This is a genomic window from Inquilinus sp. 2KB_23 (assembly GCF_052115705.1).
GTDB classification, from domain to species: domain Bacteria; phylum Pseudomonadota; class Alphaproteobacteria; order DSM-16000; family Inquilinaceae; genus Inquilinus; species Inquilinus ginsengisoli_A.
Map to the genome: position 1 here is coordinate 55129 of NZ_JBFRHF010000003.1, position 112270 is coordinate 167398.

The window sequence follows — 112270 nt, forward strand, 5'->3', positions numbered from 1 at the left end:
CGACCGCTGCAGCTGATTCCGGTGCTGTTCGGCATCAGCATCATCACCTTCGTCCTCGTCCGCTCGATTCCCGGCGACCCGGCGCGGGTGCTGCTCGGCTTCAAGGCCACGCCCGACGCCATTGCCCGGATCCGCGCCCAGTTCGCGCTCGATGAACCGCTGTGGACGCAATACGTCTACTTCCTGCAGAACCTGGCCCATGGCGAGATGGGCCGGTCGATCCTGTACAAGATCCCGGTGCTGGGGCTGATCGTCGAACGGATCGAACCGACTTTCTTCCTGGTGTTCGGCAGCGTGCTGCTGTCGCTGCTGATCGCGGTGCCCTTCGCCGCGATCGCCGCCCGGCGCCGCGGCCGCCTGGCCGACCATATCATCCGCGTGGTCTCCACCACCGGCCTCGGGCTGCCGCCGTTCTGGCTCGGGATCATGCTGATCATCGTGTTCAGCCTGACCCTCGGGCTGTTCCCGGTGGCGGGCTATGGCGAGGACTGGGCCGACCGGCTGCACCACCTGGTGCTGCCCTGCCTGACCATCGCCCTGGCGCTGTCGGCGGTGCTGACCCGGACGCTGCGGGCCGGGATGATCGCCGAGCTGCGCTCGGACCAGGCCACCGCCGCCCGGGCGCGCGGCCTGCCCGAGGGCATGGTGTTCTGGCGCCATGTCGTGCCCAACGCCATCGTGCCGACCATCAACCTGCTGGCGGTCAACATCGGCTGGCTGATCGGCGGCACCGTGATCATCGAGAACGTGTTCTCGATCCCCGGCATGGGCCAGCTGCTGGTGCGCGGCATCTTCACCCGCGACTACATGGTGGTGCAGGGCGTGGCGATGGCCTTCGCCGTGTCCAGCGTCGCGGTCAACTTCCTGGCCGACATCCTGACCGTCGCCATCGACCCGCGGGTGAAGCTGTGAGCGCCGTTGCCGGTACTTCACCGGCTCGGTTGCGCTTGCGTCTGCCGCGGCTGCCCGGGGCGCTGTGGTGGGGCGCCGCCGTGGTCGCCGGCTTCGTCCTGGTGGCGCTGCTGGCGCCGTGGATCGCGCCCTACGACCCGATCGCGCAGGACACGGCGAACGCGCTGCTGCCGCCCGGGCTGGACCATCCGCTCGGCACCGACAATTTCGGCCGCGACGTGCTGTCCCGCCTGATCTGGGGCACCCGGATCGACCTGATGATGGGGGTGATCGGCGTCTTCTTCCCCTTCGTCTTCGGCACCGCGATCGGCTGCGTCTCCGGCTATTTCGGCGGCTGGGTCGACATGGTGGTGATGCGCATCGTCGACATCGTCCTGGCCTTCCCGTTCCTGGTGCTGATGCTGGCGATCATCGCCATCCTCGGCCCCGGGCTGGTCAGCTTCTACATCGCCCTGGCCCTGGTCGGCTGGGTGTCCTACGCCCGGCTGGTGCGGGCCCAGGTGCTGGTGCTGAAGGCCAGCGACTTCGTCACCGCCGCGCGCAGCCTGGGCTACGGCCACATCCGGATCATGACCCGGCACATCCTGCCGAACGCCGTGGTCAGTTCGATCGTGTTCTCGATGTCCGACGTGGTGCTGACCATGCTGCTTGGCGCGTCGATCAGCTATCTCGGCCTCGGGGTCCAGCCGCCGACGGCGGAATGGGGGCTGATGGTGTCGGAAAGCCAGAACTTCATCATCCGGGCCTGGTGGATCGCGGCCTTCCCCGGCGTGGCGCTGGCGGTGATCGCGCTCGGCTTCAGCCTGCTGGCCGACGGGCTGGGCGAATGGCTCGGGGTGCGGGAATGACCGCGCCGCTGCTCGATGTCCGCAACCTCTCGGTGGCCGTGGCCCAGGCCGGGCGGGAGGTCACCCTGGTCGACCGCGTCTCCTTCGCGCTCGAGGCGGGCGAGGTGCTGGGGCTGGTCGGCGAGAGCGGGTCGGGCAAGAGCGTCACCTGCCGGGCCCTGATCGGGCTGCTGCCGGGATCCCTGCGCATCGCCGGCGGGTCGGTGCTGCTGAAGGGGCGCGACCTGGTGCGGCTGGACGAGGCGGCGCTGCGCGGCGTGCGCGGCGGCGAGATCGGCATGATCTTCCAGAACCCGTCCAGCCATCTCGACCCGGTGATGCGGATCGGCGACCAGATCGCCGAAAGCATCCGCTTCCACCGCGATGCGTCGCGGCGCGAGGCGCGGGCGGCGGCGGTGGACCTGCTGCGCCAGGTCGGCATCCCGGACCCCGAGCGGCGGGCCGGCAACTACCCGCATGAATTCTCCGGCGGCATGCGCCAGCGGGCGATGATCGCGACCGCCCTGGCCTGCGACCCGGAGATCCTGATCGCGGACGAGCCGACCACCGCGCTCGACGTCACCGTGCAGGCACAGATCCTGCGGCTGCTGCTCGACCTGCGCGACCGGCGCGGCCTCGCCATCATCCTGATCACCCATGATCTCGGCGTGGTGGCCCAGGCCTGCGACCGCATCGCGGTGATGTATGGCGGCACGCTGTGCGAGACCGGGACCAAGCGGGCGGTGTTGTCTGCGCCGCGCCACCCCTACACCGCGCGGCTGATCGCCTGCCAGCCTGCGTCCGCCGGAGCCGGCCGCCTGATGCCGTTCATTCCCGGCCAGCCGCCGTCCCTGGCCGACCTGCCGTCGGGCTGCCGCTTCCATCCGCGCTGCGACCGGGCCTTCGCCCGCTGTTCGGCGGAACGGCCGGAGCCGTCCTGGCCGGCGCCGGGCCACATGGCCGCCTGCCATCGGATCATCGAGGACGCGGCATGACGCTGCTCGACGTCCAGGACCTTGAGGTCCATTTCCGCGCCGGGGGCCTGCCGCTGCCGGGCCGGCCGACGCGGCTGGTGCGGGCGGTCAACGGCGTCTCCTTCACCCTGGCGCCGGGCGAGGCGCTGGGCCTGGTCGGCGAATCCGGCTGCGGCAAGTCCACGCTCGGCCGCGCCATCCTGCACCTCGGCGACCTCACCGGCGGCGCCATCCGCTTCGGCGGCGCCGATGTGGCGACCGGCGGCCGCGAGGGGCTGGCCCGGCTGCGCCGCGAGACCGCGATGATCTTCCAGGACCCCTATGGCGCGCTGAACCCGCGCATGACCGTGGGCGAGGCCGTCGCCGAGGTGCTGCGCGTCCACCGCAAGGTGCCGCGCGACCGGATCCCGGCGCGGGTGGCCGAGCTGCTGACCCTGGTCGGGCTGCGGCCGGAACACGCGTCACGCCGCCCGGCCGCGCTGTCCGGCGGCCAGTGCCAGCGCGTCGGCATCGCCCGGGCGCTGGCGGTCGAGCCGAAGCTGATCATCGCCGATGAATGCGTCGCCGCCCTCGACGTCTCGATCCAGGCCCAGATCATCAACCTGCTGATCGAGCTTAAGGCCCGGATGAACCTGGCGCTGATCTTCATCGCCCATGACCTCGCCGTGGTGCGGCGGCTGTGCGACCGGGTGGCGGTGATGTATCTCGGCCGGATCGTGGAGGAGGGGGCGGCGGAGACGGTGTTCGCCGCGCCGAAGCACCCCTACACCCAGGCCCTGGTCCGCGCGATCCCGGAGATTGATCCCGACCGGCGGCTGCCGGCGGAGCTGCTGGGCGGCGAACCGCCCAGCCCGCTGGACCTGCCGCCGGGATGCGCCTTCCATCCGCGCTGCAGCTTCGCCATGCCGGAATGCCGGGCCGGGCTGCCACCGGCGCTACGCCCGGCCGAGGGCCGCTTCACGGCCTGCCATCTCTATCCCGCAATCCCCGCCCGATCCTGAGGCGGGGAGCAAATCACAGGAGGCTTTTCGATGACACGAAGCAGCAGGAGACATCTCGGCGCCTTCTCGGCCGCCTTCCTGGCGGCGCTGGTCGCCGGCGGCGCCATGGCCGAGGCGGCGGGCGTGCTGACCATCGCCCGGCGCGAGGACGGCACCACCTTCGACCCGATCAAGACCTCGCAGAATGTCGACTACTGGGTGTTCTCGAACGTCTATGACGTGCTGGTCCGGGTCAGCAAGGACGGCACCAAGCTGGTCCCCGGCCTGGCCGAAAGCTGGACCATCTCCGACGACGGCACCGTCTACACGCTGAAGCTGCGCGACACCAAGTTCTCCGACGGCTCGCCGCTCACCGCTGATGACGCCGCCTTCTCGCTGCTGCGGGCGCGCGACAATCCGGGGTCGCTGATCGCCGACAACTACAAGGTGATCAAGACCGCCGAGGCCAAGGACGACCACACGCTGGTGATCACCCTGACCCAGCCGGCGACGCCGTTCCTGGCCAGCCTGGCGCTGCCGGGCACCGCGGTGCTGCCGCGGAAGGTGGTGACCGCGATGGGCGAGGACGCCTTCGCCGAGAAGCCGATCGGCTCCGGCGCCTTCACCATGGAGGAGTGGCGCCGCGGCGAGAAGGTGGTGCTGAAGAAGAACCCGAATTTCTGGCAGGCGGACCAGGTCAGCCTCGACGGCGTCGAATGGCTGTCGATTCCGGACGACAACACCCGGATGCTGAAGGTCCAGGCCGGCGAGATCGACAGCGCCATCTTCGTGCCCTTCGCCAAGGTGGCGGAGCTGGAGAAGGACCCGAACCTGACGATGCACCAGGATCCCTCGACCCGCGAGGACCACCTGCTGATCAACCATTCGCATGCGCCGCTCGACAAGCTCGAGGTGCGCGAGGCGATCGACTACGCCATCGACAAGAAGTCGATCGTCGACACCGTGACCTTCGGCATCGGCAGCGTCGCCAACTCCTACATCCCCAAGGGCGCGCTGTACCACACCGACGACAACGGGGCGCGGCCCTACGACCCGGAGAAGGCCAAGGCCCTGCTGAAGCAGGCCGGGGTCGGCAACGTCACCCTGACCTACCTGGTCCAGACCGGCGACACGGTGGACGAGCAGGTCTCGGTGCTGGTGCAGCAGCAGCTGGCCAAGGTCGGCATCACCGTCAACCTGCAGAAGGTCGACCCGAGCCAGAGCTGGGACATGGAGGTCGCCGGCGACTACGACCTGGCGATGAACTACTGGACCAACGACATCATCGACCCCGACCAGAAGACCACCTTCGTGCTCGGCTACGACGCCAACCTGAACTACTACACCCGCTACAAGAACGACGCGGTGGTGGCGCTGGTGGCCAAGGCCCGGGTCGAGACCGACCCGGCCAAGCGCGAGGCGATGTATGTCGATCTGCAGAAGATGGCCAAGGCCGACGTCAACTGGATCGACCTGTATTACAGCCCGTACCTCACGGTCTCGCGCAAGAACATCGAAGGCTTCGGCCAGACCCCGCTGGGGCGGTTCTACCTGGAGGATGTGAAGAAGAATTGAGCTTCTTGGGTTGGGTTCGCATCCGCGAACCCAACCCACGTCTGCTCATCCGGCGGCGCCGCGGCCGCCGCCCGGATTCCCGCCGATAGCGGGTTCTGAACAGGGAGGATCGGATGGCGAAGGCGAAGAAGAAGCCCGGCAAGGCAGCCGCCAAGGCCCTGTCCTGGCTGAAGCTCGGCGTGCTGCGGGCCGACGCCGCGGCCAAGGCGGTGTTCGCGCAGACCGAGGCGCGCATCGGCTATGTCAGGACCACCCAGCGGCTGCTGGCGCACAAGCCGGCGCTGCTCGTGGCGCAGGAGGGCCTGAGCCGCGCCGTGATGCGCGACCCCGACGGGACCTTGAGCGACCGCGAGCGTGAGCTGATCGCGCTGGTGGTCAGCAGCGAGAACCGATGCCAGCCCTGCGTCTTCGGCCATGCCGCGGAGCTGCGCCGGATCACCGGCGATGCGCTGTGGGTCGGCAAGGTCGAGGTCAACCACCGCCACGCCGAGCTGGGCAAACGTGAGCGGGCGATCGCCGACTATGTGCTGAAGATCACCCGGGCGCCGGGCGAGATCGAGGAGGCGGACCTCGCGCCGCTGCGCGCCGCCGGCCTGGCCGACACGGAAATCCTGGAGGCGGCCGCGGTCGCCGCCTATTTCAACTTCAGCAACCGCATCAACAACGCGCTCGGCATCGCGCCGAACCCGGAAGCCTATGCGGCGCATCGCTGAGGCGGGGACGGAAGGACGACCATGGCAGCGGTGATCGTGATCGGCGCCGGCATCATCGGCGCCTCGGTGGCCTTCCGGCTGGCCCAGGCGGGCGCGTCGGTGACGGTGCTGGAGGCGACGCGGATCGGCGCCGGCACCTCCGGCACCAGCTTCTGCTGGACCAACGCGCACGACAAGGCGCCGCGGCCCTACCACGACCTCAACGTCGCCGGCATGAAGGCGCATCGGGCGCTGCGCGACGAGTTCGCGGCCACGCCCTGGCTGCATGAGAATGGCTGCCTGGAATGGGCGGACGAGGCCGGCCGGGAGAAGCAGCGCCAGCGGGTCGAGCGGCTGCAGGGCTGGGGCTATGCCGCCGAATGGATCGGGGCCGCGCAGCTGCGCGAGCTGGCGCCCGACATCGACCCCGCCGCGGTCGGCGACGCGCCGGTGGCGTGGTTCCCGCAAGAGGGCTGGGTCGACCCGGTGGTCTACGCCCATTCCATGCTGGCCGCGGCCGGACGACTCGGCGCCCGGGTGGTGATCGGCGCCCGGGTGGCGCGGGTGGATGTGCGGGCCGGCAAGGCAACCGGCGTGACCACGGCCGACGGCACCGCCCATTTCGCCGACGCCGTGGTTAACTGCACCGGGCGCTGGGCCGACGATGCCGGCTTCGAGCCGGGCCTGCGCATCCCGCTGGCGCCGACCGCCGGCCTGCTGGTGTTCACGCCGCCGGTGGCGACCGGCCTCGACCGCGTGCTGCAGGCGCCGGACTGCCACATCCGGCCGGATGGGGCGGGGCGGCTGCTGGTGTGCCGCAACGACGCCGAATTCGACCCCGCCGCGGCGCCGCGGCCCAGTGTCGACCTGCCCGAGGTGCGCGACCTGCTCCGCCGCGCCCGCGTCATCCTGCCGGCGATCGGCCCGGTGGAACCCGAGGCTGTGCGCCTGGGCATCCGCGCCATCCCGCGCGACGGCTATTCCGCCGTCGGGCCGCTGCCGCAGGTGCAGGGCTACTACGCCGCCGTGACCCACAGCGGCGTGACCCTTGCGGCCTTCCTCGGGATGGCGGTGGCCGACGAGGTCGCGCGCGGCATCACGCGGCCCGAGCTGGCGACCTTCCGCCCGGCCCGCTTCTTCGGCTGAGGCGGCCTCAAGACTCCAGCACGCGCTTCAGCGTCGCCAGGTCGCGCGCCACCCAATCGGCATCGGCGGCGAATCTGGCGTCGTCCATCTCCGGCTGGCGGAACAGGTGCAGCGTCACCTCGCTGCCGCCGTCATTGGCCAGCACCCGCATCGGGATGGCGATCTCGGCGCCCGCGGGCGGGATCACCCAATGGTCGGCGATGCGGAACGGGTTGGGCGGGGTGAAGCGCACCCGCATGGTCCCGTCCGGCGTCTCGGCGGCCCAGCCGTCGCCGTCGTGCCGCAGCGATCCGGCCAGGCCGCTGGCCCATTTCATGAAGTTTTCGGGGATGGCCAGGAAACCGTAGACGGCGTCGGGGTCGCGATCGATCCAGACGCTGAGGGTGCGGGAGGGCAGGGACATGGCGGGCCTCACTGTGATGTCGCCGGATTCTGCCCGATCCGCCGTCGCCCGGCTTGAACGAAACGGACGGTTCCTGAATTGTTCTTTTTTCTGGACTCCGACGCGTGTTCGCATTATGTTCCAATCTTGTCGGATCGGCGAGGGAGTCGCCGTCCGGTCACAGGAGATCGGGAATGGCGGTCACACGCGAAGTCCGGGAACGGGATGGTCTGAAGCTCTACCGCAACACCCTGTCGCGGCGCCTGCTGGCGGCGGAGGGTACGGCGCGGATGCTGCAGGCAGCGCTGCGGGAGTTTCCCGACCTGCTCGGTTTCGACCAGTGGGCGCACCCCTCCGGCGCGCTGATGCTGTGCCGCACCGACAACCGCCCGACGGTGCTGGCCAAGGACAAGGCCTGGACGCCGGCGCGCGGTGACCTGGTCTTCGCCGCGGCGCGGACGGACAGCGAGATCCCGACGATGGCGCTGCCGCACGGGCAGCTCGGCGAGGGCGCCCAGCCGGTGTTCCTCTGAGAACGGTCAGCCCAGGATGGCGTGCCGGCGCTCCAGGCTCGGCTGCGGCCACAGCGTCTCGATGTCGTAGAAGATCTCGAAGGCGGGGGCGCCCTCGGGCAGCACGACCCAGGGCAGCTTCGACCGGGTGAAGATGTGGGCGTCCGGCGCCAGCGCCGTGGGATCGTCGAGCGTGCCGACGCGGACGAAGCGCAGCGCGGGGCGGCCGCCATAGTCGCTCCACAGCGCCGTGCGGCAGGCAGGGCAGCGGTGGATGTCGTGCGGCCGGCCGCTATCGGTGGGCATGGCGACCGGCTCCGGCCGGCCCGACAGCAGGGCGATCCGGTCGGTCTCGATCAGGGCGTTGACCACGAAGGCGCTGCCGGTCTGGCGCTGGCAGTCGCGGCAATGGCAGCAATTCACGAACATCGGCGCCGACAGCAGCCGGTACCGCACTGCCCCGCAGAAGCAGCCGCCCTCCATGGGGCTGGTCATCAGCCTTCTCCGACCACCCGGGGTCTCCGGTCACGATTTTACTCTCGGCGGGTGGGAATCGGCAATCGCTGGGCTCTCACGGAGGGGAAGGATCGGGCAGGTCGCCTTGCAAGTGACCCGCCCGAACCCCCGGACGGACCCGCTGCGGTTTGCCCGGAAGGGGGATCCAGAACACGCCGCAACGGACCCTTCCGAGAATAAACCATAGGTTGTACGGTGCATGTGGCAATACACCATTTTGGGCGTGGTCTAAGCACCAATCTCGGCGGGCCGTGAACAATGGGTGTGAGGTCGGGCAAGCGCTGTTGCGGACGACGCCTGCCCGACCCCACCTGAGGGAAGCCACATGGCCAGCGTGAAGGGGGTTCTCTGGCAGGCCGCATGGAAACCCGAGGGAAAGCCTAGAGGGGTCGCCCCTCAACGGGAACCGCCACTTCCGGAGGTGGCCTGTGGTCCGCTTCAGCTTATTGGGGGATTTTTCGCGCCAAAGGTCGCCGCAAACAACGTGAAGCGGACCCTTCGAGAAAGGTATCGTCGCCCCGGCGCACCCTTGGGCCAAACCGCGGTATGTCAAGATGCGATGGCGTTCGGGCGGCCCGGAGGCCAACGAACTTAGATGCCGGGCTGCCCGCTTCCTTTGACCGCGTCAGACGCCGCCTCCTTCGCCGCACGCTCGATCGCCTGGTAATCCCTGCGCGGACCGTCAACCCACCGAAGTCTGACGAACCGGTTTCGGAACACGGTGAACCGACCGGCGTAACGTGCACATGAAACGGTGCCATTCTTGCCGTCCCACGTCACCGACCAATCAGATGGCGATAGGCCCTTTGCCACGTCACTCTCCGGGCTGGCGCGCATTTGGGAGCAATCCAAAGACCCGGTCTGCATGGGCTCCCCCGTACAGGCCGGGCCTCGGGCCGCGGGGCAGGCAGAGGACCTCCGCGGCCGGACGAACGTCACCATTGCCGGGCGAGAGCGTCTAGTCAGCCATTCGGCTCAGGAGGAAGCGTAAAAGGGCAGGGTGGGGCGTATGGGGTGGCTGGGCGAACTGCAAGGCGTTGCGCGCGAAGCGACGCGCAAGCGCAGAAGTGGCGTGCCGAACGAACGACGCGCGCTGCATCCGGTCGGGTAAGGGCGCTGCGCGCCAGGGCGAGCCCGTTCGCGACAGAAGCAGGGTCCTCGGTCTCGAACGCGGGAGGGCGGCCCCGAACGATCGAGGCGGTGCGTGGTCGGAATGCCTTGTCACGACAAAATCCTTCCCTGAAATGCCTGATCGTCACCGAAAGGCCAGGGGAGTCGAGTCGGGGTCAGCTGGGTGGGTGCGCCGATGTGTAGGCCGGTTTATCAGCCTTCAACATTTCCGGGCCAAATCAACAACTTGTTGAAATCATTGGCGGAGGGAAAGGGATTCGAACCCTTGATACGGCTCAACACCGTATACCCGCTTTCCAGGCGAGCGCCTTCAACCACTCGGCCACCCCTCCGCTGGAGGCCGGACAATACTCACGAGGCCCTGCTTCGGCAAGCGGGCAAATGCGCGATTTTTCACGCCGCTTCCGGCGTGGCGACCGGCCGGGCGGCGCGATAGAGTCGGCGCCGCCAGAAGAGCAGGGAAGCAGGGAGAGTTGGCATGGCCGAAGTGTTCCGGTTCGATCGCGCCTTGGCGCGCCGGCCCGCCGATTCCGCCGTGGACGGGCTGCGCGCCGTCGACCGCGGCGCGCCGGACATGGTGCGGTTCCGGGCCGAGCATGCCGCCTATCTCGCGGCGCTGGAGGCTGCCGGCGTGGCGGTCGAGGTGCTGCCGCCGCTCGACGGCTTCCCGGATTCGGTGTTCATGGAGGACCCGGCCCTGACCTTCCCCGAAGGCGCCATCCTGCTGCGGCCGGGCGCGCCGTCGCGGCTGGGCGAGGCCGCCGAGGTCGCCGCCGAGCTGCGCGCCCGATTCGAGCGGGTGCTGGCGATGGAGGCCGGCTTCGCCGAGGGCGGCGACGTGCTGGTGACCCCGCGCGCGGTGATGATCGGCCTGTCCGCCCGCACCGATGCCCGCGGCGCCGGCGCCCTGGCCGCGCTGCTGGCCGAGCTCGGCCGCAAGGCGGAGATCGTGACGCCGCCGCCCGGCGTGCTGCACTTCAAGACCGCCTGCTCGCTGCTCGACTCCGAGACGGTGTTGGCGACCGGGCAGTTGGCCGGCTTCTTCCCCGGGCTGCGCGTGGTCCCGGTGCCGGAGGGCGAGGAGGCGGCGGCCAACGCCCTGCGGGTGAACGACGTCGTCATGGTGGGGGCGGCCTTTCCGCGCACCGCCGAGGCGCTGGACCGGCTCGGCTACCGCGTCGTGCCGCTTGATGTGGCGGAGACCGGCAAGCTCGATGCCGGCCTGTCCTGCATGTCGCTGCGCTGGGGCTTCGCCGGCTGACGGGTCGGGCCGGGGGCTGGGCCGCCGGCCCCGATGTCGCCGCATGGCACGCATCCCGGCGCTGATGGTGGGTGCGCGCCCGGTCCGGTCCGGTTATATCGTATCCCGTGACTGTAAATCTCCTTCCCCAAGACGACGCCGCCGACCAGGGTTCCGAACCGGTCGACCTCCACGGGCGAACCATCCTGCAGGTGCTGCCGGCGCTCGGCACCGGCGGGGCCGAGCGCGGCTGCGTCGACGTCGCCGCGGCGATCGAGGTGGCGGGCGGGAAGGCCCTGGTCGCCTCGGCCGGCGGCGCCATGCTGCGCGACCTCGCCCGCACCGGGGCCGATCACATCGCCCTGCCGCTCGGCGGCAAGAACCCGCTGACGATCTGGCGCAACATCCGCCGGCTGGAAGCCGTGATCCGCGACCGCGGCGTCGACCTGGTGCATGCCCGCAGCCGGGCCCCGGCCTGGAGCGCGCAGGCCGCCTGCCGCCGGGCCGGCATCCCCTTCGTCACCACGGTGCACGCGCCCTACAACCAGCACAGCGCCGCCAAGCGGCTGTACAATTCGATCATGGTGCGCGGCGACCGGGTGATCGCCATCTCCGACTTCATCGCCCGCCACATCGTCGAGACCTATGGCGCCGACCCGGCGCGGATCCGCACCATCCCGCGCGGCGTCGACCTCCGGCAATTCGCGATCGAGGCGGTCTCGGCCCAGCGCATCATCACCCTGGCCCGGGCCTGGCGCGCGCCGGACGACCGGCCGATCGTGCTGATGCCGGGGCGGCTGAGCCGGTGGAAGGGCCAGGCGGTGGTGATCGACGCGCTGGCACGGCTGGGCCGGCGCGACCTGCACTGCCTGATCGTCGGCAGCGACCAGGGCCGCACCGGCTACCGCAAGGAACTGATCGACCGGATCGCCGCCAAGGGCCTGAACGGCGTGGTCCAGCTGGTCGACCATTGCGACGACATGCCGGCCGCCTACATGCTGTCCGACGTCGTGGTGCACGCCTCGACCGACCCCGAGGGCTTCGGCCGGGTGGTGGTGGAGGCGATGGCGCTGGGCCGCCCGGTGATCGCCACCGACATCGGGGCGCCGCCGGAGCTGGTGGTCGAGGGCGAGACCGGCTGGCTGGTGCCGCCGGCCGATCCGGACGCGCTGGCGGCGGCGATCGGCCAGGCCCTGTCGCTGACGCCCGAGGCGCGTAGCCGGATGGCGGAGCAGGCCATCGCCACGGTCGCGGGGCAGTACACCAAGGAAGCCATGACCGGAGCGACCCTGCGCGTCTACCAGGAGCTGCTGGGCGCGCCGGCCCCGTCGGGCGGCTAAGGGACGTCGCGATGCTGCCGCTGCTCGCCAAGACCTACGCCCTGGCCGGGGCCCTGGCTGCGCCCGGCCGCACCCGTCGGATCATGCGGCTGAAGAACCGCCATGCCGGCGAGCGCTGCTTCCTGCTGGGCAATGCGCCGTCGCTGGTGCAGTTCGACCTGTCGAAGCTGGCCGGCGAGCAGTTCTTCGTGGTCAAGAAGGGCTACAAGGCGCTGGAGCACGGGCTGCCGTCGCCGATCCCGTACTATGTGCTCAGCGACCTGCGCGGCTGGGACCGGATCAAGGCCGATGTCTCGACCCTGCCGGTCGGGACCTATCTGGTGCGCGACACCATCGCCGCCCAGCCGGAGTTCCAGCCGCCCGCCGACCGGGTGGTGACCTTCCCCAGCTATCGCGGCGGCCTGCGCAAGCAGGGGTTCCGGCACCAGCCCTGGCACGGCCTGGGCAATGATTCGACCGTCATCCTGTTCGCCGCCCAGATCGCGCATTACCTCGGCTTCGCCGAGGTCTACATCCTCGGCGTCGATCTCGACTACTCCCAGGCCACGACCTATTTCTACGCTGCCGGGCAGAGCGAGACGAACCAGTACGCCCGGCCCGAGGACGAGATCTACGCGCGTGAGTTCGGCACGCTGCGCCAGGCCTTCGATGCCGATGGCCGGATCCTGCGCAATGTCGGCCGCGGCGGCGCGGTGATGGGGCTGGAGCGGGCGGATTACGACGCGGTGCTGGCACAGCCGAAGCCAGGACGCTGAATGCGCGGCGTGAGAAATTGTGAGCGACGCTAAAGACAACTTAACCCATCTGTGCCATGGATCGGGTGGGGGAGCGATGCCGGCGGCGCCGGCAGGCGGGCCGGTCGAATTCTGCGACGCGGTCCCGGCTGCCGACGAATAGCCGCCTGCCGCCGGAATCGGATGAGAGAGCGTAGGACGCTCGGGTGGTCGACATGTGTGGCAGATGGATCGGTGCCGCTTGGCCTGCCGGACGGCGTGGCATGAAAGGGCGCGCCGAATGAGGAAACGCCCGTCCCGCCTGCTGCGGGCGCGCATGGCTTTGGCCGTACTGCGTGAAAATCTTCGGAAGTCCGGCAATGCCCGCCGCCTGCAGGATCATCGCCGCCGCCTACGGGGCGAACTGCCCGCGCCGGGTGGGCCGGGAGTGGTCTTTGCCGCCTGCGATGATGCCTATTACGCGCGTTTCGCGACCGACTTCTTGTTCTCAGCCGAAGACACAGGATATGCGCATCGCATCCACTTGCACCTGTATGATCCATCGGCGCGAACGTTGGCCCATATCGGCGCGCTGCGGCGGGGCTTGCGCCATACCCAACTGACTTACAGTTGGGAGGATAACCGCTATGAAAGATACGGGATCGACAACGTCATCTACTTCGCTGCCGCGCGATTCATCATGATCCATCACCTGCTGCAGGAATGCCGGTCTCCGATTCTCGGGGTCGACATCGACGGCTTCATTCACCGTCCGCTCGATGGCGCGTTCGACCTGATCGGGGAGGCCGACGTGACCTTCCATTTCCGATTCGGCGAGAGGCGGGTCTGGCGCCGGATCCTCGCCGCGGCGGTGGGCTTCAACCACACCCCGGAGGGGCTGCGGTTCTGCGAACGCGCGGCGCGGAGCATCTTGGCGAGCCTGCGTCTGCGCCCCGATTTCCACACCGACCAGACCATTCTCTACCACGCCTACCGGTTCGCCCGGCGCTGGCTGCCGGCCATCCGCTGGCAGCATCTGCCGCTCAGCCTGGTCGACTACGATTTCCAGGACGACAGCTTCATCTGGACCGCCAAGGGGCCGCGGAAGGAAGATGCGTCGTTCATGCGGGTGATCGGCGAATTGCAGAGCAAGCACGCCCCGGAATACGGCGCCTTGCCGAGGCTGGGCCCGGCGGAATCCCAGGCCGCGCCGTGAGCGGATCCTGCTGTCCGGCTGTGGTGCAGGCAAGCCGGGCTGGGCGGGTTGGCCAGCCGCAAACATGATGTGATGCCCGCCACAGTATGGTATTTCTTTTTCCGCTAGCTCTCAGGTAAGCGGCCACTCGGCGGTGGGGGGCGACAGTCCATCGTCGCTTGGTGCAAGGAACTAAGGGTCTTGGACAAGACGTCATGAGCGGCGCTTCACTTAAAAGACTATCCCGGTTGTTTTTGAGGCGGTTGTCATATTCCATTCTTTTGGAGAACCTGATCGATACCCAGTCGAAGGGCGCGGTCAAGGACTACCGTCTTAGGATTCGAGGCAACACGCCGGATATGGGCGCGCCGGGAATCGTCTTCTGCGGTTGCGACGATGGGTACTACCGGAAATTCGCCCCCAGCTTTTTGCTCTCCGCAGAGAAGCTGGGCGAGCCTCTGCATATTCATGTCCACCTGTGTGGGCCGTCCCAGGAAACTCTCGACCATATCGACCGGATGAGGCGATCGCTGGCCCATGTAAGGCTGTCGTTCACCTGGGAAGACGATTCGTACCGGAAGCTTTCTCTTCCCAGGCCGATCTATTTCTCCGCGGCGCGGTTCCTGGTCCTGCATCATCTGTTGCTGGCGTGCCGCGCGCCGATCCTGTGCGTCGATATCGACGGCATCATCCATCGCCCCCTGGGCAACGTCTTCAAGATGATCGAGCGTGCCGATGTGACGCTGCACTTCCGCCTCGGCGAGCGGCGGGTCTGGCGTCGGGTGATGGCCGGCGCGGTCGGGGTCAGCCACACCAAGGAAGCCCTCGGCTTCTGCGAGAAGCTTGCGGCCGGCATCTGGAAGGCGCTGCACATGCGCCCCACCGACCACATCGACCAGCCGGTGATCTACTACCTCTACGCCATCCGCCGGCTGCTCAAGCCGCGGATCCGGTGGCAGCACATGCCGATCGATCTCGTCGATGTCGAATTCGGCGAGGACAGCGTCATCTGGTCGGCCAAGGGCGCCCGCAAGGAGGATGCCGTGTTCGCACGCGCGGCCTCGGCACTCGAGGCGCAGTACGCGCTGGATGTCGAGCAGCCGCACGCGATCTATGCCGAGGCCCGGGGCGACGGCACCCATGGGTAGGGTCTACGTGTTCTGGGGGGTGACGATCGGGAAGCCCGGCTCCGCGCTGGCCGAAGGGGCGTCCCGTCTCGGCATCGTCCATATGAGCACCCCGGCGCGGTTCGAGCCGGACGACGTCGCCATTCTCTGGGCGCCGTTCCGCGGCACCTTCCGCAGCGACGTCTATCGCCAGATCCGGGCCGCCGGCGGCCGCGCGATCATCTGCGAGAATGGCTGGCTGTCGCCGATCCAGGGGCAGAAATACTACCAGGTCGCGCTGCATGGCTGGAACGGCACCGGCGACTTCCCGGATGGCGGGCCTGGCCGATGGGACTCCTGGGGCGTGCCCCTGAGCGACTGGCGCCAGGATGGGGAAAATATCCTGGTCGTCGAACAGCGGCCGAAGGGCATCAACCTGGATCCCCGGGCGATGCCGCCGGGCTGGGCGCAGAGCGTCGCCCCGGTCACGCGCCGTCCCGTGGTGCGCCGGACGCGCTTCACCGAGGCGCCGCTGGAGCGGCAGCTGGACGAGGCCTTCGCCACCCTGACCTGGACCAGCACGGTCGCGATCAAATCCTTGATCCGCGGCGTGCCGGCCTTCTATTGCGGCCCGCATATCAACTGCGGCGAACTGATGCGGCGCGGGCTGGATGTCGACCACCCGATCTATCCGGATCGCGAATCGGTGTTCCGCCGCTACGCCTGGATGCAATGGACCGAGGCCGAGATCCGGTCCGGGGAGCCGTTCGCCCGCCTGCTGGCGCTGCCGCATGACGGCAGGCCGGCCGTCCTCCTGGATCCCGACGCCGTCCCGTCGGCCTGGACCCTGGCCGGACGGGTGCGCGCCCTTGCCGCGCAGCACGGACGCAATCCGCTGGCGAAACTGGCGCAGCGCGTGGTGGGCTAGAGGGGTTCCGCGGATCGCGCCGGCCCGGCGGGATCGACCATCCATCCTGAGAGCCGCCGGCCCGCATGCTGTTCAACTCCTACGCCTTCATCCTGCTCTTCCTGCCGCTCACCTACGCGCTGTGGACGGTGGCGCGCCGCTTTGCCGGCGTGTCCTGGGCCATCGGCGTGCTGCTGGCCGCGTCCCTGGTGTTCTACGGCGCCTCGACCCGGTTCGAGATCCTGCTGCTGCTGGCGGCGATCGTGCTCAACCATCGTCTCGGCCTGGTGATCTACCGGCATCGCGAGACGCCGCGGGGCCGCGCCTGGATGCGGCTTGCGGTCGCCGGCAACCTGCTGTTCCTGTTCGTCTTCAAATATACCAGCTTCACCTCGCAGTTGGCGGCCGAGGCGCTGGGCTGGCCGGGGCTGGCGGTGCACATCGCGTTGCCGGTCGGTATCTCGTTCTACACCTTCCAGCAGATCGCCTATCTCGTGGATGTCGCTCGCGGGCAGGGTGAGCCCTGGCCGCTGCCGCGCTATGCCCTGTTCGTCGTGTTCTTCCCGCATCTGATCGCCGGGCCGATCGTCCATCACCGCGAGCTCATCCCCCAATTCGCCAGCGGGGCGCGGACGGCACGGATCGGCGATGTCGTGATCGGCCTGTCGATCTTCACCATCGGCCTGACGAAGAAGGTGCTGGTCGCCGACAGCTTCGCCCTGATCGCCTCGCCGGTGTTCAACGCGGTGGCGGAGGGAACCCAGCCCGGCCTGCTCGACGCCTGGGCGGCGGCGCTGGCCTATGCGCTGCAGATCTATTTTGACTTCTCGGCCTATTCCGACATGGCGATCGGCCTCGGCCGGATGTTCGGCATCCAGATGCCGATCAACTTCGCCTCGCCCTACCGCTCGGGCTCGATCGTGGAGTTCTGGCGGCGCTGGCACATCACCCTGTCGCGCTTCCTGCGCGACTACCTCTACATCCCGCTCGGCGGCAACCGCCACGGGCCGGCGCGGCGCTACCTCAACGTCTTCGTCACCATGCTGCTGGGCGGCATCTGGCACGGCGCCGGCTTCACCTTCGTGATCTGGGGGGCGATGCACGGGCTGCTGATCGTCGCCTGCCAGGCCTGGCGCAGCAGCCGGCATCACGTGCCGATGCCGGCCGCCCTCGGCTGGGTGCTGACCATGACGACGGTGGTCCTGGCCTGGGTGCCCTTCCGCGCCGCCGACTTCGCCACCGCGGGACGGATCTACGCGGCGATGTTCGGCATGACCGGCGAGTTGCATGTCGCCGCGCTCGACTACGCGCCGTCGGCGACCCTGGAGATCATCCTGACCGCGCTGCTTCCGGGCCTGGCCTGGAATGTGTGGCTGTCGCTCGGCGCCGGGCTGGCAGGCCTCCTGGCCTGCCTGTGCCTGCCCAATGTCCAGACGCTGTTCCGCCGTCATGGCGTCGGCCTGCCCACCCATGGCTATGCCGACGGCATCGAACCCCCGGCGCTGGGCCGCCTGGGGCTGGGGTGGCGACCGAGCCCTGCGACCGCCGTCCTGGCCGGGATCCTCCTGGCTGCCTGCATCCTGAAGCTGAACGATGTCTCCGAATTCATCTATTTCCGCTTCTGAGGCGCGACGCTATCTGCTGACGGCCGGGGCCGTCGCCGTGGCGATGGTCGTGGCAATCTGTATCGTCTCGCTGTGGGGCATGCGCAACGGCCTGTCGGAATGGCGGGAATCGGAGCTGCTGCGCTATCAGATCGAGAAGATCGATCGCAGCCCGCAAATCGACATCCTGCTGGTGGGCGACAGCTCGTTGGGCAACGGCATCGATGCGCGGGACTGGAGCCGGCGGCTTGGTCTTTCGGTGGTGTCGCTGCCGCTGGTCGGCACGTACGGTTTCGAAGGCACCCTGAACATGCTGCGCCGGACGTTGCGCCAGACCCGGCCGCGCGTCGTGGTGGTGATGCAGACGTTGGACATGATGCGCCGCCGGCCGTCCTGGCCGGGGGCGCTCTACACCGCCCAGACCCTGGGCGACCTGGCGGAGGTGCCGCCGGCGGTGATGCTGTCGTCGCTGGCCACCTGGGACATCACGGCCGGCATGCTGCAGGCAGCGGCCAAGGGCGAGAGCGTCGATCCCGCCATCGTCCAGCTCGACTACGTCCCCCAGGACCCGGCGCGGTTCGGCGGCCCGCTCTACCCCCGCACCTACGAGCCCGGGGCGGTGCGCAAGGACTCGGCGGCGTCGCTGCGCCGCATCGGCGATTTCTGCCGGGACCAGGGGCTGACCTGCCTCTATGCCAGCGGGCCGTATCTGAACCCGCAATGCGAGGCTTCCCGGGGCTACGCCCAGGCGATCGCCGATGCCGCACGCCAGGACGGGCTGATTCCGGTGGAGGGGACGCCGGTCTGCCTGCCGCGCGCCGATGTCGGCGATTCCGAGGACCACGTCATCCCGGCGCGCCGGCCGTACTACAGCGAGATCTATCGGGCGCTGATCCTGGCCGCGATCGAACGAACGAATGTCGGAATCCGGCGTCCCGTCGCCTCGGGCTCAGGGCTCTGACCATCGCCAGGCTTGCCGAAGGCCCGGACGGGCTGATACCGGGATCGTGGACAGGATTTCTGCCTGAACTGCGGTGACCGGCGTGCCCTCTCGCTTCTTCGTCTATCTGCCGCAAGGCGATCGCAAGCCCTGGCGCGAATGCATCGCCGCCTGCGAGCGCCTGGGGCCGACCGCGACGGAGCTGCCGGAGCGGTTCGGGCCCGACGACGTGCTGCTGACCTGGTCGCCATTCCGCCTGTCGAAGCGCTGGGCCGCCCATCGCGACGTGCGGGCGGCGGGCGGGCGGGCGATCATCCTGGAGAATGGCTGGCTCTCGCCGCCCGGCCGTCCCCGCCACTTCCAGTTCGCGCTCGACGGCTGGAACGGCACCGGCCGCTTCCCCGATGGTGGGCCTGGCCGCTGGGCTGGCTGGGGCGTGGCGCTGCAGGATTGGCGGCGCGACGGCCGGCATGTGCTGGTGCTGGGCCAGAAGGCGCAATCGATCAGCGACCCCAGGCGCATGCCGGCCGGCTGGGCCCAGAGCCTGCGCCTCGACACCGCCCGGCCGGTGCTGCGCCGGATGCCCAGCGCGGCGCGCCCGCTCGCCGAGGATCTGCGCGGCGCCCATTGCACGGTGACCTGGACCAGCACCGCCGCGATCCAGGGCCTGATCGCCGGGATCCCCGCCTTTCATTGCGGCCCGAACACGCTGGTGCCCGAGCTGTCGACGCCCGGTCTCGGCGTCGATTCCCCGACCTATCCCGACCGCCTGCCGGTGTTCGAGCGCATCGCCTGGTGCCAGTGGAGCGCGGCCGAGATCGCGACTGGCGAGCCCTTGGCGCGGCTGCTGGACATGCCGCATGACGGCGCCCCGGTGCGGCTGGAGGCGCCGCCGGCCGCTCCCTCGCGCTACACGCTGCTCGGCCGGGTGCGGGACCTGGCCCTGCGCCTGCCGGGCGACCATCCGGTCCGCCGCCGGCTGGGCATGTCATGACGGCGCGGGGGGAAAGCGCCATGCGCATCTTCATCGTGCTCGGCGATCCGCCGACGCCGGGGCAGAAGAACGTCAAGCCCTATGACGAGGTGGCGGCCGGCGCGCGCCGTCTCGGCCCGGTCACCATCGGCATGCCGGACGGCGATGCCGGACCCGACGATGTGCTGATCTGCTGGTCGCCCTTCCTGGGCACGGATCGGCTGGACGCGCTGCGCGCCATCAAGGCGGCCGGCGGCCGCGCCATCGTGATGGAGAATGGCTGGCTGTCGCCGATCGGCTCCCGCCGCTTCTTCCAGGTCGCGCTCGACGGCTGGAACGGGGAGGGGCGGTACCCGCAAGGCGGGCCGGAACGCTGGCGTGGCTGGAACGTGCCGCTGCTGGACTGGAACCGGAACGGCCGCCATGTCCTGGTCATCGGCCAGAAGCTGAAGGGCGCGGACCAGGACGCACGGCGGATGCCGGAGGGCTGGGACCACAGCCTGACGCTGCCGACCCGGCGGCCGGTGGTCCGGCGCACGCGCAAGACCACGGCGCCGCTCGACGACCAGCTGCGCGACGCCTGGTGCACCGTGACCTGGAGCAGCACCGCGGCGGTCAAGGGGCTGATCGCCGGGGTGCCGGCCTTCTATTGCGGGCCGAGCCTGATCTGCCACGAGCTGTGCCGGCGCGGCACCGATGTCGACCACCCGGCCTATCCCGACCGCGAGCCGGTGTTCGAGCGCCTTGCCTGGTGCCAATGGACGCCGGAGGAGATCGCCACGGGCGAGCCTTTCGCCCGGCTGCTCGCCTTGCCGCACGACCGGGTGCCGCAGGCGATCGCCGAACCTTTCACGCTGCCTGCGGCGGTGACGCCCCGTGGCCGGCTGCGCGAGCGCCTCGACCGGATGCGCCAGCGCTGGCGCCGTCGCCTGGGCCGCTGGACCGGCTGAGCCTCAGCGCCGCAGCCGGGCGGCGAGCCGGTCGCGGATGATGCCGGCGATGCGGCCGGCCTCGTCCAGCGGCGTGTAGGCGTAGGGCTCGATGGTTCCGGTGAAGGACTGGGTCAGTCCCAGCGTCCCCTGCATGTCGCGGTGGAAGCGGTGGAATTTCTCGAGATAGGTCCCGGGCTTCTCGTCGAGCGGGATCGAGTACACCGGCTTGCCGGTCGACGCCGCCTCGCAGGTCATGGTGATCGAATCCACCGTCACCAGCACCGCGTCGGCGATCGCCAGGTACTGGAAGTATGGGTTCTCGCTCACCCGGTCCCAGACGAAGGCCGAGGCGGGGTCCAGCCGCTGCTGCAGCTTCGGCAGGACCGAGGGGTCGGAGCGGCGCGAGGTCGTGACCAGCAGGCTCCAACCGGCCTCCTGCAGGGCCCGGAGCTGGCCGATGATGGTGTCGATGCGCGCCAGTGAAAAGGCGTAGCCGGGATTGGGGCCGCCGATGATCACCGCTGCCCGCCGCCCAGGCAGCGCGCCGAAGCGCTGCTCCGCCGCCGCGCGGTGGCTTGCCACCAGCGCCGCGTCGACCCGGTGTGGCGCCCCGACCATCGGCAGGATGTTGTCGCGGCCGTCGAATTCCGGCCGCCAGTCGTGCCGGCCGACGAAGCACAGGTCGAACCGGTCGAAGCCGGCGGTCGGGATCTGCAGATGCACCGTGAAGATGGTGCCGCCCGAGCGGCGCGACGCCGCCAGCACCGCCGGCTCGGCCTGCCGCCCGCAGGAGATCGCGAGGTCGGGCCAGGGCGGCCGGATGCGGTTGAGATGGACGTTGCGGATATGGGTCCAGCGCCGGTTCAGGCGGCGGGCCAGCCCGGTCTTCGCCGGGTCGGGACGATTGACCAGCCGGGTCTCGGCCGCGACGCCCAACTTCTCGGCCACGCCGCGGCACTGGGCGATGGTGCCAGCCTTGCTCTCGCTGACGATCCAGCAGCGGATCGCGGGGGCGCCGGCCGTTCCGGTCATCGCTGTCGGGGCATGGTCAACCCCAGTGTTCGGCGATCCAGGGGGTGGGGCGGACATGCTTCGACCAGCGCCCCGGCCAATGGCCGCTGATCGCGTATTCCGGCTTGGGGTCGCCGTGGAACACCACGATGCGGGCACCCTCCGGACAGCGCGGGGTCATGAACCAGTTGAACAGGCCCAGCGGTCCGCCGGGCATGCAGTGCTTCTTGAAGCTCTTGCACCAGTCGTCCGGCCACCAGGTCAGCTCGCCGATATGGTCCGAGACATAGGTCTGGGAGTTGTTGTAGCGGGCGAAGATCTGCCGGTGGTTGGCCAGGAGGTTGTCCAGCACGTCCTGGTGCGCGCCGATGTCGAAGCGGTAGACCGAGGTGTTGCCGACGCGGCGATGCGGATGGGTCCAGTTGTGGATCACGCAGAACCGGCCGGGATGGTCGAAGAACGGGTCCAGGCTGTCGACGATGACGATGTCGAGGTCGAGGAACAGGGTCGGGCCCTGGAGGTCGCCGAGCGGGCCGAACAGCGTGACCTTGCGCCACGGCAGGTTGCGGTGCGGCTCTGGCACCTGCAGCACCGGCATGGGCATGTGCTCGATCCCGGGCGCGAGGCCGGAGGGGTCGTCGGTGAGGCAGACGAAGCGGTGCGGCCGCGCCAGGTTCCGGCTGACCATGGCGTGCAGCCGGTTGACGTATTCCGGCCCGTACTTCGGACCCCACTTCGCGCAGATGACGTTGACCATCAGGAGCATTTTCCGTTCGCTTGCACGTCGGGTTAGCATGTTGGTCCCGGTCGGCTCAAGCGACGTGCCGCCGCGCCCGGCCGCCCAGCCTTCTCCGCATGGCTGGCGGCCCGTCTCCCGACCGGGCTATTCCATGCCTGCCGGGCCTGTCCGAGGCCGCGGCGGCTTGACAGGCCTGCCCTGCTCCTTACAGTGCCTCGCCCTCTCCAGATGCAAAACGTGGATAGACTCATGGCCGAGCCCGCCGGCATCGCCATCACACTGCCCGACGGTGCGGTTCGTCGCTTCGACCGCCCGGTCTCGGGCGCCGACATCGCCGCCGACATCTCCAAGAGCCTGGCCAAGGCCGCGCTCGCCATGACCGTCGACGGCAAGCTGTCGGACCTGGCCACCGTGCTGGACCGCGACGCCAAGGTCGGCATCGTCACCCGCAGCTCGCCCGAGGCGCTGGAGCTGATCCGCCACGACGCCGCGCATGTGATGGCCGAGGCGGTGCAGGAGCTGTATCCCGGCACCCAGGTCACCATCGGCCCGTCGATCGAGAACGGCTTCTACTACGACTTCGCCCGCGACGAGCCGTTCACGCCCGACGACCTGGTGAAGATCGAGGCCAAGATGCGCCAGATCATCGGCCGCAACGCCGCCTTCACCCGCGAGGTCTGGGACCGCACCGCGGCGATCGAGTTCTTCAAGGCCAAGGGCGAGAAGTACAAGGCCGAGATCATCGAGGACCTGCCGGAGAGCGAGCCGATCTCGGTCTACCGCCAGGGCGACTGGCTCGACCTCTGCCGCGGCCCGCACATGCCCACGACCGGTGGCGTCGGCCAGGGCTTCAAGTTGATGAAGGTGGCCGGCGCCTATTGGCGCGGCGACCACCGCAACGCCGTGCTGCAGCGGATCTACGGCACTGCCTGGCGCGACCAGAAGGAGCTCGACGCCCATCTCCACCAGCTGGAGGAGGCGGAGCGCCGCGACCACCGCAAGCTGGGCCGCGAGATGGACCTGTTCCATCTGCAGGAGGAGGCGGCCGGCAGCGTGTTCTGGCATCCGAAGGGCTGGACCCTGTACCGGACGCTGGAGAACTACATCCGGGAGAAGCTGGCCCGGGCCGACTATGTCGAGGTGAAGACGCCGCAGCTGGTCGATTCCAGCCTGTTCAAGGCGTCCGGCCATTGGGACATGTATGGCGACAACATGTTCAAGGTGGCGATCGGCCAGAAGGAAGACGGCTCTCCGGAGCGACTGGCCGGCATCAAGCCGATGAACTGCCCCTGCCATGTGCAGATCTTCAAGCAGGGCATCGTCAGCTACCGCGACCTGCCGATCCGGATGGCGGAGTTCGGCAGCTGCCACCGCAACGAGCCCTCGGGCGCGCTGCACGGGTTGATGCGGGTGCGGGCCTTCACCCAGGACGACGCCCACATCTTCTGCACCGAGGAGCAGTCGGTGTCGGAATCGGCGCGCTACATCGCCCTGCAGTACGAGGTCTATCGCGACCTCGGCTTCCCCGATGTGGCGGTGAAGCTGGCCCTGCGCCCCGATGTGCGGGCCGGGTCGGACCAGCAGTGGGACGTCGCCGAACAGGCGCTGCGCGACGCGCTGGTTTCGGCCGGGCTGGAATTCGACGAGCTGCCGGGCGAGGGCGCCTTCTACGGCCCGAAGATCGAGTTCCACCTGACCGACGCCATCGGCCGGACCTGGCAGTGTGGCACGCTGCAGTTCGATTCCGTGCTGCCGGAGCGGCTGGACGCCAACTATGTCGGCGAGGATGGGGCCAAGCACCGGCCGGTGATGCTGCACCGCGCTATCCTGGGGTCGCTGGAGCGCTTCATCGCCATCCTGATCGAGAACTACGCCGGCAAGCTGCCGCTGTGGCTGGCGCCGGTCCAGGCGGTGGTCACCACCATCACCAGCGAGGCCGATTCCTACGCCGCCGAAGTGCATGCCGCGCTGGCGGAGGCGGGGATCCGCGCGGAAATCGACCTGCGCAACGAGAAGATCAACTACAAGGTCCGCGAGCACAGCCTGAAGAAAGTGCCGCTGATGCTGGTGGTTGGCAAACGCGAGGCGGAAAACCGCAGCGTGGCGCTGCGTCGTCTGGGCGGGGACGCGCAGGAAGTCCTTGCCCTGGACGAAGCCGTTCGTAAACTTGTGGAAGAAGCGCGATCCCCGTTGACATCCGAAAGGGGGAGGGTGCAGACGAGGTCGCAGCAATTGACGGAGGCCATCCATAGCTAGACCACCACAGAATGCCCTGCCGACCCGCGACGGGCCCAGGGTGAACCGCGAGATCGATTCAGCACAAGTGCGGCTGGTCGGTGCGGAAGGCGAGATGATCGGTGTCGTGCCGCTGCGCGAAGCCCTTTGGGCTGCCGAGCAGGCAGGGCTCGATCTCGTCGAAATTTCGCCGAACGCCGAGCCGCCGGTCTGCAAGATTCTCGATTACGGCAAGTTCAAATTCGAAGCGCAGAAGAAGAAGAACGAAGCCCGGAAGCGGCAAAAGGTCATCGATGTCAAGGAGATCAAGCTCCGACCGAACATCGACGACAACGACTATGACGTGAAGATGCGCAGCGCGCGACGCTTCCTCGAGGAGGGCGACAAGGTCAAGGTGACCATGCGCTTCCGCGGGCGTGAGTTGGCGCACCAGGAGATCGGCATGAACGTGCTGGTCAAGGTGCGCGACGAGCTGCAGGAGCTTTCCAAGGTCGAGCAGATGCCGAAGATGGAAGGCCGTCAGATGATCATGGTGCTCGCGGCGAAATAGCCGCGGGCGCGCATGGTGCCAAAACGGCCCCGCAGGCGTCCCGAGAGGGAGCGGGGCCATTTTCGTGACTTGTCACGGTCGTGACGTGACGGATGGGCGGAGGCGAGGATGCGGATCGGCGTCGATCTCGGAGGCACGAAGATCGAGGCGATCGCCTTGGACGATGCCGGGGCGGAGCTGCACCGCCAGCGCATCCCGACGCCGCGCCACTATGACGGCACGGTCCAGGCGATCAAGCAGCTCGTCGAGGGGGTCGAGGTCACCGTGGGCGAGCGCGGCACGGTCGGCGTCGGCATGCCCGGCGTGATGTCGCCGCAGACCGGCCTGGTCAAGAACGCCAATTCGACCTGGCTGATCGGCAAGCCCTTCGACAAGGACCTGACCGCCGCCCTCGGCCGCGAGGTGCGCTGCGAGAACGACGCCAACTGCCTGGCCGTGTCGGAGGCGACCGACGGCGCCGCGGCGGGGCAGGGGATGGTGTTCGCCGTGATCATCGGCACTGGCACCGGCGCCGGCATCGCGGTCGGCGGGCGCGCCCATCGCGGCGGCAACGGCCTGGGCGGCGAATGGGGCCACAACCAGCTGCCCTGGGCGACGCCCGAGGAGCTGCCGGGGCCGGATTGCTACTGCGGCAAGCAAGGCTGCCTGGAAACCTGGATCTCCGGCACCGGCTTCGGCAAGGATCACATCCGCGTCACCGGCCAGGAGATCTCGACCCATGAGGTGGTGTCGCGGGCCGAGGCCGGCGACCCCGCGGCCTCGGCCACGCTGGAGCGCTACATCAGCCGGCTGACCCGCGGCCTCGCCCATGTGGTCAACCTGCTCGACCCCGACGCCATCGTGCTCGGCGGCGGCATGTCGAACGTCATGCGGCTCTATGACGAGCTGCCGAAGCGCCTGCCGCCGATCGTGTTCGGCCGCGAATGCGCCACCCCGATCCTGCGCGCCAAGCACGGCGACAGCAGCGGCGTCCGCGGCGCCGCCTGGCTGTGGCGGCCCGGCGAAGCCGGCTGACCGTTACCGGCCGCCCAGCGGCTACAGCGGCGCGAAGGCTGTGGCCTTGATCTCGACCAGCCCGCCCTCGGGGTTCAGCTCGGCGACCGCCAGCTCCACGGCGGCCGGGTAGGGCGCGGCAAAGAACTCGTCCCGCACCGCCGCGATCGCCGCCAGCTGCCCGGCCTTGTCCAGCGCCAGCCGGTCGCTGCCGAAGACATGGAGCATCTGCAGCTCGACCACATCCGCCAACGTGGCGTCACAGGCGGCCAGCAGGCGCTCGATCTGCCGGAACACCCGGCGCAGTTCCTCCTGGAACCCCGCCTTGTCCATCGGCTGCAACTGCGTGTTGCAGGCCACCACGCCCGATAGATGGACGGTGTCGCCCGCCCGGCGCGCCGGCGCGTAGTGGAACTGGTCAACATCCGCCTGCAGCTCAGCAGGGATCGCCACCATGCCGGTGCGCGTCGCGACGCTGCGGATCTCCGCCTCGATGTCCATCGTCCGTCCGTATTCTTTAATCTTCGATACAGAAATAACTGTCAGGTCTGGATCGGACCGTCAACGATTTCTGGAAAGAAGACTACAGAATGACGGAGATGGCTGCCCGGCTCACAGGCCGTGGTCGATCTTCAGCATCTCCGCGACGCGCTCGCCGATGACGACGCAGGGGGCCATGGCGTTGCCGGTGGTCACCCGCGGCAGGATCGACGCGTCGGCGATGCGCAGCCGGTCGATGCCGTAGACCCGGAGCCGGTGGTCCACCACCGACAGGGTGTCACGGCCCATCGCCGCCGTGCAGCTCTGGTGCGAGTGGCTGACCGTGGCGTTGCGCATGAATTGCTCGAGGCCGGCGCCATCGACCGGGCCCGGCAGCAGCTCGCGCTTGGCGAAGGGCCGCAGCGCCGCCGAATTGCCGATGTCCCGGCAGAACTCGACACAGGTCTTGAGCGTCCTGCGGTCGGCCGGATCGCCAAGGAAGTTCACGTCGATCTCGATCGGGTCGCGCGGATCGGCCCCGGTCAGCCGCAGCCGGCCACGGCTGGCGGGGCGCAGCACCGCCGTGGTCAGCGACCAGGCGTGCGGCGGCAGCCCGTCCGGCGCAACGTCTGGGCTGGCATAGGGTCGCTCGACCATGAAGGTCTACAGGTCCGGCGTGTGGAGGGCCGCATCGCTCTTCCAGATCGCGGTGGCCTCGCCCAGGTTGTTGCGGCCTTCGACCGGCTCCCGCGCCTCCCAGACGCAGGGCGCCATGAAATGGTCCTGCAGGTTGCGGCCGACGCCGGGCAGGTGCTGGAGGACGGGAATGCCGAACCGTGCCAGCTCCGCCTCGTCGCCGATCCCCGACTGCATCAGCAGCTTCGGGGTGTGGATCGCGCCCAGCGACAGCACGACCTCGCGCGTGGCCTCGATGCGGTGCAGCCCGTCCTCGCGCAGCACCTCCACGCCGGTCACGGCGCGGCCGGCGAAGGTCAGGCGGGTGACCAGCGCGCCGGTCAGCACCGTCAGGTTGGGGCGGTCCAGATAGGGATGGACATAGGCCCGGTAGACCGATTGGCGTCGTCCATCGCGGATGCAGACATTGCTGATGGCGGCACCGCCATCCCCTTCCATCATCACGCCGTTCAGGTCGGCGACCGTCGGCACGCCGGCCGCCGCGAAGGCCTCGAGCATGGCGCCGGCGAGCGGGTGGGGATCGGGCGCCGGCTGGACGAAGAGCGGGCCGCCGGTGCCGCGGCGGTCGGGGTCGGGCGCACCGTGCCAATCCTCGATGCGCCGGTAGATCTGGAGAGCCGACCGGTAGTTCCAGCCGTCATCGCCGGCCTCGGCGGCGAAATGGTCCCAGTCGTGCCGGTGGCCGCGCGCCCAGGTCATGACATTGATGCTGGAGCCGCCGCCCAGGACCTTGCCCATGGCCATCGGGATCGATCGCCCGTTCAGCTGCGGGTTGGGCGTGGCCCGGAACAGCCAGTTCTGCTCGCTGTGGCGCAGCAGCGGCCAGGACCGGGCGTCCATGACGCTGGGCACGTCGTCGCTGCCGCCGGCCTCCAGCAGCAGGACGCTGGCTGCGGGATTCTCGGCCAGCCGGCGCGCCACCACCGATCCGGACGAGCCTGACCCGCAGACGATGAAGTCGTAGCGGGGCTTCGGCGAGGTGGTCGGCGCCGGTCGATCGGCAGGTGCGGGGGCGGCGAGGTCGTCGAACACGGCGCTTCCTTTCGCAGGGCGATATCGGTCGCCGTGACGTCGGCACGGCATCGGCAGTCTCCCGAGCCGAGCCTACCGAAGCGTGTCCACGATTCCGAAAAGAGGTTACGGCCGTCACGCTGGCTGCGACATAGGACTGTGTTCACTGGATGTTCTGGCTGGGCTCGCGATCTCGGCGCCGGTGACGTATGATCCCGCCCTGGAATCGCTTCGAGGTCGACGATGCCCCCGCCGGAACGCCGCCTGACCGCCATTTTCTGTGCCGATGTGGTCGGCTATTCCCGACTGGTTGGGCAGGACGAAACCGGCACGCTGGCGCGGCTGGACCAGGCCCGCGCCATCCTGCAGACGGCAATCGCGGCGCAGGGCGGCCGCGTCTTCAACCTGGCGGGCGACGGCCTGCTGGCCGAATTCCCCAGCGCGCTGGGCGCGGTGCAGGCGGCGATCGCGGCGCAAGACCGCCTCGGCGTCTGGGCCGCGGACCAGCCCGAGGGCCAGCGGATGCGGCTGCGCATCGGCGTCAATCTCGGCGACGTCGTGGTCAGCGGCGCCGACCTGCTTGGCGACGGGGTCAATGTCGCGGCGCGGCTGCAGGAGGTGGCGCTGCCCGGCGGCATCTGTCTGTCCGGCGCGGTCCATGACCAGGTGCGCGGCCGGATCGAGTCCGGGTTCGCCGACCTGGGTCCCCGGCCGATGAAGAACATCGCCGAGCCGGTGCGGGTCTACGCGCTGCGGGTCGGGGCGGATGCGCACCGGGTGGAGACGGTGACGCCGCAGGTCGCGCCGGTGGTGGCGGATGACGGATCGCTGTTCGGGCATTTCCGGCGCCGGCTGATCGGCGGCGTGATGCTGCTCGCGCTGCTGCTGGTCATCAACCTGATGACGGATCCGCGTGACCTCTGGGTGCGCTGGGTGGCGCTGGGGCTGGCCATCATGCTGGTCATGCCGATGGTGCGCCGCCTGCTCTCGGGCCGGCCGCTGGGCGCCCGCAGCAAGTAGCGGCTGCTGCCGGCGCCCGAACCGAGGTCCCGGCCAGCTCAGTCGACCGAGCGGACGCGGTCGGAGTCCAGGATGCGCCGGGCGAAATCCGACATGGTCAGGCCGCCGCGGACGGCGGCATCCAGCGCCGCTTCCTTCTCGCGGATCACGACCAGTCGCTCGACCACCGCGGCCAGGCGCTCGCGCGGGATCACCACCACCCCGTCGAGATCGCCGACCAGGACGTCGCCTGACGCGACCGACACGCCGCCGACCATGATCGGCAGCCCGGCCGCGCCCGGCCCTTGCCGCGCCGGCGAATTCGGGGTGACGCCGGCCGCGAACACCGGCAACCCGACCTGGCGCAGCCCGATCTGGTCCCGCACCAGCCCGTCGGTGACCAGCGCCACGACGCCTTTGTTGCGGGCCATGCCGGCCATCAGGTCGCCGACCACCGCGGTGCCTTCATAGGCGTTGGTGGCGCAGACCAGGACGTCCCCCGGCCCGGCGATGTCGAGCGCCGCGAACAGCGCGAGATTGTCGGCGGGGCCGCAATCGCAGGTCACCGCGACCCCGACGAACCCGGCCAGGGCAGGGTCGATCGGCTTGATCCGGTGATGCAGCGCGCCGGAGCCGTCCATGCCGTCGACGACGAAGCCGGTCTGGACGCCCCGCAGGGCATCGACCAGGGTCGGGTCCGGCCGGGCGAAGCGGCGCCGGATCGTCAGCAGCGGCGGATCGTCGATCATGGTGCGCGTCCTTCTTTCGGCGGCGGCGTCATCGTCCCGGCGAAACGCTATACTGCCCGTCAAAGGCAGCGCAACAGCGAGGGGGAGGACGTCATGCGGCAGATCGGCGCCGGGGCTTTGACCGCCATCGTCGACCGGATCTTCGCGGCCGGGGGCTGCGCCGCCGACGAGGCCGGCCGCATCGCCCGCCACCTGGTCGACAGCAACCTCTGCGGCCATGATTCCCACGGCGTGGTGCGCACCCGGCGCTACATCGATTTCCTGCGCGCCGGCAAGGTCCACACCGGCCGCACCGCCGAGCTGGTGTTCGACGGGGGCAGCCTGCTGGCGATCGACGGGCAGTTCGGCTTCGGCCAGACCATCGGCGAGCAGGCGATCGATCTGCTGGCCGAGCGTGCCAAGGCGCATGGCATCGCCCTGGCCACCATCCGCCGGTCCGGCCATCTCGGCCGGCTGGGGGAGTGGGCGGAGCGGCTGGCGGGCCACGGCCTGGTCTCGCTGCATTTCCTGAACACCACCGGCCTCGGGCTGATGGTGACGCCGTTCGGCGGCACCGACCGGCGACTGTCGCCCAGCCCGATGGCGATCTGCGTGCCGGTGGAGGGCCGCGACCCGATCCTGCTCGACATCACCACCGCCATGACCGCCGAGGGCAAGCTGCTGGTGGCGAAGAACAAGGGCGAGGCGGTCGCGCCGGGCATCATCGTCGACCAGGCCGGGCAGCCGACCACCGATCCCGCCGATTTCTACGCCGGCGGCGCGATCCTGCCCTTCGGCGGTCATCGTGGCGCCGGCCTCAACATCCTGACCGACATCCTCTCCGGTGCGCTGTCGGGCGGCGGCTGCACCGCCCCCGGCGTCACGGTGCTGGAGAACACCATGACCAGCATCGCCATCGACGTGGCGCGCCTGCCCGACCGCGCGGCCTATACGGCGGAGATCCTGCGTTTCTGCGGCTGGGTGAAGGCATCGCCGCCGGCCGATCCAGCGGCGCCGGTGCTGCTGCCGGGGGAGGTCGAGGCCGCAACCCGTCGGCGCCGCCGGGCCGAGGGGATCCCGATCGACGACGCGACCTGGGGCGACATCCTCGCCGCCGCTGAAGCCGTCGGCCTGCCGGGCGCCGAAATCGAGGCCATGGTTTCGGTCTGAAGGCTAATCACACTGCATCAACTGGACGAGCGGTTCTCCGAACGGCGATTTCCATTGCTGGGCGAGATACGCGTAGCGTCCGGGCCACATATCGTTTGCGAACCCGCCGTCTTCCATCAGGCGTTGCTGGACCTCGGATTTCCAGAAGTGAAAGCACCGCCTGGGCGGGATGCGCTCGATGACCTCCTGGAAGACATTCGTGACCCAGAGATGCACGCCCTCCGGGTTGTCCCGGAGGAGCTGCTTCATCTGCTCCGAGGGCAGCATGTCACCGATCCGACCCGGTTGCGCGAGACCCAGTTCGCGGCACACCTCCTCGATCGTCTGGCGCATGGTCACCCCAGCTGTCGTCGTCCAGCTGCCGGCCGCGAACCTTGCTGAACAGCTTCAGGAGGTCGGGCACCTCCAGGCCGCGGCGCCGGTCGCCGGCAGGTAGCGCCCGGTGAACCGGCAGGCGGACGCAGCATGCCCGCCTGCCTGCCGGTCAGTCCTCAGCCGTTGAGCTTTTCACGAGCGGCCTTGGCCGGAACGAAGACGAGCTTCCGGGCCGCGGCGATCGTGATCGTCTCGCCGGTCGCCGGGTTGCGGCCTTCGCGTTCGGCGGTGTCCTTCACCTTGAACTTGCCGAAGCCGGAGACCGAAACCTCATCCCCCTTCGCCGCGGCGTCGAGGACGCCGCTGAAGACGCTCTCGACGATCCGTTTTGCCTGCACCCGCGACAGATCGTTGTCGGCCGCAATCCGGTCCACCAGGTTCGAGATGCTCATGAGATCCTCCGCCCAAATTGCCATCGGTTCGAGGCATCCTCCGTAGGGCGTCAGGCACCGCTTGGCAACCGGCCTTCGATCCGGCCGCCGCGGACACCGGGCCGGCCCAGCCCCGTGGAGGAGGGAGCCCGGCCTCCGGGGCAGGTCCGATCAGGTCCGAAGTTCGCTGAACGACGCCGATGGTCGCGACGGTATCCGGTCCGCGGCACGGATTCTCGCTGTCTCCGCCATCCGGCGCGCCTCCCGCCGCTCCTGCCGCCGCGCCTCGCGGATCTGTTCGCGCTCCAGCTCCCGCCGGGCAAGCCGCGCCGCCTTGCGCTCCTCCGGCGTCTCGGCTGTCCGCACCACGACCGAATCATGCCCGAGCCGGCCGATCCGCTCGTCGAGGCGCCGGGCGGCGCGGAACGACTCCGCCAGCTCCTCGTCGCCCAGGGCGGTCTGGCAGTAATAGCGCTCGAACACCTTCATGTTGAAGTCCAGCACATGGCTGTAGACGTGCCGCCGGTCGTCCCGCCACTGGTGGTTGAAGCAGTGCATGACGATGTCGTAGCTGGGGAAGTAGAACAGCCTGTCGTCGCCGGGCGCGTTGCGGCGGTGGAACTCGTCGACCGCCGCCCGCAGGATCGCCTTGGACACGGCGTTGGCCGAGATGCAGCTATGGGGCCGGAACGTCGCGGTCAGCGGGATCGGCGAGACCGTGAACAGCACCGCCGCGTCCGGGCGGAAGCGCCGGATCAGGTCGTAGATCGCCTGCAGATTCGCGAGGTTCTCGGCATGGGTCGAGACCCGGAACCGGTGCCGCGCCGGATCGTACTTGTCCTTCGGCACCGCGCGCCAGAACACCTCGCCGGTCGGTTCGTCGTACCACACCTCGGACAGGCCGAGGGTGATGATGAACAGCTCCGCCGCATCGAACAGCGCCTTGGTCCGCAGCCGGACCGTCTCGTCATAGCCGAATTCCGCGGCGTCGTAGCCGTGCCACAGTTCGCCCTGCGGGGTCGCGCCGAGCCAGGCCCATTCGAACTGCTGGCGGATGGCGAAGGTGTTCACCATGCCGTCGCCCATCTTCGAGACATAGGCCACGTCGTCGCGCCGGGTCAGCACGTTGAAGCCGGCCTTGTCCAGGTACTTGCTGATGTTGTCGGCGAAGCACGACCCGAACGCCACGATCCGCGTGCCCTCGGTCACGAACCGCTCCTGCGGCATCCAGCCCTTGGCCAGGTATTCGGCAATGCTGGTGTTGCGTTTCAGCGACTTGTCGCTGGGATAGAAATTCGTCGTCTCGCCGCGAAAGAAGGTTGCACTGACTTTTCGCTTAATTCCGTCTTGTTCAACCGCGATGGATGTCATTCCGACAGTCCCCTTTCCTCGCTTCCGGATCTCACCTCAAGGGCAATTACTGCGGTTTCAGGGTAGCCTGCTGCGCTGCAGCATGGCCAGACATAAAATCCCATGATCTGCCGCTCCGCTTCACTTCACTTGGTTCGTTGGGATCATCGTCCGGTCGTGCGGTCGCAGGCGGGTTGACGGTCGCCGCGATCCGGGGTCGACTTGCACATCACGGGCCGTTCTCGGGGAACGCAGATGAGCCTTCAGCATCAGGTCGCGGTGGTTACGGGAGCGGGACGGGGGATCGGGCGCGAGACGGCGCTCCACCTGGCCCGGGCCGGGGCGAAACTCGCCGTCCTCGCACGCACGGAAGCGGAGATCGAGGAGACCGCGGGGCTGATCGCGGGGGCGGGCGGCGTGGCCCGCGCCTACCCGGTCGACCTGGTCGACCTCGCCGCGGTCGAGACGGTGTTTTCGGCGATCGGGACCGACCTCGGCCCGGTCGACCTGCTGGTCAACAACCACGGCTCGTTCCGCGCCATCGGCCCGGTCTGGGAGGTGGATCCGGGCGAATGGTGGGGCGATGTCGAGACCAATCTGCGCGGCACCTTCCACACCGCCCGCGCCGTCGCGCCGGGCATGATCCGCCGCGGCCGGGGCCGGATCGTCAACCTGGTCGGCGGCGGCACCGGCGTGTCGTTCCCGAACGGCTCGGGCTACGCGTCGAGCAAGGCCGCGATCATGCGGTTCACGGAATGCCTGAACGACACGCTGAAGGCGGCCGGCCCGCTCGCCTTCGCCGTCGATCCCGGCCTCGTGCGCACTGCCATGACCGAATTCCAGCTCGAGAGTGCGAGCGGCAAGGCCCACCTGCCGAACATCGCGGAGCTCTTCGACAAGGGCATCGACATCCCGCCGACCCGTGCCGCGACGTTGATCACCGCGATCGCGGCCGGCCGCTTCGACCGGCTGGCGGGCCGGATGCTGCGCGGCGTGGAGGACCTGGACGAGCTCCAGAGGGCGATCCCCGCCATCGTCGAACACGACCTGCGCGCGCTCCGCCTGACAGGGCTCTAGGGCGTCTTCCGAGCAGGTTGGGTTCGCCGGCGGCCGAACCCGACCTACGCACCGGCAGACCGTGTCACCCCAGCAGCAGGCTGTCGTCGTCCAGCTGCCCGCCGCGGACCTTGCTGAACAGCTTCAGGAGGTCGGGCACCTCCAGGCCGCGGCGCTGGTCGCCGGCGACGTCGAACGCCACCTGGCCTTCATGCAGCATCACCGTGCGGGTGCCGTAGTCCAGCGCGTGGCGCATCGAATGCGTCACCATCAGCGCCGTCAGCTTCTGGTCCTCGACGATCTTGCGGGTCAGCTGCAGCACGAAATCCGCGGTGCGCGGGTCCAGCGCCGCGGTGTGCTCGTCCAGCAGCAGGATCTTCATGCCGGTCAGCGTCGCCATCAGCAGGCTGACCGCCTGGCGCTGGCCGCCGGACAAGAGGCCCATGGAATCGCCCAGCCGGTTCTCCAGCCCCAGGCCCAGCACCGCCAGCTTCTCGCGGAACACGCCGCGCCGGGGGGCGTCGATCGAGGGGGCGAGGCCGCGCGACCGGCCGCGGGCATAGGCCAGCGCCATGTTCTCCTCGATCGACAGCGCCTCGCAGGTGCCGGCCATCGGGTCCTGGAACACCCGGGCGACCAGGCCGGCGCGCTTCGGGCACGGCCAGCGGGTGACGTCGATGCCGTCGATCTCGACCCGGCCGCGCTCGGGGCTGGCGTCGCCGCTCAGCACGTTCAGGAGGGTCGATTTGCCGGCGCCGTTCGAGCCGATGACGGTGACGAACTCGCCGACCGGGATGGTCAGGTCGAGGCCGCGCAGGGCCCGGTTCTCCAGCGGCGTGCCCCGGCCGTAGGTGACGTGGACGTCCTGAACCGCGATCATCTCAGGCGCTCCGCCGGAACAGGGACTTCAACGGGTTGCGCATGCCGGGCAGCATCAGGGCGATGCCGACCAGCAGCGCGGTCACCAGGTTGAGGTCGGAGGATTGCAACCCGAGCCAGCTGGTGTTCAGCGCCAGGGCGATGACGATGCGGTAGATCACGGCGCCCAGCACGCAGGCGGCCAGCATCACCACGATCCGGCGGGTGCGGATCATGGTCTCACCGAGGATCACGGCGGCCAGGCCGACCACGATGGTGCCGGTGCCGACGGTGACGTCGGCGAAGCCGGCGGTCTGGGCGAACAGGGCGCCGGCCAGGGCCACCAGCGCGTTCGACAGCGCCATGCCGACATAGATGTGCAGCTTGGTCGAAATGCCCTGCGCCCGCGCCATCCGCGAATTGGCGCCGGTGGCCCGCATGGCCAGCCCGAACTCCGAGGTCAGGAAGCGGCCGAGGAGGAGGGTGACGATCAGCACGATGACGGCCAGCACCACCACCTTCAGCGACGCCCTGCCGGGCAGGCCGAGGCTTTCCAGGGTGGGCGTCAGCCAGCTGAACAGGTTGATCACCGTGTCCTGGTTGATCAGCGCAACGTTCGGCTTGCCCATGATCCGCAGGTTGATCGAGAACAGCGAGATCATCGTCAGGATGCTGGCGAGCAGGTGCAGGATGCCGAAGCGGACGTTGAGCCAGGCGGTGACCAGCCCGGCGACGGCGCCGGCGGCGACCCCGACCAGGGTGGCGAGCACCGGATCGACCCCGGCGACGATCAGGGTGGCGGAGGTGGCGGCGCCGAGCGGGAAGCTGCCGTCGACGGTCAAGTCTGGGAAGTTCAGCACCCGGAAGGACAGGAACACGCCGAGGGCGACGAGGGCATAGATCAGCCCGATCTCGATCGCGCCGAGGAAGGCGAACAGACTCATCAATACATCCTGCGGAACGGCCGGGCAGGGCCGCGGAAACGAAAGGGCCCCAATAGATATCCCTCTCCCGAAATGAGGGCTCTCCTCGTCATCCCCGCGAAAGCGGGGATCTTGTCACCGAACGATCGGCAAGAGATTCCCGCTTTCGCGGGAATGACAACCGAGGACACGGAGAGGATCGCGAGAAGACCTCGCGGCGGGAGAGGGGCTCGGGACGCTTAGTTGATCACCTTCTTGGCGCGGCTCAGCACCGCCGCCGGGACCGTGACGCCCATCGCCGCCGCCGATTTGGTGTTGACGAACAGGTCGGTGCCGGTGGCGTTCTTGACCGCGATGTCGCCCGGCTTCTCGCCCTTCAGCACCCGGACGATGACCGCGCCGGTCTGGCGGCCGATCTCGAAATAGTCGAAGCCGACCGAGGCGATGGCGCCGCGCACGACACTGTCGGTGTCGCCGGAGAACACCGGGATCTTGTTGTCGATGCCGACCTGGATCACCGCCTCGAGGGCCGAGACGATGGTGTTGTCGGTGGGCACGTAGATCACGTCGACCTTGCCGACCAGGCTCTGCGCCGCGGCCTGGACGTCGGCCGACTTCGAGGCCGGGGCCTCGACGATCTCGACCTTCCACTCCGGCGCCATTTCCTGCAGCGCCGCCAGCAGGGCCGCGCCATTGGCCTCGCCCGGATTGAAGGGCACGCCGATCTTCTTGACGGTCGGCACGATCTCCTTGATCAGGTTCAGGTGGTCGGCCAGCGGCGACAGGTCGGAGATGCCGGTGACGTTGCCGCCGGGATGCTCGAGGTTCTTGATCAGCTGGGCGCCCAGCGGGTCGGTCACGGCGGTGAACACCACCGGGATGTCCTGGGTCGCGGCGACCACGGCCTGGGCCGAGGGGGTGGCGATCGGCACGATCACGGTCGGGTTCTCACCGACGTATTTCTGGGCGATCTGGGCGGCGGTGGCCGGGTTGCCCTGGGCCGATTCGGACAGGAAGACGAGGTTGTCGCCGTCCTTGTAGCCGGCCTCCTCCAGCGCCTTCTTGATGCCGTCTCGGGCGGCATCCAGGGCCGGGTGCTCGACGATCTGGGTCACGGCCACGGTCACCTTGTCCGCAGCAAAGGTCACCGAGGACAGAAGCGTCAGCGCAGCCCCCGCTGCGAGCGCAAAACGACTGATGTGCACGATGTAACCCCCCATATTTGTAGCCCCCAGCAGGTTCCGCCGGGCGTCTGGTCCCAATTAGCGCAGGCGGCCGGAGGCCCGTCAAGGAACCCGCCGGCCGCCTGCTTTTGTCCGATCAACCGAGGTCGAACACGATGCCCTGGGCCAGCGGCAGCTCGCGGCTGTAGTTCACCGTCGCGGTCTGCCGGCGCATATAGGCCTTCCAGGCGTCCGACCCGCTTTCGCGGCCGCCGCCGGTCTCCTTCTCGCCGCCGAAGGCGCCGCCGATCTCGGCGCCCGAGGTGCCGATGTTGACATTGGCGATGCCGCAATCGCTGCCCGCGGCCGACAGGAAGGTCTCGGCCTCGCGGATGTCGGTGGTGAAGATGCAGGAGGACAGACCCTGCGGCACCTCGTTGTGCAGCATCAGCGCCTGGCCGAAATCCCGGTACTTCAGGACGTAGAGGATGGGCGCGAAGGTCTCGTGCGCGACGATCTCGCTCTGCTTCGGCATCTCGGCGATCGCCGGGCGGACGTAGAAGCCGTTGGCCGGCACACCCGCCGTGACCTGCTCGCCGCCGGTGATGGTGCCGCCCTGGTCGCGCGCCGCGGCGAGGGCCTTCTGCATGCCGTCGAACGAGGCCTGATCGATCAGCGGCCCGACCAGCGTGCCGGTCTCCAGCGGGCTGCCAATGCGAACGGCGCCGTAGGCCTGCTTCAGCGCGGGCAGCAGCTTGTCGTAGACGCTGTCATGCACGAACAGGCGGCGCAGGCTGGTGCAGCGCTGGCCGGCGGTGCCGACGGCGCCGAACAGGATGGCGCGCACCGCCATGTCGAGATCGGCCGACGGGCAGACGATCATGGCGTTGTTGCCGCCGAGTTCGAGCAGCGACCGGCCCATGCGCCTGGCCACCCGCGGACCGACCTCGCGGCCCATCCGGGTCGACCCGGTGGCCGAGACCAGCGCCACCTTCGGGCTGTCGACCAGGGCCTCGCCGACCTCGCGGCCGCCGATCAGGATCTCGGCCAGGCCGTCCGGCACGCCGCCGAAGCGCTCCGCCGCCTTGCGGAAGATCGCCATGGTGGCCAGCGCCGTCACCGGCGTCTTCTCCGACGGCTTCCAGATCACCGGGTCGCCACAGACCAGCGCCAGCGCCGCGTTCCACGACCACACCGCGACCGGGAAGTTGAAGGCCGAGATCACGCCGACCGGGCCCAGCGGATGCCAGGTCTCGGCCATGCGGTGGCCGGGGCGCTCGGACGCGATGGTCAGGCCGTACAACTGGCGGGAGAGGCCGACCGCGAAGTCGCAGATGTCGATCATCTCCTGGACCTCGCCGAGGCCCTCCTGGAGGATCTTGCCGGCCTCGATCGAGACCAGCCGGCCCAGCTCGGCCTTGTGGGTGCGCAACTCCTCGCCCAGCAGGCGGATCAGCTCGCCGCGGCGGGGCGCCGGCACGGTGCGCCAGTTGAGGAAGGCGTTGGCCGACCGCTCGATCGCGGCTGCGACATCGGCGGCGCTGTGCTCGGGCAGGCGGGCGATCTCGGTGCCGTCGACCGGCGACCGGACCAGCAGGGTGCCGCCGGTCAGGGCGTCGGGATCGAGCCCAAGCCCGCGGTACAGATCGTGCAGCTCCATGGACGTGACTCCGGAAGATAGGTAAAGCGCAGGGCGCTGATGGGCGGCATTGGTATCGTCGCGGGGGCCCGGGGGCAAGCGCAGCGGCGTCAGGGCGGCCGAGCGCGAGTTGCGGAGGACCGCATTCCGTGGTGGAGATCGGTTGCGGAGCGACGGAAGATTGCACGCCGCCCGAGCAGGCCTCGGGCCGGCGGCAACCCACGCCTGTTCGAATCGCGATTGCCTTCTCTGAAAAATAGCATGTAGGATTTTCACATATACCGTAAATGGTGGAGACGCGGATGGGCGCGGCGTTTCTCGAGACTTTGCATGTCGAGGCCATGACCCTGGTCGCCGCGGTCCGGCGGACCCGCAGCGCGTCCAGCCTGATGGACGGTTCGGCCGGGATCGCGACCTATGCGAACTATCTGCGCGAGGCCTATCACTACCTGCACGCCACCCAGTCGACCCTGGCGCTGGCGGCGGAGCGGATGCTGGAAATCGGCCGCCACCTGCCGCTCGCGCTGCTGCTGCAGGAAAAGGCGGGCGAGGTGACCGGGCTGGACTTCCTGGCGCTGGACGATCTCGAGGCGCTGGGCTTCAGCCGGGCGGATGTGATCACCTCGGTCCCGGCGCCGGCCACCCGGGCCTACATCGCCTGGATCAACTTCCTCGGCCATGGCGACCATCCGTCCGGCTATCTCGGCAACGCCTATGTGCTCGAATACCTCGCCTCGGTCTGCGCCGGCCCGGTGGCCGACGGGCTGGTCCGGTCGGCGCGGATTCCCGGCATCCGCAAGGCGGTGCGCCTGCTGCGCAACCGGGCCGACACGAAGGAAGGCTATGTCCGGACCCTGGCGAACGCCCTGCCGCCACTGGACGACCCCGAGGAGATCGACGTGATCCTGACCTCCGCCCGGGTGGCGCGGCTGCTCTATGCCGGGATCCTGACGGCGATCGACGGCATGTCGGCGATGCCCGCCCGCCGCAGCCCGGCCTGATCTCCCGGAGCCGTCCGTATCTGACGCCCGCACCATCTGGTAGAAAACGCCGCTCGAACAAGACGGCTGCGATGGGGGGATGCGATGGAAGACGGCGTGGCAATCAACCGGGCGCATTGGGACGAGCGGGTGGCCGTCCATCTCCGCTCCGCCTTCTACAATGTCGACGGCTTCCGGCGCGGCGAGACTGACCTGACCCCGATCGAGGCGGCGGAGATCGGCGACATCGCCGGCCTCCGGGTGGCCCACCTGCAGTGCCATTTCGGCATGGACACGATGTACCTGGCCCGGCGCGGCGCCCGGGTCACCGGGCTCGACTTCTCGGCCAACGCCGTCGCTGCGGCGCGAGCCCTGGCGGCCGAGACCGGCAGCAGCGCCGAGTTCGTCGAAGGCAACGTCACCGATGCGCCGCGGCTGCTGGGCGAGGGGCTGCATGACCTCGTCTTCACCAGCTGGGGCACCATCATCTGGCTGCCGGACATCGTCCGCTGGGCCGAGGTCGTGGCGGCGTTGCTGAAGCCGGGCGGCCGGCTCTACTTCCTCGACGGGCACCCGGCGGCGCGGGCGCTGGACCAGGCGGGGCCCGAGGCGCCGATCCTGCCGACCTACGCCTACTTCCGCGACACGCCGCTGGTGTTCGAAGGCCAGGGCAGCTACGCCGACCGCGGTGCCGCCTTCACCCACACCCGCACGGTCGAATGGGACCATCCGCTCGGCGCCGTCATCGGCGCGTTGCTGGCGGCCGGGATGCGGCTGACGGCCTTGCGCGAGCATGATGCCGCCGCCTGGCAGATGTGGCCTTGCCTGGTGCAGGGGGCGGACGGGATGTGGCGGATGCCGGCGGACCGGCCGAACCTGCCGCTCAGCGTCACCATCGAGGCGGTGAAGGGCTGAGGATGGTCTAGGAGCGGGGTGCCGATTGCAACGGCTGTCCCCGGACCGCCGGACCGGTTCTCACGAGGGGCTTCCGCATCGCCCCTTCTGTGTGAGACCGGCCGGGCGTTCAGCCGCGCAGTGCGACCCGGGCCGGGCCGGCCGGGGTCGGGATCTCGATGTCGACCTCGAGGGTCGAGACCGAATTGCCGCGGTCGAGCTTGACCTGCACCTTCTCGCGGTCGATCGCGATGTGCTTGGCGATCACCGCCAGGATCTCCTCCTGCAGGATCGCCACCAGGTCGGACCGGCCGCCGATCGAGGACCGCTCATGCGCCAGCAGGATCTGCAGCCGCTCGCGAGCCACCGGGGCGGAACTGCGCTTGCTGAAGAAGCTGAACAGGCTCATGCCACCCTCCGACCGAACAGCTTGGCGAAGATGCCCTTCTTGTCGCTCGGGACGGTCATCTCCAGGGTCTCGCCGCGCAGGCGCTTGGCGGCGTCGAAATAGGCCCGGGCCGGGGCGCTCATCGGGGCGTTCAGCGTGACCGGCGCGCCCATGTTCGAGGCCCGCAGCACCTCCTCGCTCTCGGGGATGATGCCGAGCAGCGGGATCGACAGGATCTCGATGACGTCGTCGACCTTCAGCATCTCGCCGCGTTCGGCCCGGACCGGGTCGTAGCGGGTCAGCAGCAGGTGCTTCTCGACGCGCTCACCCTTCTCGGCGCGCTCGGTCTTCGAATCGAGCAGGCCGATGATGCGGTCGGAGTCGCGGACCGAGGAGACCTCCGGGTTGGTCACGACCACGGCAGTGTCGGCATGGCGCATCGCCAGGACCGCGCCCTTCTCGATGCCGGCCGGGCTGTCGCAGATCACCCAGTCGAACTTTTCCTTCAGTTCGTTGATGACGCGCGACACGCCTTCCATGGTCAGCGCGTCCTTGTCGCGGGTCTGCGACGCGGCCAGCAGCGACAGGGTGTCGATCCGCTTGTCGCGGATCAGCGCCTGCGCCAGCTTCGCGTCGCCCTGCACCACGTTGATCAGGTCGAACACCACCCGGCGCTCGGAGCCCATCACCAGGTCGAGGTTGCGCAATCCCACGTCGAAATCGACCACCACCACATTCTGCCCGCTCTGCGCCAATGCGGCGCCCAGCGCGGCGGTGGAGGTCGTCTTGCCGACGCCGCCCTTGCCGGATGTCACGACCAAGACTTTGGCCATATTCGCTGCTCTCCTCTAATGCCTCAGTCCAGGGCTGCCATGATCATCACATCGCCGTCGAGCCAGGCCTGCACGGTCTTGCCGCGCAGCTTCGGCTCCATGTCGTCGGCGGTCTTGTAGAGCCCGTCGATCGCCAGCAGTTCGGCCTCGAGCTTCCGGCAGAAGATCCGGGCCTGCCCGTTGCCGTTCGACCCCGCGATGGCCCGGCCGCGCAGCGTGCCGTAGATGTGGATCGACCCGCCGGCGATGATCTCCGCCCCCGATGCCACCGACCCGACCACGGTCACGTCGCCCTCCGGAAAGATCACCGACTGGCCGGATCGCACCGGCCGGTCGAGCAGCAGCGACGCCGCCGGCGGAGGTTCGGCGGGCGCCGCGGCAGCCGGCGCGCCGTCCGGAATTTCGATCAGCCCGGCCGGCCGGCTGCCGGTCATCATCGGCGGCAGGCCCCAGGCCTCGGAGCCGAGCCAGGCCGGGTCGGCGCCTTCGATCCCGATCAGCCGGATGTCGCGGCGCTGCAGGTCCTCGATCAACGCGGTGAGGTCCTGCTTGCGCATCGGCAGGGCCGACAGGTCGACCACCACGGGCCGGCCTTGGAAGAACGCAGGCGACCGCTGGATCTGCGTGTCGAGTTCGATGAGCCAGTCCGTGATCGGCGGCTCGGGCGCGAGCACGAGCGCCATGAAGGAGCGACCACGGAAACGGATGGCGGGGCGGGGGCGAGCTGCTGTTGTCACGGTCAGGGGCGTAGCCGGGCGCGATCCGGCCGTCAACACAGGGGTTTCATCACCATTGAACCCGGTTCGATCCGGATATGCAACAGGTTGTGGTTCCCATGGCAGTGAACCGCCATGTGTTGTGTGAGGGATCGTTCCGATCGCGGCCGAATTGCAAAGCTTTCGCCAGGTCTCCGGGCGCTGGGATCCCGGCATGGCCGCCAGGCCGCGCCCGACATCCGTCCCGATCGCGGCGGCAAGCGAGAGGCAGCGCAGGGCGACTCGGAATCGGGGGGCGGAGATGGCGGCCGCAACCGCAGCCGGATGGCTGGCGTGTCAGGCCGCGGTATCGGTGGCGAAGCGGCGCAGGGTGCCGGCCAGATGCGGCGGCGGCGGTGCCTCGGCGGCGACCGGCGGCTTCTTCGGGTACAGCGGCACCGACACGGCACGGGCGTGCAGGTGCAGCGGCGGCGCCTCCGGCCCGCGCCCGGCGGTGCCGTAGATCGCGTCGCCCAGGATCGGGAAGCCGGAGGCGGCGCAATGCAGCCGCAACTGGTGCGTGCGTCCGGTCAGGGGCCGCAGCTCCAGCCAGCTCAGGCCCTCGGCGCGGCCGAGCACGCGGAACTCGCTCTGTGCCGGCTGGCCTTGCGGATCGACCTTCATCCACCAACCGCGGTCCGGCGATTTGCGGGCCAGCGGCAGGTCGATGCGGCCCTCATCCTCGGCCGGACTGCCTTCGACCACGGCCCAGTAGGTCTTCACCACCTTGCCGGAAGCGAACAGGTCGCCCAGCTTTGCCGTGGCCTTGCGGTGGCGTCCGAGCACCAGGCAGCCGCTGGTGTCCTTGTCCAGGCGGTGGGCGAGGGCGGGCGGCTGCGGCAGGCCGAAGCGCAGGGCGTCGAGATGGTGGTCCAGCACCGGCCCACCCTTCGGCCCGGCATGCACGGGCAGCCCGGCCGGCTTGTCGATCACCAGCATCATCCCGTCGCGGTACAGCAGGCGGGCCAGGATCTCGGCATCGGTGGGGGCGGCGATCATGCCCGGGTCATCGCACCGGACGGGGATGGGTGCAATGGGAATGGGGAAGTCGACTGGCCTTCGCCGTCATTGCGAGCCCAGAAGGGGCGCGGCAATCCATCTCGCCGGAGAGAACGGCGGGATGGATTGCGTCGCTGCGCTCGCAATGACGGTAGGGTTCAAGGAATACCCTGGGTGACGTGAACTACGCCGTATAACTCACGGACACAGAAGGGTTATCCGTGAGATGCCGTCACCCGGGCGAACGTTCAATGGTGCCGGCTGTGCTGCCACTCGCGCGACACGCGGGCTTCGCAGCTGTGGCGGGCATGGGAGGAATGGATATGGCCGCAGGAGGCCTGTTGCCGGTGGTGCAGCGACTCCGCGTGCCGGTGGTTGTCGTGGCGCTGCGGGGCGGCCTGGGCCGTGGCGAAGGTTGCCGGCACGGCCAGGATCAGAGCGGCCGCAAGCAGCAGAGGACGATGGGATTTGAGAAGCATCGGGAGCCCCTTGGTCTCCGGGAAGGAATGCCTGATTGGCACGCAGATTCCACGAAGCCCGGAAGCGATTCCGTCGACGCCGGGAAGAAGATCGCGGAATACTTCTCAAGAACCGGTCGCAATGGGCTGTTTTGCCGTCATTGTGAATCGATGCTCCGCCAGACGTGCAGCAGCCGGCGGCCGGTGATCTCGAAGGCGTAGCGGTTGCCGCCATTGCCCGGCGGCTGGTCGGCATCGCGGCCGATCGGCCGATCCAGGAGATGGCATAGATACAGGGCGCCGACGGCGCCATGCGAGACGATGGCGATGTCGCCTTCGGCCGGTGCCCGGCGCAGCACCTCATCGACCGCGGCGACGATGCGGGCCTGGGCGTCGACCGCCCGCTCCCAGCCGCGCACGCTCTCCTGCGGCCGGGCGAAGAAGGTATCGGCCATCGCTTCGAACTCGAGCTTCGGCAGATAACCGGTTGACGAACGGTCGTTTTCGCCCAGCTCTGCGATCTCAGTGACGGGCAGGCCCAGCGCGTCGGCCAGGATCGCCGCACCGTCGATCGCCTTGCGCTCGGTGCTGCAGAACACGGCGCGGAGATCGGCCACCCAGGGCTGTTGCAGCACCCCTCGCATCCGGGTCCGGCCGCGCTCCGACAGCGGCCAGTCCGGCACCGGCACCGCCGGGTCGATCGCCACATCGGGATGGGTGATGAAATGGACGGTCTGCGGCATCGGCTCCCTCGGATCTCGCGTGCGTCTTCCATGATCCCCGATCACCGGTCAGCGCGCCATCGGGCGGCGAACAAACGCCGCCATCGATCGTTGTGGACCGCACGCGCCCGGATGCGACAGGCTGGGCGCAACGCAGCGGGAGGGGACGATGGTCAAGCTGGACAAGCTGGCGAAGCGCTACCGGATCGACGACGGTGACGGCTTTCGCCTCAAGGACTGGGATCCCGCCGACACCAACGGCCTGGACGACAAGGATGCGGCGCAGGAGGCGCTGGTCCAGAGCGTGGCCAAGCTGGCCGAGATGCAGGACATGCTCTACGCCCAGGACCATTGGTCGGTGCTGCTGCTCTTCCAGGCGATGGACGCGGCCGGCAAGGACAGCACCATCAAGCATGTGATGTCCGGGGTGAACCCGCAGGGATGCCAGGTCACCGCCTTCAAGCAGCCTTCGGCGCAGGAGCTCGACCACGACTTCATGTGGCGCACCACCGCGAATCTGCCGGAGCGCGGGCGGATCGGCATCTTCAACCGGTCCTACTACGAGGAGGTGCTGGTGGTCCGGGTGCATCCGGAGATCCTGGCCAACCAGCGGCTGCCGCCGAAGCTGGTGACCAAGAAGATCTGGAAGGAGCGGTACGAGGACATCAACGCCTTCGAGCGCTACCTCGCCCGCAACGGCACCCTGGTGCTGAAGTTCTTCCTCAACGTATCGAAGGAAGAGCAGAAGAAGCGCTTCCTGGCCCGGCTCGACGAGCCGGAGAAGCACTGGAAGTTCCAGCCCAGCGACGTGGCCGAGCGCCAGCACTGGGACGCCTACATGAAGGCCTATGAGGAGATGATCCGGGCCACGGCGACGCCGCAGGGCCCCTGGCACGTCATCCCGGCCGACAGCAAATGGTTCACCCGGCTGGCGGTGGCCAGCGCAGTGGTCGAGGCCATGCAGGGGTTGGACCTGCACTACCCCAAGGTCGACCCGAAACTCGGCGACAAGCTGAACGCGGCGCGGACGGCGCTGGAGAACGAATAGCCGCGACACGGGCGGCTTCCGGACAGCCCTATAGCTATTTAATATCAAGTTGTTATGGTCGTTTTCTGAGAGATGAAATGAAGTTCCCGAAGCCGGTGGCGATCGTGCTGGCGCTGCTCCCGCTATGCATCGCCGCGTCCACCAGCTTCGCCCGGGCCGCCGATGGCGGCCCGGTCACGCTTGCGGTCCCGGCCGGCACCTTCGCGATCGACCCGGCGACCCTCGCGGTGTCGCTGCGCACCGCCGATGGCGCGGAGTTGACGCTGGCCGCACCGGCCTTCGCCCCGGCGCGGGTGACCGGCCGGACCGACCATGGCTGGCACCTGGTCGCCGGTGACGACGGCTTCGCTGTCGAGGCCGGGGTCGAAGGCGACGCGCTGCGCCTGTCGATCCGCTCCGACCGGCCGGCGACCCTGGCCTGGCCGCAAACTGCCGACCCCGCCGGCATCACCGCCTATGCCATGCCCTTCGGCGAAGGCAGCTACGTCCCGGCCGACGACCCGGCCTGGCTGGACTGGCTGGTGCGGCGCTACGAGCCCGGCAGCCTGGCCGAGGCGCTGTCGATGCCGGTCTGGACCGAGCTGCGCGGCGACCGCTCGATCAGCTGGATCGTCGAGACCCCGTTCAACACCGGCTTCGGCATCGTCGCGGCAGCGGGCCGGCCGCGGCCGCAACTGACCCACGACTTCACCCGGTTGGCGCCCGGCGCGCCCTATGTGGTGCGCATCGTGCCCGGCCCCGCCGACCCGCTGGCCGGCGCGCGGGCCTATCGCGCCTGGCTGCAGGCGACCGGCGCCTTCGTTCCGCTGGCCGACAAGATCGCGGCACTGCCGGACACCGCCAGGCTGGGTGGTGCGCCGCACATCTACCTCTGGGGCAAGGGGCCGCTGAAGCCGGAGGACGTGCTGCAATGGCGCGCCTTCGTCCGGCTGTTCCAGCAGAAGAAGGCCGACCCCGCCCATCTCGCCGGCCGGCTGTGGCAGGGCTTCGACGCCGACACCCGGGTCGAGTTCGAAGGCGCGTTCAGGGATGCCGCCGGCAGCGCCGGCTTCGTCGCGCCCTATCGGCGGGCGGCGCTGGTCCGGGCGGTGAATGACGGGCTGCACCGGGCCGTGCCGATGGCGGCGGTCGATCCGTTGCCGGGCGGGCACGATCCGGCCGCGGAGGCGGCCTGGGCCGCCGGACCGATGCGCGCGGCCCTGGTCGACGCCTTCGGCCCGATGCTGGCGCCGCCGCAGCGCTGGGGCGGCGGGCTGTCGCTCGACACCGTCACGGCGCTGCAGAAGGCGGGGCTGACCCGGGCCTGGCTGGGCACCGAGGATTGGCGCGACGCGCTGTGGCACCCCGAGGCGGTCGCCGCGGCCAAGGCCGCAGGCTACCTGGTCGGGGTCTATGACAGCTATGGCAGCGCCCACCCACCGGATCTGGTCGAGACCTGGCCGACGGCACAGATGGGCGCCGACCTCGCCGCCGCCGGCTATCGCGGGCTCGACGGCAAACTGGCCACCGGCTTCGCCGGCCGCGGCGTCTATGTCAGCGCGACGGCGGCGGAGCCCTATGCCCGGCGGCGGATGGCGGCGGTGGCCAAGGCGGCCGGGCTGGACAGCCTGTTCCTCGATGTCGACGCCACCGGGTTGGCGTTCGACGACACCACGCCCGGCCGCGAGACCAGCGCGGCGCTGGATGCCGAGGTCCGCCGCCGGCGGCTGGCCACTGCCGCGTCGCTCGGCCTGGTGGTTGGCAGCGAGGGCGGGTCGTCGCTGTTCGCGGCGCAGATCGCCTTCGCCCATGGCATGACCACTGTGCCCTTCGCCTGGATGGACCCTGACATCAAGGACAAGCGGTCGCCCTTCTACCGCGGCAACTACTGGCCGCCCGAGACGCCGTCGCTGTACTTCACCCCGGTGCCGCTGAAGCCGGCGATCGCCCGCGTCGTCACCGATCCGCGCTTCCGCCTGCCGCTCTACGAGATCGCGCTGCACGACAGCGTGGTGACCACCCATCACTGGGAATACGGCTCGCTGAAGTTCTCGACCGAACGCGACGCCACGGCACTGCTGCAGCTGCTGTACGCGGTGCCGCCGCTGTACCACCTGAACGCCGCGGTGCTGGACCGCGACCTGCCCCTGATCGCCGCCTATGACCGGGTGTTCCGGCCGCTGCACCAGCGGCTGTTCACGCAAGCGATGACCGGTTTCGCGGTGCTGTCGCCCGACCGGCTGCTGCAGCGCTCGACCTTCGCCGACGGTACGGCGGTCACGGTCAATTTCGACGTCAAGGCGCGGCCCCTGCCGGATGGCGCCACGCTGCCGGGCCGCTCCGCGCGCATCGCGTTGCCGGACCAGCCGCCGCAGACGGTCGAGATCGGCGCGATCCTCAAGCCGCCGGCAAAATAGGCGCATCCGTCAAACTGTGAGCGAATCCGCCTAGTCGTCGTCGCGCCGCCGACCTACCATCGGACCGCCCGACAAACAGGGGGTGCACACAATGAAAACAACCATTCGCGGCCTGGTGGCCGCGATCGTGATCGGCTGTGCCGCGGCGCTGCCGGCGGTGGCCGAGACGCCCAAGGACACGCTGGTCCAGGCCTACCGCATCGACGATATCATCACGCTCGATCCGGCCGAGGTGTTCGAGTTCTCGACCAGCGAGTACGTCGCCCAGGTCTATGACCGCCTCATCTACTACAACGCCAAGGACCCGGCCCATTTCACCCCCGGCATCGCCGAGAGCTGGACGGTCTCGGATGACGGCACGACCTACAGCTTCAAGATCCGCGACGGGGTGAAGTTCCAGTCCGGCAACCTGCTGACGGCGGAGGACGCGGCCTTTTCGCTGCGCCGCGCCATCAAGCTGAATTTGGGGCCGGCCTTCATCATCGGCCAGTTCGGCCTGACCGCCGACAATGTCGACGGCATGGTCACCGCGCCGGATGCGCGGACGCTGGTGTTCAAGACCGACAAGGCCTACGCGCCCAGCTTCGTGCTCAACTGCCTCAGCGCCACGGTCGGCGCGGTGGTCGATTCCAAGCTGGTCGAGGCCAACGCCAAGGACGGCGATTTCGGCCATGGCTGGCTGAACACCCATTCGGCCGGCACCGGCGCCTACAAGCTGGTGACCTGGAAGCCGAATGAGAGCCTGGTGCTCGAGCGGTTCGACGACTACTGGCAGGGCAAGCCCGGCTTCCGCCGGATCTTCTACCGCCATGTGCTCGACCCGACCTCGCAGCTTCTGCTGCTGCAGAAGGGCGACATCGACATCGCCCGCGGCCTGACCGGCGAGCAGATCGAATCGCTGAAGTCGAGCCCCGACATCACGCTGCAGGAGGTGCCGCGCGGCGCCATCTGGTACCTCGCGATGAACACCCTGACCGAGCCCTTGAAGAAGGTCGAGGTCCGGCAGGCCCTGAAGTACCTGATCGACTACCAGGGCATGGCCAACAGCTTCATGAAGGGCAGGGGCGTGCTGCAGGAGCATTTCCTGCCCAGGGGCTTCCTCGGCGCGCTGGACGACCAGCCGTTCTCGCTCGACGTCGCCAAGGCCAAGGCGCTGCTGGCCCAGGGCGGCTATCCCGACGGCTTCAAGATCACCATGGACGTGACCGACGGGTCGCCCAACCTCGACATGGCGCAGTCGATCCAGTCGACCTTCGCCAAGGCCGGGGTGGAGCTGCAGATCATCGCCTCGGACGACAAGCAGCAGACCAGCCGGATCCGTGCCCGCAAGCACGAGACCGCGATCGGCCGCTGGGGCCCGGACTACCAGGACCCGCACACCAACGCCCAGACCTTCGCCATGAATGTCGACAACGGCGACAACCCGCCGATGAAGACCTCGGCCTGGCGCAACGCCTGGGACATTCCGGACCTGACCAAGGAGACCGCGGCCGCGGTGCTGGAGACCGACACCGCCAAGCGCCAGGCGCTGTACGAGGCACTGCAGCGCAAGGTGGAGCAGACCTCGCCCTTCGCCTTCATGTTCCAGCAGGTCGAGGTGGTGGCGGCCCGCAAGAATGTCCAGGGCCTGATCTGGGGCCCGGGGACGGAGAACGACTTCTTCTGGCAGGGGAAGAAGGAGTAGGGGCAGAGGCCGGGTCCGCTGTGGCGGACCCGGCCTCTTCAATTTCTGGGCGACTTACGGAACCGGCTCCAAAACTGGGCTTCCCGGGTCTCGGGGTCCGGAGCTTCATAGGCGGCGGTGACGAGCGCGGAGCAGTGCGATCGGCTGAAGTTCGTCGGCCCCTTGTTCATCAGTCGAAGATTGAACAGGCGAATGCTCCTGGCGATGTCCTCGTCTCGGAGAATTCGCAGCGGATCATCGTTCCAAAAGGCATGGAGCGATATCTGATCGGATCCGCCTGGCTTGTAGTGGAAATCATCAAACTCTGCGTCTATACGCCGAGCGACTCGCGAAAGGCCACCAGGGGCTGCCTCCAGGGGCGATCTTGCGCATCGGAGCCAAATTTCCGCATCCTCGCCGTCGCCTGCAACCCACATCACCTCTTGCCAAAACAAGTTGAGACGGTAGAGGGACCCCGGTCGTTCCTTTGTGCCGTTTCCAAGAGCGGTGAGTGACCAGAACGATATTTCCGAGCTCTTTGGAGATGGAATGAGATTATTTATATAATATTGCAGGAATGATAGATGTGGATCAATTGTACATATCTTCAGAAGCTTGTCGAACGATCGCAGTGACCGTGCGTCGATTGCTGCATCTTGAGCGCGATTGACGCTTCCGTTTTCCTTAAGCTTACGATCAAGCCAGAGATCTTGCTGGTCCTTAGGCATGATCGCTTCGAAGTCAGACCCGGGCTGAGGAATGCTGGTGAAGGTAACATTCCTCAAGCCAAAGCCGGCGCGCTCCAGGCGATAGATTAGCGTGCGTTCGCTCTGATCGAGTTCGGATTTTTTGAGTCTTTGGAACCTGATCGTCTTGATGTCCTGGTGAATTTTTCGGTGCTGTCCGTACCGACGAACTACGTCCGTGGCTTTTCCTACATAAATCTCATTATTTTGGAACTCCATAATATAGATTCCACATCTCCTGCTTTTCTTGAACAGATCCGCGACTGAAGGGCGATTTTCGACTTCATGTGCGGGCGTAAAATTCAGATCGCCTATATGATCTACGAGAAGCATAATTCGGCCATCTCCGATGGTAGGAAAGAAGGTAATAGAAATAAAGTGTCCGAAATTCATAGTATGATGAAATTAATTTGAAGTAAATTCACCAAGCGCGAACGGTCGCCGTCGCGACCGGCCAGCATCGGATATGCCGTTTCCCTCTCTGTCATTGCCCGGCTTGACCGGGCAATCCAGGGGCCACCACGAGCCGCTCTGACCGCCCCTGGATGCCACGGTCAAGCCGTGGCATGACAAGGAAGGGAAGGGCCGACGACGGACGGCCTCTCCGCCTGAAGAGAGCCCTATGCCGCCTCTCTGGCCACCATGTGCCCGCCGACGACATCGGCCAGGTCGACAGGAACGGGCTGGTACCCGATCGGCCGCACCGGGCTCGGCACCTCGCCGGACAGGCGCTGGAAGCGGATGAGCGCCCTGCCGATACCGGCCCTCCAGTCCGATCCGGCGGCCTCGGCCGTGCTGCCCCCTTCAAGGTCGAGGCGCAGCCTGTGACGGCTGTAGCGAAAAGGCCGGGCCTGGACATGCCCCTGTAATCCGGTTGCGCGATGGTCCTCCAGATCTTGGAGGTGCTTATGCAAACCCGTCCTGGTGACGCCCCTACGGCCCTGATCTCCGCGGACCGTGATCTGCCGGTCCTCACGGAGGAGCAGTTCAGCGACGACCCGCATGCGACGTTCCGGTCCTACCGTGCCGACCATCCCGTCGTCGCTCACGAGGCCGGCAGCTGCTTTGTGCTGCGCCTGGGCGATATCGAGCGCCTCAGCAAGGATCCCCGCCTCGGGGCCACCGGGACCGCGTTTCCGAAGATGTTGGGCGTTGTGGATGGAGCGCTGTTCGAAAACTTCGAGTACGGCATGCTGACAGCCAATGGCGATGTGCATCGCCGGCGGCGAGCCCCGTTCTCACGGACATTCGCAGCCCGCACCATGGCCGAGCTTCGACCCTTGATCCGGCAAGCGGCGGAGGGGCTGATCGAGGAATGGCATGCGGCCGGACGTGTCGAGTTCGTGGAGCATTTCGCATCTCGACTGCCAGCACTGGTGATCAGCGATATCCTGGGGTTGCCGCGGGCGGACATCCCGACCTTCACCCGGCACGTCTATGATGCGACCCGCTTCATCAGCCTCAGCGTCCGACCCGAGGACATCCCGGTGGCCGAAGAGGCGACGCGGCAACTGCTGGAATACGCAAAGACCATGCTCGACGACAGGCGTCGGCAGCCTCGCGACGATTTCCTGTCGAGGTTTTTGGCCGCGGCCGATGAAGCCGGGGAGCTGTCGCCACTCGAGATGCTGTACCAGATCGTCCAGCTGATCATCGGCGGCACGGATACGACCCGGGTGGCCATCGTCATGCAGGTCTCCCTCCTGCTGCAGCACCAGGAGCAGTGGGACGCGGTCTGTCGCGATGCTGCGCTGATCCCCGCGGCGGTGGCGGAGAGCCTGCGATACGAGCCCAGCGTGGCATCGACCGGGAGAATGTCGGCCGAGGACATCGAGGTCGACGGCGTCGTGATCCCGGCCGGGAGGCTAATCGCCTTGTCGGCCATGTCCGGCATGCGCGACGAACGGGTCTATGCCGACCCCGACGTGTTCGACATCCATCGGACGGTGCCGACGCGCCTGCATCCGGTGTTCGGCGGCGGCGCGCATCGCTGCATCGGCGAGGCCCTGGCCCGGATCGAGCTGGAGGAAAGCCTGGGCGCGCTGGCCGCCGCCATCCCGCAGCTCCGGCTGGAGGTGGCGCCGACGATCCGGGGCTACACCGGCATCCGCCGCGTCGACCACATGCACCTGTCCTGGAGGGTATAACCCTCGCGGTCAGGCCGCCTCCCGCGCCACCAGATGGCCGCCGCCGACATCGGCCAGGTCGACATGGACCGGCTGGTACCCGACCGGCCGCACCGGGCTCGGCACCTCGCCGGAGAGGCGCTGGAAATGGTCCCGGCGGCGGCGCGGGTCGGCGATCGGCACCGCCTGCATCAGCGTCCGCGTGTAGGGGTGGCGCGGATCCTCGAAGATCTGCCGCCGCGTCCCGGTCTCGACGATCTGGCCGAGATACATCACCGCGACCCGGTGGCTGATCTGCTCCACCACCGCCATGTCGTGCGAAATGAAGAGATAGGCGAGGCCGAGATCGGCCTGCAGCTCGTGCAGCAGGTCCAGCACCTGGGCCTGGACCGAGACGTCGAGCGCCGAGACCGATTCGTCGGCGACGATGGCCTTGGGCGACAGGCTCAGCGCCCGGGCGATGCAGATGCGCTGGCGCTGGCCGCCGGAGAATTCATGCGGGTGGCGGTGGCGTAGCTCCGGCGCCAGCCCGACCCGGCGGAACAGCCATTCCACCCGGTCGATCAGCTCGGCGCCCTTGGCCAGGCCATGGATCACCAGCGGTTCGGCCACCAGTTCGCCCACGGTCATGCGCGGGTCGAGTGAGGCGTAGGGATCCTGGAACACCATCTGGATGTTCCGGCGCAGCGGCTTCAGGGCGGTGGCGTCCAGCCCGGCGGCCTCGACCCCGTCGATCCGGATCGATCCCTGCCAGCCGACCAGCCCCATCAGCGCCTTGCCGGTGGTGGACTTGCCGCAGCCGCTTTCGCCGACCAGGGCCAGCGTCTCGCCCGGCGCGACGGTGAAGGACAGCTTCTCCACCGCATGCACGCGCTTGACCGTGCGCTGCAGCAGCCCGCCGGCGATGTCGAAGCGCACGGTCAGGTCGCGGACCTCGATGGCGGCATCGCCCGATGCCGCGGCCGGCGCGGCGGTCGCCCGCAGCGGCGCGTCGCGGCCGGCCATCTGGCCCAGCTTGGGCACGGCGTCCAGCAGGCGGCGGGTGTAGTCGTGCTGCGGCGCCTCGAACAGCGGCATCACCAGCCCGCTTTCGACCATCCGCCCCTGATGCATCACGATCACCCGGTCGGCCACTTCGGCCACCACGCCCATGTCATGGGTGATCAGCACCAGGGCGGTGCCGAACTGGCGCTGCAGGTCGCGCATCAGCTCCAGGATCTGGGCCTGGATGGTGACATCAAGCGCCGTGGTCGGCTCATCGGCGATCAGCACCTTGGGCCGGCAGGCCAGGGCCATGGCGATCATCACCCGCTGGCGCATGCCCCCCGACAGCTCGTGCGGGTACTGCGTCAGCCGGCGTTCCGGCTCGGCGATGCGCACCGCCTCCAGCGCCTCCAGCGCCAGCCGCCGCGCCTCGCCGCCATCGACGCGGCGATGGGCGCGGATGGCCTCCTTGATCTGGCGGCCGACCGACATGACCGGATTCAGGCTGGTCATCGGCTCCTGGAAGATCATCGCGATCTCGCCGCCGCGCACCCGCCGCATCTGCCGTTCGGGCAGGGCCAGCAGGTCGCGACCCTCCAGCAGCACCTGGCCGCCGGCGACCCGCGCCATCGGCTGCGGCAGCAGGCCCATGATCGACAGCGAGGTCATCGACTTGCCGCTGCCCGATTCCCCGGCGATGCACAGCGTCTCGCCGGGGTTCAGGTCGAAGCTCAGATCCTCGACCACCAGCCTCGGCCCCGCCGGCGTCGCCACCTGGGTGCTGAGGTGGCGGACGCTGAGGAGGGGGGTGTTTCCCGCAGTCACGATTGTAAGCCAGGTTTCTGCGTAGTCTCTCCCGCCTGGCGGGAGAGGCTACGCGGCAGCTCTTTTTCGAACGGCAGCTCGATCATCATTCGAAGACGATGCGCGGGAAGTAGAAGGACACCACCCAGTTCGGCTGGTCGACGATCTCGCTGATGCGCAGGTCGCCGCAGACCGAACACAGCATGTAGGCGTCGACCGGCGCCATGCCACGGGTCCGGCACAGCAGCTCGACCATCTCGGCGACGGCGATGCGCGCCCCCACCATCAGGTCGGGGCCGATGCCGGTCGTCACCTCATAGCCCTTGGCGTCGAGATGCCGGGTCACCGGGCCCGGCGTGGTGAAGCGCGGCATCTTCAGGTTGGCGCCCTTCACCAGCTCGAGCGTCAGCGTCACCTTCATCGGGCTTTCGATGGCGGTGCCGCAGACCTCGCCGTCGCCCTGGGCGGCATGGGTGTCGCCGATCGAGAACAGGGCGCCCGCCACCTCGACCGGGAGGTAGAGGGTCGCCCCCGTCGACAGGTCGCGGATGTCGAGATTGCCGCCGACGCGGCGCGGCGGCACCACGGAATGCAGCCCGGGTTCCGCCAGCGCCACGCCGATGGTTCCGGCGAAGGGCTTCAGCGGCACCTTCGCCAGGGTCGAGAACAGGGCCGGCGCCAGTGTGTCGGCCTGATAGTTCCAGACATGCAGCGCCGGGTCCTTGAACTGGTCCGCCAGCAGGCCGAAGCCCGGGATGTTGGCGGTCCAGCCGAAGCCGGAGGGCGCGTACTGGTCCAGCGTGATCTTCAGCGCGTCGCCCGGCTGCGCCCCGTCGACGAAGATCGGCCCGGTCGTCGGGTTGATCCTGCCGAAGTCGAGCGTGGCCACGTCGGCCACCGTGCTGGAAGGCGTCAGCTGGCCGGCCGAGCTGTCGAGACAGTCGAACTCCAGCGTGGTGCCAGGCGCGACCGTAGCCGCCGGCGGGAACGACCGGTCCCAGCCGAAATGGTGGTGCGCGCCGTGGATGGTGTGGTGGTGGTGCGGCTTACTGGACATCTTTGGCGTACACGTTGTCGTAGTTGACCGGGATGTGGACGGGGTCGACGAACAGCGTGTCGTCACCGCCCATGCGCGCGGACCGGATGGTGTAGCGCTGCTCGTTGAAGATCGGCGCCCAGGGCGCGTCCTTCATCACGTCCAGGAAGATGTCGCGCCACTTGGCCTCGCGCTCCGCCGTCTTGGCCGGGTCGGCGATCGAATCCGCCTCGGCCGCGCGCTTGTCGAGATCGGCGTTGCAGTACCAGGACCAGTTCCAGCCGCCCGGCACCGCGCCGCCGCAGCCCAGGATCGGGCCGTAGAAGTTGGACGGGTCCGGGAAGTCCGCGATCCAGGCCATGCCGCCGGACCAGATCATGGTCGACTGCTTCTCGTCGCCGCCGGCCGCGATGACATTGGCCTGGGCCAGCGACTTGATCTCGGCCTTGATGCCGATCTGGGCGAGGTCCTGCTGGATCGCCTGGGCGATGCGCGGCTGCGGGTCGGTGTTGGCGACATAGAGGTCGGTGGTGAAGCCAGAGCCCTGGCCGGCGTCGGCCATCAGCTTCTTGGCGCCCTCGACATCGTAGGCGTAGCCCTTGTAGTCCGTGGCGTAGCCGGGCATCGACGGCGGCAGCGGCTGGCTCGCCGGCTTGGCGCGGCCGTTGATGATGCGGATGATGCGGTCCTTGTTGATCGCCATGTTCACCGCCTGGCGCACCCGCACATCGTCGAACGGCTTGGCCTTGACGTTCATGGTGACGTAGCCGGTGTGCAGCTGGCTGCCCTGGATGATCAGGCCCTTGTAGGTCGGGTCCTGCATCACCTCGAGGAACTTGGCCGGCGGGATGCCGTCGCCGGCGATGTCGACCTCGCCGCGCTGCAGCCGCAGCAGCGCCACCACCGGTTCCTGCCCGACCTCGAACACGATCTTGTCGAGATGCGGCAGGCCCTTGTGGAAATAGTCGGGGTTGCGCTCGAACACGATGCGCTGGCCCAGCGTCCACTCCGCCAGCTTGTAGGCGCCGGTGCCGACCGGGTGCTTGCCGAAGTCCGCGCCGTACTTCTCCACTTCTTCCTTCGGCACGACGTGCGAGAAGTTCAGCGCCATCTTGTGCAGGAAGGGCGCGTCCGGCCGGGTCAGGTGGAAGACGACGGTATAGTCGTCCGGCGTCTCGATGCCGCTCAGCTCCTTGGCCTTGCCGGTGGAGACGTCGGCGAAGCCCTGGATCGAATCGAAGAAGCCGGCGCCTGGGCTCTGGGTCTCCGGCTGCACCACGCGGTTCAGCGAGTATTTGACATCGGCGGCCTTCAGCTCGCGGCCATTGTGGAACTTGACGCCCTGGCGCAGCTTGAAGGTGTAGGTCTGGCCGTCGGGCGAGACCGTGAAGCTCTCGGCCAGATCCGGCACCAGGTCGGTGGTGCCCGGCTTGTAGTCCATCAGCCCGTCGAACAGGCTCTTGATCATCGACCAGTTCTGCCAGTCGTAGCCGATGGCGGGGTCGAGGGTGGTGACGTCGTCCTTGTAGGTCACCGTCATGGTGCCGCCCGGCTTGATGTCCTGGGCCATCGCAGGTGTGGCCAGAGCCAGGGTGAGGGCGGCGGCCCCGGCAAGCAGCAACGACTTCAGCATGAAACCTCCTGTGGTTCGGCGCGGGCTTTGTCCGTCACCGTAGCTTGATCCGTGGGTCGATGAACGGGGCGATCAGGTCGGCCAGCAGGTTGCCGATCACGATGGCAACGGCGGAGACCAGCGTGACGCCCATGATGATCGGGATGTCGATGCGCTGGATCGCCTGCCAGGTCAGCTGGCCGATGCCGGGCCAGCCGAACACGGATTCGACGACGACGATGCCGCTCATGAACAGGCCGATGTCGATGCCGATCATGGCGACGATCGGCAGGAAGGCGTTGGGCAGGGCATGGGCCAGGGCGACGCGCCAGACGCCCAGCCCCTTGGCCCGGGCGGTGCGCACATAGTCCTGGCGCAGCACGTCCAGCATCGCCGACCGCATCATCCTGGAATACCAGCCCGCCCCCAGGAACCCGAGCGTGAGCGAGGGCAGCACAAGGTGCGAAAAGGTGCCGTAGCCGCCGATCGGGAACCAGCCCAGCTGCACCGCGAAGATGTAGAGCAGCAGAATGCCGACCACGAATTGCGGCGCCGAGACGCCGACGAAGGAGGTCAGCATCAGCGCGTGGTCGGTGACGGTGCCGCGCCGCAGGGCTGCGATGATGCCCATGGTCAGGCCCAGCGCCAGCTCGCAGGCGATGGCGCCGACCATCAGCAGCAGGCTGGCCGGGAGGCGGCTCATGATCAGCGTCGCCACCTCGGTCTTCTGCAGGTAGGATCGGCCGAGATCGCCCTGCAGCAGCCCGCCGAGATAGCGCAGATACTGCACATGGAACGGCTGGTCGAGGCCGAGCTGGGCGCGGATGTTCGCCACCACCTCCGGCGTCGCGCTGCGCCCGGCGATCTGCCGCGCCGGGTCGGCCGGCAGCAGGTACAGCAGCACGAAGGTCACCAGGCTGACGCCCAGCAGGATCAGAAGGGTCTGGACCAGGCGGCGGAGCAGGTAGGCGGCCATCAGTGCCGGCCCTTCTGCGTCGGGTCGAGGATGTCGCGCAGCGCGTCCCCGACCAGGTTGAAGGCCAGGGCCAGCAGGATGATGGCGGCGCCGGGGATGAACACCAGCCAGGGGGCGGAGGAGAAATAGGTCTGGTTCTCGAAGATGATGTTGCCCCAGCTCGGCGTCGGCGGCTGCACCCCGATGCCGAGGAAGGACAGCGTCGCCTCCAGCAGCACCGTGGTGGCGATGCCGAGCGTGCCCCAGACGATGGTGGTGGAGACCAGGTGCGGCAGCACATGGCGGACCAGGATGCGGGTGCGGGAGGCGCCGAGCCCCCATTCCGCCTCGATGAAGTCGCGCTCCGCGATCGACCGGGTCTCGGTGTAGATGATCCGGGCGATCTGCACCCAGTTCACCATGGCGATGACCAGCGCTACGATCCACAGCGACGGCTTGAAGATCGCGGCCAGGACGATCGCCAGCAGCAGGGCCGGGAAGGCCATCATCAGGTCGGTGAAGCGCATCATCGCGGCGCCCAGCCAGCCCCCGAAGAAGCCGGCGACGACGCCGAAGAAGGTGCCGATCAGCACCGCCGCGCCATTGGCGACGACGCCGATGATCAGCGAGGTCTGGGCGCCGTAGACCAGGCGCGAGAACATGTCCCGACCCAGCAGGTCGGTGCCCATCCAGAACTTGCCATCGGGGGGCAGGGGGGCGCCCTCCAGCGTCAGCCCGTCGAACATCTGGTCGTCCGGCGAGAACGGTACGATCCAGGGCGCGAAGATCGCGGCACCGACGATCACCAGGATGACCGCCAGGCCGAACAGGGCCAGCTTGCGGCGCAGCAGCTGTCTCAGGACCGGCATCGCCTCAGGCGCCCCGCCGGCCGGTGGCCGGGCCGGACGCGCCGGCGGCAAGGTCCAGGCAGTACTCCTCGATGCTGCAGCGCTGCCGCATCGCCGCGCTGCGGATCTCGCGGAAGGCATCCGCCTCGTCCAGCCCGCGCTGCGCCATCAGCGCCAGGATGGCACGGACCACCACGGGGCGCAGCCGCAGCCGGGTCTCCAGATCGGCGATCCGGGCCTCCCAGGCGCGGCGTTCGGCGAAGCCGTGCTCGGCGATCACCAGGGCGCTGAACACGCCGCCGGAGGCGACCGGCTTCAGCAGATGGGCGGTGGCGCCTTGGGCCAGCACCCAGTCCAGCCGGCCCGGCGCCTCCGACCCGATCAGCGCGACCAGCGGCATCGGCGGTGCCCCGGCCGGCCACGGGAATTGTCCGTCATGGGCGGTGTCGGCGTCGAACAGCACGAAATCGGCGGCCAAGTCCGTCGCGGTCAGGTCGGGCCAGGCGGTGCGGGCGGCGATGCCCAGCCGCTCCAGCTGGCGCAGCACGGCGTCGACGGCGGCATGGGGCCGGTGCAGCACCACGGCGCTGCGGCCGCGGAAATTGGGGGTGGTGGCCATGGTCACTTCACCCGCTTCAGGCGCGGCCGGGCGGCACCGCGGACGCTGCGGGTCAGGGCCGCGGCGTCGAAATCGACGAGATAGGGGTCGGGCGCGACCGGCGCGGCGGCGCTGTCGACCAAGGCGAAGCCGCCATCCGCACCGATCCGGCCGAGATGCGGGGTCAGCGCCGCATGGTTGGTGCGCCGGTCGATCGACAGCCGGCCGAGCGGGGTGTCGAAGCGGCGCGCATGCAGGATCGGGCGCACGGCCTCCGGCGCGTCGGTGCCGGCCTCGCGGATCGCCTCGGCCAGCATCCGCACCGCGGTGTAGCCGCCGGCAAGGAAGGCGGAGGAGCGGCGGCCGGCGCCGAAGCGCCGCCGCAGCCGCTGGCGGAAGGCCTGGTTCTCGGCGCCGTCGACGCCCTCGAAATAGATCGCGCTGCTGAGATGCCCGGTGCCGGCCGGGCCGATCAGCGCCAGCTCGCATTCGGTCAGGTTGCAGCTGACGATCGGCCGCCGCTCCGGCGCGAAGTCCGGGTCGGAATCGGCCAGCGCCCGGTAGGCCCGGAAGAAGGCGTAGCTGGACGGGCCGATCAGGTTGTTGAGGACGAAATCCGGCCGCTTGTCGCGGATCTCCTGGACCAGCCGGCCGACCTCGGTGCTGCCGATCGGCAGGTAGCGTTCGGCGAGCACCTCGCCGCCACAGGCGCCGATCAGCTCGCGCGCCACGCGGTTCACCTCCCAGCCCCAGATGTAGTTCGACCCGACCAGCGCGGCGCGGGTGCCCCAGCGCGGCAGCACATGCTGGAACAGCGGCACGATGTGCTGGTTCGGGCAGGCGCCGGTGTAGATCACCGCCTCGCTGCTCTCGAACCCCTCATAGGGGCAGATGTACCACAGCAGGGCGTCATGCTTCTCGATGGTCGGCAGCACCTCCTTGCGCGACAGCGAGGTGATGGTGCCGACGATCTGGCGGCAGCCGGCCTCGCGGATCGCGGCCTCGCACAGCGCGTGGTAGCGGTCGATCACCCCTTCGGGATTGGCGGCGAAGGGCGTCAGCGCGAAGCCGAAGCCGGGATCGGCATTGACCTCGTCCAGCGCCATCAGCGCGCCGTCCAGCGCATCGCGGCCGATCGCGCCATAGGGCCCGGTGGTGGAGTAGAGAAGACCGATCGCGTAGCTCGTCCGCACCGTGCTGCCTGTCCCTGTGCCCTGAACGCACAAAGCCCCATGCCGCACCGTCGCTGGTGTGCGGATGGGGCTTCGTTGCCGCTCCTGCCCCTTCGGGCAAGAAGATTTCGTGTAGTGTTTCCCAGGATACGGGGCGCGCCGGTTCTGTCAATCGCGCTGCAACATAACGCCGATGCAGGGGCGATCATCAGGCCTCTTCCAGATTCCCGAATATGAGATAATATCTCCCATATGAGAGATTCGCCGCCATCACCGACCTCCGCCATGCTCGGCCACAATGGTGGGCCGCCGCTGGAGGAGCATCCGGACTCCGCGGCCTCGTGGCGGCACTATTGCTGGAAGAAGGCCCATGCCGCCGCGTGGAAGACGCCGCCGCGCGAGATCGCGCTGCGCCGCCTGGCGCGGGCGGAGGAGCTGGGCATGACCTATCGCGAATACACCGCCGTGATCCTGGAGACGGGCAAGCATCTCTAGCCGCGAGATCAGCTCGTGGTCAGCAGGGTGACGTAGCAGAGGATGACCACGGCCAGGCAGCGGAAGGCGTAGCTGACGAAGCGGTACTTGATGCAGCAGATCGCCGAGAGGTTGCGGGCGTTGGCGGTGTATTCCGCGGCGATGAAGCCGGGATCCGCCCGATGGGCGGCATGCTCCAGCCGCTCCCCGGCCTCCGGCCAGGCGGCCCAGTACAGCGACACCCCGCCATTCCGCCTGCGCGGCAGCAGCACCAGCGCGACGCAGACCAAAGCCGTGCTCAGGGCCGCGACCAGGATCAGGCACAGGCCCCATTTCGCCGATGGGAACGGGACGTCGCCGGTCCAGGAGAACACCTTGCGCATCTCCGGCGACCAGGCGACCAGCGCGATCAGGAAGGTGAAGATATAGGCCGCCTTCTGGTCGGCGCTCCGGATCTGGTCGTGGAAGGTCTGGTTGATGGTCTTGAGGTAATCGATGTGATCGGACGCGGTCATCGGCGGCTCGAAACAATGAACTGATCAAAATCGTGGATCGCCGTTCGGGAGTAGGGGCCCAGGGCGGAAAACACAAGCGGCCTTCTTGTGGCAGGTCGGACCGGCAGGCCGCGGGCCGGGTGTTCGGCAGGTCCCGTGGGCACCGCAGGGGTATCCTGTTAAAGTGGTCTCCTATCCTGGTATAGATCGCGACGGCCTGCGCATGCCTTCCCCGAACGACAACCGGCTCGGCGACTATCTGAGGAACCGGCGCACCAAGCTCGACCCGGCGTCCTTCGGCTTCTCCGGCCGCCGGCGGACGGCAGGGCTGCGCCGGGAAGAGGTGGCGCAGCGCGCCAACATCAGCGCGACCTGGTACACGTGGCTGGAGCAGGGCCGCGGGGGCAACGCCTCGGCGGATGTGCTGGACCGCATCGCCAAGGCGCTGATGCTGACCGAGGTCGAGCGCGAGCATCTGTTCCTGATCGGCCTCGGCCGCCCGCCCGAGGTCCGCTATCGCGGCAACGATGCGATCACGCCGCGGCTGCAGCGGCTGCTCGACGCCATGGCCTATAGCCCGGCGATCGTCAGGACGGCGGCCTGGGACGTGGTCGCCTGGAACCGCGCGGCGGCCGCCGTGCTCACCGACTACGGCGCCCTGCCGCCGGAGAAGCGCAACGTCCTGCGCATGATCTTCTGCGATCCCCGAATCCGCGCCGCGCAGTTCGATTGGGACAGCGTTGCCCGCTTCGTGGTCAGCGCCTTCCGGGCCGATGCCACCCGTGCCGGCGCCGCGGCCGAGGTGCAGCCGCTGGTCGACGAGCTGTGCCGTTCGAGCCCCGAATTCGCGACAATGTGGCGCGACAACGAGGTGCAGACCCATGGCGACGGGGTGAAGCGCCTGCACCATCCCGTGCTCGGGCCGATCACCATGGAGTATTCGGCCTTCGCGGTCGACGGGCGGCCGGATCTCCAGATGATCGTCTACAACCCGGCGACAGCGGCCGATCTCGAGCAGGTCAGGTCCCTGATCGGGCGGGCGGCGGCCATCGCCGCTGAGTGAAGTCGAGGCCACCGCCTATCCCGGGCCCGGCTTCGCGGCGGCGGGCTTCGAGACCGGGCCGGTCACGATCTTCAGCCGCGCCAGGTCGTCATGGCTGAGCCGGCGCATCGCTGGGTCGGCGAAGGTGCGGAAGGCGAAGTCGGCGCTGGCGCCCATCCGCAGCGCGTAAATGCCGATATAGACGTTCCAGATCTCCAGCGACGTCTCGGTCTGCTCGCGGTCGAAGGCGGGGTCGGTCGCCCGCCACCGCCGGATCATCGGGCGGTGGATGCCGAACACGCCGGAGGTCACGCTGCGCCGGATGCCGCCGAGGAAGGCGATGGTGCAGGCGGAATAGCAGTCGGACAGCTGGGTGGTGATGCTGCCGTCGGGGTTGCGCAGCTTGGCCCGGCCGACCGTGGTGTCGAAGCCGCCCTCTCGCATCATCTGGCCCAGCCGCATGGCGAAGGCGATGAAGCCGCCGAGGGAGTTGAGGCGGACCAGCCGCGGCGCGTCCGGGGTCCGCGCCAGGAACTCCTGGAACCGGTCGGGCGTGCCCGAGTCGATCTCGCCCTCGGCCAGGATCCAGGTGCAGCTGGCGCAATCCACCGCCGGGCCCTGGAGGCTGAACTGCATCGGCCGCGCCGCCGCGGGCAGGGCGAAGGCCCCCAGCGCCAGCCAGGCCAGCAGGACGGATCGGCGGAGGGGGCGATCGAAGGTCGTCATCGCTCGGCGCAGGGTCGATCGCACCAGCTTAGGGCGAAGCCGGCCTTAACGGAACCGGATCCCGCCGCCGCTCAGTCCAGCTTCACCGCCAGCCCCCGCTGCACGCCCGGCCGGGCCAGCAGCGCCTCGTACCAGCGCTTCACCTGCGGGAAGTCGGCGAGGTCGACGCGGTGGCGCTCATGCCGCCAGGCCCAGCCGAGGATGGCGAAATCCGCCACCGACAGCGGCCCGGCCACGAACTCGACCTGGGCCAGCCGGCGGTCCAGCACGCCGTACAGCCGCCGCGTCTCCTTGCTGTAGCGCTCGAGCCCGTAGCGGCGGTCGGCCTCGTTCTCGACCGTCAGGAAATGGTGCACCTGGCCCGGCATCGGGCCGAAGCCGGCCATCTGCCACATCAGCCATTCCAGCACCGGCACCCGGCCGGCGAGGCCGGCGGGCAGGAACCGGCCGGTCTTCTCGCCGAGATACAGCAGGATGGCGCCGGATTCGAAGACGCTGATCGGTGCCCCGGCCGGACCGTCCGGATCGACGATCGCCGGGATCCGGTTGTTCGGGCTGATCCGCAGGAACTCCGGCGCGTGCTGCCGGCCCTGGGTGATGTCGACCGGATGGACGGTGTAGGGCAGGCCCATCTCCTCCAGGGCCACGCTGATCTTGCGCCCGTTGGGCGTGTTCCAGCTGTGGAGCTCGATCGTCATCGGGGCCGGCCTTTCAGGTCAGGGCCGGGGCGACGAAGCGGCGATGGCCCTCGCGCTCCGCCAACCCGGCATGCCAGCGCGCCAGCTGCGGCAGCTCCGGCTTGGCCACGCCTTCGACGCCGTACCAGCGGCGGACATAGGCGCCCAGCACGATGTCGGCGAGGGTGAAGACCTCGCCCTCGAGGAAGCGGCGGCCGGCGAGATGGGCGTCGACGATCCGCCACAGCCCCGCCACCTCGTCCGCCGCCTTTCGGATCGCGGCCATGTCGCGCTCGGCCGGCGGGGTGCGGACCAAGCCCCAGAACACCGGCCGCTCGGCCGGCTGCAGGGTCGACAGGGTCCAGTCCAGCCAGCGCTCGACCCCGCCGCGGGTCCTGGGATCCGCCGGGTACAGCGTCGAGCCGGCGCCGTACTGCAGGGCGAGGTAGCGGATGATGGCGTTGGATTCCCACAGCACGTAGTCGCCATCCGCCAGCAGCGGGATCTTGCCGTTCGGGTTCATCGCGAGGTAGTCGGCCCCGGTGTTGACGCCGAACTGCAGGCCGGCATCGACCCGCTCATAGGCGAGGTCGAGCTCCTCGGCGCACCACAGCACCTTCTGGACATTGACCGAGTTGACCCGGCCCCAGATCCGGATCTGGGTTTGGATGGACGGCACGGCGGGCCTCCCCGGTTGCGGTGGGAACTGTACGGACCGTGGTGCCGCGAGGTTACGCCGGCGGCAAGGGCGGATTGCGGGGGTCAGCCCGGCAGCGGCGGCATCGCCCTGCGGTGGAGCAGGCGCCCGAACAGCAGGGCGATCACCGCTGCGCCCACCAGGCCGCCCGCGAGGAAGCCCATGCCGGCGGTGAAGCTGCCGGTCGAATCCTTGATCCAGCCCACGGCATAGGGCCCGACGAAGCCGCCGAGATTGCCGATCGAGTTGATCAGGGCGATGCCGCCGGCCGCGGCGGTGCCGCCCAGGAACACCGGCGGCATGGTCCAGAACGGCCCCAGCGTGGCGTAGATGCCGATCGCGGCGACGCCCAGGCACACCAGGGCCAGCACGTTCGACGAGGCGTAGATGCTGCCGATGAATCCGATCGCGCTGAGCAGGGCCGGCAGCGCCACGTGCAGGATGCGCTCGCCGCTGCGGTCGCTGTGGCGACCCCACACCAGCATGGCGCCGGCGCTGACGAGGTAGGGCAGGGCGATGATCCAGCCGGTCTCGACCGTGGTGAAGCCCATGCCCTTGACGATCTGCGGCAGCCACAGCCCGATGCCGTAGAGGCCGATGACGATGCCGAAATAGACCAGGCCCAGCAGCAGCACCCGCAGGTCGGCCAGGGCCGGCCACAGCGCGTGCAGCGGCGGGTGGGCGCTGGCGGCGCGGTCGCCCGCCAGGTCGGCGGTGATGGCGGCGCGCTCGGCATCGCTCAGCCAGGGCGCCCGCGCCGGCCCGTCCGGCAGCAGCGCCAGCACCGCCAGGCCCAGCAGGCAGGCCGGCAGCCCCTCGATGATGAACAGCCACTGCCAGCCCTTGAGGCCGAGCCATTCATGGGTCGACCCGAGGATCAGGCCGGAGACCGGGGCGCCGATCGCGCTGGCCAGCGGCACCGCGGCCATGAACAGGGCGACGAAGCGCGCCCGCCGGGCCGAGGGGAACCAGTAGGTCAGGTACAGGATCATGCCTGGCAGGAACCCCGCCTCGGCGGCGCCCAGCAGGAAGCGCAGGATGGAATAGCTCCAGACCCCCTGGACGAAGGCCATGGCGGCCGAGATCAGCCCCCAGGTCAGCATGATGCGGCAGATCCACAGCCGCGCCCCGACCTTCTCCAGGATGACGTTGCTGGGCACCTCGAACAGGAAGTAGCCGAAGAAGAAGATCCCGGCGCCCCAGCCGAAGACATAGGGCGAGATGCCGAGGTCGGCATTCATGGTCAGGGCGGCGAAGCCGACATTCACCCGGTCGAGGAAGCTGACCAGGTACAAGAGGATCATGAACGGGATGATGCGCAGGCTGACCTTGCGGTACAGCGCATCGCGGTCGATTTCCGGCACGGCGGTTTCCCCCTGGTTTCGACGCTCAGGCCAACCGCCCCGCGACTCTGAGGCCAAGGGTAGGAACAGATGGCCGCCGCGGGGAAGCCAAATCCCCTGATCCCGCTTATAACGGGGCATCATGATTCCGCGACGGCCGGCCCGGTGCCGGCGAAGGCGGGACGGCGGCGGATGGAGGCAGGGATGGCGGGTGGGGAATTGCGCTGGTCGGCGGCGGCGGAGGCCGCAGCCGAGATCGCGGCGGGCTGGGGGCCCGGCGAACCCGGCGGCGGCGTCGCGGTGTTCGACACCCGCGAGATCCGGGCCGAGGCCTGCGGCGGGGTCGAAAGCCTGGCCGGCGGCACCGCCTTCTCCGGCGACACGGTGGTGCGCTACGCCTCGGTCACCAAGCATGTCTTCGCCGCCCTGGCGCTGTGCCGGGACGAGATCGGCCTCGAAGACCCGCTCGGCCGGCTGCTGCCGGCGCTGCAGGGCGACCTGGCGGCGGTCACGGTCGGCCGGGCGCTGGACATGACCGGCGGTCTGCCGGATGCGGGCGAGACGCTGTCGCTGCTCGGCATCCCACAGGGTGCCGCGACCGGGCGTGAGGAGACGCTCGACTTCGTCTGCCGCCTCACCGCGCTGAACTTCCCGGCCGGGCACGAGATCTCCTACTCCAACACCGGCTATCGCCTGGTCGACGGGGCGCTGATGCGCCGGGGCGTCGCCTTCGCCGAGCTGGTCCGCGACCGCATCGCCGAACCGCTCGGCGTCGGCTTCCGCGTGCCGGAGACCTGGGCCGACCCGATCCGCGGCCTCGCCCCCGGCTACTGGAAGGGCGCGGATGGCGCCTGGCAGCTCGCCACCTCCGGCCGCCACCTCTCGGCCTCGGGCTGCCTGACCGGCAGTCTGCATGACCTGGTGCGCTGGCAGCAGGCGGTGCTGGCGGATCGCGGCCCGGGGCAGGGCGTGCTGGCCCGGCAGGGGGCGACGCGGCACCTGGCCGATGGCCGCCCGACCGGCTACGGGCTCGGCCTCGCCTGGTCGCGGCTGGGGCCCCGCCACCTGGTCGGCCATGGCGGGTCGCTGCTCGGCTACAAGACGTATTTCCTGCTGGATCCGGAGACCGGCACCGGCGCCGCCGTGGTCTCGAACCGCGAGGACACGGTCTCGCACGGCCTGGCGCTGAAGCTGATGGCGGCGCTGCTGGGCGAAGCGCTGCCGGAGCGCGGTACCGAGATCCCGGACGGGCTGTATGCGGCCGATCGCGGGCCGGAGTGGCTGGAGGTGAAGGACGGCGTCGCCAGCTTCCTCGGCAGCGGCGAGACGCTGCACCGCGGCGAGGACGGCTGGTCGGTCTCGCTCTCCGCCCATTTCCCGATGCGGCTGCGCTGGGCGGGCGGGGCGGTCGAGGGCGAGATCGGCCACGTCGCCCGCCGCTTCCGTCCGGTCGCGCCGGACGACGTGCTGGACCGGGTGCAGGGCGAATGGTCGTGCCCGGAGTTCCACGCCGATTTCACCATCGCCGGCGACCGGATGGAGATGGGCGTCTGCCCGGCCCGCACCACGGCGCCGCTGGTGCCGCTCGGCGGCAACCGCCTGCTGGCCGAGGCCAAGGACGGACCCTGGCCGAAGCGGATCTGCCTCGCCTTCGACGGCGACGTCGTGCGGCTGGCGCTCAACCGCAGCCGGGTGCTGCGCTTCCAACGGGGCGGGTAGGGGCTGGCCATGGCGCCACTGTCCGTCGAACAGATGCTGCCCGTGGTCGTTCCGGCGGGCGGGGCGCGCGGCTGACGCAACCGAGCCCGCGACACAGCGCGGCTTCCCGGCCCTGGCCGATCGCGCCATGATCGCCGGGTCGGGGCCGGGGAGGGGCGGCCGCCGGCGGACCGATCCGGAGGACATCCGATGAGCCCGACCATTGCCGTGATCGCCCCCGGGGCCATGGGCAGCGGCATCGCCCGCCGCCTGACCGAACACGGCGCCGCCGTGCCGACCCTGCTCGACGGCCGCAGCGCCGCCAGCCGGGCGCGGGCCCAGGCCGCCGGCATGCAGGCGGCCGACGAGGCCGCGGTCGCCGGCGCCGACATCATCCTGTCGATCGTGCCGCCGGGCGAGGCCGCGGCGCTGGCCGAGCGGCTGGCGCCGGCCCTGCGCGCCGCGACGCGCAAGCCGGTCTATGTCGACTGCAACGCGGTCAATGTCGACACGGTCAAGGCCATCGCCGCGATCATCGCGCCGACCGGCAGCGGCTTCGCCGATGGCGGCATCATCGGCATGCCGCCGGTGCCCGGCACCCCTGGGCCGGTGCTGTACCTGGCCGGCCCGGCGGCGAAGGATCTCGGCGTGCTCGCCGGTCTGGGCTTGCGCATCCGCGTGCTCGACGGGCCGGTCGGCGCCGCCTCGGCGCTGAAGATGTCCTATGCCGGCATCACCAAGGGCCTGACCGGCCTGGCCGCGGCGATGATCCTGGCGGCCAGCCGCGACGGTGCGGCGCCCGCGCTGCATGCCGAGCTGGCCGAGAGCCAGCCGCAGCTGCTGGCCCGGTTCGGCAAGGGCCTGCCGGACATGTACGCCAAGGCCTATCGCTGGGTGGCGGAGATGCGCGAGATCGCCGGCTTCCTCGGCCCCGACGATCCCGCCCGGCTGATCTACGAAGGCATGGCCGGGCTGTTTGAGCGGCTGGCCGCCGATGTCGCCGGGGAGAAGCAGGACATCGCGGCGCTGGACGCCTTCCTGGCCATCGGCAAGGCCGACGCGGCGGCCTGACGCCCGACCACAGCGGATAACCCCGGCCGTCTCCGGCACGGCTGCCTTGTCATGTCCCGACGCCGGAGCGGGGCTTGACAGGGCAGGGCAACGGGCAAATGCTTTAAGCATAAAACAAATAGCGGCGAGGGGGATGCCATGGACCTGAGGATCATCGCAGCGGCGGCCTTCTGTCTGGCGGCGGCGTTGCCCCTGTCCGGCCACGCCGCCACGGCGGCGGACGCGGTCTACATCAACGGCAAGGTCTACACCGCCGATGCCGGCGACTCGGTGGTCCAGGGCTTCGCGGTCTCGGGCGGCCGTTTCGTGGCGGTCGGCAGCAATGACGAAATCCGCCGGTTCGTCGGGAAGGACACCCGGCTGGTGGACCTGCAGGGCCATTTCGTCAGCCCCGGCCTGGCCGACGGCCATTTCCACAACGAAGGCGGCGGCAGCGGCATCGACCTGTCGCATGCGCGCAGCCTGCAGGAGCTGCTGACCATCGTCGCCAACGCCGCCGCCGCGGCCGCGCCCGGCACGCTGCTGGTGTCCAATTCGGACTGGCACGAGGCCCAGCTCAAGGAACAGCGCCTGCCGACGGCGGCCGAGCTGGACCAGGCGGCGCCGAACAACCCGGTGGTGCTGGTGCGCGGCGGGCATTCCATCATCCTCAGCGCCGGCGCGCTGAAGACGTTCAACATCACCCCCGACACGCCGGTGCCGGCCGGCGGCCAGATCAGCCGCGACCAGGACGGCGGCCTGACCGGCGAGATCTTCGACACCGCCAAGGCGCTGGTGCCGCTGCCCGCGCCGAAGCCGCTGACGATGGACGACATCGTCGCCACCCAGGCGGCGCTGAACGCCTATGGCATGACCGCGGTGCGCATCCCGGGCTCCTACAAGGGCAACATGCTCGACGCGCTGCGCCTGTGGCGCCAGGCCGCCGCGGACCACAGCCTGACGCTGCGCTACACCGTCTACATGCCGGGCTTCGAGTTCCGCACCGCCCAGCAGGTCGACGACGCCATCGCCAGATGGGGCGTGACGCAGGACGAGGGCGACGATTTCGTGCGGATCGGCGGCATCAAGCTGATCGTCGATGGCGGCTTCGAGGGCGGCCATCTCTCCCGGCCCTACCAGGAGCCCTACGGCAAGGGCGGGACCTATTCGGGCCTGACGGTGTCCCCGCCATCGGCCTATGAGGCGGTGGTGCGGGAGATCAATCGCCGAGGCTGGCGCCCCACCACCCATGCGGTGGGCGATGCGGCGGTCGACGAGGTGCTGACCGCCTATGAGAAGGCGAATGCCGACACGCCCATCGCCGGCAAGCGCTGGGCCATCGAGCACGCCTTCGTGGTGCGGCCCGACCTGGTGGACCGCATGAAGGGGATGAACCTGATGGTCTCCGCCCAGGATCATCTCTATCTCGCCGCGCCGGTGCTCAAGAAGTACTGGGGCTGGGACACGGCCAGCGAGGTGACGCCGCTGAAGACCTTCCTCGATGCCGGCCTGCTGGTGGCGGGGGGCACGGATTCGCCGGTCATTCCGTTCAACCCCTTCTGGGAGCTGTATCATTTCGCCAGCCGCGACACGATTTCCGACGGCGTCTACGGCGCCGACCAGAAGATCGCCTCGCGCGCCCTGCTGCTGCGGCTGGACACCATCAACTTCGCCAAGCTGATCGGCGAGGACGACCACCGCGGCTCGATCGAGCCGGGCAAGCTGGCCGATTTCGCGATCCTGACCGATGATTTCCTGACCGTCCCGGTCGAGAAGATCCAGGCCATGAAGGCCCTGGCGACCTATGTCGGCGGCCAGGAAGTGTACCGGGACCCGAGCTACAGATAGGGCGGGGGTGCGCCTGCGCCACCTCTTCCGCCTGGCGGGAGAGGTGATGCGCGCAGTTGAACTTGACTCATTTGTTCTCTTTATGTTCTAATCGATTCATGAACAACGCCAACATCCGGACCGAGCCTCCATCCGCCGCACCATCATGCTCAAGGCCCGGCTGCGCGAGCAGCAGGAGGAGGCCCGGCGCCAGGCCGAGGACCGCCGGGACGGACGGCAGCGCGAGACGGCCGAGCGCCGCCGCGGGGTCGCCGAAGGCGTGATCCGCGCCATCGACGCCGCCACGCCCAATGACTCCGAGGCCCGCGAGCGGCTGACGGGCGACCTCTGGACCAGGCTCGACCGGATCGACGCCGACCGGGCCGATACCGTCCTGCCGATCGAAATCCTGGTCCGGCGCCTGTGCCGCGCCCTCGGGCTTCTGCCCGACTGGCCGGATCTGCCCGCTGACGAGGCGGAGGCCGCCGGCCTCGCCGCGAAGGCTGCGGTGGTGGGCCGCGGCGCCGCCGGCCTGGGCCTGCCGCGGCGCCCGCCCGGACACCGTCGCTGGAGTCCCCGGCCGGACCGGATACGCAACCCCGATCCCACGCTCCCGCGGAAGCAGACCGATACCAGTTGACCGCTGGGTGCGCGCGCCCTCCCTGCCAAATCCTGCCATGACTGTTTAAGTTACCTCTCCCGCCGTGCGGGAGAGGTCGGAGGCGCTTGCGCCTCCCCCGTCTCCGTCATTGCGAGCGCAGCGAAGCAATCCATGGCACCATGGATTGCTTCGTCGGCTTCGCCTCCTCGCAATGACGAAGAAGGGGCGGTATGCGATCTCTACTACGGTGACAGTGCATTTTTTAGTGAGTTACCCGCCTTCCGTAGATGAGGGGGACTCATGGAAGCCCTTCAGCCTTCTTTCGTTGCCGACCTGGCGTGGGCTGCGGCGATCAGGATTATCGCCACGACATCTTCAAATTCTTCTTTTCCGAGCGGATCCATCTCGTCGTATCGCGATATATTGCCGCCGTTAAACCAGTTGTGAAATTTGCCTATCCGAAACAGCTCATGGGCGCCCGCTTCAACTTCGGATTGAGACGGGCGAAATTTTTCCCATTCTTCTTGAGAGAGTTTCAGGCGCACCGTGTCACCTCGCCATCAAGTTCGTATCATCATCGCATATCTGGGGATATTTGCTTGGCTGGGGGACGCTGCCAGTCCCCTGCCACTCAATCTGCCAACAATCCCGGCCGCTATCCCGGCACCAGATGCTCCGTCGCCGTCCGCAGCAGCAGGACCTCCTGCAGCAGGCGCGACCGTTCCGGGTCGTCGGCCGCGCCGTCCGGCGGTGGCGCCGGGGCGGGCACGGCGCTGCCGCGGCGCAGCGCCTCGGCCAGGGCGGCGGTCTCGGCGCCGATCCACCGGCCGAAATCCGCATCCTCGGCCCGGTCGGCGGCGTCCGGCCGGTGCAGCCAGGCGGTGCCGGCCCCGCCGGCGATCTGGCGGGCCAGCACCAGGATGGTCAGCCCGGCATCCAGCGCCTCGCGCTGCCACCACGCCTCCAGCATGGTCCGGCCGTGCCCGGCCTCGGCATTGCCGCTGGCCAGCCCGGCTTCCCGCCGCGCCGCCTCGATCGCGGCCTCGTTGTCGTCCGGGGCGAAGGCCAGGGCGGCGTAGCGGCCATTGGCCTCGATCGCCGCGGCCAGCAGCGGCCGGAACTGCCGGCCCTCGCGGCTGGGCCACAGCAGCAGCCCGGCCGCCAGGCCGATGGCGCTGCCCAGCACGTTGTACAGCGCGCGCATCCAGGCCAGCGCCGGCTCGCTGGCGCCGGGCTGCGACAGCTCCACCACCAGGATGAACAGCGGGGTCAGGAAGAAGACGAAGATGCCGTAATTGACCTGCCGCATCGCCATGGTCGCGATCGCCAGCGGGAACACCGCGGCGGTCAGGGCCAGCGGCGTGTGCAGCACCAGCCCGAGCAGGGCGGCCAGCCCGCCGCCCAGCACGCTGCCGACCGCGCGCTCCAGCGCCCGCGGCCAGGTCGTGGCCACCGACGACTGCAGCACCAGCACCGTCGCGATCGCCATCCAATAGGCATAGGAGAAGCCCAGCGCGTGGCTCAGCAGCACCGCCGCGGTGGTGGCGACGGCGCAGCGCAGGGCGTGGCGCAGGATCTCGGACCGCAGGCTCAGATGCGCGCGCAGCGGCGCCAGCCCGGCCGCGAGACCGCGGGACACCGCCGCCGCCTCGTCCCGCGCCGGGGCCGGGCGGGCGCTGCCGGTGGCGCGGATCTCCTCGACGATCCGGCCCAGCCCCGCCGCCACCGGTCCCTCCATCCGTGCCGCCAGCAGGGCGAGGCGGTCCAGCGACCGCTGCGGCGCGTCCATCTCGCCAGGACCGGTGTCGAAGGACCGGGCGCGGCGGTACAGCGTCAGCGCCAGGCGGCGCAGCGCCTGCCGTTCCAGCGGCCGCCGCCCATCCGCCGCCGGGCCGGCATGCTGGCGCAGGTCCGACAGGGCGATCAGCTGGCCGAAGATGCGCTCGGCGATATCCAGCGCCACCAGCAGCCGCTCGGCGAAATCGCCCAGGCCGCGCCCGCGCATCGCCCGGCCCAGCGCCGCCCGGGCGGTCTCGATCGCCGCGCGGACCGCCGGGCGGTAGCGCTGCGCGTGCCGGATCCAGTCCAGCGGCGCCGAGCGTGAATCCAGGCGGGCCATGCCGGCGGCCATGGCGGCCAGGCCGCGATAGGTCGCCGCCAGGGCGCTTCGCGCCGGCCGGAACGGGTGGATGCGCCAGATCGACAGGGCCAGCAGCATGGCCCACAGGCAGCCGGCGAGGTGAGTCGCGGCGAATTCGGCCAGGGCGGCCGGGGAGGCCACTTGGTGGTCGATCGCGGTGACGCAGACCACGGTGGCCAGGGCGCCGATCTGCCGCGCCGCGGCGCCATAGACCCCGGCCATGCCGCCGACCAGGGCGCAGGGGACCACGGCGGCCGCGGCCCAGCCCCAGCCTTGCGACGCGGCCGCGGCGCCGATGATCGCGAAGGCGGTGGACATCAGGGTGAAGCCGGCCAGCGCCCGCAGCCGGTCCGGGTTCGGCCCGCCGGGATCGGCCAGGCAGGTCCAGAAGGCGCCGATCGCGGCCCAGGCCAGGATCGGCATCTGCAGCGCGCTGCCGATGGCGACCACGACGGCGCAGGACGCGGCGGCGCGCAGGCCTTCGCCGATGCTGATGCTGCGCGGCGAGATGGCGATGGCGGTGCGGATCAACGAGGGCAGGGCGCTCATCGCTCGGTCGTCGTCTCCATGCTGGCGGCAGGCCGCCGGGTCCGCGCTCCTCCCCATGTTTGACTGATCGCAGGTTAACCTGTCCCGGGATGGATCGCACGGCTGCCTTGCGATCCGCGGGACCCGCAAGCCCGGTGTTTCGGGCCATGATTGCGGTCTGGTTCAGGGCACAGCATTTCAGAACAGCGGCCCATCCCTCATCGTCATTCCCGCGAAAGCGGGAATCTCTATCCGGTCAAAGCGTTGCGAGATCCCGCTTTCGCGGGGATGACGGGTTGGAGAGGGCTGGGAGCCCGCAGACAGGAGACGACCGATGGACTACCGCAATCTCGGGCGCAGCGGGCTGAAGGTCTCGCCGCTCTGCCTCGGCACCATGATGTTCGGCGGGCCGACCGACGAGCCGACCGCGACCCGCATCGTCGACCAGGCCCGGGCGGCGGGCATCAACTTCATCGACACCGCCGACGTCTACACCGGCGGCAGGTCGGAGGAGATCGTCGGGCGGGCGATCGCCACCCACCGGTCCTGGTGGGTGCTGGCGACCAAGCTGGCGAACCCGACCGGCGACGGCCCGAACGACCGCGGCCTGTCGCGCCGCCGCAGCTTCGAGGCGGTGGAGGCCAGCCTGCGCCGGCTGGGCACCGACAGCATCGACATCCTCTACCTCCACAAGGAGGACCCGACCACGCCGCTGGCCGAGACGGTATCGGCGCTGGCCGACCTGATCCGCCAGGGCAAGATCCGCTACTTCGGCGTCTCCAATTATCGCAGCTGGCGGGTGGCGGAGATCTGCCGGCTGTGCGACGAGGCCGGGATCGAGCGGCCGGTGGTCAGCCAGCCCTACTACAACCTGCTGAACCGGATGCCGGAGGTCGAGCACATGCCGGCCTGCGCCCATTTCGGACTCGGCGTGGTGCCCTACAGCCCGCTGGCCCGCGGCGTGCTGACCGGCAAGTACAAGCCGGGCGCGACGCCGGGCGAGGACACCCGCGTTGGCCGCGCAGACAAGCGCATCCTGGAGACGGAATGGCGGCCCGAGAGCCTGGCGATCGCAGCCGAGCTGGCGGAGCATGCGCAGGCGCGGGGCATCACCCCGGGCCAGTTCGCGGTGGCTTGGCTGCTGAACAACCGCATCGTCACCGCCCCGATCGCCGGGCCGCGCACCGAGGAGCAGTGGGCGGACTATGTCGGGGCGCTGGACTACGCCTTCACCGCCGAGGACGAGGCGCTGGTGAACCGGCTGGTGGTCCCCGGCCACGCCTCCAGCCCCGGCTACAACGACCCGGCCTATCCGATCGAGGGCCGGGTGTCGCGGGCGGGGTAGGGCGGAGAGGAAAGTCCGCCATTTTCTATTGTCATGCCACGGCTTGACCGTGGCATGACAAGAAAAAGCAAGCTCTCCTAAGCTGTTGGGGCCGCCTTCAGCCCCAACTCCTCCTCCATCGCCTGGCGCATGCGGAACTTCTGCATCTTGCCGGTGACGGTCATCGGGAAGGCGTCGACGAAGCGGATGTGGCGCGGGATCTTCTGGTGCGCGATCTGGCCGTCGCAGAAGGCGCGGACCTCCTCGGCGGTCAGCGCCGCGCCGTCGCGCGGCCTGATCCAGGCGCACAGCTCCTCGCCGTATTTCGGGTCGGGCACGCCGAACACCTGCACGTCCTGGATCTTGGGGTGGCGGTACAGGTACTCCTCGACCTCGCGCGGATAGATGTTCTCGCCGCCGCGGATCACCATGTCCTTGATCCGGCCGACGATGTTGCAGAAGCCATCGGAATCGATCACCGCCAGGTCGCCGCTGTGCATCCAGCCGGCGGCATCCACCACCTCCGCCGTCTTGTCCGGCTGGTCCCAGTAGCCGCGCATCACCGTATAGCCGCGGGTGCACAGCTCGCCGCGCTGGCCGCGCGGCACGATGCGGCCGTCGGCGTCGACGATCTTGACCTCGAGATGCGGGTGGATGCGGCCGACGGTGGAGACCCGCCGCTCCAGCGGGTCGTCGACCGCGCTCTGGAAGCTCACCGGGCTGGTCTCGGTCATGCCGTAGCAGATGGTGACCTCGCGGATGTTCATCTGACCCACCGCCCGCTTCATCACCTCGATCGGGCAGGGGGAGCCGGCCATGATGCCGGTGCGCAGGCTGGTGACGTCGAACTCGGCGAAGCGGGGGTGGTCGAGCATGGCGATGAACATGGTGGGCACGCCGTACAGCGCGGTGCAGCGCTCCTCCGCCACCGCGGCCAGGGTCGCCAGCGGGTCGAAGCCCTCGCCGGGATAGACCATGGCCGCGCCGTGGGTGACGGCGGCGAGGTTGCCCATCACCATGCCGAAGCAATGGTACAGCGGCACCGGGATGCAGATGCGGTCCTGCTCGCCCAGCGCCAAGCCGCGGCCGACGAAGTAGCCGTTGTTGAGGATGTTGTGGTGGGTCAGGGTCACGCCCTTGGGCGACCCGGTGGTGCCGCTGGTGAACTGGATGTTGGCGGGGTCGTCGAATTGCAGCGTGTCCGCCAGCTGCCGCAGCCGGTCGCGCTCCGCCGCGCCGCCGAACCCGGCGACATCCTCGAACGGGATGGTGCCGGGCGCGGTGCCCCCGATCTGGATGACGATGCGCAGCGCCGGCAGCTTCGCCGCCTGCAGCCTGCCGGGGGCGGCGCCGGCCAGCTCGGGCGCCAGGGTGTTCAGCATGCCGAGATAGTCGCTGGTCTTGAACGCGGTGGCGGTGACCAGGGCCGAGCAGCCGACCAGGGTCAGCGCGTATTCCAACTCGGCCAGGCGGTAGGCCGGGTTGACCGTCACCAGCACCAGCCCGGCCTTGGCGGCGGCGAACTGGGTCAGTGCCCATTCCGCCCGGTTCAGCGACCAGATGCCGATGCGGTCGCCCGGCTGCAGGCCCAGCGCCAGCAGCCCGGCGGCGAAGGCGTCGGCGCGGTCGGCCAGATCCCGCCAGCTCCAGCGGATGCCGAGCGACCGGTCGATCAGCGCCGGTCGGTCGGGCCAGCGCGCGGCGGCGCGGTCCAGCGCCTGGCCGATGGTCTCGCCCAGCAGCGGCGCATCGGCGGTGCCGCTGACATAGCTCGGTGCCGGCTTGCTGCTCATGCGTCCCCCCGGATTCGCGTCGGGTTCCGCCCGACCTTGGCCGGCCCAGTCTAGCGGGTCGCGGCCGGCCCGGGCACGGCTTTCGTGGCGCTAGGCGATGTGCCGGCGGGGGCCCCTCGGCTGGCGCAGGTGCAGGGGCGGGCGGCCGAGCGTCATGTCGAGGTCGCGGTAGCCGCCGATCAGCCGGATGGCGCGGATTCGCAGATCCTCGCTGATGCTGGCGGCACCGGCGTCGATCTCGTCCTCCAGCCGCATCAGCAGGTCTTCGATCTCCTGCAACTGATGCGCGCGGCTGTCGCCGGCCGACTGCCGCTCCGACCGCTTGGGGTCGAGGATCGCGTCATAGAGCGCGTCCAGCCAGGCGATCAGGTCACCGGCGGCGTCGATCGCCGCATCGCTGCCGTCGCTGCGCTGGAACCTGATCGGGGGATCGATCCGGGCGGTGTCGACCATGGCGCTGCCTCCTCCATCCCACGGGGAACATACGGGTCATGCCGCGCTGGCATGTCCGAAAACGGAACGAACCCGCAGGGAGTTCCCCGCTTCTACGCGGCGGAGGCAGCGTCGGTTCACATCATGGCGAGGCAAAGGCCATGAAACGGCGGGATCATTCCATCCAGCCGCGGACGTCGTTGGCGGCCACCAGGGCCTTGTCGAAGGCGCGCAGGTCGAACCGCCGCACCTCTTCCTCCTCGGCCTCGGTCAGGGCGCCGCCGCGGGTCATCTCGGCCTCGGCCGCCTCGTCCTCGCCCTTGCGCAGGCATTCGACCGCGCGCTTCCAGTTCAGCCGCTGCCTCATCGACGGTCCGGCGCCGGTCTGGGCCCAGTCGCGCAGGCCGATGCACAGAGAGGCGAAAAGCAGAAGGCTGGGATCGTTGCTCGAATCCTCGCTCATCAGGCGGCTCCAAACGATGCTGTTCCGGAAAGACATGGGCCGGCGCCCCGCGCGGGCAACCGGATGTCGAGTGAGGGGCCGGATGGTCCGGCCCGTTCGGGAGGGCCTGACCTAGCCCAGCCCCGATGCGGGCGTCAACGCCCGATGCCCTTCACCCGGCCCGGAACAGCATCGCAAGGACGGCTCAGGCGGCTGCCGCCGCCGGCGCCACGGTGATCATCCAGGATACGCCGAAGCGGTCCGCGACCATGCCGAAGCGCGTGGAGAAGAAGCTCGGGGCGATCGGCATCTGGATCTGGCCGCCCTCGGCCAGGGCGGCGAAGATCCGCTCGGCCTCGGCGTCGCTGGCGGTCTCGTAGGCCAGCGAGATGCCCTGGAAGCTCGGCTTGCCCTGGCACATGCCGTCGGAGGCGAACACCTGCGCATTGCCGATGCGGACGCAGGCATGCATCACCTTGTCCCCCATGCTGCCCCCGCCGACGCAACCTTCCTGGGCGGCCGGCATCGGGTTGTCCTTGAAGCGGAGCAGTTGCAGCACCTCGGCGCCGAGGGCGCGCTGGTAGAAGTCCAGCGCCTCGTCGCAGCGGCCATCGAAGAACAGGTAGGGTTTGACCTGCGAAACCGAATTGCCCTGCATGACGTGTCCTCCTCTCTGGTCTGGATGATCCCGGATCGGCTCCCGGAGGGGAGCTCTGTCCCAAGGACGAACCGCGGGGCCGCGATCCGACAGCGCCGCGAATTTTTTTGCGCTCCTGCCGGGACCGGCGTCAGCCCTGGCCGTCCTCCTCCCGCCGGACCTGCTGCAGATAGGCGTCGAGCCGGTCGAGGCTCTGCTCCCAGAAGCGCCGGTACTCCTCGAGCCAGCCGGCCACGTCGCGCAGCGGCGCGGCCTCGAGCCGGCAGGGGCGCCACTGGGCCTCGCGGCCACGGCTGATCAGCCCGGCGCGCTCCAGCACCTTGAGGTGCTTGGAGATGGCGGGCCCGCTCATCTCGAAGGGCTGCGACAGCTCCGTCACCGTGGCCTCGCCCAGGCACAGCCGCGCCAGGATGGCGCGCCGCGTCGGGTCGGCGAGGGCGGCGAAGGTCGAGCTGAGGCGATCGGGCGACATCATTTGATAACCAAACGGTTAGATAACTGTTCGGTTTGGTAGGGCGCGGCAGCGGGGCTGTCAAGCGTGCCTGGACCGAACAGGCCTAGGCGAGGCTGGCGATCAGCTTCCGCAGCAGGGCGTTCAACGCCTCCTGCTCCTGCGGGCTCAGGCCCGACAGCACTTGCTTCTCGTTCTCGACATGGGCGCCGATGGTGTCGTCGATCAGCGTCAGGCCCCTGGCGGTCAGCGCGACCAGTCGGCCGCGCCGGTCGTTGGGATCGGGCAGGCGCTCGACCAGCCCCGCAGCCTCTAGCCGGTCGAGCCGGTTGGTCATGGCGCCGGAGGAGATCATCGCCGCCTCGTACAGCGCGGTCGGCGACAGGGTGTAGGGGGCGCCCGACCGCCGCAGCGTCGCCAGCACGTCGAACTCGCCCGGCTGCAGCCCGGCGCGGGCGAACAGCGGGTTGAGATGGGCGGTCGTGACGATGTGCGCGGCCTGCTGGAGCCGGCCCAGCACCGCCAAGGGCAGCCCGTCGAGCTCCGGTCGCTCCCGGGCCCATTGGGCGACGGCGAGGTCGGCGCGGTCCATGCTATGGCTCCACATCAAGATACTCGATGCGGACCTTAAGCGCTGCCGGACCATTGTGCCAAGCCGGCGTCGTGGCGATTGGAATAAAGGACCAGGGTCACCGCGCGGCCGCCAAATCGGCGAAGCCCTGGCCGGCATCGGCCAGGCGGCGCAGCAGCGGCGCCGGGGCCAGGCTGGGTTCGCCCCGCGCGGCGGCGAAGGCTTCCAGGCGTTCGGCCACGGTGGTCAGGCCGATGCTGTCGGCATAGCGCATCGGGCCGCCGCGCCAGGCCGGCCAGCCATAGCCGTTCAGCCAGATCACATCGATGTCGCCGGGGCGCTGGGCGATGCCCTCGTCCAGGATCCGGGCGCCCTCGTTGATCATGGGATAGACCAGCCGCTCGACGATCTCCTCCGCCGGGATCGTGCGACGCGTGACGCCGAGCCGGGCCGAGACCCGCGCCAGCAACGCCTCCACCTCCGGGTCGCGCACGCCGCTGCGGGCGCCCTCGGGATAGAGGTAGTAGCCGCGGCCGGCCTTCTGGCCCAGGCGCCCGGCCTCGCACAGCGCGTCGGCCACCGGCGCCGTCTGGCCCAGCGCCTTGCGGTTGCGCCAGGCGATGTCCAGCCCCGCCAGGTCGCTGACGGCGAAGGGGCCCATGCGGAAGCCGAAGCCGGTCAGGGCGGCGTCGACCTCATGCGGCAGCGCGCCTTCGATCAGCAGCCGCTCCGCCTCCTGGGTCCGCCGCGCCAGCATGCGGTTGCCGACGAAGCCGCGGCAGACGCCGACCACGACCGGCACCTTGCCCAGCCGGCGGCCGAGGTCGATGCCGGTGGCCAGCACGTCGGGCGCCGTCTTCGCCCCGCGCACCACCTCCAAGAGCCGCATGATGTTGGCCGGGCTGAAGAAGTGCAGGCCGATCACGGAATCCGGCCGAGTAGTCGCCGCGGCGATCCGGTCGACATCGAGATAGGAGGTGTTGGTGGCCAGGATCGCCCCCGGCTTCGCCACCCGGTCCAGCGTGCTGAAGATCTCGGTCTTGAGGTCCATGTCCTCGAAGGCGGCCTCGACCACGATGTCGGCCTCGGCCGCGGCGTCCAACCCGACCTTGCCCGACACCAGGGCGTTGCGGCGGGCCTCCTCCTCGGCCGACAGGCTGCCGCGCTTCACCGCGGACGCATAGGTCTGGGTGATCCGGTCCAGGCCGCGGGCCAGCAGCTCCGCCGTGGTCTCGATCACCGTGACCGGGATGCCGGCATTGGCGAAGCAGACGGCGATGCCGGCGCCCATGGTGCCGGCGCCGATCACCGCCGCCTGGCCGATGGGCCGCGGCGCCGTGTCCTTCGGCACGCCCGCCACCCGCGCGCTCTCTCGCTCGGCGAAGAAGGCGTAGCGCAGGGCCTTGGAGCGGTCGTCGGCGACCAGCTCGACGAAGCGGGCGCGCTCCAAAGCCAGCCCGTCCTCGAAGCTCTCGGTGAAGGTGGCGCGGACGGCGTCGGCCAGGGCGGCGATGTTGGGCAGGGCCGGGTCGCGCTTCAGCGCGGCGGCCGCGGCCTGTTCGAACGCTTCTTGGCCGCCCGCTGCCGACCGGCGGTCCAGGTCGCGGGTCCGGCGGATGGTGCCGGCGGCGGCGAGGTCGTTGGCCTTGGTGATGGCGGCCTGCAGCAAATCGGTCTCGACCACGGCGTCGACGATGCCGAGCTTGAGCGCTTCGGCGGCGGAGGCCGGGGTGCCCTCGGCCATCAGCTTGAAGGCGGGCGCGGCGCCGATCAGGCGGGGCAGGCGCTGGGTGCCGCCGGCGCCGGGGATCAGCCCCAGCTTGACCTCGGGCAGGCCCAGCTTCGCGGCCGGGCCGGCGATGCGGGCGTGGCAGCCCAGCGCCACCTCCAGCCCGCCGCCCAGCGCCGCGCCGTGGATGGCGGCGACGATCGGCTTGGTCACCGCGTCGAAGCCGTTGATCACATCGGGCAGGGAAGGCGGCGCCGGCGGCTTGCCGAATTCGCCGATGTCGGCGCCGGCGATGAAGGTGCGGCCCTCGGCGGCGATGACGATGGCGCGGATATCAGGGTCGGCGGCGGCGCGGCCCACCGCCTCGGCCAGCCCGGCGCGCAAAGCGGCGTCGAGGGCGTTGACCGGCGGGCTGGCGATGGTGACGATCGCGATCCCGTCCTGCGCGGTGATGCGCACCTTGTCCATCGTTCCTCCTTGGCCGGCCCGGATGGCATAGGTCTGCACCGCGCCCATGGCAAGCCCCCGATCTCGCCGACCCTCGATGCCGGGTCGCGCATCCAGCTGGCGGCGGAAGCCGATGGGGTGATCCAGAGCCGGTCCGGCCGTTCGCCACGGCGAACGGGTCAGCCGCGCGACCGGCGCTCGAACCCGACGCGGATACGGTTCCACTCCTCGGTCGGCTGGAACAGGGCGCCGGGGATGCGCAGATGCGCGGCGATGGCCTCCTCGTTCAGCTCGACGCCGAGGCCCGGCGCGTCCGGCACGGTGACGTAGCCGTCGGCCATGTAGTCGGGGTCGAGGCCGGTCACCAGGTCGCGCCAATACGGGATGTCCAGCCCGTGATGCTCGACCGCGACCAGGCCGGAGATGGCGGCGCCGCAATGCACATTGGCCATGAACCCGACCGGGGTGCAGCAGGCGTGCAGCGCCGTGGCCAGGCCGTAGCGCTCGCCGTAATCGGCGATGCGCTTGGTCTCCAGCATGCCGCCGGAGGTCAGCAGGTCGGGGTGCAGGATGTCGAAGGCCCGGGTCTCGATCGGCTCGCGGAAGCCGTCCCACAGATACAGCTCCTCGCCGGCGGCGATCGGGGTCAGCAGCGCGTCGGCGACCTTCTTGTGGCCGGCGAAGTCGTGCCAGGGCAGGGGATCCTCCAGCCAGGCCAGGTCGAAGGGCTCCAGCGCCTGGCCCAGGCGGATCGCCTCGTCGGCGGTCATGTAGCCTTCGCCGAAATGGTCGATGCACAGGGAGATGTCGTTGCCCACCGCCTCGCGCACCGCGCGGACCACGTCGACCGCGGCGGCGATGCCGGCCTGGCCCAGCTTGATGCCGCGCCCGGCGCCCGGCGCGCGCCAGGCCTTGGCGAGGTCGTATTCGTGCAGCGTGGCCTGGCCGACCAGGGCGTTCGGGGCCCCGTTGAAGAAGCGCGGCGGCAGGTCGAACTTGATGAAGGTCAGGCCCAGCGCCTTGCGGCGCAGCACCGCCTCGACATAGCCCTCCGGCGTCATCTGCGCCGGTGCCGGGGTGTCGCCGTAGATGCGGACGCGGTCGCGGTGCTTGCCGCCGAGGAACTGGTGGCAGGGCACGCCATAGGCCTTGCCGACCAGGTCCCACAGCGCGATCTCGATGCCCGAGACGCCGCCGCCCTCGCGGCCCCAGCTGCCGTAGCGGCGCAGGGCGGAGAAGATCATGTCGACGTTGCAGGGGTTCTGGCCCAGCAGCACATGCTTGAACTGCAGCGCGTTCTCGGCGTGGCCGCCGTCGCGCACCTCGCCGATGCCGGACAGGCCCTGGTTGGTGTCGATCCGGATCAGCGGATAATAGCCGCTGCCGGTCACCACCGCGGCCCTGAGGTCGGTGATCCTGAGGTCGCTCGGCCGGGAATGGGTCGACACGGCGTTCTCGACCCTGCCCAGGGCAGCGTCGTCCAGACGTCCGATGGTCATGATGGCGACCCCCGCATCAGTTTGCTTGTCGTTAGGCAATTGGCTATCATCACCAAACAAGTTGCGCAAGGCCGGTTGACGGCGATGTGCCGAACTTGACGGTGGAAGCGCCGTTGCGGCAGAAGGTTCGACCCAAACACGGAACCCAATAGTCGCATGGCGTCAGGTCGCGTCACCATCCAGGACATCGCCGACAAGCTCGGGCTTTCCAAATTCTCGGTGTCCCGGGCGCTGTCGGGGAAGTCGGGCGTGGGCGAGGCGACCCGCAACCGCGTGCTGCGCGCCGCCCATGGCATGGGCTACCGCCGCAACCACGAACTCGGCACGGCCACCGGCCAGATCCTGTTCATCCGGCAGGAGATCGACCCGGTCTCCAGTGAGCTGTGGCACAACATGCTGCACGGCGCCGAGCGCGAGGGAGAGCGGCTGGGCCTGTCGATCGTGCCGCGCCAGGCGCGCCATCTCGCCGATGGCAGCCAGCTCGACAGCGCCGTGGTCGGGCTGATCCTGGCGGTGCCGCGGCCGGCGGAGGTCTCCGGCCTCGCCGCGCGGACCGGGCTGCCGGTGGTCTGCGCCACCTATGTCAACCCGATGGAGCGGATCGACCAGGTGGTCGGCGCCGACTGGGAATCCGGCGTGGCCGTGGCCCGGCTGCTGCTCGGGCTCGGCCACCGTGCCATGGCCTTCGTCCATGGCAGCACCACGCCGCTGGGCCGGGCCGAGCGCTTCCGCGGCTTCCGCGACGGGGCGCTGGAGGCCGAGGGCGTGGCCGTCGACGACATCATCTTCGACGAGGAGGCCGACGGCTTCCGCCAGGCCTTTTTCGCCCATCTCAAGGCCGGCGGCGCGCCCACCGCCCTGTTCTGCGCCCATGACGGCATCGCGGTGAATGTGGTGTCGGAGCTGCTGCGCCTGGGCCTGCGCGTGCCCGAGGACATCTCGGTGGTCGGATTCAACGACTTCGCCGCGGCCTCGCAGGTATCGCCACGCCTGACCACGGTGCGGACGCCGCAGGTCGAGATCGGCGCCGCCATGGTCCGCTGCATCGCCGACCGCCTGGGCGACGCCGAGGCCGCCGCCCGCCCGCCGGTGCGGCTGGCGCTGGTGGCCGAGATCGTGACCCGCGCCTCGACCGGCCCGGCGGCCGGCACGGCCTGGCTGGCCCGGATCCTGAAGCTGGCGAAGAAGGCGACTTAGGCGCCGCTGTTCGTCGGGGCGGCGCCGGCCTTGCCAAAATCGCCGACGGTCCACCTAACAAGTTGCAATGGGATTCTCCTGTGTTAGGCTCGCCCTCGCATCCGAAAAATCGGACATAAAAAAAGACGAGTGAGGAAACACGGGTGGGCGGTGTCGCCCGTCCCCCACCAAGCGGGGCGCCCCAAGGCATGAAGATCGTCGATCTGAAATGCGCCGTCATCGGCAAGAACCCGATCGTGCGCGTCGTCACCGACCAGGGCATCGGCGGCTATGGCGAGGTCGAGTCCTACAAGCCCTATCTGAAACCCCACATCCTGCACTTCCGCGACGCGCTGATCGGCGAGGACCCGACCAATGTCGAGCGGGTGATGCTGCGGATCCGCCAGCGCGGGGCGTTCAAGCCCTGGGGCAGCGCGGTCAGCGCCATCGAGATGGCGCTGTGGGACGTGGCGGGGAAGGCCGCCGGCCTGCCGGTCTACAAGCTGCTCGGCGGCAAGGTCCGCGACCATGTCCGGGTCTACAACGGCTCGATCCGCGTGCCGCTCGGCGGCTACGACCCCGAGCACTACGCCGCGGACGCCCGGCGCCAGCTGGCCTTGCCGCAAGGCTTCACCATGATCAAGCAGGCGATCGGCTTCCACAGCCCGATGAAGCGCGAGGTGCCGGACTTCTATTACGGCTCGCCGCAGAAGAGCGTGTATCACGGCGCGCTCGATTCCGGGCTGATGACCGAACGCGGCATGAAGCACGTCATCGCCTGCGTCGCGGCGATGAAAGAGGTGCTGGGCGACGGCGTCGGCCTGGCGCTGGATTGCGGGCCGGGCTGGACCGTGCCCGACGCCATCCGCTTCGCCCGCGCGGTGGAGGAGTTCAACCTGCTGTGGCTCGAGGATCTGATCACCGGCGACTACGTCCCCTACGTCAACGCCGACGTGTATCGTGAGGTCACCCACGCCACCTCGACCCCGATCCACACCGGGGAGCAGATCTATCTGCGCCAGAACTTCAAGGCGCTGATCGAGGGCCATGCGGTGAACGTGGTCGGGCCCGACCCCTGCGACGTCGGCGGCATCGCCGAGCTGAAATGGATCGCCGAATACGCCAACCTGCACGGCATCCTGATGGCGCCGCACGGCACCGGCAACGGCCTGCTCGGCCTCGCCGCGCTGGTCCAGGTCTCGGCCACGCTGCCGCACAACTTCATCGCCTTCGAATATCCCAGCGGCGACCCGGCCTGGTGGTACGACATCGTCGACGGCCTGCCCGACCCGATCGTGCAGAAGGGGATGATCGAGGTCTGGGACCGCCCCGGCATGGGGGTCGACATCAACCCGGAACGGGCCCGGCGCTACCTGCTGCCGGAAGACGCCGCGTTCTTCGACTGAGGCGCGGATCGCCGGTCGCGTCGAGAGCTAACAACATAACAAAGACCGCAATCCGTTGCGGAGACAACTTGACGCAGTTCGCCGGTGGTGCCTAGGCTGAGCTGAAACTCGCAGCGAAAAGCGAGGCCATTTGGGAGGACCGACCATGACCAAGTTTCATGCTGGCGACCTCTTTTCCCATCCGATCGACCGCCGCCGCTTCCTCGGCTACACCGCCGGTGTCTCGGCGCTGGCCGCGGGGCTCGGCGGCCCGCTCGGCGCCTGGGCCCAGGACACCGGCATCGACACGTCGAACTGGACGCCGGAATACATCAACAGCATCGCCGGCACCCTCGAGGTCGACACCGCGGCGGAATGCGCCAAGGTGGTGCCGCTCGACTACAAGGGCCGCCTGACCTACTGGTGGGTCGGGCCGAACGAGGCGTCGCCGCGGATCGACCATGAGATCGACGCCCAGTTCTGGGACGCCTTCGCCAAGACCTACCCGAACATCACGGTCGAGAAGCAGAATCTCGACTACAACCAGATGCTGAACAAGCTGCGCGCCGCGGCCCTTGGCAACGCCGCGCCGATGGCGGCGAAGCTGCCGATCCTGTGGGGCGTCGAATTCGCCGCCAAGGGACAGCTGAGCGAGCTGTCGCCGGAACTGGTCGGCCACCACACCGCCGAATTCTGGCCCGGGGCGATGAAGTCGGTCACCTGGCAGGGCAAGACCTACGGGGTGCCGACCAACAACGAGACCATGGCGCTGATCTGGAACGCCGCGATCTTCAAGGCGGCCGGCCTCGACCCCGAGACGCCGCCGGCGACCTGGGACGACCTCGTCGTCTATTCCAAGCAGATCAAGGACAAGACCGGCAAGAACGGCTACGGGCTGGTGGCCCGCACCAATGCCGGCAACACGCCGTTCCGCTTCATGCCGCAATGCTGGGCCTATGGCGGCGGCGCGCTGGACGAGGCCGAGGCGAACCCCGGCTACAAGGACGTCTACATCAACAACGCCGGCACCAAGGCGGCGCTGCAGGCGTCCTACGACATGTATGTCCGGGACAAGTCGGTGCCGACCTCGGCCCTGACCAACACCCAGACCGAGAACCAGGACCCCTTCATCTCCGGCCAGCTGGCGATGATGATCAGCCATCCGATCGAATACGCGACGATGCTGGATCGGGCGAAGAAGGCGACCGGCGACGACCGGAAGGTCGCCGACGCGGTGGTCGAGAACATGCGCTACGGGCTGATCCCCAAGGGGCCGGCGCGGCGCGCCGTGGTGTTCGGCGGCTCCAACGCCCACATCTTCAAGCCCGACGTGGTCGATGGCGGGCTGGACATGGACGCCGCCCGGGCCTTCGTCGCCTTCGCCACCGGCCCGGAATGGTCGACCAAGGTGGCCTGGGTCGGGTCCAACCCCGGCAACACCCGCGGCTTCCGCACCAAATGGATGAAGCAGCGGCTGGCGGAGATCAAGTTCCTCAACGTCACCACCTCGATGCTGCCCAGCGGCATCCCGTTCCCGGTGATCCCGGAATCGGCCGAGATCATGAACATCATCGTGCCGGACATGATGCAGAACGCCCTGACCGGGAAGATGACCGTGTCCGATGCGGCCGACGACGCCGCCAACAAGGTCAAGGACCTGCTCTCCGGCCTCTAGGCCTTCGCCCGCGAAACGCCCCGGCCGGCATGCGCCGCCGGCCGAGGCCCCTTTCTCACGAAAAGGAGATTCGGGTTTGACCATTGCTGCTGCGCAGGACGGTGCGCCCAAGGCGCGGGCGGTGCCGCGCAAGCGTGCCGGCCTGCTCCGGCGGATCGTCCGCCATCGGGCGGACTACCTCTACATCGCGCCGGCCTTCGCGGTGATGCTGCTGGTCATCGGCTACCCGATCTACGACACGGTCTACCTGTCCTTCTTCAACACGCCGCCCAGCCTGGCGATGTCCGAGAAGGTCTATGTCGGCCTCGACAACTACGAACGCATCCTGACCAGCGCCAGCTTCCGCGAGGTCACGGTCAACACCCTGGTCTGGACGGTGTTCTCGACCTTCTTCGCCTTCGTGCTGGGGTTGGGCGCCGCCCTGGCGCTCAACCGCTCCTTCATCGGCCGCGGCCTGCTGCGCGGCATGCTGCTGATCCCCTACGTCATCAGCGCGGTGGCCGCGTCCTATGTCTGGCGCTGGCTCTACCACAGCGATTTCGGGGTGATCGGGGCGATCTCGGTGGCGCTCGGCATCACCGACAAGCCGATCAACTTCCTCGACAATGTCGACAGCGCGCTGGCGTCGCTGATCGTGGTCAATGTCTGGAAGGAGTTCCCCTTCGCCATGATCATGCTGCTGGCCGGGCTGCAGACCGTGCCGGACGAGCTGCACCGGGCGGCCAGGGTCGACGGCGCCGGCGCCTGGCAGCGTTTCTGGCACATCACCGTGCCCCATCTCAAAGGCGTGACGCTGGTGACCGTGCTGCTGCTGGTGGTGACCAACCTCAACGGCTTCACCATCCCCTGGATCATGACCGGCGGCGGCCCGGCGGGGTCGACCGACATCTGGATCACCCAGATCTACCAGCTGGCCTTCGGCCGCATCCGCTTCGGCATCGCCTCGGCCTATTCGGTGATCCTGTTCGGGGTGATGATGGCGCTCGGCTACTTCTACGTCCGGGCGCTGACCCGGGGCGAGGGGAGGCGGCCGGAATGAGCGCCGTCACCGTGGAGCCACGCCGCCCGCCGCGCCGTCGGCGCCGGCCGGACGGCCCCTGGGGCAAGGTCCGTGTCGTCTATCTCATCCTGCTCGGCATCTTCGCGATGCTGCCGATGGTGTGGATGCTGCTGACCTCGGTGAAGACCCAGTTCGGGGCCCTGCAGTATCCGCCGGAATGGATCCCGTCGAACGTGACGTTCGAGCAGTACGAGCGGCTGCTGTCGCCCGGCAACGAGGTCGGGCAGGAGTTCCTGCACTACCTGCTGAACAGCGTCATGGTCTCGCTGGCGACCACCATCCTCGGCGTCGCCATCGCGGTGCCGGCGGCCTACGCCTTCTCCCGCTTCCGCTTCCCCGGCCGCAAGCTGCTGTTCTACGCCGTGCTGGTGCGCAACATGTTCCCGGCGGTGGTCTTCCTGATGCCGCTGTTCATCATGATGAAATGGATGGGGCTGGTGAACACGGCGGGGTCGCTGATCCTGACCTACCTGACCTTCGGCCTGCCGCTGTCGATCTGGCTGCTCAAGGGCTTCTACGACAACATCCCGGTGCAGCTGGAGCAGGCGGCGCGGATCGACGGCGCCACCCGGTTCCAGGCCTTCTTCTTCGTGGTCATGCCGCTGTCCTCGCCGGGCATCATCGCCACCGCGATCTATTCCTTCGTCCTGGCCTGGAACGAATACGTCTATGCCCTGACCTTCATCAACGACAAGAGCAAGCTGACGCTGCCGGTCGGGCTGGAGCGCTTCTTCACGGAATACGCGACCAACTGGCCGGGGCTGATGGCGGCGTCGTTCATCATGAGCGTGCCGGTCGTGGTTCTTTTCCTGGTCCTGCAGAAATACTTCGTCCGCGCGCTGACGGAAGGCGCGGTCAAGTCCTGACGAGAAGGGGAGTCGATGGCGCAGGTTGTCTTGCGGGACGTGGTCAAGAACTACGGCGACATCTATGCCGTCGACCACGTGTCGCTGACCGTCGAGGATGGCGAGTTCGTGGCCCTGGTCGGCCCGTCCGGCTGCGGCAAGACCACGACGCTGAACCTGGTGGCGGGGCTGATCGAGCTGTCCGACGGCGAGATCTTCATCGGCGACCGCCAGGTCAACGACCTCGACCCCAAGGACCGGGACATCGCCATGGTGTTCCAGAACTACGCGCTGTATCCCAACAAGACGATCTTCAAGAACCTCGCCTTCCCGCTGAAGATGCGGAAGCTGCCGGGCGCGGAGATCGAGAAGAAGGTGCGGGCCGCGGCCAAGCTGCTGGACATCGAGCACCTGCTGGAGCGGCGGCCGCGCGAGCTGTCCGGCGGCCAGCAGCAGCGGGTGGCGCTGGGCCGGGCGTTGGTGCGCGACCCCCGCGTGTTCCTGATGGACGAGCCGCTGTCGAACCTCGACGCCAAGCTGCGCACCCAGATGCGGGCCGAGCTCAAGCGCTTCCACCAGGACCTCAACGCGACCGTCATCTACGTCACCCACGACCAGATGGAGGCCGTGACCATGGCCGACAAGATGGCGGTGATGAGCGGCGGCCTGCTGCAGCAATACGACACGCCGGAGCGGGTGTTCGAGCACCCGGTCAACACCTTCGTCGCCAGCTTCGTCGGCAGCCCGGCCATGAGCCTGGTGCCCGGCCGGGTGGTGGGCGACGGCACCGGCGCCGCGATCGAGGGCCCCGACGGCTGGACCTGCCCGCTGTCCGACGCCAATGCCCGGAAGGCGCAAGCCGCGACCGGCGGCGAGATCGTGCTCGGCGCCCGCCACAGCACCATCAGGCTGCACCGCGAGGCGGCGCCGGGAACGGTGCCCGGCCGGGTCTACACGGTGGAGCCGACCGGCGACATCACCTACGCCCATGTCGATCTCGGCTCGGCAACCGTGGTCGTCAGCGTCACGCCGGACGTCAAGCTGGGGCTCGACCAGCCGGTGTGGCTCGAATTCGACCAGCACAAGCTGCACCTGTTCGACGGCAAGACGGGCATGGCGCTCGCGGACGCCTGACGACAGCCCCCCATCATCGGCCCCGGAACAGGGGCCGGCTCTCGAAGGGAAGGACGGATCCTTGAAGATCACCAATGTGCGGACCGCCGTCATCGCGGGGAATTTTCCCTGGGTGCTGGTGAGGGTGGAGACCGATGCCGGCATCACCGGCCTGGGCGAGGCCTATTGGGGCGCCGGCGTGGCCGAGCTGGTGCACAAGGCCAAGCCGGTGATCATCGGCGAGGACCCGGTCAACATCGGCAAGCTGGTCGAGATCATGATCCGCTGCCTCTCCGGCGAGGGATCGCAGGCGGGCGCCACCGTGACCGCGATTAGCGGCATCGAGATCGCGCTGTGGGACCTGCTGGGCAAGGCGCTGCAGACCCCGATCTCGACCTTCTTCGGCGGCCGGTTCCGCGACAAGATCCGGATCTATGCCGACTGCCACGCCGGCGACACGCCGGAACCGTCGGACTATGCCGCCAAGGCGCGCGAGGTGGTGGCGGACGGGTTCAGCGCCATCAAGTTCGACCTCGACACCCGCAACCCCTACACCATCGACATCTCCGACGACCCCAACCCGCGCCGCCAGTGGTTCGAGCCGTTCAACCGCACCATCGGGTCGCAGGAGATGACCTGGATGGTCGATGTCGTCCGCGCCGTGCGCCAGGCGGTCGGCCCCGAGATCATGGTGGCGATGGACGCGCATTGGAAATTCGGGGTCAACGACGCCATCAAGCTGGCCCAGGCGCTGGAGCCGTTCGACCTGCTGTGGCTGGAGGACCCGGTGCCGCCGGAGAACATCGAGGCGCAGCGCCACGTCACCCATTCGACCCGCACCCCGATCTGCACCGGCGAGAACCTGTACCGCAAGCATGGCTACCGCGAGCTGATCGAGAAGCAGGCGGCGCGGATCATCGCGCCGGACATCCCGAAGATGGGCGGGCTGGCCGAGGCCAAGAAGGTCGCCGACCACGCCGACCTCTATTACATCCCGATCGCGCCGCACAACGTCGCCAGCCCGATCGGCACCGTGGCCGGCGCCCATGTCTGCGCGGCGATGAACAACTTCCTGGTGATGGAATTCCACGCCCATGACGTCGAGTGGTGGAGCGACCTGGTCGATGGCGGCCCGCCGATCGTCGGCGGCTTCATCCACCTCAACGACCGGCCGGGCCACGGCCTGACCCTGAACGAGGATGTCGCGCGGGCGCATCTGCAGCCGGGCACCAAATATTTCGGCGACGAGCCCTAAGGCACGCTGCAGTCCCGCTTTCTTGTCATGCCACGGCTCGACCGTGGCATCCAGGGGCGGCCAGAGCGGCTCTGGGTGGCCCTGGATTGCCCGGTCAAGCCGGGCAATGACAGGTGAGGGGAAGCAGAAGCCGATACAATGATGATCAATCGGGGACAGAGATGATCGAGACCAGTGACATCAAGCGGCCGCCGGCCGAGTGGTCGGCGGCGCTGCGGGCGGTCGGTGCCGCCACGGCCAGCAGCACCCTGGCCCGCATGGGCATCCGCAACACCCATATCTGCGGCCCCACCGCCTGGACCAAGGGCAAGGCGATCGCCGGCCCGGCGCTGACGCTGCAGTTCATGCCGAAGCGTGAGGACCTCTATGGCGAGGACGAATACGCCCAGCCGGAGAAGCAGCTGCACCGCCATGTGCTGTACCACGTCCAGGAAGGCGACATCGTGGTGGTCGACGCACGCGGCGACATGAAGAGCGGCGTGTTCGGCGACATGATGCTGACCTACTTCAAGGGCCGCGGCGGCCTCGGCGTGGTGATCGACGGCTGCATCCGCGACTATCCCAACACCGGCCGCATCGACCTCGGCTTCTGGCTGCGCGGGGTGACGCCGAACTTCCACACCCAGACCGACCTGATGCCGTTCGGCGTCAACATCCCGATCGCCTGCGGCGGCGTGCTGGTGATGCCGGGCGACATCATCGTGGCCGATGACGACGGCGCCGTGGTGGTGCCGGTCGCCCTGGCGCCGGCCGTGATCGAGCAGTCGGCCAAGCACCATGAGTGGGAGGAGTTCTCGCGCGAGCGCCTGTCTCAGGGCGGCGACCTCCGCCGCTACTACCCGCTGTCAGATGCCGCGCGGCCGGAATATGAGGAGTGGCTGAAGACCCACCCGCGGACGCCTCTGGCCTGAGGCGGCTTGGCCGGCCTATCCGTGACGGTACGGCGGAGCTTTTGCGACAGATTCCACCTCCACCGGGTGCCGGGGCGGAAAATCGGGCATGCCGCCGCGCCTGCTTGACAGCGCGGGGGCGGAGGACGCAAGTCGGACCGTTCCGGCGGCGCCCGCGGACGGGGCGGCCGGCATCCCGAAAATGCGAGGCTTCATGCAGTTCCGTACTCTGTTCGCGGCGGCTGTCGCCGCCGTCGCCGCGGCGGGCTTCGCCGCCTCGGCCCATGCCGGCGCCACCCTGGACGCCATCAAGCAGCGCGGCTTCGTCCAGTGCGGCGTGAACACCGGCCTGGCCGGCTTCGCGCTGCCGGACAGCCAGGCGAAATGGACCGGCTTCGACGTCGACACCTGCCGCGCCATCGCCGCCGCGGTGTTCGGCGACGCCGACAAGGTCAAGTTCACGCCGCTGACCTCGGAAACCCGCTTCACCGCCCTGCAGTCCGGCCAGATCGACGTGCTGATCCGCGCCGCGACCTGGACGCTGACCCGCAGCACCAAGCTGGGCCTCGACTTCACCGCCACCTATTTCTACGACGGCCAGGGCTTCCTGGTGCCCAAGGCGCTCGGCATCACCAGCGCCAAGGACCTCAACGGCGCCACCATCTGCATCCTGCCGGGCAGCACCAGCGAGCTGAACCTGACCGACTGGGCGCGGGCCAACAAGATCGACTTCAAGCCGGTGCTGATCGAGAAGCTGGAGGATGCCGAGGCGGCGTTCTTCGCCGGCCGCTGCGACGCCTACACCAGCGACGCCTCGGGCCTGGCCGGCACCCGCGCCGCCAAGGCGCCGAAGCCGGACGACTACGTCATCCTGCCCGAGATCATCTCGAAGGAGCCGCTGTCGATCGCCGTCCGCCAGGGCGACGCGCAATGGGCCAACGTCACCCGCTGGGTGTTCAACGCCCTGGTCCAGGCGGAGGAGAGCGGCGTCACCAGCCAGAACATCGACGGCTTCGCCGACACGCCGGACCCGACGATCCAGCGCCTGCTGGGCAAGACCCCGGGCATGGGCGAGGCCCTGGGCCTGCCCGAGACCTGGGCGCATGACGCGATCAAGCAGGTCGGCAATTACGGCGAGATCTTCGAGCGCAACCTGGGCCAGAAGACGGCGCTGGGCCTGCCGCGCGGCGAGAACGCGCTGTGGACCCAGGGCGGCCTGCAATACGCCATCCCGATCCGCTGACGCCACTGTCCGCTGTCGGGCCCGGCGCATCACGGCCGGGCCCGCCGGAAGGTCGCACCGCCGCTTCGCCGGGCCGCGACAATGTCTGCCTTGCCTGACGGGCGGGGTCGTGGAACGTTGCGCTGTCCGCAATTCACCCGACTGCCGAGACGATTGCGGGCCTCGTGCAGGGGCGTTGCCGCATTGGTGCCGCCGAAGGCCCAGGTCCCGTCTCGGCCAATGGCCATATAAGGCCACCAGACGCCCCCACAGGCATCCAGCCAGCACGGCCCCGCGGCCGAGAGAGACGTGATGACAGGCGAATCGACGATCGGACGTTTCGGCAGCGGCCGCGAAGTGCGGCGGATCGAGGATGCGGGCCTGCTGGCCGGCGCCGGCCGCTTCAGCGACGACATCGCGCTGCCCGGGCAGACCCATCTCGGCTTCCTGCGCTCGCCGCACCCGCATGCGCGCATCGTCTCGATCGACGCCGCCGCGGCGCTGGCGATGCCAGGGGTGATCGCGGTGGTGACCGGGGCCGACCTGGTCGCGGCCGGGGTCAAGCCGCTGCCGCTGGCGCCGATCTTCAAGCGCCCGGACGGGTCGCCCGGGGCGACGCCGCTGCGCCCGGCGCTGGCGGATGGGGTGGTCCGCTTCGTCGGCGAGGCGGTGGTGGCGCTGGTGGCCGAGACTCGCGGCCAGATGAAGGACGCGCTCGAGGCGATCGAGGTCGAGTACGAGGAGTTGCCGGCGGTGACCGGTCTGGCGCCGGCGACCGCCGCCGACGCGCCCCAGGTCTGGCCCGCGGCGACCGGCAATGTCGCCGCCCAGATGCGGCATGGCGATGCCGCGGCGACGGACGCGGCGTTCGCCGCCGCGGCGCATGTGGTGTCGCTGGACATCGTCAACCAGCGGCTGGCGCCGACGCCGATGGAGCCGCGCAGCTCGATCGCCAGCTACGATCCGGAGGCCGACCGGCTGACGCTGCGCCTGTCCAGCCAGATGCCGTCCGGCGCGCGCGACACGCTGTGCGACGCCGTGCTCGGCATCCCCCGGGAGAAGGTGCGCGTCGTGGTCGACGATGTCGGCGGCGGCTTCGGCATGAAGACCGGCCTCTATCCCGAGGACATCATGGTGGCCTATGCCGCCCGCCAGCTGCAGCGGCCGGTGCGGTGGACCGCCGAGCGGATCGAGGAGTTCCTGGCGGCGACCCATGGCCGCGACGTCGAGAGCCGGGCCGAGCTGGCGCTGGACCAGAACGGCAAGGTGGTGGGCTACCGGGTCCGGTCGCTGTGCAATGTCGGGGCCTATGCCGGCACCGCGGGCATCATCATCCAGCTGATGATCGGGCCCTGGGTGTCGACCAGCATCTACGACATCCGCACCATCGACCTCGAATTCACCGCCATCCTGACCAACACCGCCCCGACCGCCGCCTATCGCGGCGCCGGGCGGCCGGAGGCGATCTACCTGATCGAGCGGCTGTTCGACGCCGCGGCGCGCCAGCTGGGCCTTGACCCGGTCGAGATCCGGCGCCGCAACCTGATCCACCCGGACCAGATGCCCTACACCAACGCGATGGGGCAGACCTATGACAGCGGCAAGTTCGGCTCGATCGTCGATCAGGCGGTGACCCTGGCCGACTGGGACGGCTTCGCCGCGCGCGAGGCGGAGTCCCGGGCCCGCGGCAAGCTGCGCGGCCGCGGCCTGGCCTCGTTCCTGGAATGGACCGGCGGCAACGTGTTCGAGGAGCGGGTGACGGTCCAGGTCTCCGGCGACGGCGATATCGAGGTCTATGCCGCGACCATGCCGATGGGGCAGGGGATCGCGACCTCCTACGCCCAGCTGGTGGTCGACGTCTTCGGCGTGCCGCTCGACCGGATCCGCATCGTCATGGGCGACACCGACCGCGGCTCGGGCTTCGGCAGCGCCGGGTCACGGTCGCTGTTCACCGCGGGCTCGGCCATCCAGCATGCCTCGGAGACGGCGGTGAAGACCGGGCGCGAGCTGGCGGGCGACGCGCTGGAAGCCGCGTCGGCCGACATCGAATATGCCGAAGGCGTGTTCCGCATCGCCGGCACCGACCGCGCCATCGGCCTGTTCGAGCTGGCCGACCGCCAGCCCGACCGCCGCATCTTCATCGACGCCACCAGCAAGGTGAACGGGCCCAGCTGGCCGAATGGCTGCCACATCTGCGAGGTCGAGATCGATCCCGAGACCGGCGTCGTCGACATCGTCTCCTACGCCTCGGCCAACGATGTCGGGCGCGTGGTCAACCCGATGATCGTGCGCGGCCAGCTCGACGGCGGCGCGGTCCAGGGCATCGGCCAGGCGCTGGGCGAGCACATGGTCTATGACGAGGAATCGGGCCAGGCGATGACCGCCAGCCTGATGGACTACACCATGCCGCGGGCCGACATCATCCGCGACTTCGTCCATGTGCTCGACCAGTCGACGCCCTGCCTGAACAACCCCCTCGGGGTCAAAGGCGTCGGCGAGCTCGGCACCATCGGCGCCACCCCGGCGGTGGTCAACGCCGTGGCCGACGCCCTGGCCCGCGCCGGCCGTGCCGACCAGGCCAGCCTGATCCAGATGCCGCTGACCCCGGCCAAGGTCTGGCAGGCGCTGCGATAGGCGAGGGCTGCGGACGGCCGGTCCGGCCGTCCGCCAAGCGCTGCCTCAGCTGGTCTTCGCGGTGCCGGCGGCCGGCTGCGCCTGGGCCTGCACCCGCATGCCGTCCACCACATTGACCGGCGGGTTGAGGATGACCTGATCGCCCTCGTTCAGGCCGGCCCGGATGTCGAGCGAGCTGCCATTGTCGGCCAGGACGTCGAGATGGCGCAGCTGGACCGTGCCGTCATGGTCGACGGCGGCCGACAGCCCGTGCTCGTCGAAGATCACCGCCTGCGACGGCAGCACGATCACCGGGCTGGCGCGGGGAATGTCCAGCTTGACGATGCAGTACAGCCCGGCGGTCAGGGCGCCGTCGGCGTTGTCGACATCGACCTCGGCCAGCAGGGTGCGGGTGCCCGGCTGCAGCGCCCCGGCGGTGCGGGCGACGCGGCCGTGGAACACCCGGCCCGGCAGCTGCGGCACCGTCACCGCGGCGTCCTCGCCGTCCTTCAGGGCGAAATAGTCCTCCTGCGGCACGAAGATCTGGATCCGCAGCGTGTTGGTCTGGACGATCGACAGCAGCGAGGTGCCGGTCGAACTGTCCGCCGTGGTCAGGGTGCCGACGTCGAAGTTGCGGCTGGAGACGACGCCGTCGAATGGCGCCACCACCTTCTCGAACCCGGTCAGCTGCTCCAGCCGCGACACGTCGGCCTGCTGCGCCGTGATGCTGGCCTCGGCCGCGGCGACGGCGGCGGTGGAGGCCTGCTGGTTCGAACTGTCGGTGTCGCCTTGCTCCTTGGTGGCCCAGCCCTGCGCCACCAGCTTGGTGGTGCGCTGGTTGGTCACGTCGGCCAGCCTTTCATTGGCCCGGTCCTGCGCCAGCGTGGCGGTCGACTGCGCCAGTTGCGCCTGGGCCTGGGCCAGCTGCTGGTCCAGGTCCGGCGCCGCGATCACCGCCAGGACGTCGCCCGCCTTGACGTGGCTGCCGATGTCGACGTTGCGGGTGGCGACATAGCCGGTGGCGCGGGCGAAGACGGTGGCGCTGGCGAAGGGGCTGGTGGTGCCCGGCAGCTCGTCGACCTTCGGGCCCTGCACCGCGGTCACCGCCACGGTCCGCACCAGCGGCCGGGCGTCGCGCGTCTCGTTGCGGACCGTGGTCGCCTGGGCGTCGAGGGCGTTGCGGTTCCACAGCCCGAACCCGACCGCGGCGCCGATGGCGACCAGGGCGGTCGCGCCCAGGCCGCGTGCGATCCAGCGCCGCCGCGGGGTCGTCCCGGTCTCGGCGACGGCTTCGGTGGTCCCATCGGTCACGGGGACATGCTGGTCCATGGTCATCACTCCGCGGGCGAAGGGTGGGGCAGGGGGGCTTGGCGGCGCGATCCCAGGCCGGCGATCACGGCGTAGAGGAACGGCACGAACAGCAGGGTGGTCAGGGTGCCGGCGCCGACGCCGCCGATCACGGCGCGCGCCAGGGCGGCGTTCTGCTCCTCGCCCGGGCCGCCGATCGCCATCGGCAGCATGCCGACCATCATGGCGCAGGCCGTCATCAGCACCGGCCGCAGCCGGGTGACGCCGGCGGACAGCGCCGCCTCGAACGGGGAATGGCCGGCGCGGCTCTGCTCCCGCGCGAAGGTCACCAGCAGGATCGAGTTCGCCGATGCCACGCCCACCGCCATGATGGCGCCCATCAGCGACGGCACGCTCAGGCTGGTGCCGGTGACGAACAGCGACAGGACGATGCCGCTCATCGCGCCGGGCAGCGCCAGCAGCACCGCCAGCGGATCGCGGAAGCTCTGGTAGTTCACCACCATCAGCAGGTAGACGAAGATGGCGGCGAAGGCGAGGCCGATGCCGAGGTCGCGGAACGCCGACTCCATGCTGCTGACCTGGCCCCGCACCGCGATGGTGTTGCCGGGTTGCAGCGTCTTCTGCGCGTCGTCGACGACCGACTGGACCTGGGCGGCGACGGTGCCCAGGTCGCTGGCGTCGACGCTGGCATAGACGTCGTAGACCGACTGGATATTGCTCTGGTTGTAGACCGACTGCACCGGCACGCGCTGCGGCGCGGCGATGTTGCCCAGCAGGTTGGGCACCACGCCGGCCTCGGTGGTGGTTGAGCCGATCGGAGTGTTGTTGAGGTCGTTCAGGCTGGCGACCTTGTACTCCGGCGTCTGCACCGCGAGGTAGTAGGCGATGCCGTTGACCGGGTCGGTCCAGAAGTTCGGCTCGACCTGGGTCGAGGAGCTCAGGCTGATGTTCACGTCGTTGGCGACGTCGGTCATGTTCAGCCCCAGCTCCTGCGCCCGGGTGCGGTCGACCGTGTAGGCCAGCTCCGGCGCGTTCACCTCCTGCTGCAGATGCACGTCGACCAGGCCGGGGATCAGGGCCAGCTTGTCGCGCAGGGTCTGCGCCATCTTCTGGTTGCCGGCGCGGTCGCGGCCGGTGACCTGGACGTCGACCTGGCTGGGCACCCCGAAGTTCAGCACCTGGGTCACGATGTCGGAGGGCTGGACGTAGAACAGGGTGTCGGGGAACTCGACCGGCAGCTGGCGCCTGAGGTCGCGGACGTAGTCCTCGGTCGGCTTGTGGCCGGGGTTGAGCTGGATCTGGATCACGCCGTCGTTGGGGCCGGTCGTGGTCCCGTCGGTGAAGGCAAGGTTGTAGGAGCGCTGGGGCAGGCCGATGTTGTCGAGCACCAGGCCGAGATCCTGCTGCGGGATCACCTGGCGGATGGCGGCTTCGATCCGGCTGAAATCCTCGGCCCCGGTCTCGATGCGGGTGCGCGGCGGCAGCCGGACATGCAGCTGGATCATCCCGGAATCGACGGGCGGGAAGAAGTCGTGCCCCAGCAGCGTGAACAGCACCCCCGCCCCGGCGAACACCGCCAGGGCGACGCCCAGCGTGGTGGCGCGGCGGCGGATGATGCCGGCCAGCATCCAGCCGTAGAAGTCGCGGAAGCGGTTGAAGCCGCGGTCGAACACCGCATGGGCGCGGCTCAGCGCCGTCGTCTTCCCGGCCTCGCGCCGGCTGTGTTCGCCGCGCAGCAGCAGCCGGATGATGATCGGCGTCAGCGTCCGCGAGAAGCAGTACGACGCGATCATGGCGAACACGACCGCCATGGCCAGCGGCGTGAAGATGTAGCGGATGGCGCCCTGCATGAAGAACACGGCGACGAAGACGCAGCAGATCGCGGCGGTGGAGATCAGCGTCGGCAGGGCGATGCCGGCCGCACCCTCCAGCACCGCGTCGTCGAACGGCCTTCGCTCCTCGAGCATGCGGTAGGTGTTCTCGATGGTGACGGTGCTGTCGTCGACCAGGATGCCGACGGCCAGCGCCATGCCGCCCAGCGTCATGATGTTCAGGGTCTCGCCCAGCGCCGACAGCACCGCGATCGAGGTCAGGATCGACAGTGGGATCGACACCATGACCACGATGGTCGCCCGCCAGGACCCCAGGAAGATCAGGATCATCAGGGCGGTCAGGCCGGCGGCGATGGCGCCTTCCCGCAGCACGCTGTCGATCGAGTTCTGGACGAAGGTCGACTGGTCGAACAGCAGGCCGATCTTCAGCCCCGGCGGTGCCGCGGCCTGGATCGCCGGCAGCGCGGCCTTGACCCGGTTGACGACGTCGAGCGTGGAGGCGTCGCCGTTCTTGATGATGGTCAGCAGCACCGACCGCTGGTCGTTGGAGCGGACGATGTTCGACTGCACCTGCCAGCCATTGTGAACATGCGCGACGTCGCGCAGGAACACGGTGGTGGCGCCATCCTGCCGGACCGGCACGTCGCCGATGGCGTCGACCGTTGGCGCCGTGGCGTTGAGGTGGACGATGAACTGCTGGGTGCCGATCTTGGCGTCGCCCGAGGGCAGGGTCAGCGACTGGGCGTTGACCGCGTCGACCACCTGGGTCGGGGTGATGCCGTAGGCGCGCAGCTTGTCCGGGTCGAGATCGACCATGATCTCGCGGTAGCGGCCGCCCGAGGGCGTCGGCAGGGTGATGCCGGGGATCGGCGCCAGGGCCTGGCGCATCTGGTACAGGCCGTAATCGTAGAGCTGCTGCTCGTTCAGCGTGTCCGAGCTGAGGCTGAGCTGCAGCACCGGCACGCTGGTGGCGTTGAACTGCACCACGATCGGCGGCTGGATGCCGGCCGGCATCAGGGAGCGGGCGGAGTTGGAGGCGGAGACGATCTGGCTGATCGCGAGGTCGATGTTGACGTTCGGCTGGAAGTAGATCTTCTCGACCGCCAGCCCTTCCAGCGTCTGGCTCTCGATGTTGCGGATGTCGCCGACATTGGCGCTGATGTAGAACTCGCTGTAGGTGGTGACCCGCTGCTCCATCTCCTGGGGCGTCAGCCCGGTCAGCTGCCAGATCACCGTCACCACCGGCACATTGATCGACGGCAGCACGTCGCGCGGGGTCACCGCGATGCCGCTGATGCCGAGAAGCAGGGCCAGCAGCGCCACCACATAGAAGGTGTAGGGGTAGCGCAGGGCGAAACGGACGATGCCCAAGATCGGGAATCCTCTTCGGTCGATTCCTGGCGGCACCGCCGCCAGGACGGCGTGGGGAGTCCTTGCAAGCGACATGCGTCGCAAGGCCGGTCGAACGCAAAATCCTGGGTGATGGAGTTTTGTGGGCCTGGCCGTCCCGCGCCCAAGCCCCGGCGGTGCTGGGGCTTGGGCGCGAGCCAACGCTCAGTCCCCCGCCTCGGGGGTTATGCCGGCGTCACGGATGGCGTGACGAGTCTGATATGAGGTGCCGGAATCCGGCCGCCATTGTGATTTTGTCCAAGCTGCCGTGACCGAAATGGCGGCGAATGTTACGCACGTAACAGCTTTTCGTGGCGCTGCAATCGCATCGTAAGAGCGCTTGACGACCATGACGGGTCGTCGAGCGGCGGCGTTTCCGCGGCCGCCGCATCCATCTCGAGCGAGGCGATCTGCGATGGCGGACACCATGGAATTCCCGATCACGCCGACCTGCAGCGTGGTCCGCGCCGGCGCCCGGTTCACCGGCAAGCAGGCCCTGTCCTACACGCCGGGGATCTCAGCCGAGACGGTGGGCGCCACGGGCATCCACCTGCAGCTGGTCACTCTGCCGCCGGGCGGCCGGGCCAAGGCGCACAAGCATGAGGGCCACGAGACCGCCATCCATGTCCTGAGCGGCGAATCCGGCATGTGGTACGGCGAGCGGCTGGAGCAGCAGCTGATGGTGCGGGCCGGCGAGTTCCTGTACATCCCCGCCGGCGTGCCGCACCTGCCCTACAACCCGAGCGTCACGGAGGATTGCGTCGCGGTGATCGCGCGCACCGATCCGAACGAGCAGGAGAGCGTCGTGCTGCTGCCCGAGCTGGATTCCATTCACGCCTGAGTGGCGTCAGTCGCCGACTAGCGCGCGCATCGCCGCGATCGACCGTGAGGCGAAGACCTTCCAGTCGGACGGGTTGTCGTGCTCGGCGACCAGCACGGTGGCGCGGGTCGCCGCGAACAGCGGAACCAGCGCCTTCCAGTCGATGATGCCGTCGCCGGTTGCGGTCCAGCCCTCGTCGACCGCGGTGCCGGGGCGGGCGGTGTCCTTCAGCTGGATCGCGGTGATGCGGTCGGCGTAGCGCTCCAGCTCCTGCGCCGGGTCGGCCCAGCCGCGGGTCACCCAGCCGATGTCGATCTCGAAATCGACATCGGGGCCGGCGGCGCCGAGCAGCAGGTCGATCGGCCGGTTGCCGTCCTGCAGCTTGTGGTACTCGAAGTCGTGATTGTGCCAAGCGACCTTCAGGCCCTCGGCCTTCGCCGCCGCGGCGCCCTTGGCCAGCTGCTCGCCGACCCGGCGCCAGCCATCGGCGGTGATGCTGCGCTCCTCCGGCGTCAGATAGGGCGGAATCAGCGTGTCGGTGCCCATGGTGTGGGCATAGTCGAAGAACCGCTTCGGCTCGTTGACCAGCCCGGCCAGCGGCATGTGGAAGCCGGAGCAGGCGAGGCCGGCGGCATCGATCTGGCGGCGGAACAGGGCGGCGTCGTCGCCATAGGCGGGCAGCCAGGGCTCCACCGCGTCGTAGCCGCACTGGGCCAGCCAGTCGAGCTGGGCCTCCAGCGGCGGGAAGTGCCGGGCGGAGTAGAGCTGGAAGGAGAGGGCATAGCGGGACATCGGGCGTGATCCGGTTGGTGGGTTGGGTCAGGCGTCGGGCGCGAAGGTCTGCGGCGCGTCCGGGGCGATCAGCCGGGCGGCGTCCTCCGCCGTCATCGGCGCCGGGCGGTCGGTGGTGCTGGCGATCTCCACGAAGCGGCCGATCTCGGCGGATTCGATGATCGCCAGCAGCACCTCCAGCACATGGCGTGCGAAGCGGCCGGAGGCGCGGGGCTGGCGGCCGTGCTCCGCCGCGTCGAGCATGTCGGCGACGCCGGCGCCGCGATAGTTGCCGATCCGCGTGCCCTTGACCTCGATCCAGTTGTCCTGGCCGAAGGCGACCCCCTCGCTGCCGAAGCGCTGCACCTCGCCGTCGCCATGCAGCTCGGCGATGCCGGCGAAATAGTTGGGGTCGGGCACCATCAACGACCCCAAAGTGCCGTGCAGTTCGATCGGGTTGCGGTGGCCGTGACCCCAATTGTCGTAGCTGACCGAGAAGTGGATCTGCGCGCCGGAGCGGAACTCCAGCAGCGCCTGGCTGGTGGTCGGCGTGGTCACCGGCACCCGGCTGCCCCGGTTGGGACCATCGGCCGTCACCAGCCGCTCGTCGAAGAAGGTGGTGGCCAGCGCCACCACCCGCCGCACCGGGCCGAGCAGGTTGACCAGGGCCGAGACGTAGTAGGGCCCCATGTCCAGCACCGGGCCGGCGCCGCGCTGATAGTAGGGGTGCGGGTTGGGGTGCCAGCGCTCCATGCCGTGGTTCATGAAATGGGCGCTGCCGCTCTTGATCGTGCCCAGTCGGCCCTCATCGATCAGGCGGCGGGCGGTCTGCTGGGCGCCGCCCAGGAAGGTGTCGGGGGCCGAGGCCAGCATCAGGCCGCTGCTGTCGGCCAGCGCCACCAGCGCGTCGCCATCCGCCAGGGTCAGCGCCAGCGGCTTTTCGGCATAGGCGTGCTTGCCGGCCCGCAGGATCGCGGCGGTGGTGGCGGCATGGCTGGCGGGGTTGGTCAGGTTGATGATCGCATCGATCCCGGGATGCGCGATCAGCGCGTCGGGGGCCAGGGCCTCCAGCCCGTAGCGCGCCGCCTTGGCCGCCGCGGCCTCACCGTTCAGGTCGGCGCAGGCGACCAGCTTCACCGGCGCGAAGACCGCCGACAGCCTTGCATAGGCGTCGAAGATGTTGCCGCAGCCGAGAACGCCGACATTCCACTGTCTTGCCATCATGCCTTCCTGAGAGAGAGCCGCCGGACCCGATGGCGAAGACTAGGCGCGGCTGCAGCCTTCCCACCATACGGATTGTGCCGCGCGAGTCCGGAATACGGGACAAACGCAACGTTCAGTGCCAACCCTGGATTGACAGGGCCGATGCCTTCCGTTGTGCTGATTGATGCAAGAAACAGCCGACTCGCTTCGCGGGATCAGGCTTGGATGCGCGAGGGAGGACACGAAATGTCGGATACGACCGGGATCAAGCCGGGATCTGCCATGGGCCCGACGATCGATCGCCGCCGATTCCTGCAGGGAACCGCGGGCGCGCTGGTGGCGCCGGCGCTGGCGGGGCTGCCCGCCGCGGCACGGGCGCAGGACAAGGTCGAGCTGCTGTTCTGGGCCTGGACCCCCGATACCCAGAGCCAGATCGACCTGTTCCAGAAGAAGCACCCCGGCATCACGGTCAAGCTGGAGAATGTCGGGCAGGGCCCGCCGCACTACGTCAAGCTGCGCAACGCGATCAAGGCCGGCACCGGCCTGCCGGACCTGGCGCAGATGGAGTTCAACTCCATCGCCAGCTTCAAGCAGCTCGGCGTGCTGGCCGATCTGGCCCCCAACGGCGTCGGCGATGTCGGACCCAAATTCATCGACTGGACCTGGAAGTCGGTCACCGACGACGGCAAGATCTACGCCGTGCCCTGGGACAGCGGCCCGATGGGGCTGCTGTACCGCGCCGACGTGTTCGAGACGCACGGCCTGACCGTCCCCGAGACCTGGGACGACTATGCCGAACAGGCGATCAAGCTCAGCACCAAGGCGCCGGGCACCTACATCTGCGATTTCGGCGCGTCGGACGCCGGCTGGGTCTGCGCCGTGCTGTGGCAGGCCGGCTGGCGGCCGTTCCATCTCGACGGCACCAGCATCAAGATCGCGATCAATGACGGCATCGCCAAGAAATGGGCCGATTACTGGCAGAAGCTGATCGACGCCAAGGCGGTCGACGTCAAGCCGATGTGGACGACCGAGTGGTTCGCCAACCTGGACAACGGCACCTACGCCTCCTGGGTCACGGCGGCCTGGGCGCCGGTGCTGATGCAGCAGTCGATGAAGAAGAGCTTCGGCAAGTGGCGTGCCTCGCCGATGCCGCAATGGGAGAAGGGCGGCAAGATCACTTCGAACTGGGGCGGGTCGACCTTCGCCGCCTTCACCACGTCGCAGCACCCGAAGGAGGCGGCGCTGTTCGCCCAGTTCATGGGCAGCGACCCCGAGGCCTCGCGGCTGTGGAACACCAAGCAGTTCCTGTTCCCGGTGCTGAAGGACCTGATCGGCGACAAGGAGCTGATGGGCCATCCCTACGAGTTCTACGGCGGCCAGAAGGTCAACGAGATCTTCGTCGTCGCCGAGAACCAGGTCGACCCGAGCTTCGAGTTCGCGCCGTTCCAGGACTATGTGAACCTGCAGATGCAGGACGAACTGGCCTCCGCCATCGCCGGCAACGGCACGCTGTCGGCCGCCTTCGACCGGCTGCAGGACAGCGTCGTGGCCTATGCCAACGACCAGGGCTTCACCGTCCTCTAGTCGCCTCCGGGCCGGCGGGCGCCCCGTGCGGGCGTCCGCCGTCGCCGGCTTCGCCGACAGCGCCAAGACGGGGATGATGTTGACCGAAACCGCCAGCCGGGCGCCCCGGCGCGTCCTCGTCGGCCGCAAGATCGCGCCCTATGTGTTCCTGCTGCCCTTTCTGCTGCTGTTCGCGGGCTTCCTGATCGCCCCGCTGGTCTATGCCTTCCAGATGAGCCTGTTCAAGGAGACGCTGGTCGGCGGCGCCCGCTTCGTCGGGCTCGACAACTACATCAGAGCCATCCACGACAAGAACTTCTGGGAAGGCGTGCTGCTGCTGTTCCGGTTCGGCTTCATGCAGATCCCGGTGATGCTCGGCCTGGCGCTGGTGTTCGCGCTGATCCTCGACAGCGGCACGGTGTTCGCCCGCAACTTCTTCCGCGTCGCCTTCTTCATCCCCTATGCCGTGCCGGCGGTGATCGCCACGCTGCTATGGGGCTATCTCTACGGGCCGGCCTTCGGGCCGTTCACGCAGCTGTCCGAGGCGCTGGGCCTGGGCAAGATCGACTTCCTCGGCATCGACACCCTGTTGCCCTCGATCGCCAACATCGCGGTCTGGGAATACATGGGCTACAACATGATCATCTACTACGCCGCGCTGCAGGCGATTCCCCGCGACCTCGAGGAGGCTTCGGCCATCGACGGGGCCACGGCGCTGCAGCATTCGCTGCGGATCAAGCTGCCGCTGATCGTCCCCACCATCATCGTCACCGTGATCTTCTCGATCATCGGCACGCTGCAGCTGTTCACCGAGCCGTACCTGATCCGGAACCTGGTGCCCAGCCTGATCAACAGCCATTACACGCCGAACTACTACGCCTACACGCTGGCCTTCACCAACCAGCAGTACAACTACTCCGCGGCGATTTCCTTCGTCCTGGGCGGGGTGGTGGCGGTGGTGTCCTACGCCTTCATGCTGTTCGCCAACCGCGGGGCCCGCCGATGACCATCGCCTCGAAGACGGTCCGGTCGCCCGCGTTCCGGCGCCAGCGCTGGCTGCTGACGGCCGTGCTGGGCCTGTACTTCATCTACAACTTCATCCCGCTGCTCTACGTCATCGTGTCGGCGACCAAGACCAACGCCGACCTGTTCGGCACCTTCGGCCTGTGGTTCGGCGACGACTTCAACTTCTGGGAAAATTTGCGCGGCCTGTTTACCTACCAGGACGGGGCGTTCTCGCGCTGGCTGCTCAACACCTTCCTCTACGCCTCGATCTCCGGGCTCGGCGCCGCCCTGTTCGCCACCTGCGCCGGCTACGCCTTCGCCAAATACCAGTTCATCGGCAAGAAGCTGTGCTTCGCGCTGGTGCTGGGCGCCGTGATGATCCCGCAGACCGCGCTGGCGGTGCCGCTGTTCCTGATGCTGTCCAAGATCGGGCTGGTCAACAATCCGCTGGCGATCATCCTGCCGTCGCTGGTGTTCCCGCCCGGCGTGTTCCTGATGCGGGTCTACATCGACGACGCGGTGTCGAACGAGCTGATCGAGGCCGGGCGCATCGACGGTGCGGGGGAACTGCACATCTTCTCGAAGATCGCGTTCCGCCTGCTGATGCCGGGCTTCGCGACGGTGCTGATCCTGGCCTTCGTCTCGACCTGGAACAACTACTTCCTGCCGCTGGTGATGCTGAACTCGTCGGAATACTTCCCGGTCACCGTCGGCCTGTCGCAATGGTATGCCGCCGCCACCTCGGGCAGCGGCGGCGCGGTGCTGTTCACCATCGTCATGGCCGGCGCGCTGGTCAGCATCCTGCCGGTGATCGCCGCGTTCCTGATCATGCAGCGCTACTGGCAGGGCGGCCTGTCGGCCGGCGGCGTGAAGGCCTGAAGGCGGCGGCTTAGCCGTCGACGGCCACTCGCTGTGGGTTGATCGATGCCTGCGGCCAGCGCTCGAGGGCCTGCCGCCCGGCATCGGTCAGCCCGTAGATGCCGCGCTGCTCGCGCAGGAACCAGCCATAGACGTTGTGCAGCAGGATCTTCGCGGCATCGGGCGCAACCGGCCTGAGGTCGCGGGGCCGCTGCGGCCCCTGCAGCAGCGCTGCGGCGCAGGACAGCGCCTGCTGCCGGTAGGCGGTCATGATCGGGGCGCGCGACCCGCCGCCCACGACCGGGTCGCCGCGCCGGCGCTGATGCTCCGTGACGATGCGCGACCGCCGCTTGGGGTTTCTGCGCGGCGCGGCCGCGTCGGGGCTGACCAGGATGTGGACGTCGCCGGCCTCAGTCACGCCGAGCATGCCGAAGCCCAGGCGCCGGCACAGGTTGCGGAAGCGCGAATCGCTTTCCCGGCCACGGCCGCGGCCGGACATCCGGGCCGCCAGCCAGACCTCGTCGCTGGCGGCGGCGCGGTCGACGCCCTGCAGCACCAGCTCGAGGTTGAAGGTGAGCTTGAGTTCGCCGATCACCACGACCGGCGGGTCGCTGCCGTCGATCGCCACCAGGTCGCAGCCCGCGACCTCGCCCTTGACCACGAAGCCGAGGCCTTCGAGGAAGGTTTTGACCGGAAGGTAGAGCGACGTTTCCAGGGCCGGGTTCTCCGACGATCTAGACCGGAAACGCCGCCGCACCGGATCGGCGCGGCGGGCAGGGATCGGCCGGGCAGGCCGCAAGGCCCGCCCGGCCTGGGATCCCCGTCGCCGGCGCCGGTCGAGGCTTAGCCGTTGAGGGCGTCCTTCACGGCCTTCGCCGCGGTGAAGGCCAGCTTCTTCGAAGCCGCGATCTTGATCGTCTCGCCGGTGGCCGGGTTGCGGCCTTCGCGGGCCGGGCGGCTGGCGACCTTGAACTTGCCGAAGCCGGGGATCGAGGTCTCGCCACCCTTGGCGGCGTCCGCGACGATGGTCGCAAACAGGGCGTCGATGACCTGCTTGGCCTGGGCCTTGGTGAGATTGCCGGTGGTGGCGACGTGATCGACGAGTTCGGCGCTGTTCATGAATCCAGACCTCGTGTGTGCCCCATGCGGGGCGGGATCGGCTGCGTAGGCCGAATACGGCGATTTGGCAAGGAAAGCTGCGTCGCGGGCCGGCTCCGGCGGCGGAAAACCGCCGGAGTCAGCCCGCCGGGGCTCAGGAACAGCCCGTGGTGCCGCCGCAGGTCTCGCATTTCAGGCAGGTGCCGTTCCGCACCAGGGTCATGTTCTGGCATTCGGGGCAGGGGTCGCCCTCATAGCCCTTGGCCCGGGCTTCGCGGATCTTGGCCAGCCGGACATCGGCGGTGCTGCCCAGCGCCGCGGCGCGCAGCTTGACCGGCTCCGGCGCCAAAGCGGTGGCGCCTTCGGTGGCAAAGGCCGTCGCGGCTTCCGTCACCAGCTCCTGCACCTCGGCCATCCGGGCCACCGCGAGGTCGCGGACGTTGCCGCCCTCGAACACCCGGAAGTTGCCGCGGACGAAGCCGGTGGAGGCGACCTTGCGGATCGGCGTCGCATCCGCCGTCGCCGGGGTCTTGCCGTCGTCGCGGGTCACGCCCTTGCCGACCGTGTCCGGCGTCAGGTCGTCCGGCGTGGCATGGGCCAGGTCGGTGCGGTCGAGATAGGATACCGCCAGCTCGCGGAAGATGTAGTCGATGATCGAGGTCGCCATCTTGATGGCGTCGTTGCCCTGCACCGGGCCCGAGGGCTCGAAGCGGGTGAAGGTGAAGGCCTCGACGAACTCCTCCAGCGGCACGCCGTATTGCAGCCCGATCGAGATGGCGATGGCGAAGTTGTTCATCAGGCTTCGGAAGGCGGCGCCTTCCTTGTGCATGTCGATGAAGATCTCGCCCAGCTTGCCATCGTCGTATTCGCCGGTGCGGAGGTAGACCTTGTGGCCGCCGACGATCGCCTTCTGGGTGTAGCCCTTGCGGCGGTGCGGCAGCTTGCCCCGGACGCCGCTCTTCTCGACGATCCGCTCGATCACCCGCTCGACGATCCGCTCCGCCACCATCGGCGCGCGGGCGCCGGACGGGGCCTCGATGATGCGCTCGACCAGGCTCTCCTCCTCCTCGATGTCGTCGTCGTCGAGCAGGGAGGAGTTCAGCGGCTGGCTCAGCTTCGAGCCGTCGCGGTACAGGGCGTTGGCCTTGAGGCACAGCTGCCAGGACAGCAGGTAGGCGTCCTTGCAGTCCTCCACCGTCGCCGCGTTCGGCATGTTGATGGTCTTGGAGATGGCGCCCGAGATGAAGGGTTGCGCCGCTGCCATCATCCGGATGTGGCTGTTGACCGACAGGAAGCGCTTGCCGATGCGGCCGCAGGGGTTGGCGCAGTCGAACACCGCGAGGTGCTCGTCCTGCAGCTCCGGCGCGCCCTCCAGGGTCATGGCGCCGCAGCAGAAGGTGTTCGCCGCCTCGATCTCCGCCTTGGTGAAGCCGAGATGCGACAGCAGGTCGAAGGAGATGTCGTCCAGTGCCGCCGCCGGCACGCCCAGGGTCCCGGTCAGGAAATCGTCGCCCAGGGTGTAGCGGTTGAACACGAACTTGATGTCGAAGGCAGCCTTGGTGCCCAGCTCGATCGCGTCGATCGCTCCTTGAGTGAAACCCTTGGCCTTCAGCGCGGCCCAACCGATCGCCGGGGAATTCTCCAGCGTGCCGTGGCCGACGGCGTAGCGGATGATGGCGTCGATCTGGTCGTCGCCGTAGCCAAGGACGCGCAGCGCCTCCGGCACCACCCGGTTGATGATCTTGAAGTAGCCGCCGCCGGCCAGCTTCTTGAACTTCACCAGGGCGAAGTCGGGCTCGATGCCGGTGGTGTCGCAATCCATCACCAGGCCGATCGTGCCGGTCGGCGCGATCACCGTCGACTGGGCGTTGCGGTAGCCGTGCGCCTCGCCGAGGCCCAGCGCGCGGTCCCAGGCGCGGCGGGCGGCCGCGACCAGGTCCTGGTCCGGGCAGGCATCGGCGTCCAGCGGCACCGGGGTGATCGACAGGCCTTCGTAGCCGCCGCTCTCGCCATAGGCGGCGCGGCGGTGGTTGCGGATGACGCGCAGCATCGCCGCGGCGTTCTTCTGGTAGCCGGGGAAGGGGCCGATGCTCTTCGCCATCTCGGCCGAGGTGGCGTAGGCGACGCCGGTCATCAGCGCGGTGATGGCGCCGCACAGGACGCGGCCGTCCTCGCTGTCATAAGGGATGCCCGACGCCATCAGCAGGCCGCCGATATTGGCGTAGCCCAGGCCGAGGGTGCGGAACTCGTAGGACAGGCGCGCGATCTCCCGGCTCGGGAACTGCGCCATCATCACCGCGATCTCCAGCGTGATGGTCCACAGCCGGCAGCCATGCTCAAAGGCCGGCACGTCGAAGGAGGCGTCCGCCCGGCGGAACGTCATCAGGTTCAGCGACGCCAGGTTGCAGGCCGTGTCGTCCAGGAACATGTATTCCGAGCACGGGTTCGAGGCGTTGATCCGCCCCGATTCCGGGCAGGTGTGCCACTCGTTGATCGTGGTGTCGAACTGCAGCCCCGGATCGGCCGAGGCCCAGGCGGCATGGCCGATCTTCTCCCACAGGTCGCGGGCCTTCAGGGTCTTGGCGACCTTGCCGTCGATGCGGCGGATCAGCTGCCACTCGCCATCCTGCTGCACCGCCTCGAGGAAGGTGTTGGTCAGGCGGACGGAGTTGTTGGAGTTCTGGCCGGAGACGGTGAGGTAGGCGTCCGAATCCCAGTCGGTGTCGTAGACCTTGAACTCGATGCCGGTGTAGCCCTGGCGCGCGAAGTGGATGACGCGCTGGACGTAGTTCTCCGGCAGCATCGCCTTGCGGGCGCCGATGATGGCGCGCTTCAGCGCCTTGTTCTGCTTCGGGTCGAAGCGGTCGCCCGTCTCGGCATCCGAGACGCCGTGGCACGCCTCCATCACCTCGTTGAGGTGCTGGCGGGCGAGCTTGGAGCCGGCGACCAGGGCCGCGACCTTCTGCTCCTCGATCACCTTCCAGTCGATATAGGTCTCGATGTCGGGGTGGTCGATGTCGACCGTCACCATCTTGGCGGCGCGGCGGGTGGTGCCGCCCGACTTGATGGCGCCGGCGGCGCGGTCGCCGATCTTGAGGAAGCTCATCAGGCCGGAGGAGCGGCCGCCGCCGGACAGGCGCTCGCCCTCGCCGCGCAGCTTGGAGAAGTTCGAGCCGGTGCCGGAGCCGTATTTGAACAGCCGGGCCTCGCGGACCCACAGGTCCATGATGCCGCCCTCGTTGACGAGGTCGTCCGAGACCGACTGGATGAAGCAGGCATGCGGCTGCGGCCGCTCATAGGCGCTGTCGGACAGGCGCGGCTCGCCGGTCTTGTCGTCGACATACCAGTGGCCCTGGGCCGGGCCGTCGATGCCATAGGCCCAGTGCAGGCCGGTGTTGAACCATTGCGGGCTGTTCGGCGCCGCCATCTGCTGCGCCAGCATGTAGCGCATCTCGTCGAAATAGGCGCGGGCGTCGTCGGCCGAGTCGAACAGGCCGCCCTTCCAGCCCCAATAGGCCCAGGTGCCGGCCAGGCGGTCGAACACCTGGCGGCCGGTCGATTCGCTGCCGACGCGCTCGGCCTCCG

103 protein-coding genes and 1 tRNA gene (2 of these 104 running past the window's edge) are annotated in these 112270 nt (G+C 69.1%); 51 read left to right on the plus strand and 53 right to left on the minus strand.

Annotated elements, in window-relative coordinates; translation table 11 throughout:
• The 7 genes from AB4112_RS04410 to AB4112_RS04440 form a co-directional block, all read left to right on the plus strand.
• Positions 1 to 912: the 3' portion of an ABC transporter permease gene (locus AB4112_RS04410; RefSeq protein WP_309794109.1), read on the plus strand. It extends 27 nt beyond the left edge of the window; the window shows 912 of its 939 coding nt (coding positions 28-939); its start codon lies beyond the left edge, outside the window; it ends in the stop codon at positions 910 to 912.
• A gap of 35 nt (positions 913 to 947) precedes the next feature.
• On the plus strand, positions 948 to 1760 hold the full coding sequence (locus AB4112_RS04415; RefSeq protein ID WP_441717323.1) for an ABC transporter permease: 813 nt from the start codon (positions 948 to 950) through the stop codon (positions 1758 to 1760).
• Complete coding sequence (locus AB4112_RS04420; protein WP_441717325.1) at positions 1757 to 2734, plus strand: ABC transporter ATP-binding protein; 978 nt, start codon at positions 1757 to 1759, stop codon at positions 2732 to 2734. The genes AB4112_RS04415 and AB4112_RS04420 overlap by 4 nt, the downstream gene beginning before the upstream one ends.
• Positions 2731 to 3714, plus strand: a complete 984-nt coding sequence (locus AB4112_RS04425; RefSeq protein WP_441717327.1) for an ABC transporter ATP-binding protein — start codon at positions 2731 to 2733, stop codon at positions 3712 to 3714. Before AB4112_RS04420 ends, AB4112_RS04425 begins: the two co-directional genes overlap by 4 nt.
• Positions 3715 to 3744: 30 nt before the next feature.
• Positions 3745 to 5268: an ABC transporter substrate-binding protein gene (locus AB4112_RS04430; protein ID WP_441717329.1), complete on the plus strand. Its 1524-nt coding sequence runs from the start codon at positions 3745 to 3747 to the stop codon at positions 5266 to 5268.
• Positions 5269 to 5381: 113 nt separating this feature from the next.
• Complete coding sequence (locus AB4112_RS04435) at positions 5382 to 5981, plus strand: peroxidase-related enzyme (RefSeq protein ID WP_441717331.1); 600 nt, start codon at positions 5382 to 5384, stop codon at positions 5979 to 5981.
• A gap of 21 nt (positions 5982 to 6002) precedes the next feature.
• Positions 6003 to 7106, plus strand: coding sequence for an NAD(P)/FAD-dependent oxidoreductase (locus AB4112_RS04440; protein WP_441717333.1), 1104 nt, complete (start codon positions 6003 to 6005; stop codon positions 7104 to 7106).
• Between the two features lie 7 nt (positions 7107 to 7113).
• Here AB4112_RS04440 and AB4112_RS04445 read toward each other — a convergent pair whose 3' ends face one another.
• The gene (locus AB4112_RS04445) at positions 7114 to 7509 is read right to left on the minus strand and encodes a hypothetical protein (protein ID WP_441717335.1); all 396 of its coding nucleotides are present in this window, start codon (positions 7507 to 7509) and stop codon (positions 7114 to 7116) included.
• Positions 7510 to 7682: 173 nt separating this feature from the next.
• Between AB4112_RS04445 and AB4112_RS04450 the strand changes: the two genes are divergently transcribed.
• The gene (locus tag AB4112_RS04450; protein WP_441717337.1) at positions 7683 to 8021 is read left to right on the plus strand and encodes a hypothetical protein; all 339 of its coding nucleotides are present in this window, start codon (positions 7683 to 7685) and stop codon (positions 8019 to 8021) included.
• A gap of 6 nt (positions 8022 to 8027) precedes the next feature.
• On the opposite strand, the gene AB4112_RS04455 is transcribed toward AB4112_RS04450, so the two are convergent.
• Complete coding sequence (locus AB4112_RS04455) at positions 8028 to 8495, minus strand: GFA family protein (protein WP_441717339.1); 468 nt, start codon at positions 8493 to 8495, stop codon at positions 8028 to 8030.
• Positions 8496 to 9886: 1391 nt separating this feature from the next.
• Positions 9887 to 9979: transfer RNA gene (locus tag AB4112_RS04460), tRNA-Ser, on the minus strand.
• Positions 9980 to 10125: 146 nt separating this feature from the next.
• On the opposite strand from AB4112_RS04460, the gene AB4112_RS04465 reads away from it, so the two are divergent.
• From AB4112_RS04465 to AB4112_RS04510, 10 genes are all read left to right on the plus strand, one after another.
• A complete protein-coding gene (locus AB4112_RS04465; protein ID WP_441717341.1) occupies positions 10126 to 10908 on the plus strand; it encodes an arginine deiminase family protein in 783 nt (260 codons plus the stop codon).
• Positions 10909 to 11015: 107 nt separating this feature from the next.
• Positions 11016 to 12227, plus strand: a complete 1212-nt coding sequence (locus AB4112_RS04470) for a glycosyltransferase family 4 protein (protein WP_441717343.1) — start codon at positions 11016 to 11018, stop codon at positions 12225 to 12227.
• Between the two features lie 11 nt (positions 12228 to 12238).
• Complete coding sequence (locus AB4112_RS04475; RefSeq protein ID WP_441717345.1) at positions 12239 to 12982, plus strand: hypothetical protein; 744 nt, start codon at positions 12239 to 12241, stop codon at positions 12980 to 12982.
• 259 nt (positions 12983 to 13241) lie between these two features.
• On the plus strand, positions 13242 to 14156 hold the full coding sequence (locus AB4112_RS04480) for a hypothetical protein (protein ID WP_441717347.1): 915 nt from the start codon (positions 13242 to 13244) through the stop codon (positions 14154 to 14156).
• 194 nt (positions 14157 to 14350) lie between these two features.
• Positions 14351 to 15283 carry a hypothetical protein gene (locus tag AB4112_RS04485; protein WP_309795751.1) on the plus strand — a complete coding sequence of 311 codons (933 nt, stop codon included), beginning with the start codon at positions 14351 to 14353 and terminating at the stop codon, positions 15281 to 15283.
• Positions 15276 to 16169 carry a hypothetical protein gene (locus tag AB4112_RS04490; protein ID WP_441717349.1) on the plus strand — a complete coding sequence of 298 codons (894 nt, stop codon included), beginning with the start codon at positions 15276 to 15278 and terminating at the stop codon, positions 16167 to 16169. The genes AB4112_RS04485 and AB4112_RS04490 overlap by 8 nt, the downstream gene beginning before the upstream one ends.
• 65 nt (positions 16170 to 16234) lie before the next feature.
• Positions 16235 to 17773, plus strand: a complete 1539-nt coding sequence (locus AB4112_RS04495) for an MBOAT family O-acyltransferase (RefSeq protein WP_441717351.1) — start codon at positions 16235 to 16237, stop codon at positions 17771 to 17773.
• A gap of 49 nt (positions 17774 to 17822) precedes the next feature.
• Entirely contained in the window at positions 17823 to 18713 is an 891-nt protein-coding gene (locus AB4112_RS04500; RefSeq protein ID WP_309795756.1) for a hypothetical protein, read from the plus strand.
• An 82-nt stretch (positions 18714 to 18795) separates the two neighbouring features.
• Entirely contained in the window at positions 18796 to 19686 is an 891-nt protein-coding gene (locus AB4112_RS04505) for a hypothetical protein (RefSeq protein ID WP_441717353.1), read from the plus strand.
• A gap of 20 nt (positions 19687 to 19706) precedes the next feature.
• The gene (locus tag AB4112_RS04510; RefSeq protein WP_441717355.1) at positions 19707 to 20615 is read left to right on the plus strand and encodes a hypothetical protein; all 909 of its coding nucleotides are present in this window, start codon (positions 19707 to 19709) and stop codon (positions 20613 to 20615) included.
• 3 nt (positions 20616 to 20618) lie between these two features.
• Here the strand turns inward: AB4112_RS04510 and AB4112_RS04515 are convergent, their stop codons facing one another.
• Positions 20619 to 21629, minus strand: coding sequence for a mitochondrial fission ELM1 family protein (locus AB4112_RS04515; protein ID WP_441717357.1), 1011 nt, complete (start codon positions 21627 to 21629; stop codon positions 20619 to 20621).
• A 16-nt stretch (positions 21630 to 21645) separates the two neighbouring features.
• The gene (locus tag AB4112_RS04520; RefSeq protein ID WP_309795762.1) at positions 21646 to 22374 is read right to left on the minus strand and encodes a hypothetical protein; all 729 of its coding nucleotides are present in this window, start codon (positions 22372 to 22374) and stop codon (positions 21646 to 21648) included.
• 222 nt (positions 22375 to 22596) lie between these two features.
• Between AB4112_RS04520 and thrS the strand changes: the two genes are divergently transcribed.
• The 3 genes from thrS to mak all read left to right on the plus strand — a co-directional run bounded on the left by thrS (position 22597) and on the right by mak (position 26146).
• Positions 22597 to 24603, plus strand: a complete 2007-nt coding sequence (gene thrS / locus AB4112_RS04525; RefSeq protein ID WP_309795763.1) for a threonine--tRNA ligase — start codon at positions 22597 to 22599, stop codon at positions 24601 to 24603.
• 40 nt (positions 24604 to 24643) lie between these two features.
• The gene (gene infC / locus AB4112_RS04530; RefSeq protein ID WP_309795766.1) at positions 24644 to 25132 is read left to right on the plus strand and encodes a translation initiation factor IF-3; all 489 of its coding nucleotides are present in this window, start codon (positions 24644 to 24646) and stop codon (positions 25130 to 25132) included.
• A gap of 108 nt (positions 25133 to 25240) precedes the next feature.
• Positions 25241 to 26146, plus strand: coding sequence for a fructokinase (mak, locus tag AB4112_RS04535; protein ID WP_309795768.1), 906 nt, complete (start codon positions 25241 to 25243; stop codon positions 26144 to 26146).
• Positions 26147 to 26167: 21 nt separating this feature from the next.
• Here mak and AB4112_RS04540 read toward each other — a convergent pair whose 3' ends face one another.
• The 3 genes from AB4112_RS04540 to AB4112_RS04550 form a co-directional block, all read right to left on the minus strand.
• The gene (locus AB4112_RS04540; protein WP_441717360.1) at positions 26168 to 26626 is read right to left on the minus strand and encodes a Rid family hydrolase; all 459 of its coding nucleotides are present in this window, start codon (positions 26624 to 26626) and stop codon (positions 26168 to 26170) included.
• Positions 26627 to 26737: 111 nt separating this feature from the next.
• Positions 26738 to 27262, minus strand: coding sequence for a GMC oxidoreductase (locus AB4112_RS04545; protein WP_441717361.1), 525 nt, complete (start codon positions 27260 to 27262; stop codon positions 26738 to 26740).
• A 6-nt stretch (positions 27263 to 27268) separates the two neighbouring features.
• Positions 27269 to 28333, minus strand: coding sequence for a GMC family oxidoreductase (locus AB4112_RS04550; RefSeq protein ID WP_441717363.1), 1065 nt, complete (start codon positions 28331 to 28333; stop codon positions 27269 to 27271).
• A 222-nt stretch (positions 28334 to 28555) separates the two neighbouring features.
• On the opposite strand from AB4112_RS04550, the gene AB4112_RS04555 reads away from it, so the two are divergent.
• On the plus strand, positions 28556 to 29332 hold the full coding sequence (locus tag AB4112_RS04555; protein ID WP_441717365.1) for an adenylate/guanylate cyclase domain-containing protein: 777 nt from the start codon (positions 28556 to 28558) through the stop codon (positions 29330 to 29332).
• Between the two features lie 38 nt (positions 29333 to 29370).
• Here AB4112_RS04555 and AB4112_RS04560 read toward each other — a convergent pair whose 3' ends face one another.
• Positions 29371 to 30060 carry an RraA family protein gene (locus tag AB4112_RS04560; RefSeq protein WP_441717367.1) on the minus strand — a complete coding sequence of 230 codons (690 nt, stop codon included), beginning with the start codon at positions 30058 to 30060 and terminating at the stop codon, positions 29371 to 29373.
• Between the two features lie 93 nt (positions 30061 to 30153).
• Between AB4112_RS04560 and AB4112_RS04565 the strand changes: the two genes are divergently transcribed.
• The gene (locus tag AB4112_RS04565; protein WP_441717369.1) at positions 30154 to 31209 is read left to right on the plus strand and encodes an Ldh family oxidoreductase; all 1056 of its coding nucleotides are present in this window, start codon (positions 30154 to 30156) and stop codon (positions 31207 to 31209) included.
• A 3-nt stretch (positions 31210 to 31212) separates the two neighbouring features.
• On the opposite strand, the gene AB4112_RS04570 is transcribed toward AB4112_RS04565, so the two are convergent.
• From AB4112_RS04570 to AB4112_RS04580, 3 genes are all read right to left on the minus strand, one after another.
• A complete protein-coding gene (locus AB4112_RS04570; protein ID WP_441717371.1) occupies positions 31213 to 31542 on the minus strand; it encodes a hypothetical protein in 330 nt (109 codons plus the stop codon).
• Positions 31543 to 31700: 158 nt separating this feature from the next.
• Complete coding sequence (locus tag AB4112_RS04575) at positions 31701 to 31976, minus strand: HU family DNA-binding protein (protein WP_441717373.1); 276 nt, start codon at positions 31974 to 31976, stop codon at positions 31701 to 31703.
• 150 nt (positions 31977 to 32126) lie between these two features.
• Positions 32127 to 33326, minus strand: coding sequence for a GSCFA domain-containing protein (locus AB4112_RS04580; protein WP_309795782.1), 1200 nt, complete (start codon positions 33324 to 33326; stop codon positions 32127 to 32129).
• 234 nt (positions 33327 to 33560) lie between these two features.
• Here AB4112_RS04580 and AB4112_RS04585 point away from each other — a divergent pair, with 234 nt between their 5' ends.
• The gene (locus tag AB4112_RS04585) at positions 33561 to 34382 is read left to right on the plus strand and encodes an SDR family NAD(P)-dependent oxidoreductase (RefSeq protein ID WP_441717375.1); all 822 of its coding nucleotides are present in this window, start codon (positions 33561 to 33563) and stop codon (positions 34380 to 34382) included.
• 64 nt (positions 34383 to 34446) lie between these two features.
• Here the strand turns inward: AB4112_RS04585 and AB4112_RS04590 are convergent, their stop codons facing one another.
• The 4 genes from AB4112_RS04590 to amaB all read right to left on the minus strand — a co-directional run bounded on the left by AB4112_RS04590 (position 34447) and on the right by amaB (position 38965).
• Positions 34447 to 35241: an ABC transporter ATP-binding protein gene (locus AB4112_RS04590; RefSeq protein ID WP_441717377.1), complete on the minus strand. Its 795-nt coding sequence runs from the start codon at positions 35239 to 35241 to the stop codon at positions 34447 to 34449.
• A 1-nt stretch (position 35242) separates the two neighbouring features.
• Entirely contained in the window at positions 35243 to 36163 is a 921-nt protein-coding gene (locus AB4112_RS04595) for an ABC transporter permease (RefSeq protein WP_441717379.1), read from the minus strand.
• Between the two features lie 218 nt (positions 36164 to 36381).
• Positions 36382 to 37257, minus strand: coding sequence for an ABC transporter substrate-binding protein (locus tag AB4112_RS04600; protein ID WP_441717381.1), 876 nt, complete (start codon positions 37255 to 37257; stop codon positions 36382 to 36384).
• Positions 37258 to 37462: 205 nt separating this feature from the next.
• Positions 37463 to 38965, minus strand: a complete 1503-nt coding sequence (amaB, locus tag AB4112_RS04605) for an L-piperidine-6-carboxylate dehydrogenase (protein WP_441717383.1) — start codon at positions 38963 to 38965, stop codon at positions 37463 to 37465.
• Positions 38966 to 39246: 281 nt separating this feature from the next.
• On the opposite strand from amaB, the gene AB4112_RS04610 reads away from it, so the two are divergent.
• Positions 39247 to 39945 carry a hypothetical protein gene (locus AB4112_RS04610; protein ID WP_441717385.1) on the plus strand — a complete coding sequence of 233 codons (699 nt, stop codon included), beginning with the start codon at positions 39247 to 39249 and terminating at the stop codon, positions 39943 to 39945.
• A gap of 84 nt (positions 39946 to 40029) precedes the next feature.
• Complete coding sequence (locus tag AB4112_RS04615; RefSeq protein WP_441717387.1) at positions 40030 to 40839, plus strand: class I SAM-dependent methyltransferase; 810 nt, start codon at positions 40030 to 40032, stop codon at positions 40837 to 40839.
• 109 nt (positions 40840 to 40948) lie between these two features.
• Here AB4112_RS04615 and minE read toward each other — a convergent pair whose 3' ends face one another.
• The 6 genes from minE to AB4112_RS04645 all read right to left on the minus strand — a co-directional run bounded on the left by minE (position 40949) and on the right by AB4112_RS04645 (position 44994).
• On the minus strand, positions 40949 to 41227 hold the full coding sequence (gene minE / locus AB4112_RS04620; protein ID WP_309795798.1) for a cell division topological specificity factor MinE: 279 nt from the start codon (positions 41225 to 41227) through the stop codon (positions 40949 to 40951).
• Complete coding sequence (gene minD / locus AB4112_RS04625) at positions 41224 to 42039, minus strand: septum site-determining protein MinD (RefSeq protein WP_309795799.1); 816 nt, start codon at positions 42037 to 42039, stop codon at positions 41224 to 41226. The genes minE and minD overlap by 4 nt, the downstream gene beginning before the upstream one ends.
• A gap of 23 nt (positions 42040 to 42062) precedes the next feature.
• Positions 42063 to 42971 carry a septum site-determining protein MinC gene (gene minC, locus AB4112_RS04630; RefSeq protein ID WP_441717389.1) on the minus strand — a complete coding sequence of 303 codons (909 nt, stop codon included), beginning with the start codon at positions 42969 to 42971 and terminating at the stop codon, positions 42063 to 42065.
• A gap of 120 nt (positions 42972 to 43091) precedes the next feature.
• A complete protein-coding gene (locus AB4112_RS04635) occupies positions 43092 to 43793 on the minus strand; it encodes an RluA family pseudouridine synthase (RefSeq protein WP_441717391.1) in 702 nt (233 codons plus the stop codon).
• Positions 43794 to 44041: 248 nt separating this feature from the next.
• Positions 44042 to 44272, minus strand: a complete 231-nt coding sequence (locus AB4112_RS04640; RefSeq protein WP_441717393.1) for a hypothetical protein — start codon at positions 44270 to 44272, stop codon at positions 44042 to 44044.
• A 137-nt stretch (positions 44273 to 44409) separates the two neighbouring features.
• Positions 44410 to 44994 (minus strand): histidine phosphatase family protein, encoded by a 585-nt coding sequence (locus AB4112_RS04645; RefSeq protein WP_441717395.1) that lies wholly within the window; start codon positions 44992 to 44994, stop codon positions 44410 to 44412.
• Between the two features lie 148 nt (positions 44995 to 45142).
• Between AB4112_RS04645 and AB4112_RS04650 the strand changes: the two genes are divergently transcribed.
• The 3 genes from AB4112_RS04650 (at position 45143) to AB4112_RS04660 (ending at position 50101) form a co-directional block, all read left to right on the plus strand.
• On the plus strand, positions 45143 to 46021 hold the full coding sequence (locus AB4112_RS04650) for a polyphosphate kinase 2 family protein (protein ID WP_441717397.1): 879 nt from the start codon (positions 45143 to 45145) through the stop codon (positions 46019 to 46021).
• 77 nt (positions 46022 to 46098) lie between these two features.
• A complete protein-coding gene (locus AB4112_RS04655; RefSeq protein ID WP_441717399.1) occupies positions 46099 to 48417 on the plus strand; it encodes a glycoside hydrolase in 2319 nt (772 codons plus the stop codon).
• 91 nt (positions 48418 to 48508) lie between these two features.
• Positions 48509 to 50101, plus strand: a complete 1593-nt coding sequence (locus AB4112_RS04660) for an ABC transporter substrate-binding protein (RefSeq protein WP_309795807.1) — start codon at positions 48509 to 48511, stop codon at positions 50099 to 50101.
• A 38-nt stretch (positions 50102 to 50139) separates the two neighbouring features.
• Here the strand turns inward: AB4112_RS04660 and AB4112_RS04665 are convergent, their stop codons facing one another.
• Both AB4112_RS04665 and AB4112_RS04670 read right to left on the minus strand, forming a co-directional pair.
• Positions 50140 to 51159 carry a GIY-YIG nuclease family protein gene (locus AB4112_RS04665; protein ID WP_309795808.1) on the minus strand — a complete coding sequence of 340 codons (1020 nt, stop codon included), beginning with the start codon at positions 51157 to 51159 and terminating at the stop codon, positions 50140 to 50142.
• 287 nt (positions 51160 to 51446) lie between these two features.
• Positions 51447 to 51740 carry a hypothetical protein gene (locus tag AB4112_RS04670; protein WP_309795810.1) on the minus strand — a complete coding sequence of 98 codons (294 nt, stop codon included), beginning with the start codon at positions 51738 to 51740 and terminating at the stop codon, positions 51447 to 51449.
• Here AB4112_RS04670 and AB4112_RS04675 point away from each other — a divergent pair.
• Positions 51735 to 52973, plus strand: coding sequence for a cytochrome P450 (locus AB4112_RS04675; RefSeq protein ID WP_309795811.1), 1239 nt, complete (start codon positions 51735 to 51737; stop codon positions 52971 to 52973). The genes AB4112_RS04670 and AB4112_RS04675 overlap by 6 nt on opposite strands.
• 9 nt (positions 52974 to 52982) lie before the next feature.
• Here the strand turns inward: AB4112_RS04675 and AB4112_RS04680 are convergent, their stop codons facing one another.
• The 7 genes from AB4112_RS04680 to AB4112_RS04710 form a co-directional block, all read right to left on the minus strand.
• Positions 52983 to 54761: an ABC transporter ATP-binding protein gene (locus AB4112_RS04680; protein WP_309795812.1), complete on the minus strand. Its 1779-nt coding sequence runs from the start codon at positions 54759 to 54761 to the stop codon at positions 52983 to 52985.
• A gap of 85 nt (positions 54762 to 54846) precedes the next feature.
• The gene (locus AB4112_RS04685; RefSeq protein ID WP_309795813.1) at positions 54847 to 55797 is read right to left on the minus strand and encodes an acetamidase/formamidase family protein; all 951 of its coding nucleotides are present in this window, start codon (positions 55795 to 55797) and stop codon (positions 54847 to 54849) included.
• Positions 55787 to 57409, minus strand: coding sequence for an ABC transporter substrate-binding protein (locus AB4112_RS04690; protein WP_309795815.1), 1623 nt, complete (start codon positions 57407 to 57409; stop codon positions 55787 to 55789). The genes AB4112_RS04685 and AB4112_RS04690 overlap by 11 nt, the downstream gene beginning before the upstream one ends.
• A 34-nt stretch (positions 57410 to 57443) precedes the next feature.
• Complete coding sequence (locus AB4112_RS04695) at positions 57444 to 58364, minus strand: ABC transporter permease (protein WP_441717403.1); 921 nt, start codon at positions 58362 to 58364, stop codon at positions 57444 to 57446.
• Positions 58364 to 59212: an ABC transporter permease gene (locus AB4112_RS04700; protein WP_309795819.1), complete on the minus strand. Its 849-nt coding sequence runs from the start codon at positions 59210 to 59212 to the stop codon at positions 58364 to 58366. The genes AB4112_RS04695 and AB4112_RS04700 overlap by 1 nt, the downstream gene beginning before the upstream one ends.
• A 4-nt stretch (positions 59213 to 59216) precedes the next feature.
• Entirely contained in the window at positions 59217 to 59810 is a 594-nt protein-coding gene (locus AB4112_RS04705; RefSeq protein WP_309795820.1) for an ANTAR domain-containing response regulator, read from the minus strand.
• A gap of 2 nt (positions 59811 to 59812) precedes the next feature.
• On the minus strand, positions 59813 to 60982 hold the full coding sequence (locus tag AB4112_RS04710) for a transporter substrate-binding domain-containing protein (protein ID WP_441717406.1): 1170 nt from the start codon (positions 60980 to 60982) through the stop codon (positions 59813 to 59815).
• Between the two features lie 264 nt (positions 60983 to 61246).
• Between AB4112_RS04710 and AB4112_RS04715 the strand changes: the two genes are divergently transcribed.
• The gene (locus tag AB4112_RS04715) at positions 61247 to 61456 is read left to right on the plus strand and encodes a hypothetical protein (RefSeq protein ID WP_309795823.1); all 210 of its coding nucleotides are present in this window, start codon (positions 61247 to 61249) and stop codon (positions 61454 to 61456) included.
• Between the two features lie 8 nt (positions 61457 to 61464).
• On the opposite strand, the gene AB4112_RS04720 is transcribed toward AB4112_RS04715, so the two are convergent.
• Entirely contained in the window at positions 61465 to 61950 is a 486-nt protein-coding gene (locus tag AB4112_RS04720; protein ID WP_309795826.1) for a Pycsar system effector family protein, read from the minus strand.
• A gap of 202 nt (positions 61951 to 62152) precedes the next feature.
• Between AB4112_RS04720 and AB4112_RS04725 the strand changes: the two genes are divergently transcribed.
• Complete coding sequence (locus AB4112_RS04725) at positions 62153 to 62992, plus strand: helix-turn-helix transcriptional regulator (protein WP_441717408.1); 840 nt, start codon at positions 62153 to 62155, stop codon at positions 62990 to 62992.
• 15 nt (positions 62993 to 63007) lie between these two features.
• Here the strand turns inward: AB4112_RS04725 and AB4112_RS04730 are convergent, their stop codons facing one another.
• The 4 genes from AB4112_RS04730 to AB4112_RS04745 form a co-directional block, all read right to left on the minus strand.
• Positions 63008 to 63697 carry a hypothetical protein gene (locus AB4112_RS04730; protein WP_441717410.1) on the minus strand — a complete coding sequence of 230 codons (690 nt, stop codon included), beginning with the start codon at positions 63695 to 63697 and terminating at the stop codon, positions 63008 to 63010.
• Between the two features lie 71 nt (positions 63698 to 63768).
• Positions 63769 to 64395, minus strand: a complete 627-nt coding sequence (locus tag AB4112_RS04735; RefSeq protein ID WP_441717412.1) for a glutathione S-transferase family protein — start codon at positions 64393 to 64395, stop codon at positions 63769 to 63771.
• A 13-nt stretch (positions 64396 to 64408) separates the two neighbouring features.
• Entirely contained in the window at positions 64409 to 65053 is a 645-nt protein-coding gene (locus AB4112_RS04740) for a glutathione S-transferase family protein (RefSeq protein WP_441717414.1), read from the minus strand.
• Between the two features lie 83 nt (positions 65054 to 65136).
• Positions 65137 to 66435 carry an MFS transporter gene (locus tag AB4112_RS04745; RefSeq protein WP_309795836.1) on the minus strand — a complete coding sequence of 433 codons (1299 nt, stop codon included), beginning with the start codon at positions 66433 to 66435 and terminating at the stop codon, positions 65137 to 65139.
• 183 nt (positions 66436 to 66618) lie between these two features.
• On the opposite strand from AB4112_RS04745, the gene AB4112_RS04750 reads away from it, so the two are divergent.
• From AB4112_RS04750 to AB4112_RS04765, 4 genes are all read left to right on the plus strand, one after another.
• Positions 66619 to 68133 carry a serine hydrolase domain-containing protein gene (locus AB4112_RS04750; RefSeq protein ID WP_441717416.1) on the plus strand — a complete coding sequence of 505 codons (1515 nt, stop codon included), beginning with the start codon at positions 66619 to 66621 and terminating at the stop codon, positions 68131 to 68133.
• 189 nt (positions 68134 to 68322) lie between these two features.
• The gene (locus AB4112_RS04755) at positions 68323 to 69183 is read left to right on the plus strand and encodes a DUF1932 domain-containing protein (protein ID WP_309795840.1); all 861 of its coding nucleotides are present in this window, start codon (positions 68323 to 68325) and stop codon (positions 69181 to 69183) included.
• 138 nt (positions 69184 to 69321) lie between these two features.
• Positions 69322 to 71010, plus strand: a complete 1689-nt coding sequence (locus AB4112_RS04760; protein ID WP_309795841.1) for an amidohydrolase — start codon at positions 69322 to 69324, stop codon at positions 71008 to 71010.
• Positions 71011 to 71155: 145 nt separating this feature from the next.
• Positions 71156 to 71629: a hypothetical protein gene (locus AB4112_RS04765; protein WP_309795843.1), complete on the plus strand. Its 474-nt coding sequence runs from the start codon at positions 71156 to 71158 to the stop codon at positions 71627 to 71629.
• Between the two features lie 272 nt (positions 71630 to 71901).
• Here the strand turns inward: AB4112_RS04765 and AB4112_RS04770 are convergent, their stop codons facing one another.
• Positions 71902 to 72135: a hypothetical protein gene (locus AB4112_RS04770; protein ID WP_309795845.1), complete on the minus strand. Its 234-nt coding sequence runs from the start codon at positions 72133 to 72135 to the stop codon at positions 71902 to 71904.
• Positions 72136 to 72245: 110 nt separating this feature from the next.
• On the minus strand, positions 72246 to 74279 hold the full coding sequence (locus AB4112_RS04775) for an FUSC family protein (protein WP_309795847.1): 2034 nt from the start codon (positions 74277 to 74279) through the stop codon (positions 72246 to 72248).
• 313 nt (positions 74280 to 74592) lie between these two features.
• On the opposite strand from AB4112_RS04775, the gene AB4112_RS04780 reads away from it, so the two are divergent.
• On the plus strand, positions 74593 to 75603 hold the full coding sequence (locus AB4112_RS04780) for an aldo/keto reductase (protein ID WP_441717419.1): 1011 nt from the start codon (positions 74593 to 74595) through the stop codon (positions 75601 to 75603).
• 77 nt (positions 75604 to 75680) lie between these two features.
• Here AB4112_RS04780 and AB4112_RS04785 read toward each other — a convergent pair whose 3' ends face one another.
• The 8 genes from AB4112_RS04785 to AB4112_RS04820 form a co-directional block, all read right to left on the minus strand.
• Positions 75681 to 77375 (minus strand): AMP-binding protein, encoded by a 1695-nt coding sequence (locus AB4112_RS04785; protein ID WP_441717421.1) that lies wholly within the window; start codon positions 77373 to 77375, stop codon positions 75681 to 75683.
• A gap of 90 nt (positions 77376 to 77465) precedes the next feature.
• The gene (locus AB4112_RS04790; protein ID WP_441717423.1) at positions 77466 to 77828 is read right to left on the minus strand and encodes a hypothetical protein; all 363 of its coding nucleotides are present in this window, start codon (positions 77826 to 77828) and stop codon (positions 77466 to 77468) included.
• 154 nt (positions 77829 to 77982) lie between these two features.
• Entirely contained in the window at positions 77983 to 78270 is a 288-nt protein-coding gene (locus AB4112_RS04795; protein ID WP_309795855.1) for a hypothetical protein, read from the minus strand.
• Positions 78271 to 78454: 184 nt separating this feature from the next.
• A complete protein-coding gene (locus AB4112_RS04800; protein ID WP_441717425.1) occupies positions 78455 to 78907 on the minus strand; it encodes a VOC family protein in 453 nt (150 codons plus the stop codon).
• 130 nt (positions 78908 to 79037) lie between these two features.
• Positions 79038 to 79382 (minus strand): ArsR/SmtB family transcription factor, encoded by a 345-nt coding sequence (locus AB4112_RS04805; protein ID WP_309795857.1) that lies wholly within the window; start codon positions 79380 to 79382, stop codon positions 79038 to 79040.
• A gap of 82 nt (positions 79383 to 79464) precedes the next feature.
• On the minus strand, positions 79465 to 79950 hold the full coding sequence (locus AB4112_RS04810) for a MarR family winged helix-turn-helix transcriptional regulator (RefSeq protein WP_441717428.1): 486 nt from the start codon (positions 79948 to 79950) through the stop codon (positions 79465 to 79467).
• Positions 79951 to 80047: 97 nt separating this feature from the next.
• A complete protein-coding gene (locus AB4112_RS04815; RefSeq protein WP_441717430.1) occupies positions 80048 to 82126 on the minus strand; it encodes a 3-hydroxyacyl-CoA dehydrogenase NAD-binding domain-containing protein in 2079 nt (692 codons plus the stop codon).
• Between the two features lie 158 nt (positions 82127 to 82284).
• Positions 82285 to 83604: a mandelate racemase/muconate lactonizing enzyme family protein gene (locus AB4112_RS04820; protein ID WP_441717432.1), complete on the minus strand. Its 1320-nt coding sequence runs from the start codon at positions 83602 to 83604 to the stop codon at positions 82285 to 82287.
• 156 nt (positions 83605 to 83760) lie between these two features.
• On the opposite strand from AB4112_RS04820, the gene AB4112_RS04825 reads away from it, so the two are divergent.
• The 10 genes from AB4112_RS04825 (at position 83761) to AB4112_RS04870 (ending at position 96859) form a co-directional block, all read left to right on the plus strand.
• Positions 83761 to 84801 carry a LacI family DNA-binding transcriptional regulator gene (locus AB4112_RS04825; protein WP_441717434.1) on the plus strand — a complete coding sequence of 347 codons (1041 nt, stop codon included), beginning with the start codon at positions 83761 to 83763 and terminating at the stop codon, positions 84799 to 84801.
• 188 nt (positions 84802 to 84989) lie between these two features.
• On the plus strand, positions 84990 to 86186 hold the full coding sequence (locus AB4112_RS04830; RefSeq protein WP_441717436.1) for a mandelate racemase/muconate lactonizing enzyme family protein: 1197 nt from the start codon (positions 84990 to 84992) through the stop codon (positions 86184 to 86186).
• Positions 86187 to 86331: 145 nt separating this feature from the next.
• On the plus strand, positions 86332 to 87840 hold the full coding sequence (locus tag AB4112_RS04835) for an ABC transporter substrate-binding protein (RefSeq protein WP_441717438.1): 1509 nt from the start codon (positions 86332 to 86334) through the stop codon (positions 87838 to 87840).
• 76 nt (positions 87841 to 87916) lie between these two features.
• Positions 87917 to 88879 carry a carbohydrate ABC transporter permease gene (locus AB4112_RS04840; protein WP_441717440.1) on the plus strand — a complete coding sequence of 321 codons (963 nt, stop codon included), beginning with the start codon at positions 87917 to 87919 and terminating at the stop codon, positions 88877 to 88879.
• Positions 88876 to 89766: a carbohydrate ABC transporter permease gene (locus AB4112_RS04845; protein ID WP_309795870.1), complete on the plus strand. Its 891-nt coding sequence runs from the start codon at positions 88876 to 88878 to the stop codon at positions 89764 to 89766. The genes AB4112_RS04840 and AB4112_RS04845 overlap by 4 nt, the downstream gene beginning before the upstream one ends.
• Before the next feature lie 15 nt (positions 89767 to 89781).
• Positions 89782 to 90879: an ABC transporter ATP-binding protein gene (locus AB4112_RS04850; protein ID WP_309795872.1), complete on the plus strand. Its 1098-nt coding sequence runs from the start codon at positions 89782 to 89784 to the stop codon at positions 90877 to 90879.
• A gap of 61 nt (positions 90880 to 90940) precedes the next feature.
• On the plus strand, positions 90941 to 92113 hold the full coding sequence (locus AB4112_RS04855) for a mandelate racemase/muconate lactonizing enzyme family protein (RefSeq protein WP_309795874.1): 1173 nt from the start codon (positions 90941 to 90943) through the stop codon (positions 92111 to 92113).
• Between the two features lie 161 nt (positions 92114 to 92274).
• The gene (locus AB4112_RS04860) at positions 92275 to 93024 is read left to right on the plus strand and encodes a ribonuclease activity regulator RraA (protein ID WP_309795876.1); all 750 of its coding nucleotides are present in this window, start codon (positions 92275 to 92277) and stop codon (positions 93022 to 93024) included.
• Positions 93025 to 93217: 193 nt separating this feature from the next.
• Complete coding sequence (locus AB4112_RS04865; protein ID WP_441717444.1) at positions 93218 to 94246, plus strand: amino acid ABC transporter substrate-binding protein; 1029 nt, start codon at positions 93218 to 93220, stop codon at positions 94244 to 94246.
• A 291-nt stretch (positions 94247 to 94537) separates the two neighbouring features.
• On the plus strand, positions 94538 to 96859 hold the full coding sequence (locus AB4112_RS04870; RefSeq protein WP_441717446.1) for a xanthine dehydrogenase family protein molybdopterin-binding subunit: 2322 nt from the start codon (positions 94538 to 94540) through the stop codon (positions 96857 to 96859).
• Positions 96860 to 96904: 45 nt separating this feature from the next.
• Here AB4112_RS04870 and AB4112_RS04875 read toward each other — a convergent pair whose 3' ends face one another.
• Positions 96905 to 98167, minus strand: coding sequence for an efflux RND transporter periplasmic adaptor subunit (locus tag AB4112_RS04875; RefSeq protein ID WP_441717448.1), 1263 nt, complete (start codon positions 98165 to 98167; stop codon positions 96905 to 96907).
• A gap of 5 nt (positions 98168 to 98172) precedes the next feature.
• Positions 98173 to 101349, minus strand: a complete 3177-nt coding sequence (locus tag AB4112_RS04880; RefSeq protein ID WP_441717450.1) for an efflux RND transporter permease subunit — start codon at positions 101347 to 101349, stop codon at positions 98173 to 98175.
• 433 nt (positions 101350 to 101782) lie between these two features.
• On the opposite strand from AB4112_RS04880, the gene AB4112_RS04885 reads away from it, so the two are divergent.
• A complete protein-coding gene (locus AB4112_RS04885; RefSeq protein ID WP_441717452.1) occupies positions 101783 to 102208 on the plus strand; it encodes a cupin domain-containing protein in 426 nt (141 codons plus the stop codon).
• A 6-nt stretch (positions 102209 to 102214) separates the two neighbouring features.
• On the opposite strand, the gene AB4112_RS04890 is transcribed toward AB4112_RS04885, so the two are convergent.
• The gene (locus tag AB4112_RS04890; RefSeq protein WP_441717454.1) at positions 102215 to 102979 is read right to left on the minus strand and encodes a sugar phosphate isomerase/epimerase family protein; all 765 of its coding nucleotides are present in this window, start codon (positions 102977 to 102979) and stop codon (positions 102215 to 102217) included.
• A 27-nt stretch (positions 102980 to 103006) separates the two neighbouring features.
• Positions 103007 to 104179, minus strand: a complete 1173-nt coding sequence (locus AB4112_RS04895; RefSeq protein ID WP_441717456.1) for a Gfo/Idh/MocA family protein — start codon at positions 104177 to 104179, stop codon at positions 103007 to 103009.
• Positions 104180 to 104407: 228 nt separating this feature from the next.
• Between AB4112_RS04895 and AB4112_RS04900 the strand changes: the two genes are divergently transcribed.
• Genes AB4112_RS04900 through AB4112_RS04910 form a run of 3 tightly spaced genes read left to right on the plus strand, consistent with a single transcriptional unit; the run spans position 104408 to position 107608 of the window.
• The gene (locus tag AB4112_RS04900; RefSeq protein WP_309795891.1) at positions 104408 to 105745 is read left to right on the plus strand and encodes an ABC transporter substrate-binding protein; all 1338 of its coding nucleotides are present in this window, start codon (positions 104408 to 104410) and stop codon (positions 105743 to 105745) included.
• Positions 105746 to 105770: 25 nt separating this feature from the next.
• Positions 105771 to 106730: a carbohydrate ABC transporter permease gene (locus AB4112_RS04905; RefSeq protein ID WP_441717458.1), complete on the plus strand. Its 960-nt coding sequence runs from the start codon at positions 105771 to 105773 to the stop codon at positions 106728 to 106730.
• Positions 106727 to 107608 carry a carbohydrate ABC transporter permease gene (locus AB4112_RS04910; RefSeq protein ID WP_441717460.1) on the plus strand — a complete coding sequence of 294 codons (882 nt, stop codon included), beginning with the start codon at positions 106727 to 106729 and terminating at the stop codon, positions 107606 to 107608. Before AB4112_RS04905 ends, AB4112_RS04910 begins: the two co-directional genes overlap by 4 nt.
• Positions 107609 to 107618: 10 nt before the next feature.
• Here the strand turns inward: AB4112_RS04910 and AB4112_RS04915 are convergent, their stop codons facing one another.
• From AB4112_RS04915 to AB4112_RS04925, 3 genes are all read right to left on the minus strand, one after another.
• Positions 107619 to 108344, minus strand: a complete 726-nt coding sequence (locus AB4112_RS04915; RefSeq protein ID WP_441717462.1) for a DUF2161 domain-containing phosphodiesterase — start codon at positions 108342 to 108344, stop codon at positions 107619 to 107621.
• An 86-nt stretch (positions 108345 to 108430) separates the two neighbouring features.
• On the minus strand, positions 108431 to 108706 hold the full coding sequence (locus AB4112_RS04920; RefSeq protein ID WP_309795899.1) for an HU family DNA-binding protein: 276 nt from the start codon (positions 108704 to 108706) through the stop codon (positions 108431 to 108433).
• Between the two features lie 133 nt (positions 108707 to 108839).
• On the minus strand, positions 108840 to 112270 hold the 3' portion of the coding sequence (locus tag AB4112_RS04925) for a vitamin B12-dependent ribonucleotide reductase (protein WP_441717464.1). Its footprint extends 283 nt past the window's final position; the window shows 3431 of its 3714 coding nt (coding positions 284-3714); its start codon lies beyond the right edge, outside the window; the stop codon is at positions 108840 to 108842.

Excerpts from the sequence above, each read along its gene's own strand:
- AB4112_RS04800 (WP_441717425.1), bottom strand. The coding sequence starts at position 78,907 with ATGCAGGGCAATTCGGTTTCGCAGGTCAAACCCTACCTGTTCTTCGAT.
- AB4112_RS04450 (WP_441717337.1), top strand. The coding sequence starts at position 7,683 with ATGGCGGTCACACGCGAAGTCCGGGAACGGGATGGTCTGAAGCTCTAC.
- AB4112_RS04445 (WP_441717335.1), bottom strand. The coding sequence starts at position 7,509 with ATGTCCCTGCCCTCCCGCACCCTCAGCGTCTGGATCGATCGCGACCCC.
- AB4112_RS04835 (WP_441717438.1), top strand. The coding sequence starts at position 86,332 with ATGACCAAGTTTCATGCTGGCGACCTCTTTTCCCATCCGATCGACCGC.
- AB4112_RS04900 (WP_309795891.1), top strand. The coding sequence starts at position 104,408 with ATGTCGGATACGACCGGGATCAAGCCGGGATCTGCCATGGGCCCGACG.
- AB4112_RS04660 (WP_309795807.1), top strand. The coding sequence starts at position 48,509 with ATGAAAACAACCATTCGCGGCCTGGTGGCCGCGATCGTGATCGGCTGT.
- AB4112_RS04895 (WP_441717456.1), bottom strand. The coding sequence starts at position 104,179 with ATGGCAAGACAGTGGAATGTCGGCGTTCTCGGCTGCGGCAACATCTTC.
- AB4112_RS04650 (WP_441717397.1), top strand. The coding sequence starts at position 45,143 with ATGGTCAAGCTGGACAAGCTGGCGAAGCGCTACCGGATCGACGACGGT.
- AB4112_RS04495 (WP_441717351.1), top strand. The coding sequence starts at position 16,235 with ATGCTGTTCAACTCCTACGCCTTCATCCTGCTCTTCCTGCCGCTCACC.
- AB4112_RS04570 (WP_441717371.1), bottom strand. The coding sequence starts at position 31,542 with ATGCGCCAGACGATCGAGGAGGTGTGCCGCGAACTGGGTCTCGCGCAA.
- AB4112_RS04465 (WP_441717341.1), top strand. The coding sequence starts at position 10,126 with ATGGCCGAAGTGTTCCGGTTCGATCGCGCCTTGGCGCGCCGGCCCGCC.
- AB4112_RS04785 (WP_441717421.1), bottom strand. The coding sequence starts at position 77,375 with ATGAGCAGCAAGCCGGCACCGAGCTATGTCAGCGGCACCGCCGATGCG.
- AB4112_RS04440 (WP_441717333.1), top strand. The coding sequence starts at position 6,003 with ATGGCAGCGGTGATCGTGATCGGCGCCGGCATCATCGGCGCCTCGGTG.
- AB4112_RS04885 (WP_441717452.1), top strand. The coding sequence starts at position 101,783 with ATGGCGGACACCATGGAATTCCCGATCACGCCGACCTGCAGCGTGGTC.
- AB4112_RS04675 (WP_309795811.1), top strand. The coding sequence starts at position 51,735 with ATGCAAACCCGTCCTGGTGACGCCCCTACGGCCCTGATCTCCGCGGAC.
- AB4112_RS04425 (WP_441717327.1), top strand. The coding sequence starts at position 2,731 with ATGACGCTGCTCGACGTCCAGGACCTTGAGGTCCATTTCCGCGCCGGG.
- AB4112_RS04540 (WP_441717360.1), bottom strand. The coding sequence starts at position 26,626 with ATGGACATCGAGGCGGAGATCCGCAGCGTCGCGACGCGCACCGGCATG.
- AB4112_RS04825 (WP_441717434.1), top strand. The coding sequence starts at position 83,761 with ATGGCGTCAGGTCGCGTCACCATCCAGGACATCGCCGACAAGCTCGGG.
- AB4112_RS04655 (WP_441717399.1), top strand. The coding sequence starts at position 46,099 with ATGAAGTTCCCGAAGCCGGTGGCGATCGTGCTGGCGCTGCTCCCGCTA.
- mak (WP_309795768.1), top strand. The coding sequence starts at position 25,241 with ATGCGGATCGGCGTCGATCTCGGAGGCACGAAGATCGAGGCGATCGCC.
- minE (WP_309795798.1), bottom strand. The coding sequence starts at position 41,227 with ATGAGCCTGTTCAGCTTCTTCAGCAAGCGCAGTTCCGCCCCGGTGGCT.
- AB4112_RS04820 (WP_441717432.1), bottom strand. The coding sequence starts at position 83,604 with ATGACCATCGGACGTCTGGACGACGCTGCCCTGGGCAGGGTCGAGAAC.
- AB4112_RS04815 (WP_441717430.1), bottom strand. The coding sequence starts at position 82,126 with ATGGACAAGGTGCGCATCACCGCGCAGGACGGGATCGCGATCGTCACC.
- amaB (WP_441717383.1), bottom strand. The coding sequence starts at position 38,965 with ATGGAGCTGCACGATCTGTACCGCGGGCTTGGGCTCGATCCCGACGCC.
- AB4112_RS04870 (WP_441717446.1), top strand. The coding sequence starts at position 94,538 with ATGACAGGCGAATCGACGATCGGACGTTTCGGCAGCGGCCGCGAAGTG.
- AB4112_RS04795 (WP_309795855.1), bottom strand. The coding sequence starts at position 78,270 with ATGAGCGAGGATTCGAGCAACGATCCCAGCCTTCTGCTTTTCGCCTCT.
- AB4112_RS04750 (WP_441717416.1), top strand. The coding sequence starts at position 66,619 with ATGGCGGGTGGGGAATTGCGCTGGTCGGCGGCGGCGGAGGCCGCAGCC.
- AB4112_RS04615 (WP_441717387.1), top strand. The coding sequence starts at position 40,030 with ATGGAAGACGGCGTGGCAATCAACCGGGCGCATTGGGACGAGCGGGTG.
- AB4112_RS04805 (WP_309795857.1), bottom strand. The coding sequence starts at position 79,382 with ATGATGTCGCCCGATCGCCTCAGCTCGACCTTCGCCGCCCTCGCCGAC.
- AB4112_RS04565 (WP_441717369.1), top strand. The coding sequence starts at position 30,154 with ATGCGGCAGATCGGCGCCGGGGCTTTGACCGCCATCGTCGACCGGATC.
- AB4112_RS04790 (WP_441717423.1), bottom strand. The coding sequence starts at position 77,828 with ATGGTCGACACCGCCCGGATCGATCCCCCGATCAGGTTCCAGCGCAGC.
- AB4112_RS04640 (WP_441717393.1), bottom strand. The coding sequence starts at position 44,272 with ATGCTTCTCAAATCCCATCGTCCTCTGCTGCTTGCGGCCGCTCTGATC.
- AB4112_RS04555 (WP_441717365.1), top strand. The coding sequence starts at position 28,556 with ATGCCCCCGCCGGAACGCCGCCTGACCGCCATTTTCTGTGCCGATGTG.
- AB4112_RS04725 (WP_441717408.1), top strand. The coding sequence starts at position 62,153 with ATGCCTTCCCCGAACGACAACCGGCTCGGCGACTATCTGAGGAACCGG.
- AB4112_RS04480 (WP_441717347.1), top strand. The coding sequence starts at position 13,242 with ATGAGGAAACGCCCGTCCCGCCTGCTGCGGGCGCGCATGGCTTTGGCC.
- AB4112_RS04580 (WP_309795782.1), bottom strand. The coding sequence starts at position 33,326 with ATGACATCCATCGCGGTTGAACAAGACGGAATTAAGCGAAAAGTCAGT.
- AB4112_RS04775 (WP_309795847.1), bottom strand. The coding sequence starts at position 74,279 with ATGAGCGCCCTGCCCTCGTTGATCCGCACCGCCATCGCCATCTCGCCG.
- AB4112_RS04515 (WP_441717357.1), bottom strand. The coding sequence starts at position 21,629 with ATGACCGGAACGGCCGGCGCCCCCGCGATCCGCTGCTGGATCGTCAGC.
- AB4112_RS04890 (WP_441717454.1), bottom strand. The coding sequence starts at position 102,979 with ATGTCCCGCTATGCCCTCTCCTTCCAGCTCTACTCCGCCCGGCACTTC.
- AB4112_RS04910 (WP_441717460.1), top strand. The coding sequence starts at position 106,727 with ATGACCATCGCCTCGAAGACGGTCCGGTCGCCCGCGTTCCGGCGCCAG.
- AB4112_RS04545 (WP_441717361.1), bottom strand. The coding sequence starts at position 27,262 with ATGGTCGAGCGACCCTATGCCAGCCCAGACGTTGCGCCGGACGGGCTG.
- AB4112_RS04920 (WP_309795899.1), bottom strand. The coding sequence starts at position 108,706 with ATGAACAGCGCCGAACTCGTCGATCACGTCGCCACCACCGGCAATCTC.
- AB4112_RS04865 (WP_441717444.1), top strand. The coding sequence starts at position 93,218 with ATGCAGTTCCGTACTCTGTTCGCGGCGGCTGTCGCCGCCGTCGCCGCG.
- AB4112_RS04760 (WP_309795841.1), top strand. The coding sequence starts at position 69,322 with ATGGACCTGAGGATCATCGCAGCGGCGGCCTTCTGTCTGGCGGCGGCG.
- AB4112_RS04610 (WP_441717385.1), top strand. The coding sequence starts at position 39,247 with ATGGGCGCGGCGTTTCTCGAGACTTTGCATGTCGAGGCCATGACCCTG.
- AB4112_RS04560 (WP_441717367.1), bottom strand. The coding sequence starts at position 30,060 with ATGATCGACGATCCGCCGCTGCTGACGATCCGGCGCCGCTTCGCCCGG.
- AB4112_RS04585 (WP_441717375.1), top strand. The coding sequence starts at position 33,561 with ATGAGCCTTCAGCATCAGGTCGCGGTGGTTACGGGAGCGGGACGGGGG.
- AB4112_RS04755 (WP_309795840.1), top strand. The coding sequence starts at position 68,323 with ATGAGCCCGACCATTGCCGTGATCGCCCCCGGGGCCATGGGCAGCGGC.
- AB4112_RS04635 (WP_441717391.1), bottom strand. The coding sequence starts at position 43,793 with ATGATCGCCGCCCCCACCGATGCCGAGATCCTGGCCCGCCTGCTGTAC.
- AB4112_RS04690 (WP_309795815.1), bottom strand. The coding sequence starts at position 57,409 with ATGCTGAAGTCGTTGCTGCTTGCCGGGGCCGCCGCCCTCACCCTGGCT.
- AB4112_RS04730 (WP_441717410.1), bottom strand. The coding sequence starts at position 63,697 with ATGACGACCTTCGATCGCCCCCTCCGCCGATCCGTCCTGCTGGCCTGG.
- AB4112_RS04475 (WP_441717345.1), top strand. The coding sequence starts at position 12,239 with ATGCTGCCGCTGCTCGCCAAGACCTACGCCCTGGCCGGGGCCCTGGCT.
- AB4112_RS04705 (WP_309795820.1), bottom strand. The coding sequence starts at position 59,810 with ATGGCCACCACCCCCAATTTCCGCGGCCGCAGCGCCGTGGTGCTGCAC.
- AB4112_RS04830 (WP_441717436.1), top strand. The coding sequence starts at position 84,990 with ATGAAGATCGTCGATCTGAAATGCGCCGTCATCGGCAAGAACCCGATC.
- AB4112_RS04850 (WP_309795872.1), top strand. The coding sequence starts at position 89,782 with ATGGCGCAGGTTGTCTTGCGGGACGTGGTCAAGAACTACGGCGACATC.
- AB4112_RS04595 (WP_441717379.1), bottom strand. The coding sequence starts at position 36,163 with ATGAGTCTGTTCGCCTTCCTCGGCGCGATCGAGATCGGGCTGATCTAT.
- AB4112_RS04875 (WP_441717448.1), bottom strand. The coding sequence starts at position 98,167 with ATGGACCAGCATGTCCCCGTGACCGATGGGACCACCGAAGCCGTCGCC.
- AB4112_RS04485 (WP_309795751.1), top strand. The coding sequence starts at position 14,351 with ATGAGCGGCGCTTCACTTAAAAGACTATCCCGGTTGTTTTTGAGGCGG.
- AB4112_RS04735 (WP_441717412.1), bottom strand. The coding sequence starts at position 64,395 with ATGACGATCGAGCTCCACAGCTGGAACACGCCCAACGGGCGCAAGATC.
- AB4112_RS04810 (WP_441717428.1), bottom strand. The coding sequence starts at position 79,950 with ATGGACCGCGCCGACCTCGCCGTCGCCCAATGGGCCCGGGAGCGACCG.
- AB4112_RS04435 (WP_441717331.1), top strand. The coding sequence starts at position 5,382 with ATGGCGAAGGCGAAGAAGAAGCCCGGCAAGGCAGCCGCCAAGGCCCTG.
- AB4112_RS04575 (WP_441717373.1), bottom strand. The coding sequence starts at position 31,976 with ATGAGCATCTCGAACCTGGTGGACCGGATTGCGGCCGACAACGATCTG.
- AB4112_RS04685 (WP_309795813.1), bottom strand. The coding sequence starts at position 55,797 with ATGTCCAGTAAGCCGCACCACCACCACACCATCCACGGCGCGCACCAC.
- AB4112_RS04590 (WP_441717377.1), bottom strand. The coding sequence starts at position 35,241 with ATGATCGCGGTTCAGGACGTCCACGTCACCTACGGCCGGGGCACGCCG.
- AB4112_RS04455 (WP_441717339.1), bottom strand. The coding sequence starts at position 8,495 with ATGACCAGCCCCATGGAGGGCGGCTGCTTCTGCGGGGCAGTGCGGTAC.
- AB4112_RS04645 (WP_441717395.1), bottom strand. The coding sequence starts at position 44,994 with ATGCCGCAGACCGTCCATTTCATCACCCATCCCGATGTGGCGATCGAC.
- minD (WP_309795799.1), bottom strand. The coding sequence starts at position 42,039 with ATGGCCAAAGTCTTGGTCGTGACATCCGGCAAGGGCGGCGTCGGCAAG.
- AB4112_RS04665 (WP_309795808.1), bottom strand. The coding sequence starts at position 51,159 with ATGCTTCTCGTAGATCATATAGGCGATCTGAATTTTACGCCCGCACAT.
- AB4112_RS04845 (WP_309795870.1), top strand. The coding sequence starts at position 88,876 with ATGAGCGCCGTCACCGTGGAGCCACGCCGCCCGCCGCGCCGTCGGCGC.
- minC (WP_441717389.1), bottom strand. The coding sequence starts at position 42,971 with ATGCCGGGATCCCAGCGCCCGGAGACCTGGCGAAAGCTTTGCAATTCG.
- AB4112_RS04420 (WP_441717325.1), top strand. The coding sequence starts at position 1,757 with ATGACCGCGCCGCTGCTCGATGTCCGCAACCTCTCGGTGGCCGTGGCC.
- AB4112_RS04715 (WP_309795823.1), top strand. The coding sequence starts at position 61,247 with ATGCTCGGCCACAATGGTGGGCCGCCGCTGGAGGAGCATCCGGACTCC.
- AB4112_RS04510 (WP_441717355.1), top strand. The coding sequence starts at position 19,707 with ATGCGCATCTTCATCGTGCTCGGCGATCCGCCGACGCCGGGGCAGAAG.
- AB4112_RS04780 (WP_441717419.1), top strand. The coding sequence starts at position 74,593 with ATGGACTACCGCAATCTCGGGCGCAGCGGGCTGAAGGTCTCGCCGCTC.
- thrS (WP_309795763.1), top strand. The coding sequence starts at position 22,597 with ATGGCCGAGCCCGCCGGCATCGCCATCACACTGCCCGACGGTGCGGTT.
- AB4112_RS04700 (WP_309795819.1), bottom strand. The coding sequence starts at position 59,212 with ATGCCGGTCCTGAGACAGCTGCTGCGCCGCAAGCTGGCCCTGTTCGGC.
- AB4112_RS04860 (WP_309795876.1), top strand. The coding sequence starts at position 92,275 with ATGATCGAGACCAGTGACATCAAGCGGCCGCCGGCCGAGTGGTCGGCG.
- AB4112_RS04695 (WP_441717403.1), bottom strand. The coding sequence starts at position 58,364 with ATGGCCGCCTACCTGCTCCGCCGCCTGGTCCAGACCCTTCTGATCCTG.
- AB4112_RS04490 (WP_441717349.1), top strand. The coding sequence starts at position 15,276 with ATGGGTAGGGTCTACGTGTTCTGGGGGGTGACGATCGGGAAGCCCGGC.
- AB4112_RS04430 (WP_441717329.1), top strand. The coding sequence starts at position 3,745 with ATGACACGAAGCAGCAGGAGACATCTCGGCGCCTTCTCGGCCGCCTTC.
- AB4112_RS04720 (WP_309795826.1), bottom strand. The coding sequence starts at position 61,950 with ATGACCGCGTCCGATCACATCGATTACCTCAAGACCATCAACCAGACC.
- AB4112_RS04520 (WP_309795762.1), bottom strand. The coding sequence starts at position 22,374 with ATGCTCCTGATGGTCAACGTCATCTGCGCGAAGTGGGGTCCGAAGTAC.
- AB4112_RS04765 (WP_309795843.1), top strand. The coding sequence starts at position 71,156 with ATGCTCAAGGCCCGGCTGCGCGAGCAGCAGGAGGAGGCCCGGCGCCAG.